The organism is Aquibacillus sediminis (genome assembly GCF_005870085.1).
GTDB lineage: Bacteria > Bacillota > Bacilli > Bacillales > Amphibacillaceae > Aquibacillus_E > Aquibacillus_E sediminis.
This window is the reverse complement of the sequence record NZ_SZNM01000011.1, coordinates 1-115,343: the sequence shown is the minus strand read 5'-3', so window position 1 is coordinate 115,343 and position 115,343 is coordinate 1. Positions and strand designations below refer to the sequence as shown.

General features: G+C 36.0%; 97 protein-coding genes, 2 tRNA genes, 1 other RNA gene and 1 other annotated feature (1 of these 101 running past the window's edge). Of the genes, 64 read left to right on the top strand and 36 right to left on the bottom strand.

The window, feature by feature from the left end; translation table 11 throughout:
• The 3 genes from dnaX to tadA form a co-directional block, all read right to left on the bottom strand.
• Positions 1 to 417 carry the 5' portion of a DNA polymerase III subunit gamma/tau gene (dnaX, locus tag FCI53_RS12190; protein WP_138419224.1) on the bottom strand. The gene continues 1,284 nt to the left of window position 1, outside the view, so only the first 417 of its 1,701 coding nucleotides appear in the window; its start codon is at positions 415 to 417; its stop codon lies beyond the left edge, outside the window.
• Between the two features lie 217 nt (positions 418 to 634).
• Positions 635 to 900, bottom strand: an RNA gene (ffs, locus tag FCI53_RS12185) — signal recognition particle sRNA large type.
• 117 nt (positions 901 to 1,017) lie between these two features.
• On the bottom strand, positions 1,018 to 1,482 hold the full coding sequence (gene tadA / locus FCI53_RS12180) for a tRNA adenosine(34) deaminase TadA (protein ID WP_138419222.1): 465 nt from the start codon (positions 1,480 to 1,482) through the stop codon (positions 1,018 to 1,020).
• 170 nt (positions 1,483 to 1,652) lie between these two features.
• Here tadA and FCI53_RS12175 point away from each other — a divergent pair, with 170 nt between their 5' ends.
• Complete coding sequence (locus FCI53_RS12175; protein ID WP_138419220.1) at positions 1,653 to 2,942, top strand: glycoside hydrolase family 18 protein; 1,290 nt, start codon at positions 1,653 to 1,655, stop codon at positions 2,940 to 2,942.
• 487 nt (positions 2,943 to 3,429) lie between these two features.
• A complete protein-coding gene (locus FCI53_RS12170; RefSeq protein WP_138419218.1) occupies positions 3,430 to 4,044 on the top strand; it encodes a DUF421 domain-containing protein in 615 nt (204 codons plus the stop codon).
• Positions 4,045 to 4,049: 5 nt separating this feature from the next.
• Here the strand turns inward: FCI53_RS12170 and FCI53_RS12165 are convergent, their stop codons facing one another.
• Both FCI53_RS12165 and acsA read right to left on the bottom strand, forming a co-directional pair.
• Positions 4,050 to 4,793 (bottom strand): DUF3891 family protein, encoded by a 744-nt coding sequence (locus tag FCI53_RS12165; RefSeq protein ID WP_171038158.1) that lies wholly within the window; start codon positions 4,791 to 4,793, stop codon positions 4,050 to 4,052.
• A gap of 76 nt (positions 4,794 to 4,869) precedes the next feature.
• Positions 4,870 to 6,585, bottom strand: coding sequence for an acetate--CoA ligase (gene acsA, locus FCI53_RS12160; protein ID WP_138419214.1), 1,716 nt, complete (start codon positions 6,583 to 6,585; stop codon positions 4,870 to 4,872).
• Positions 6,586 to 6,923: 338 nt separating this feature from the next.
• Between acsA and FCI53_RS12155 the strand changes: the two genes are divergently transcribed.
• Genes FCI53_RS12155 through FCI53_RS21455 form a run of 4 tightly spaced genes read left to right on the top strand, consistent with a single transcriptional unit; the run spans position 6,924 to position 10,930 of the window.
• Positions 6,924 to 8,408, top strand: coding sequence for a spore germination protein (locus FCI53_RS12155; protein ID WP_138419212.1), 1,485 nt, complete (start codon positions 6,924 to 6,926; stop codon positions 8,406 to 8,408).
• A gap of 18 nt (positions 8,409 to 8,426) precedes the next feature.
• Positions 8,427 to 9,518: a GerAB/ArcD/ProY family transporter gene (locus tag FCI53_RS12150; RefSeq protein WP_138419210.1), complete on the top strand. Its 1,092-nt coding sequence runs from the start codon at positions 8,427 to 8,429 to the stop codon at positions 9,516 to 9,518.
• The gene (locus tag FCI53_RS12145) at positions 9,515 to 10,762 is read left to right on the top strand and encodes a Ger(x)C family spore germination protein (protein ID WP_138419207.1); all 1,248 of its coding nucleotides are present in this window, start codon (positions 9,515 to 9,517) and stop codon (positions 10,760 to 10,762) included. The genes FCI53_RS12150 and FCI53_RS12145 overlap by 4 nt, the downstream gene beginning before the upstream one ends.
• A 3-nt stretch (positions 10,763 to 10,765) precedes the next feature.
• A complete protein-coding gene (locus tag FCI53_RS21455) occupies positions 10,766 to 10,930 on the top strand; it encodes a hypothetical protein (RefSeq protein ID WP_171038157.1) in 165 nt (54 codons plus the stop codon).
• Between the two features lie 127 nt (positions 10,931 to 11,057).
• Here the strand turns inward: FCI53_RS21455 and FCI53_RS12140 are convergent.
• A tRNA-Arg gene (locus tag FCI53_RS12140) sits at positions 11,058 to 11,130 on the bottom strand.
• A gap of 188 nt (positions 11,131 to 11,318) precedes the next feature.
• Between FCI53_RS12140 and FCI53_RS12135 the strand changes: the two genes are divergently transcribed.
• Together FCI53_RS12135 and FCI53_RS12130 are read left to right on the top strand one after the other, a co-directional pair.
• Positions 11,319 to 11,957 carry a deoxynucleoside kinase gene (locus tag FCI53_RS12135; RefSeq protein ID WP_138419205.1) on the top strand — a complete coding sequence of 213 codons (639 nt, stop codon included), beginning with the start codon at positions 11,319 to 11,321 and terminating at the stop codon, positions 11,955 to 11,957.
• On the top strand, positions 11,957 to 12,637 hold the full coding sequence (locus FCI53_RS12130) for a deoxynucleoside kinase (protein WP_138419203.1): 681 nt from the start codon (positions 11,957 to 11,959) through the stop codon (positions 12,635 to 12,637). The genes FCI53_RS12135 and FCI53_RS12130 overlap by 1 nt, the downstream gene beginning before the upstream one ends.
• Positions 12,638 to 13,021: 384 nt before the next feature.
• On the opposite strand, the gene proC is transcribed toward FCI53_RS12130, so the two are convergent.
• The 7 genes from proC to guaB all read right to left on the bottom strand — a co-directional run bounded on the left by proC (position 13,022) and on the right by guaB (position 21,081).
• Positions 13,022 to 13,888 (bottom strand): pyrroline-5-carboxylate reductase, encoded by an 867-nt coding sequence (gene proC / locus FCI53_RS12125; protein WP_138419201.1) that lies wholly within the window; start codon positions 13,886 to 13,888, stop codon positions 13,022 to 13,024.
• Between the two features lie 77 nt (positions 13,889 to 13,965).
• Positions 13,966 to 14,058, bottom strand: a tRNA-Ser gene (locus tag FCI53_RS12120).
• Between the two features lie 151 nt (positions 14,059 to 14,209).
• Complete coding sequence (serS, locus tag FCI53_RS12115; RefSeq protein ID WP_138419199.1) at positions 14,210 to 15,484, bottom strand: serine--tRNA ligase; 1,275 nt, start codon at positions 15,482 to 15,484, stop codon at positions 14,210 to 14,212.
• A 99-nt stretch (positions 15,485 to 15,583) separates the two neighbouring features.
• Positions 15,584 to 15,802, bottom strand: a binding site (T-box leader).
• Between the two features lie 12 nt (positions 15,803 to 15,814).
• A complete protein-coding gene (gene pdxT / locus FCI53_RS12110; RefSeq protein ID WP_138419197.1) occupies positions 15,815 to 16,405 on the bottom strand; it encodes a pyridoxal 5'-phosphate synthase glutaminase subunit PdxT in 591 nt (196 codons plus the stop codon).
• Positions 16,406 to 16,427: 22 nt separating this feature from the next.
• Positions 16,428 to 17,312, bottom strand: a complete 885-nt coding sequence (gene pdxS, locus FCI53_RS12105) for a pyridoxal 5'-phosphate synthase lyase subunit PdxS (protein ID WP_138419195.1) — start codon at positions 17,310 to 17,312, stop codon at positions 16,428 to 16,430.
• A 129-nt stretch (positions 17,313 to 17,441) separates the two neighbouring features.
• The gene (locus tag FCI53_RS12100) at positions 17,442 to 18,764 is read right to left on the bottom strand and encodes a D-alanyl-D-alanine carboxypeptidase family protein (protein ID WP_246050092.1); all 1,323 of its coding nucleotides are present in this window, start codon (positions 18,762 to 18,764) and stop codon (positions 17,442 to 17,444) included.
• An 847-nt stretch (positions 18,765 to 19,611) separates the two neighbouring features.
• Positions 19,612 to 21,081, bottom strand: a complete 1,470-nt coding sequence (gene guaB / locus FCI53_RS12095; RefSeq protein WP_138419193.1) for an IMP dehydrogenase — start codon at positions 21,079 to 21,081, stop codon at positions 19,612 to 19,614.
• A 196-nt stretch (positions 21,082 to 21,277) separates the two neighbouring features.
• Between guaB and FCI53_RS12090 the strand changes: the two genes are divergently transcribed.
• Positions 21,278 to 22,240: a YaaC family protein gene (locus tag FCI53_RS12090; protein WP_138419191.1), complete on the top strand. Its 963-nt coding sequence runs from the start codon at positions 21,278 to 21,280 to the stop codon at positions 22,238 to 22,240.
• A gap of 641 nt (positions 22,241 to 22,881) precedes the next feature.
• Here FCI53_RS12090 and FCI53_RS12085 read toward each other — a convergent pair.
• The 8 genes from FCI53_RS12085 to dnaA all read right to left on the bottom strand — a co-directional run bounded on the left by FCI53_RS12085 (position 22,882) and on the right by dnaA (position 33,415).
• Positions 22,882 to 23,967, bottom strand: coding sequence for an HD-GYP domain-containing protein (locus FCI53_RS12085; RefSeq protein ID WP_138419189.1), 1,086 nt, complete (start codon positions 23,965 to 23,967; stop codon positions 22,882 to 22,884).
• A 73-nt stretch (positions 23,968 to 24,040) separates the two neighbouring features.
• Complete coding sequence (gyrA, locus tag FCI53_RS12080; protein ID WP_138419187.1) at positions 24,041 to 26,566, bottom strand: DNA gyrase subunit A; 2,526 nt, start codon at positions 26,564 to 26,566, stop codon at positions 24,041 to 24,043.
• A 96-nt stretch (positions 26,567 to 26,662) separates the two neighbouring features.
• Positions 26,663 to 28,582 carry a DNA topoisomerase (ATP-hydrolyzing) subunit B gene (gene gyrB, locus FCI53_RS12075; protein ID WP_171038159.1) on the bottom strand — a complete coding sequence of 640 codons (1,920 nt, stop codon included), beginning with the start codon at positions 28,580 to 28,582 and terminating at the stop codon, positions 26,663 to 26,665.
• 41 nt (positions 28,583 to 28,623) lie between these two features.
• Positions 28,624 to 28,923, bottom strand: coding sequence for an extracellular matrix regulator RemB (gene remB, locus FCI53_RS12070; RefSeq protein ID WP_138419185.1), 300 nt, complete (start codon positions 28,921 to 28,923; stop codon positions 28,624 to 28,626).
• Between the two features lie 18 nt (positions 28,924 to 28,941).
• Positions 28,942 to 30,051, bottom strand: coding sequence for a DNA replication/repair protein RecF (recF, locus tag FCI53_RS12065; protein ID WP_138419183.1), 1,110 nt, complete (start codon positions 30,049 to 30,051; stop codon positions 28,942 to 28,944).
• A 219-nt stretch (positions 30,052 to 30,270) separates the two neighbouring features.
• A complete protein-coding gene (yaaA, locus tag FCI53_RS12060) occupies positions 30,271 to 30,498 on the bottom strand; it encodes a S4 domain-containing protein YaaA (RefSeq protein ID WP_138419181.1) in 228 nt (75 codons plus the stop codon).
• A 202-nt stretch (positions 30,499 to 30,700) separates the two neighbouring features.
• Positions 30,701 to 31,840: a DNA polymerase III subunit beta gene (gene dnaN / locus FCI53_RS12055; protein ID WP_138419179.1), complete on the bottom strand. Its 1,140-nt coding sequence runs from the start codon at positions 31,838 to 31,840 to the stop codon at positions 30,701 to 30,703.
• 219 nt (positions 31,841 to 32,059) lie between these two features.
• A complete protein-coding gene (dnaA, locus tag FCI53_RS12050; protein ID WP_138419177.1) occupies positions 32,060 to 33,415 on the bottom strand; it encodes a chromosomal replication initiator protein DnaA in 1,356 nt (451 codons plus the stop codon).
• Between the two features lie 685 nt (positions 33,416 to 34,100).
• Between dnaA and rpmH the strand changes: the two genes are divergently transcribed.
• The 12 genes from rpmH to FCI53_RS11990 all read left to right on the top strand — a co-directional run bounded on the left by rpmH (position 34,101) and on the right by FCI53_RS11990 (position 46,159).
• Positions 34,101 to 34,235: a 50S ribosomal protein L34 gene (gene rpmH / locus FCI53_RS12045; protein WP_138419175.1), complete on the top strand. Its 135-nt coding sequence runs from the start codon at positions 34,101 to 34,103 to the stop codon at positions 34,233 to 34,235.
• A 202-nt stretch (positions 34,236 to 34,437) separates the two neighbouring features.
• Entirely contained in the window at positions 34,438 to 34,782 is a 345-nt protein-coding gene (rnpA, locus tag FCI53_RS12040; RefSeq protein ID WP_138419173.1) for a ribonuclease P protein component, read from the top strand.
• A 122-nt stretch (positions 34,783 to 34,904) separates the two neighbouring features.
• Entirely contained in the window at positions 34,905 to 35,678 is a 774-nt protein-coding gene (spoIIIJ, locus tag FCI53_RS12035) for a YidC family membrane integrase SpoIIIJ (RefSeq protein ID WP_138419171.1), read from the top strand.
• Positions 35,675 to 36,289, top strand: coding sequence for an RNA-binding cell elongation regulator Jag/EloR (jag, locus tag FCI53_RS12030; protein WP_138419169.1), 615 nt, complete (start codon positions 35,675 to 35,677; stop codon positions 36,287 to 36,289). The genes spoIIIJ and jag overlap by 4 nt, the downstream gene beginning before the upstream one ends.
• 1,008 nt (positions 36,290 to 37,297) lie before the next feature.
• On the top strand, positions 37,298 to 38,674 hold the full coding sequence (gene mnmE, locus FCI53_RS12025) for a tRNA uridine-5-carboxymethylaminomethyl(34) synthesis GTPase MnmE (protein WP_138419167.1): 1,377 nt from the start codon (positions 37,298 to 37,300) through the stop codon (positions 38,672 to 38,674).
• A 40-nt stretch (positions 38,675 to 38,714) separates the two neighbouring features.
• Positions 38,715 to 40,598 (top strand): tRNA uridine-5-carboxymethylaminomethyl(34) synthesis enzyme MnmG, encoded by a 1,884-nt coding sequence (mnmG, locus tag FCI53_RS12020; protein ID WP_138419165.1) that lies wholly within the window; start codon positions 38,715 to 38,717, stop codon positions 40,596 to 40,598.
• Positions 40,599 to 40,772: 174 nt separating this feature from the next.
• The gene (gene rsmG, locus FCI53_RS12015) at positions 40,773 to 41,489 is read left to right on the top strand and encodes a 16S rRNA (guanine(527)-N(7))-methyltransferase RsmG (protein ID WP_138419163.1); all 717 of its coding nucleotides are present in this window, start codon (positions 40,773 to 40,775) and stop codon (positions 41,487 to 41,489) included.
• Positions 41,490 to 41,700: 211 nt separating this feature from the next.
• Positions 41,701 to 42,117, top strand: coding sequence for an NUDIX hydrolase (locus tag FCI53_RS12010; RefSeq protein ID WP_342774207.1), 417 nt, complete (start codon positions 41,701 to 41,703; stop codon positions 42,115 to 42,117).
• A gap of 389 nt (positions 42,118 to 42,506) precedes the next feature.
• Positions 42,507 to 43,361, top strand: a complete 855-nt coding sequence (gene noc / locus FCI53_RS12005) for a nucleoid occlusion protein (protein WP_138419159.1) — start codon at positions 42,507 to 42,509, stop codon at positions 43,359 to 43,361.
• 189 nt (positions 43,362 to 43,550) lie between these two features.
• Positions 43,551 to 44,333, top strand: a complete 783-nt coding sequence (locus FCI53_RS12000; protein ID WP_138419157.1) for a ParA family protein — start codon at positions 43,551 to 43,553, stop codon at positions 44,331 to 44,333.
• The gene (locus tag FCI53_RS11995; RefSeq protein ID WP_138419155.1) at positions 44,305 to 45,153 is read left to right on the top strand and encodes a ParB/RepB/Spo0J family partition protein; all 849 of its coding nucleotides are present in this window, start codon (positions 44,305 to 44,307) and stop codon (positions 45,151 to 45,153) included. The genes FCI53_RS12000 and FCI53_RS11995 overlap by 29 nt, the downstream gene beginning before the upstream one ends.
• Positions 45,154 to 45,454: 301 nt before the next feature.
• Positions 45,455 to 46,159 carry a DUF554 domain-containing protein gene (locus tag FCI53_RS11990; protein ID WP_138419153.1) on the top strand — a complete coding sequence of 235 codons (705 nt, stop codon included), beginning with the start codon at positions 45,455 to 45,457 and terminating at the stop codon, positions 46,157 to 46,159.
• 221 nt (positions 46,160 to 46,380) lie between these two features.
• Here the strand turns inward: FCI53_RS11990 and yyaC are convergent, their stop codons facing one another.
• Positions 46,381 to 46,977 carry a spore protease YyaC gene (gene yyaC, locus FCI53_RS11985; protein ID WP_138419151.1) on the bottom strand — a complete coding sequence of 199 codons (597 nt, stop codon included), beginning with the start codon at positions 46,975 to 46,977 and terminating at the stop codon, positions 46,381 to 46,383.
• Between the two features lie 90 nt (positions 46,978 to 47,067).
• On the opposite strand from yyaC, the gene FCI53_RS11980 reads away from it, so the two are divergent.
• The 6 genes from FCI53_RS11980 to rpsR all read left to right on the top strand — a co-directional run bounded on the left by FCI53_RS11980 (position 47,068) and on the right by rpsR (position 51,595).
• Positions 47,068 to 48,090, top strand: coding sequence for a YkvI family membrane protein (locus FCI53_RS11980; RefSeq protein WP_138419149.1), 1,023 nt, complete (start codon positions 47,068 to 47,070; stop codon positions 48,088 to 48,090).
• A gap of 769 nt (positions 48,091 to 48,859) precedes the next feature.
• A complete protein-coding gene (locus FCI53_RS11975; RefSeq protein WP_138419147.1) occupies positions 48,860 to 49,060 on the top strand; it encodes a DUF951 domain-containing protein in 201 nt (66 codons plus the stop codon).
• A 243-nt stretch (positions 49,061 to 49,303) separates the two neighbouring features.
• Entirely contained in the window at positions 49,304 to 50,404 is a 1,101-nt protein-coding gene (gene ychF / locus FCI53_RS11970; RefSeq protein ID WP_138419145.1) for a redox-regulated ATPase YchF, read from the top strand.
• 145 nt (positions 50,405 to 50,549) lie between these two features.
• On the top strand, positions 50,550 to 50,840 hold the full coding sequence (rpsF, locus tag FCI53_RS11965) for a 30S ribosomal protein S6 (protein WP_138419143.1): 291 nt from the start codon (positions 50,550 to 50,552) through the stop codon (positions 50,838 to 50,840).
• 12 nt (positions 50,841 to 50,852) lie between these two features.
• Positions 50,853 to 51,344: a single-stranded DNA-binding protein gene (ssb, locus tag FCI53_RS11960; RefSeq protein ID WP_138419141.1), complete on the top strand. Its 492-nt coding sequence runs from the start codon at positions 50,853 to 50,855 to the stop codon at positions 51,342 to 51,344.
• A 20-nt stretch (positions 51,345 to 51,364) separates the two neighbouring features.
• Complete coding sequence (gene rpsR, locus FCI53_RS11955; protein WP_138419139.1) at positions 51,365 to 51,595, top strand: 30S ribosomal protein S18; 231 nt, start codon at positions 51,365 to 51,367, stop codon at positions 51,593 to 51,595.
• 317 nt (positions 51,596 to 51,912) lie between these two features.
• Here rpsR and FCI53_RS11950 read toward each other — a convergent pair whose 3' ends face one another.
• Positions 51,913 to 52,704, bottom strand: coding sequence for an HAD family hydrolase (locus tag FCI53_RS11950; RefSeq protein WP_138419240.1), 792 nt, complete (start codon positions 52,702 to 52,704; stop codon positions 51,913 to 51,915).
• 367 nt (positions 52,705 to 53,071) lie between these two features.
• Between FCI53_RS11950 and FCI53_RS11945 the strand changes: the two genes are divergently transcribed.
• The 12 genes from FCI53_RS11945 (at position 53,072) to FCI53_RS11890 (ending at position 69,804) form a co-directional block, all read left to right on the top strand.
• Positions 53,072 to 54,001, top strand: a complete 930-nt coding sequence (locus FCI53_RS11945; protein WP_138419137.1) for a YybS family protein — start codon at positions 53,072 to 53,074, stop codon at positions 53,999 to 54,001.
• A 36-nt stretch (positions 54,002 to 54,037) separates the two neighbouring features.
• On the top strand, positions 54,038 to 56,014 hold the full coding sequence (locus FCI53_RS11940) for a DHH family phosphoesterase (protein ID WP_138419135.1): 1,977 nt from the start codon (positions 54,038 to 54,040) through the stop codon (positions 56,012 to 56,014).
• Complete coding sequence (rplI, locus tag FCI53_RS11935) at positions 56,011 to 56,457, top strand: 50S ribosomal protein L9 (RefSeq protein ID WP_138419133.1); 447 nt, start codon at positions 56,011 to 56,013, stop codon at positions 56,455 to 56,457. The genes FCI53_RS11940 and rplI overlap by 4 nt, the downstream gene beginning before the upstream one ends.
• A 192-nt stretch (positions 56,458 to 56,649) precedes the next feature.
• Positions 56,650 to 58,026 (top strand): replicative DNA helicase, encoded by a 1,377-nt coding sequence (dnaB, locus tag FCI53_RS11930; RefSeq protein ID WP_138419131.1) that lies wholly within the window; start codon positions 56,650 to 56,652, stop codon positions 58,024 to 58,026.
• Between the two features lie 788 nt (positions 58,027 to 58,814).
• A complete protein-coding gene (locus tag FCI53_RS11925) occupies positions 58,815 to 60,101 on the top strand; it encodes an adenylosuccinate synthase (RefSeq protein WP_138419129.1) in 1,287 nt (428 codons plus the stop codon).
• A gap of 518 nt (positions 60,102 to 60,619) precedes the next feature.
• Positions 60,620 to 62,086: a M23 family metallopeptidase gene (locus tag FCI53_RS11920; RefSeq protein ID WP_246050091.1), complete on the top strand. Its 1,467-nt coding sequence runs from the start codon at positions 60,620 to 60,622 to the stop codon at positions 62,084 to 62,086.
• 884 nt (positions 62,087 to 62,970) lie between these two features.
• The gene (gene yycF, locus FCI53_RS11915; RefSeq protein ID WP_138419126.1) at positions 62,971 to 63,675 is read left to right on the top strand and encodes a response regulator YycF; all 705 of its coding nucleotides are present in this window, start codon (positions 62,971 to 62,973) and stop codon (positions 63,673 to 63,675) included.
• Between the two features lie 6 nt (positions 63,676 to 63,681).
• Positions 63,682 to 65,511, top strand: coding sequence for a cell wall metabolism sensor histidine kinase WalK (gene walK / locus FCI53_RS11910; RefSeq protein ID WP_138419124.1), 1,830 nt, complete (start codon positions 63,682 to 63,684; stop codon positions 65,509 to 65,511).
• A complete protein-coding gene (locus tag FCI53_RS11905) occupies positions 65,512 to 66,819 on the top strand; it encodes a YycH family regulatory protein (protein WP_138419122.1) in 1,308 nt (435 codons plus the stop codon).
• The gene (locus FCI53_RS11900; protein ID WP_138419120.1) at positions 66,820 to 67,725 is read left to right on the top strand and encodes a two-component system regulatory protein YycI; all 906 of its coding nucleotides are present in this window, start codon (positions 66,820 to 66,822) and stop codon (positions 67,723 to 67,725) included.
• Complete coding sequence (locus FCI53_RS11895; RefSeq protein ID WP_138419118.1) at positions 67,725 to 68,522, top strand: MBL fold metallo-hydrolase; 798 nt, start codon at positions 67,725 to 67,727, stop codon at positions 68,520 to 68,522. The genes FCI53_RS11900 and FCI53_RS11895 overlap by 1 nt, the downstream gene beginning before the upstream one ends.
• 70 nt (positions 68,523 to 68,592) lie before the next feature.
• Entirely contained in the window at positions 68,593 to 69,804 is a 1,212-nt protein-coding gene (locus FCI53_RS11890; RefSeq protein ID WP_138419116.1) for a S1C family serine protease, read from the top strand.
• 535 nt (positions 69,805 to 70,339) lie between these two features.
• Here FCI53_RS11890 and FCI53_RS11885 read toward each other — a convergent pair.
• Both FCI53_RS11885 and FCI53_RS11880 read right to left on the bottom strand, forming a co-directional pair.
• Positions 70,340 to 70,702, bottom strand: coding sequence for a DoxX family protein (locus FCI53_RS11885; RefSeq protein WP_138419114.1), 363 nt, complete (start codon positions 70,700 to 70,702; stop codon positions 70,340 to 70,342).
• A gap of 264 nt (positions 70,703 to 70,966) precedes the next feature.
• Positions 70,967 to 71,326, bottom strand: coding sequence for a Lin0512 family protein (locus FCI53_RS11880; protein WP_138419112.1), 360 nt, complete (start codon positions 71,324 to 71,326; stop codon positions 70,967 to 70,969).
• A 120-nt stretch (positions 71,327 to 71,446) separates the two neighbouring features.
• On the opposite strand from FCI53_RS11880, the gene rlmH reads away from it, so the two are divergent.
• The gene (gene rlmH, locus FCI53_RS11875) at positions 71,447 to 71,926 is read left to right on the top strand and encodes a 23S rRNA (pseudouridine(1915)-N(3))-methyltransferase RlmH (protein ID WP_138419110.1); all 480 of its coding nucleotides are present in this window, start codon (positions 71,447 to 71,449) and stop codon (positions 71,924 to 71,926) included.
• A gap of 230 nt (positions 71,927 to 72,156) precedes the next feature.
• Here the strand turns inward: rlmH and FCI53_RS11870 are convergent, their stop codons facing one another.
• Complete coding sequence (locus FCI53_RS11870) at positions 72,157 to 72,780, bottom strand: DUF421 domain-containing protein (protein WP_246050090.1); 624 nt, start codon at positions 72,778 to 72,780, stop codon at positions 72,157 to 72,159.
• A gap of 279 nt (positions 72,781 to 73,059) precedes the next feature.
• Here FCI53_RS11870 and FCI53_RS11865 point away from each other — a divergent pair, with 279 nt between their 5' ends.
• The 4 genes from FCI53_RS11865 to FCI53_RS11850 all read left to right on the top strand — a co-directional run bounded on the left by FCI53_RS11865 (position 73,060) and on the right by FCI53_RS11850 (position 78,418).
• Positions 73,060 to 74,205, top strand: a complete 1,146-nt coding sequence (locus tag FCI53_RS11865; RefSeq protein ID WP_138419106.1) for an alpha-hydroxy-acid oxidizing protein — start codon at positions 73,060 to 73,062, stop codon at positions 74,203 to 74,205.
• Between the two features lie 459 nt (positions 74,206 to 74,664).
• On the top strand, positions 74,665 to 76,170 hold the full coding sequence (locus FCI53_RS11860; protein WP_138419104.1) for a malate:quinone oxidoreductase: 1,506 nt from the start codon (positions 74,665 to 74,667) through the stop codon (positions 76,168 to 76,170).
• 133 nt (positions 76,171 to 76,303) lie between these two features.
• Positions 76,304 to 77,206 (top strand): nuclease-related domain-containing protein, encoded by a 903-nt coding sequence (locus tag FCI53_RS11855; protein ID WP_138419102.1) that lies wholly within the window; start codon positions 76,304 to 76,306, stop codon positions 77,204 to 77,206.
• A 606-nt stretch (positions 77,207 to 77,812) separates the two neighbouring features.
• Entirely contained in the window at positions 77,813 to 78,418 is a 606-nt protein-coding gene (locus tag FCI53_RS11850; RefSeq protein ID WP_138419101.1) for a YpjP family protein, read from the top strand.
• Between the two features lie 47 nt (positions 78,419 to 78,465).
• Here FCI53_RS11850 and FCI53_RS11845 read toward each other — a convergent pair whose 3' ends face one another.
• Both FCI53_RS11845 and FCI53_RS11840 read right to left on the bottom strand, forming a co-directional pair.
• Positions 78,466 to 80,463, bottom strand: coding sequence for a TRAP transporter permease (locus FCI53_RS11845; RefSeq protein ID WP_246050089.1), 1,998 nt, complete (start codon positions 80,461 to 80,463; stop codon positions 78,466 to 78,468).
• Positions 80,464 to 80,759: 296 nt separating this feature from the next.
• Positions 80,760 to 81,752, bottom strand: a complete 993-nt coding sequence (locus tag FCI53_RS11840; protein WP_138419099.1) for a TAXI family TRAP transporter solute-binding subunit — start codon at positions 81,750 to 81,752, stop codon at positions 80,760 to 80,762.
• 442 nt (positions 81,753 to 82,194) lie between these two features.
• On the opposite strand from FCI53_RS11840, the gene FCI53_RS11835 reads away from it, so the two are divergent.
• The 6 genes from FCI53_RS11835 (at position 82,195) to FCI53_RS11810 (ending at position 88,171) form a co-directional block, all read left to right on the top strand.
• A complete protein-coding gene (locus tag FCI53_RS11835; RefSeq protein WP_138419097.1) occupies positions 82,195 to 83,379 on the top strand; it encodes a carboxylate--amine ligase in 1,185 nt (394 codons plus the stop codon).
• Between the two features lie 13 nt (positions 83,380 to 83,392).
• The gene (locus FCI53_RS11830; protein ID WP_171038156.1) at positions 83,393 to 84,913 is read left to right on the top strand and encodes a Mur ligase family protein; all 1,521 of its coding nucleotides are present in this window, start codon (positions 83,393 to 83,395) and stop codon (positions 84,911 to 84,913) included.
• Between the two features lie 64 nt (positions 84,914 to 84,977).
• Positions 84,978 to 85,673: a cysteate racemase gene (gene cuyB / locus FCI53_RS11825; protein ID WP_138419093.1), complete on the top strand. Its 696-nt coding sequence runs from the start codon at positions 84,978 to 84,980 to the stop codon at positions 85,671 to 85,673.
• A 73-nt stretch (positions 85,674 to 85,746) separates the two neighbouring features.
• Positions 85,747 to 86,073, top strand: coding sequence for a hypothetical protein (locus FCI53_RS11820; protein ID WP_138419091.1), 327 nt, complete (start codon positions 85,747 to 85,749; stop codon positions 86,071 to 86,073).
• Positions 86,074 to 86,507: 434 nt separating this feature from the next.
• Entirely contained in the window at positions 86,508 to 87,002 is a 495-nt protein-coding gene (locus FCI53_RS11815) for an Lrp/AsnC family transcriptional regulator (RefSeq protein ID WP_138419234.1), read from the top strand.
• Positions 86,999 to 88,171: an aminotransferase gene (locus tag FCI53_RS11810; RefSeq protein WP_138419089.1), complete on the top strand. Its 1,173-nt coding sequence runs from the start codon at positions 86,999 to 87,001 to the stop codon at positions 88,169 to 88,171. The genes FCI53_RS11815 and FCI53_RS11810 overlap by 4 nt, the downstream gene beginning before the upstream one ends.
• Before the next feature lie 276 nt (positions 88,172 to 88,447).
• Here the strand turns inward: FCI53_RS11810 and FCI53_RS11805 are convergent, their stop codons facing one another.
• The 5 genes from FCI53_RS11805 to FCI53_RS11785 all read right to left on the bottom strand — a co-directional run bounded on the left by FCI53_RS11805 (position 88,448) and on the right by FCI53_RS11785 (position 93,814).
• Positions 88,448 to 88,735, bottom strand: coding sequence for a HesB/YadR/YfhF family protein (locus tag FCI53_RS11805; RefSeq protein ID WP_138419087.1), 288 nt, complete (start codon positions 88,733 to 88,735; stop codon positions 88,448 to 88,450).
• Between the two features lie 72 nt (positions 88,736 to 88,807).
• Positions 88,808 to 89,533 (bottom strand): DUF421 domain-containing protein, encoded by a 726-nt coding sequence (locus FCI53_RS11800; protein WP_138419085.1) that lies wholly within the window; start codon positions 89,531 to 89,533, stop codon positions 88,808 to 88,810.
• 33 nt (positions 89,534 to 89,566) lie between these two features.
• On the bottom strand, positions 89,567 to 89,770 hold the full coding sequence (locus tag FCI53_RS11795; RefSeq protein ID WP_138419083.1) for an H-type small acid-soluble spore protein: 204 nt from the start codon (positions 89,768 to 89,770) through the stop codon (positions 89,567 to 89,569).
• Positions 89,771 to 89,876: 106 nt separating this feature from the next.
• Positions 89,877 to 91,973, bottom strand: a complete 2,097-nt coding sequence (locus tag FCI53_RS11790; protein ID WP_138419081.1) for a metallophosphoesterase family protein — start codon at positions 91,971 to 91,973, stop codon at positions 89,877 to 89,879.
• A gap of 224 nt (positions 91,974 to 92,197) precedes the next feature.
• Positions 92,198 to 93,814, bottom strand: coding sequence for a glycoside hydrolase family 43 protein (locus FCI53_RS11785; protein ID WP_138419079.1), 1,617 nt, complete (start codon positions 93,812 to 93,814; stop codon positions 92,198 to 92,200).
• 435 nt (positions 93,815 to 94,249) lie between these two features.
• Here FCI53_RS11785 and FCI53_RS11780 point away from each other — a divergent pair, with 435 nt between their 5' ends.
• From FCI53_RS11780 to FCI53_RS11770, 3 genes are all read left to right on the top strand, one after another.
• Positions 94,250 to 95,599, top strand: coding sequence for an extracellular solute-binding protein (locus FCI53_RS11780; RefSeq protein ID WP_138419077.1), 1,350 nt, complete (start codon positions 94,250 to 94,252; stop codon positions 95,597 to 95,599).
• Between the two features lie 557 nt (positions 95,600 to 96,156).
• On the top strand, positions 96,157 to 97,035 hold the full coding sequence (locus FCI53_RS11775; protein WP_138419075.1) for a carbohydrate ABC transporter permease: 879 nt from the start codon (positions 96,157 to 96,159) through the stop codon (positions 97,033 to 97,035).
• Positions 97,036 to 97,047: 12 nt separating this feature from the next.
• A complete protein-coding gene (locus tag FCI53_RS11770) occupies positions 97,048 to 97,869 on the top strand; it encodes a carbohydrate ABC transporter permease (RefSeq protein ID WP_138419073.1) in 822 nt (273 codons plus the stop codon).
• Between the two features lie 64 nt (positions 97,870 to 97,933).
• Here FCI53_RS11770 and FCI53_RS11765 read toward each other — a convergent pair whose 3' ends face one another.
• A complete protein-coding gene (locus FCI53_RS11765) occupies positions 97,934 to 98,551 on the bottom strand; it encodes a YesL family protein (RefSeq protein WP_138419071.1) in 618 nt (205 codons plus the stop codon).
• A 215-nt stretch (positions 98,552 to 98,766) separates the two neighbouring features.
• Here FCI53_RS11765 and xylA point away from each other — a divergent pair, with 215 nt between their 5' ends.
• The 8 genes from xylA to FCI53_RS11725 all read left to right on the top strand — a co-directional run bounded on the left by xylA (position 98,767) and on the right by FCI53_RS11725 (position 110,435).
• Positions 98,767 to 100,092 carry a xylose isomerase gene (gene xylA, locus FCI53_RS11760; RefSeq protein ID WP_138419069.1) on the top strand — a complete coding sequence of 442 codons (1,326 nt, stop codon included), beginning with the start codon at positions 98,767 to 98,769 and terminating at the stop codon, positions 100,090 to 100,092.
• 1,142 nt (positions 100,093 to 101,234) lie between these two features.
• On the top strand, positions 101,235 to 101,561 hold the full coding sequence (locus FCI53_RS11755; protein ID WP_138419067.1) for a MerR family transcriptional regulator: 327 nt from the start codon (positions 101,235 to 101,237) through the stop codon (positions 101,559 to 101,561).
• 173 nt (positions 101,562 to 101,734) lie between these two features.
• Positions 101,735 to 103,408, top strand: coding sequence for a PucR family transcriptional regulator (locus FCI53_RS11750; RefSeq protein ID WP_138419065.1), 1,674 nt, complete (start codon positions 101,735 to 101,737; stop codon positions 103,406 to 103,408).
• 797 nt (positions 103,409 to 104,205) lie between these two features.
• A complete protein-coding gene (locus FCI53_RS11745) occupies positions 104,206 to 105,414 on the top strand; it encodes a M24 family metallopeptidase (protein ID WP_138419063.1) in 1,209 nt (402 codons plus the stop codon).
• A gap of 73 nt (positions 105,415 to 105,487) precedes the next feature.
• A complete protein-coding gene (locus tag FCI53_RS11740) occupies positions 105,488 to 106,687 on the top strand; it encodes a cystathionine gamma-synthase family protein (RefSeq protein WP_138419061.1) in 1,200 nt (399 codons plus the stop codon).
• Between the two features lie 17 nt (positions 106,688 to 106,704).
• Positions 106,705 to 107,901 (top strand): M20 metallopeptidase family protein, encoded by a 1,197-nt coding sequence (locus FCI53_RS11735; RefSeq protein ID WP_138419059.1) that lies wholly within the window; start codon positions 106,705 to 106,707, stop codon positions 107,899 to 107,901.
• Positions 107,902 to 107,922: 21 nt separating this feature from the next.
• Entirely contained in the window at positions 107,923 to 108,972 is a 1,050-nt protein-coding gene (locus FCI53_RS11730) for a homoserine dehydrogenase (RefSeq protein WP_138419057.1), read from the top strand.
• 14 nt (positions 108,973 to 108,986) lie between these two features.
• Positions 108,987 to 110,435 carry an aldehyde dehydrogenase family protein gene (locus tag FCI53_RS11725; RefSeq protein ID WP_138419055.1) on the top strand — a complete coding sequence of 483 codons (1,449 nt, stop codon included), beginning with the start codon at positions 108,987 to 108,989 and terminating at the stop codon, positions 110,433 to 110,435.
• Positions 110,436 to 110,504: 69 nt separating this feature from the next.
• Here FCI53_RS11725 and FCI53_RS11720 read toward each other — a convergent pair whose 3' ends face one another.
• Positions 110,505 to 110,732, bottom strand: coding sequence for a hypothetical protein (locus tag FCI53_RS11720; protein WP_138419052.1), 228 nt, complete (start codon positions 110,730 to 110,732; stop codon positions 110,505 to 110,507).
• Between the two features lie 178 nt (positions 110,733 to 110,910).
• Positions 110,911 to 111,084 (bottom strand): Fur-regulated basic protein FbpA, encoded by a 174-nt coding sequence (fbpA, locus tag FCI53_RS11715; protein ID WP_138419050.1) that lies wholly within the window; start codon positions 111,082 to 111,084, stop codon positions 110,911 to 110,913.
• 180 nt (positions 111,085 to 111,264) lie between these two features.
• Here fbpA and FCI53_RS11710 point away from each other — a divergent pair, with 180 nt between their 5' ends.
• The 3 genes from FCI53_RS11710 (at position 111,265) to FCI53_RS11700 (ending at position 114,978) form a co-directional block, all read left to right on the top strand.
• Positions 111,265 to 112,614, top strand: coding sequence for an MATE family efflux transporter (locus FCI53_RS11710; protein ID WP_138419048.1), 1,350 nt, complete (start codon positions 111,265 to 111,267; stop codon positions 112,612 to 112,614).
• Between the two features lie 215 nt (positions 112,615 to 112,829).
• On the top strand, positions 112,830 to 114,266 hold the full coding sequence (locus FCI53_RS11705; RefSeq protein ID WP_138419046.1) for an amidase: 1,437 nt from the start codon (positions 112,830 to 112,832) through the stop codon (positions 114,264 to 114,266).
• A 121-nt stretch (positions 114,267 to 114,387) separates the two neighbouring features.
• Positions 114,388 to 114,978: a thioredoxin family protein gene (locus FCI53_RS11700; RefSeq protein ID WP_138419045.1), complete on the top strand. Its 591-nt coding sequence runs from the start codon at positions 114,388 to 114,390 to the stop codon at positions 114,976 to 114,978.
• The last annotated feature ends 365 nt before the right edge of the window (positions 114,979 to 115,343 follow it).

The window sequence follows — 115,343 nt, the reverse complement described above, 5'->3', positions numbered from 1 at the left end:
CAGTGCATTAAATGCACCGATCGATAACATATGGACCTCATCAATAATATACACCTTGTATTTAACGGCACTTGGCGCATATTTCACTTTATCTCGAATATCTCTTATTTGTTCCACACCATTATTAGATGCCGCATCAATTTCAATAATATCTGAAATGGATCCGTCTTGAATTCCTTTACATGCATCACACTCATTACACGGTTCCATTACAGGTGACTTTTCACAGTTAACGGTCTTGGCGAAAATTTTGGCGGCACTGGTTTTACCGGTTCCTCGAGGGCCTGAAAATAAGTAAGCATGAGAAAACTTCTCTTGCATAATCGCATTTTGTAAGGTTCGAGTAATATGTGTTTGTCCTACTACATCTAAAAAACTTGTTGGACGCCAAACGCGATATAGTGCTTGATAGCTCATTATTCACAACCCTCTCCATTATCTCCAATTCTTTTAACTATCCATCAGTAGGTAATGAAGCCCATAACCGATGAATTACACTTTATTCCCTTTCTATTATAACCGAACTTAATCTCCAATGTGAACCATTATATCCAAACACCCACACAATTATGTACATAATACAAAACCTCTTGCCTTATTAGACAAGAGGTTGAATTTACATTAAATATAAACGCCGTGCACCCATCTTTGATGAAACAACCCCAAGCGTTACTTAAGTTCATGGCTCGACTCAGGCTTCCCCGCGGCACACGAGAATGACCGCTTACTGCTGCTTCCTTCCGGACCTGACAGGGTTCACGGGTTCCCGTTGCGCAGGACCCGAGTGTCAACACCATTCCCTTAAGGCAGACCTTGAAATCGCTTCACCTCAGACAGGGATTCAGCCTCGCTATAGCGGATTGCGAGTACAGGGCACCGCTACCTCCCCGCCTAGCACGGCAAATGTAATCATTATTTTTTTGTGCGCTTTGTTTAGCGCAATTACAAGTATAGCGACTTTTATCTTAAAATGCAATCAAAATTAGCTGTAAATATTTGTATATTTACAATCAGAGTTTAATTGCCGCTTTTCTTTGCTCTTATTTTCCTAAAAAATTCACTCAAAAGCTGGCCACAAGTTTCTTGCTCAACCCCACCTGTAACATCTACCGTATGGTTAAATCGGTCATCATCTAGCAAATTCAATAATGTACCCGCACAGCCAGCCTTCGCATCATACGCACCAAACACTACTCTTGGTATTCTTGATTGCAATATAGCACCTGCACACATTGGACATGGTTCAAGTGTAACATACAATGTACATCCTTCTAAACGCCAACTCCCCATTACTTCATTTGCTTTATCAATTGCAAGTAATTCAGCATGAGAAGCAGTTGTTTGTAAAGACTCCCGTAAATTAAAGGCTGAAGCAATTACCCGATCTTGATAAACAATAATGGCACCAATCGGTACCTCTCCTAATGTTTCAGCCTTTTTTGCTTCTTCTATTGCCATATTCATAAAATGATTATCATCCATTTTTAATCACACTCTTTTGTTTTAAATTCTTATCTTTATCATATCGAAATAACTGGCAAAATACCAACTCATTAACTAAAACAACAGTCTTTCTTGTGTAACCAGTAACCTCTTTTTTTCATAGGCTACTAACGGATATCTTGGTTATAATTTGAGAGGAGGAACTTCGTTTGCAAATACATGTTGTACAATCAGGTGATTCAGTTTATTCCATTGCTAACAGTTATGGAACAACCGCTGACGCACTAACAGAGGCAAATGAATTAGAGACACCATCAGAGTTAGTTATTGGTCAATCATTAGTCATTCCAATTGTTGGCCAATTTTATTTTGTTCAACCTGGTGATAGTTTATATTCTATCGGCCAGCAATTCGGCATTCCTTATCAAGAGCTAGCAAATATCAATAATTTATCAGTAGATCAACCATTATCTGTAGGATTCCGTCTGTATATTCCTGAACAACCAAAACCAACCATTGAAGTAAATGCATATGTAGAACCAACAGGAGAAACAGTTTCCGAAACACTTGAAAACTCTGCACGAAAAAATGCTCCTTATCTCACTTATCTTGCACCTTTTAATTATCGAATTACCCGTGAAGGGGATTTAATCGCCCCGCCACTAGATGATTTTGCAGCCATTGCAACAGCTAATAATGCCACCCAAATGCTTGTAGTGACAAACTTAGAGGAAGGAGAATTTAGTGCGGATCTTGGTAGAATTATTGTAACAGATGAAAATGTCCAAAATAACCTATTAGATAATATTGTTACCACAGCTCAACAAGTAGGCTATCAAGATGTACACTTTGATTTCGAATTTTTACCACCTGAAAACAAAGAAGATTACAATAACTTCCTAAGAAAAGCGAAACAGCGATTAGAAAATGAAGGATTACTAATGTCAACAGCATTAGCTCCCAAAACCAGCGCTACCCAAGAAGGGGAATGGTATGAAGCCCATGATTATGCGGCACATGGTGAAATAGCTGATTTCGTTGTTTTGATGACCTATGAATGGGGCTATAGTGGCGGTCCGGCAATGGCTGTATCCCCAATCAATCCAGTTCGTGAAGTTGTAGAGTACGCCTTGACGGAAATGCCCGCAAATAAAATTATGCTTGGGCAAAACTTATATGGATATGATTGGACACTACCGTATGAACCTGGTGGTGACTATGCACAAGCCATAAGTCCACAACAAGCAATAGCATTAGCTAGAGAAAACAATGTAGCAATTGAATATGATCAAGAAGCCCAAGCACCTTTCTTTTTCTATACAGATGCTGAGGGGAATCAACATGAAGTTTGGTTTGAAGATGCAAGATCGATTCAAACCAAATTTGATCTTATTAAGGAGTTAAATTTAAGAGGGATTAGTTATTGGAAGTTAGGGTTAGCTTTCCCTCAAAATTGGTTGTTATTGCAAGATAATTTCACAATTAGAAAGAGTGAATAATAAAATTAAACTTTACAACAACACTTCAATTAAAGCTAGAGAATACTAATCGTTCTCTAGCTTTTTTACATAGTTAATGCCTTTGCTTTATTTCTATATAGTTGGTTTCACCTCTGTTGAGCGAGGGATTTGCAATATAGCAGATACCTTTGGTGGTTTGTGACTATTACTCTTTAACAGCTTTTAGGGGAAAAAATATATAACATAACTAAACGGTAAATCTTGAACAAGGGAAGCATCACTTAATTGGAAGAAGCTCGTAGCATTTGTTCGGATAAGAAAAAGATCTGTTAACTAGAATAAACGACACAGACAATCATTAAAGCTTAATAAATGTAGCCATTTCTACACAGACTATTTTTAAAATTGACAGTATTAGTTCCATCATTGGTAATCACATCAAAACCAATTTAAAACCTAAGAAATTTATATCAGTTAAATGAAATAAGGTCTCGTTTAAAATTTAGGATAAACTGGAGTGAGTCACATGAATGTTGATCTAGAGTTTGTTTTAAAATCATTTCTGTTAGTCTTTGCTGGCGTCTTACTGTTGCGTATTGCAGGAAGAAAATCCATTTCACAAATGACACTTGCACAAACGGTTATTATGATTTCTATTGGTTCCATTATTATTCAACCAATTATCGAGACAAGTGTTGTTCGCACAATTGTCGCTACTGCCATTTTCATCCTATCTCTCATCATTTTAGAGTGGGCACAACTGAAATTTAATGTCATTGAAAAATTAATTACTGGTAAATCTAAAGTGATTATTGAGGATGGAAAAATACAGTCCGACCAATTAAAAAAACATCGATTAACCGTTGACCAACTAGAGATGTTTATTCGGCAACAAGGTGTAAGTAAACTGTCTGATATTAAAACAGCAACCTTAGAACCTAATGGTAAACTAGGATATGAATTAAAAGAAGATGCCAAACCATTAACAATTGGCGAATTTAAAAAAATGATAAATCCAAGTATGCTTAACCCTTCGTATTTGCCAATTTATCCAACTCATGACCAAACAGAAAACAATGATCATCTCTTTAACGAATTAAAAAATGGTAACAAATCTGATAATAGAGATTACTTACAATAACCTGCTTAAGGTACGAGTGTGATTTTTTTCGTATTGTAGTTTTGTGCATTTAATACGGTTGGTTGATCAGATGTCACTTGGTAATAAGGTAGTATAATCGAAATGGCTTTATCAAAAGGATATGGCTTTAACTGGACCGTTGATTCATCCAGCCAATAAGCAGTAATTTGACCATTAACAGACGGCAAGAACTGTCTGAACCCATTACGAAACCATGGCCATTCTTCTTTTTTTGTTGCCCCTGGTTTATTAATGCATATATATAAGGATAAATCATCACAGAATTGTAGTAACTTTAAATGGTTTAAAACCATGTGCTCAGTTTCACCAAATTTGAGGTATTGAGTCAACTGGTCACAACGCTTTTGTTCATGGTCTATGAATTGTTCAATGACTTGGTCAATTGATGCTTGTTCAAAAAAAGACAAATAATGCTTACTACAAAGAAGTGCGCTATACGGATTGACTTGTTCTACTTCTTTTATTCCTTGTTTATATGCATGTAACTTCTCTTCCATTGGATAACTATTAAAATCATATGGCCGGTTATCTTCATCCCATCGCACATATTGGTCAAGCGGAATCCATGCACGATCATGGTATTTTATAGCATAAAGTACATCTTGCTTTCGCTCTTGATATGAAAAATCCTCATTTTTTATCTGTTGTGCAATTTGGTAGGAAATTATTGCATGGTCATGTTGTTTCACTACCACATAACCAACTTCATTGTCCCTAACAATCAACATCATCCACCCCCTTGTTTATACCATAATAATCGACATCAGAGCATGTTACGCAAACTCTGATGTCGAGGGTTTGTTATTATTCTTCTAATGTAGAGGTATCCCCAGTTGGTAGACCGAGTTCCCATGATTTCAAGAGGCGGCGCATAATTTTACCACTTCTAGTCTTTGGAATTGTATCTTTCACCTCAATTTCTCTTGGTGCAGCATGTGCACTTAAACCTGTTTTGACAAATTTACGGATATCTTCAGTTAATTCATCGGAAGCCTTATAGCCAGCATTTAGAGTGATGAATGCTTTAATAATTTCACCACGTTCAGGGTGCGGTTTTCCAATAACACCCGCTTCCGCCACAGCTGGATGCTCAATCAGTTTACTTTCCACTTCAAATGGTCCAACACGTTCACCAGATGTATTAATCACATCATCCAGTCTACCTTGGAACCAGAAATAACCATCTTCATCCATATAGGCACTATCACCAGAAACGTACCATCCATTAATGAAGTAACTCTCATATTTTCCAGGGTTCTTCCAAACCGCGCGCATCATCGAAGGCCAGCCTTGTTTGATTGCTAGGTTCCCCATTTGGTTAGGTGGTAGTTCATTTCCTTCGTTATCTACGATGGCTGCTTCTACACCTGGAATTGGTTTACCCATTGAACCTGGTCGAATATCCATTGATGGATAGTTAACAATTAACATTGCACCTGTTTCTGTCATCCACCATGTATCGTGAATTCTAAGGTTAAATGCATCTACGCCCCATGTGATTACTTCAGGGTTAAGTGGCTCCCCAACACTTAGTACATGTCTTAAGGAAGACAGATCAAATTGTTTAACGACTTCTTCTCCAGCACTTACTAGCTTACGAAATGCAGTAGGAGCAGAATACCAGACAGATACATTATACTGATCAAGCGTTCCATACCATGATTCAGGTGTGAAACGTCCTCCACGAACAACATTGGTTATTCCGTGTAACCATGGGGCAAAGATTCCATAGCTTGTGCCTGTTACCCAACCAGGGTCTGCTGTACACCAGTAAATATCATCTTCTTTAAGATCTAAAACCCATTCTGCTGTTGCATAGTGCTGAATCATTGCATTGTGAACATGATAAACCCCTTTTGGTTTACCAGTTGAACCAGAGGTATAATGTAGTAACATGCCATCTTCTAGATCAACCCACTCAATATCAAACTGATCGGAAGCTTTTTTCATTTCGCTATAATAATCAATATACTTGTCAGCTGTTTCTGCGTGATCACCAACAAGTACAATTTTCTTAAGTTGAGGTAGTTCATCTTGAGGTACTCGTTCTAGGAGGTCTGGAGTTGTAATTAACATGCTCGCTTCACTATCTTCTAATCGATCTCGAACTGCTTGCTCCATAAACGCTTCAAACAATGGACCAGCAATTGCACCAGTTTTAAGTATCCCAAAGAAACTCGCGTAAAACTCTGGACTTCTCGGCATAAATAGAAAAACTCTGTCCCCTTTTTCAACACCATGTTTCTTTAAAACATTTGCAAACTGGTTACTCTTATTTCTTAGATCAGCAAATGTTAACGTTTCTTCTCGATCTGGTGAAGAGTAGATCAATGCTGCTTGATCTTTTTTGGTTGGGTTTTCGGCATGACGATCAATTGCCTCATAAGCCATGTTTACTTTACCTGATTGGTACCAGCTAAAATTACGCTTAACCTCTTCCCAGTTAAAATTCTCTCGCTTCTCTTCATAGTTCGTTAGATTATGATTTCCCTCTCTTGCAGGAATTGGTTGCATATCCATCTAATCACCTCATTCTAAAATTTGGAAACGGTTTCAGATGTTGTTAAGTAAACCCTCTACCATACTATGAAGTACCGTTTGAATAAATTTATAATTTTATAAATTTTCTGCATTCGATTTTATTATAAATGTTTTTATAACATTTTTAAAGTTCTTAGCAACAATACATATAAAAAACAGTTCAACAAATAGTTACTTTTATTGACATAAAACCTTCCACCTCTACATGTATCTCCAAACAAGTATTTGTTAGCCCAGCATTTTTTTAGTTTTTTTCATATTTTCTCTTTGTTCAACAAACACTATCAACACAGAATGACGCTCGAGAGGGTGAGGATGTGTTTCCATTTGTAAAAAAGAAAGATAAACAACAGAGTAACTATAAACCGATTAACAAAAAGTTAGCAACTAATGATAAGTACATTGGACAACTTTTTTCCGCTAAGATCAACAGTGATTTTGCTGTTCGTGAGATTGTTGCTAGATACTCTGAAGAAAAAGTTGCCATCTATTACTACGCTACGATTGTAAATGGAGATAAATTGTACAAAGGCATTATTCGACCATTGTTAGAAAACGTTGGTAAAGATTTAAAGGAAGTAGTTACCCTTGAGAGTATTAATGAAGTAAACACTTTTGAAGATGTGGTAGAGCATATAAACAGTGGAAAAGCGATTATCTTTGAGAATGGTAATGATACTGCCTATTCTGTTGATATCGCTCAATTTCAAGAACGTGGTATAGAAAAATCCGAAAACGAAAGTATCATTAAGGGACCAAAAGAGGCCTTTACAGAATCTCTTAATACTAACATCTCGTTAATCAGAAAGAGGTTTCATGACAAGCAACTCATTAATGAAACACATAAAATAGGCGAGCGTTCAAAAATGGAAGTAAATATGCTATATGTTGGTGACCTGGTTAATGGAGAAATACTAAAAAATGTGAAAGACCGTATTAAAAATATTACAGCAGATAATGTTCGCAACATTGAAATCCTAGAACAGCATATTGAGGAGCGACCTTATTCGATTGTCCCATCAATTTTATATACAGAACGGCCAGATAATGCAGCTTCCTATATAGAAGAAGGGTATATTGTTCTATTAATGGATAACTCACCAGCATGCTTAGTTGTTCCGATTACCTTTTGGGCATTTTTTCATTCACCTGAAGACCGCTATTTACGATTTTTATTTGGAAATTTCACCCGTATCATTCGTTTCATAGCGTTTTTTATAACAGTTTTTGTTTCTTCAATCTATGTAGGTATTTCCACCTTTCACAGCCAAATGATTCCACCTGATTTATTATTGGCGATCACATCCGCAAGAGAACGTGTACCTTTCCCATTAATATTAGAAGTCCTATTAATGGAGGTTGCATTTGAGTTAATTCGTGAAGCTGGTATTCGCATTCCCAACCCACTAGGTCCAACCATCGGTATTGTTGGAGCCCTAATATTAGGACAAGCTGCAGTGGAAGCAAATGTTATTAGTCCAATAATCGTGTTGGTTGTTGCACTTTCAGGTCTTACCTCTTTTGCTGTCGTAGATGTTAGTATGAACTACTCCATACGTATTTCGAGATTTATCTTTATCTTTGCAGCTGGTTGGTTCGGAATGTTCAGTTTAACTGGAGCATTTCTATTATGGATGATGTACTTAGCTTCGTTAAAATCCTTTGGAGTTCCGTTCTTTTCTCCGCTATCACCTGGTTATAAATCGCCTGGTAATAATCTATTCAGAAAGATTGTCAAAAAAGAAATTTGGAGATCAGGCAATGTCCAACCAAAAGATATAAAGAAAAAGCAAACTAATTAACATAGGTGGTTCGATTGTATGAACACGGATAAAACCTTAAAAACAAAAGAATTATTAGCGATTATTTTATTATTTATTGGGGTAAAGATGTCTGATTCAACAGCAGCAATGTTTTCTCAACATGCACAGAATGCGTATTGGTTAATTATCGTTGTGTCATTACTGGTGATGCTCCCCCCTTTCTTCCTACTTTTATATTTATTAAGAAAGTTTAAGGATAAAAATTTAATTGAGCTTATTGAACATTTACTTGGCAATTTTATCGGTAAGTTCACTGGTTTCACCATATTTTTACTTTCATTTGCCTTAATGATTCTAGATAGCCGGAATTATGTAGAAGAAATAAAGTTACTCTATTTTCCTGAATCACCAACAGCATCTATTTTTTATATTTTTATTGCTGTATGCTTCTTTGGAGCAAAAAGAGGATTTGAAACCATTGGTGTGACTTCGTGGATTATACTTCCATTTATAAAAATTTCCATGTTTTTTCTTGGGTTTCTGATTTTAGGTCAAATCACATGGTACCGAATATTTCCTATATTTGGTAACGGTTTAGATGTTATTTTAACTCAAGGGATTAAAAAGGCTTCTATCTTCTCTGAGTTTATTATACTAACGATCGCATATACTTCCTTTAGGAATACAAAAATCTTTCAAAGAGGAAGCAAAATTGGTTTTGCGCTTGTTTCGTTTGAATTAGTCTTCTTCTTTTTACTATATGCGCTTATTTTTGATTACAACTCTATTGAAAAGTTAGCTTATCCTTATCATGATATTACACAGTTTGTTAACTTTGGGGATTTTTTCACCAATGTGGAAACATTTTTTATGGTATTTTGGTTATCTGCTGCTTATCTGCGTTTTATTATTTATCTCTACTTAATAGCGATGATTTTTGGCTATGTATTTAATGTGAAGGAATATGAAACATTGTTACTTCCTCTTGGTTTTATTACTGTCACATTAGGACTATTAACAGAAAATGCCGTTATCAACGAATTATATTTACGTGAGACACTTCTAACTATATCTACCCCTGTTTTTGTTTTACTACCTGTCCTATTATGGTTAACTGCGCTAATAAAGGGGGATTTAAAACGGTCATGAGAAAGCTAAAATATAGTTTACTTTTGTCTTTAATCACCCTCTTGTTAACTGGTTGTTACGACAAGACAGAGTTGGAACAACAAGCATATGTCGTTGCAATAGGTGTTGACAAAGGGGAAAAAGAAAACACGTATGACCTTACTTATCAAATTGCTAATCCAGAGGTGGGATCATCGATCACGGGGGGAAGTAGTGATGAAGCACCATTCGAATTAGTAACCGTACAGGGTATTGATTTTATGACAGCCACAGCAACAGCTAATTCTTTTGTCGCTAAAAATATTACCCTTGACCATACAAAAGTTTTATTTGTTTCTGAGGAATTAGCGCGATCTGAAAGTTTTTTACGCGGAATGCAAGGTGCATCACGAACATCCGAAATTAGAAGACAAGTAAATATCGTAGTAACTAAAGAAGACACAAGAACCTTTATTGAAACAAATCAACCACAACTAGAGACAAGGCCACATAAGTACTACCAATTAATGCTTGGTCGCTCGACAGAAACTGGTATTGTGCCCCAATCTACTATTCACCGTTTTTTTCAACTAACAGAAGGTGATGCTGACCTATTCTTAGCGATGTATGCAACAACACAGGGGGAGGACGACAAAACAGAAGGGAATGTGGATGAGTATATCGCTGGCCAAATTCCAAAAGAAGGTGGAAATCCAACACAGTTTATGGGGGCCGCCGTTTTTAAAGAGGGAAAAATGATCGATATACTAAATGGGGAAGAGACAAGAATAGCTTTAATATTAGATAACACGCTAGACATGAAGGATTTACTTGTTACGTTTCAAGACCCAATAAATAAAGAGTACCAAGTTGCTGGTGATTTATCGAAAAAAGATGAAACCAAGGTAGAAGTAGATTATAAAAAAGAAGGACCAACTAAAATTGATGTTACCGTTCCTTTTCAATTAGAGGTATTAGCTGTCCCCAGTTTAATTGATTATACTAATCATAAGAAACATAGAGAAAAACTGAAGGAATCAGTTGAGGGTGAGCTACAAGAAACAGCTGACGCATTAGTGAAAAAAGCTCAAGAAGAATACGGTAGTGACCCTTTTTATTGGTCGATATACATCCGAAGCCAATTTAAAACAATTGAAGAGTATGAACAAGCCGACTGGAATAAAAAAATTTGGCCAAACGCTGATGTGACCATTAATTTTGACATGAATCGTATAGAATTTGGAAAAATGTTAAAAGACTCAGACCTTGAGGAAGTGTGGGATTAAAGAATGATCACTATAGGTTTATTCTTACTGACTTTCGTTATTGTTGGCTATTGTGGCTATCATGCAAAAGTTAACTTTAAAGAGAAAAATAAAATGGGTGGATTAGCTATTAGCGTGTTAGCTATCCTATGTTTCATTTGTCCAATATTGTTAGTTGTCCTTCTTTAACTATTGAAGTGCATATTCATAAAATAAAGGTAGAAGTTCGAGGCAACATCTCTACCAAGCTTTTGAATAACCTCTTGAGGTGACAAGGAGCAAAGCGATCAACACTTTGCTCCTTTTTTTGTAATAATGGCCCCAGCAGGATTCGAACCTGCGACGCATGGTTTAGGAAACCAACGCTCTATCCCCTGAGCTATGGAGCCAAATATTGAGTTAACGACCTTATTACCTTATTATACAAAACTTATGATTAATTTTAAAGTAATCGTGATAAATTTGTAAAATTGTGGTGGGACTGTCGATTCTCATGCAACCTGTGGTAAAATGGAGCTTGTCTGTCATTTTAACGTTTCGTTTGTAGAATTATGACTGATTGAATGGAGGAGGACAAGTGAGTCAATTACCCTTTATTGCTGTTGAAGGTCCAATTGGGGTTGGCAAAACATCATTAGCAAAAGAATTAGCTTCCTATTTTGAACTTCATTTGTTGAAAGAAATTGTCGAAGAAAATCCCTTCTTGGGAAAATTCTACGATGATATTGAAGAGTGGAGTTTTCAAACGGAAATGTTTTTTTTATGCAATCGATACAAGCAATTAGAAGATATAGATAGAAAATTTTTAAAACAAGACAAGCCTGTGATTGCTGATTATCATATTTCTAAAAATATGATTTTTGCTAAACGTACCCTAAAACCGATGCAATTTAATAAATATGAAAAAATTTATCATATATTAACAGAAGATATGCCTAAACCGAATATGATGATCTATTTAGACGCAAGCTTGGATACATTATTATCACGTATTCAAAAGCGCGGGCGTGAAGTTGAAAAAAATATTCAACCTGCTTACTTGCATCAATTAACTAGTGACTATAAAGTTTTTATGAATGAATTTGAAAACATGCATCCAGATATTCCTGTTATTCGTATTAACGGTGATTCGGTCGATTTTGTTAAAAATCAGGATGATTTAACAAAAATTATTAAACAAGTAAAAGAGTATTTAGTTGAAGGGAAAGTTATGTAATGAATGTAAGAGAAAAATACCAGATACCACATGATAGTATCATCACTATTGCTGGAACCGTAGGTGTTGGAAAATCTACCATGACCAATGCCTTGGCAGAAGCCTTGAATTTTCGCACCTCATTTGAGAAGGTGGATAAAAATCCATACCTTGATAAATTTTATGCAGATTTCGAACGTTGGAGTTTCCATCTACAAATCTATTTCCTTGCTGAGCGCTTTAAGGAACAAAAACGTATTTTTGAATATGGTGGTGGCTTTATCCAGGACCGCTCGATTTATGAAGATACAGGTATTTTTGCACAAATGCATTATGAAAAAGGGACGATGACGGGGGTTGACTATGAAACCTATCGTAACCTATTTGATGCTATGGTGATGACACCTTATTTTCCACACCCAGATTTACTTATTTATTTAGAAGGGTCATTCGATGATATTATCAGTCGAATTAAAGCACGTGGACGTCCAATGGAACAACAAACACCATTAAGCTATTGGGAAGAAATGTATAGTCGGTATGAAAATTGGATTAATGATTTTAATTCTTGTCCAGTTCTTCGCATTAATATTGCAGATTATGATTTGCACGATGATAAACAGTCGATCGAACCTGTTCTTGAAAAAATTGGCCATTTTATTCAACAATCACGTAAATGGAAATCAAGACATATTAAATAAAGTAAAAGGTCAGCCTAATTGTTAGGACTGACCTTTTTTATACATATTTCATCGCAATAAACATAGAACCCGACAAAAGTTTTACGTGAGGTAACCTTCTTCTTTAATCTGAATTAGATGTAATGATAGGTTCAGTAGAATTGGGAGACCGAAAGTGTCGAGAAAGGACTTGTCTCGACACTTTCTACTACTTTTTGAGACCGAATCTGTCGAGAGAGGCACTGTCTCGACACTTTCTACTACTTTTTGAGACCGAATCTGTCGAGAGAGCATGGTGCATTTCCACAACATACTTAGATGCACCAGTCATTTCTTTAGTTACGCCGGAGCCTCTATTAAACACGACTTAGTCACCAAACATTTCTATTATCATGCGTACGAAATCTACTTACTCTCTAAAAAACTTCTCAACTCTTGTGACCTTTCGGCTGCTTTATTTACACATGCAATTAAAGCTTCTTGATAACCATAATTTTGTAAAACTTTTACACCTGCTTCTGTCGTCCCACCAGGACTTGTGATTTTTTCTCTAAGGGTGGAAGGTGTTTCACTGGTTGTCTTTAGCATTTCCGTTACCCCTACTAATGTTTGCAAAATTAACTCTTTCGAAATAGCTTCATCTAATCCAGCTTGTGATGCTGCTTCCTGCATAGATTCAATTGTATAATATAAGTAAGCTGGTCCACTTCCTGCTAAAGCAGTTATAAGATCAAGCTGACTCTCTTCAACAATTGTGGTTGTGCCAATTGCATTAAGTAATGAATCAACTTGTTGAACATGGGTGTTCGTTGCATACTTTCCTGCTGCAATAGATGTTGCCGATTGTCCAATCGTTGCCGATGTATTCGGCATCGCCCGGATAACAGGATTTTTTGTACCTAATTGATTCGAAATAAAATCAGTAGATACGCCTGCTAATACGGATAAAACTAATTGGTTTTCATGTAATAATGGTTTAACCGACTTAAGTGCAGCTGTTACATCTTTCGGTTTCATTGACAACACAATGATATCTGAATGATTGAACAAAATATTTTTATCATACGAGACAGTTACTTGATAGTTTTTTGCTAAATCATTGAGCCGTTCTTGGTTTGTGTTATTGGTTACATAGATACTCTCTGATGGCAAGTACTTTTTAGATGTGATACCTGCAATAATTGCTTCAGCCATTGAACCAGCACCGACAAAAGTTATTTTATTCAAGTTATTCTCCTCCTTACAATAAATATTGAAATAATATTCTGACATTTAATGTATAAAGAAAATCGCCACATTTCTGTAGCGATTTGTGTTCGTATCTCCAAATCTTTTATGCGCATAGGTTATGGCGGAGGAGGAGGGATTCGAACCCCCGCGGGCCGTGAAGCCCCTGGCGGTTTTCAAGACCGCTCCCTTCAGCCAGACTTGGGTACTCCTCCTTAACAACACAAAGATGATAATAGCATCTTTAGAAAAGCTTGTCAAACTCTTCATACATTATGTAATAAAAGTTATATATACATCTAGAAGAAACACTTTTTAAAGTAAACCTGCCTCCTAACTTGGAAGCAGGTATCCTTTCTTGCCTCATTAGTTAATAACGTCTTTGCCACCCATATATGGTCTTAACGCTTTTGGAACAACAACAGACCCATCTTCTTGTTGATAGTTTTCAAGTATAGCTGCGACCGTACGGCCCACTGCTAATCCAGAACCATTTAACGTATGAACATATTCTGGTTTTCCTTTTTCTTCCCTTCTAAAGCGGATGCCAGCTCTTCTTGCTTGGAAATCTTCAAAGTTTGAACAAGAAGAAATTTCACGGTATGTACCATAACTAGGAATCCATACTTCAATGTCGTACTTCTTGGCAGCAGTAAATCCTAAATCACCTGTACACATACTCATCACACGGTATGGTAATTCGAGAAGTTGTAGTATTTTTTCAGCATGACCTGTAAGTTCCTCTAGTACTTGGTAAGAGTCTTCTGGCTTGGTAAACTGAACTAATTCTACTTTGTTAAATTGGTGCTGGCGAATTAATCCTCGTGTATCCCTTCCAGCAGAACCCGCCTCAGAACGGAAGGATGCACTAAATGCAACATACTTCTTAGGTAAATCCTCTACCGATAAAATATCATCACGATAATAGTTGGTAACAGGCACCTCTGCTGTTGGTACTAAGAAATAATCCCAGTCTTCTAATTTAAACGCGTCTTCTTCAAATTTTGGTAGTTGACCAGTTCCAGTCATACTTGTGCGGTTTACTATGTACGGTGGTAGCATTTCTTGATAGCCATGTTCATCTGCATGAAAATCCATCATAAAGTTCATTAAAGCTCTTTCTAATCTTGCGCCTAGGCCTTTATAGAAAACAAAACGACTGCCTGTGACTTTTGAAGCACGTTCAAAATCTAATATATCAAGGTCTGTCGCTATATCCCAGTGGGCTTTAGGTTCAAAATCAAAGTCTGATACACTCCCCCATTTTCGCGCTTCTACATTGTCATCTTCAGATTCACCAATCGGTGTACTTTCATGAGGAATATTCGGAATAGAAAGCAACAATGTTTGCAGTTGCTCTTCCACTTCTTTTAATTCTGTATCAATTGATTTTATGCGTTCTCCAACTTCACGCATTTCAACAATTAAATCATCTGCATCTTTCTTTTCTTTCTTCAATACAGAGATTTGTTTAGATACGTCATTTCTTTTTGCTTTTAATTCCTCTGTTTCGGCAATTAGTTCACGTCTTCTAACATCTAAATCACCAAACTTATCAAGTTCAGAAAGATCCTCCCCTCGATGGGTTAACTTTTCCTTTACCTCGTCAAAATGATTACGTAAATACTTCATATCTAACATTTGTAATTCCTCCTTAATGTTTTATTCTTATCTATACTTTGTATCTTAACCTCTTTAATATGGTGACAAATAAAAGAAAAACTCCCATCCCTAACTTAACATAGGGACGAGAGTTTTTCCCGCGATACCACCCTGATTGAAGACATATACATCTTCCGGCTCAATGTTGGATAACGGCCAACAACCGAGTATACCTACTACATTTCAACATACTAACTCCAGGATGGATTCACAGCATTCTCACACCGATTCTCACCACTGTTATCGGCTCTCTGAAGAAAGAATAAAACTGTTACTATTTCCTATCAACATTTCTCTTTATATATATTATTAAGAAACTACTTCTTGTTTTGATTGTTCCACCATATTAACAAAATATGCAGTAAGTCGATGGTCATCCGTTAATTCTGGATGAAAAGAACTACATAGTAGACTCCCTTGCTTAGCAGCAACAATTGAATCATTATAAGTAGCTAACACTTCAACATCGTTTCCTACTTCAGCAATATATGGTGCTCGAATAAACACTGCTTCAAATTGTTCTGCAACACCTTTTATATCTAATTTAGCTTCAAAACTATCCTTTTGTCGGCCAAAGGCATTACGTTGTACCTTCATATTCATTAGTTTTAAGTGTGCATCATCTTGCCCAACAATGTCATTTGCAAGTAAAATCAAACCAGCACATGTGCCAAAAATAGGCTTTCCTCGCTCTCCAAAGCTAACTAATGCTTCGAAGAAATCATACTGATCGATTAACCGACGCATTGTTGTACTTTCCCCACCAGGTAAAATTAGACCATCCACTTCATCTAGTTGTTCTTTCTTTTTAATAATAATACCTTCTGCACCTGTTGCCTCAATGGATCGAATGTGTTCTTCGATAGCGCCTTGTAATCCTAATACACCTATTTTAAGCATTGTAACTCACTCCTTCTTTCCATTACCAACCGCGATCTTGCATACGTTGTTCTGGAGCGATTGTGCCAATTTCAAGTCCCTTCATAGCCGTTCCCATACCTTTAGAAACTTTTCCAATTAGCTCATAATCTTGATAATGTGTTGTAGCCTCAACAATTGACTTAGCAAAATTAGCTGGATTATCTGATTTAAAGATACCAGAACCAACAAAGACACCGTCTGCTCCTAGTTGCATCATCAATGCTGCATCGGCTGGTGTTGCCACTCCTCCTGCTGCAAAGTTAACAACTGGTAATCTTCCTCTTTCCTTAATATCAAGTAACACTTCATATGGTGCACCATGATCTCTAGCAAATGTCATGACCTCATCTTTGGACATATGAACTAACTGACGAATTTGTGTTTGTACTTCACGCATGTGACGAACTGCTTCCACAATGTTACCAGTTCCAGGTTCACCTTTCGTACGTAGCATGGAAGCACCTTCCCCAATACGACGTGCAGCTTCACCAATATTACGGCAACCACATACAAATGGAACAGTATATTCATTTTTTAGTAAATGATATTCCTCATCTGCTGGTGTTAATACTTCACTTTCATCAATATAGTCCACACCCATTGCTTCTAAAACACGAGCTTCCACAATATGACCAATACGAGCCTTCGCCATTACTGGAATGGAAACTGCATTCATCACTTCTTCTACAATTGTAGGATCAGCCATTCTTGCAACTCCACCTGCTGCACGAATATCAGATGGTACTCTTTCCAATGCCATAACTGCTACCGCACCAGCATCTTCTGCAATTTTTGCCTGTTCTGCATTAACAACGTCCATAATGACGCCGCCTTTTTGCATTTCTGCCATTCCTCTTTTTACTCGATCCGTACCTAAATTAGACATATTTCGCATCCTCCCCTGGTTACACCAAATTTCATATTTTTTTTAGAATAAAACACTATTTATAATTAATCAATATTGTACCTTAAATTCCTTTAAAATCCCAACTATTTCACTCAGATTTAGTCTTGCTTAGCCAAACAGATTTCCAAAGAAGTTCCCAATCGAACTTAAGAACAACATAAACCAATTTTTCTTTTCTACGGCATCAGTTGTGACAACATCTACCGCTTGATTTTCTTGTTCCAAAATATATCCATAATCTTGATCGCCATCATATACAAGTTCCATTGTTCCTACTTTTTGTCCCTTTTCAATTGGAGCTACTAATTGACCATCTTCATCAAGCAAACTCTCATCTATGTTATAGGTAACTTGGTAATTCTCTTCATCTCCTGATTTTATAATCGAAGAAATAGGCTGATCGGAAACAATTTCTACTTCATCCTGCTTCCCTTTCGAAACAGGTAATAATGATTCACCTTCTATTTGATGGCCAGAAGGATAAAGTTCTTTCGTTTCAAATTTACCATACCCATAATCTAATAACTTTTGAGTTTGTTTAAAACGTTTGCCTTCTTTTTCACGTTTACTTTCTATTCCATCTACGTCTGTATTCATTATTACGGAGATAAGACGTTTTCCATTACGTTCTGCAGTACCGGTAAAACAGTAACCAGCGAGTTCAGTATAACCAGTTTTCAACCCATCTACACCTTCAGAATAGTACTGTTTAAAGTTAGCATTATCCCAAGGTAACATCCAATTCCAATTAATCATTAATTGGTCATCCAATTCGCTTGTTAACATACTAGAATAATCTAGAGCTTCAGGGAAATCATTAACTAAACGATATGCTAATAATGCTGTAGATTCTGCTGACATTAAATTCTCTTCATCTGGTTGCGTTCCTTCAGGATAATTTTCTCCTAAGTGTTCATTCGATAAACCAGTTGAATTAACAAACTTATAATTTGTTAGTCCTAGTTCTTCTGCTTTTTGATTCATCATTTGCACAAAATCGCCTTCAGAACCTGCGATTAATTCCGCTAATGCAATTGTAGTTGCATTATCTGAGTAAATCGCCATTGCCTCATAAAGTTCTTTAACAGTATAGTCCTTGTCCTGTATTAACCCAATTCCTGAAAAGGCAGGATCTGCTGAAATACTATATGGAAAATCACTTATTTGTGTTGTTGTATCCCAATCTATTTCGCCTTCATCTATTGCTTCTAAAACTAAATATTCAGTCATCATTTTTGTCATACTTGCAATACCTAGCATTTCGTCTTGATTCTTTCCATATAAAACTTTTCCTGTTTCAGCGTCAACTAATATAGCTGCTTCCGCTTCTACATCAATACTATCTGCTTTAGCCATAACAGGGTTTACTATAATCGACGAAAAAACCAGAAGTGCTGTTATAATACTCCATAAGGATGCCTTTGCTTTCAATTTCTCTACCTCCACCTATATTAGTATGTATCTTTGTTATTTTATCATAGGTTATCTTAAAGTGGAATGACTTGTTAAAGCAAATACAGAAAACCCGCTAAAAGTCACTAACGAACCTACATTACTTGCCTAAGACCTATTTAACAACTTCTTTTGCATGACTATGTGCTAGAAACATTCTTATTACCTGCATATAAGCTGTAATATATGCAGTAACTTTACTTTCTTTTATTCTGATTGAAATGAGTGTTATACTCTCGCTTCGGCAGAATACTCCGCTTTCCATGGGCACGGCCTCAGCTAACTTGGTAAAGGAAACCACTTTACCAAGTGGATCTTCAGCTCGCGCTATTCCCATAGGAGTCTCCGTATTCTGCCTTCGCTGATATAAGTTTTCTGATGAGTAATAGGTGTTAAACTTTATAAATACAAAAGTAACGAATTTACTACAAGGTTATGTTACAACATGCCAATTAACATAAATAATTTATACTATATGTTTTTTTAAGCAAAGCACTATAAAACTTCAGATTACTGGAAAAAGCGAAGGAAATACACGGAGACTCCCGAGGCCCGGCAAGGGTTATGCAGGCGTTGTCCGACAAGGACGGTTTTAGCCTGTGATCCTTAATTTATCATCGGTGAGACCCCGCAGTGAGGGACGAACGAGGAGGCTCACCAGCCCCCCACAGGAAAGCGTAGTGTATTTCCGCAGCGACCTATTAGCACTCATCCTTTAAAGGAAGTTGAAAGTGATTCGTATATTACAGCTTATATGCAGTAGGAAATATTAATTAAAAGGGCTGAATTCTTGTGGAAGAATTCAGCCCGCATAGTTGCTATTAACTTAGATAGAATAGTTTGGTGACTCTTTTGTGATTTGAACATCGTGTGGGTGGCTTTCCCGAAGGCCTGCACCAGTCATACGAATAAATTGTGCATCATTACGTAATGCTTGTATATCTTTTGAACCACAATATCCCATACCAGAACGTAGCCCTCCTAGCAATTGATGAACCGTGTCTTGAAGTGGCCCTTTATAAGCAACTCTTCCTTCAATTCCTTCTGGTACTAACTTTTTGGTCTCCTCTGTTTCTTGGAAGTAACGATCCTTAGAACCTGACTTCATTGCAGTAACAGAACCCATACCACGATATACTTTGTATCGTCTTCCTTGGAAGATTTCCGTTTCACCAGGACTTTCCGAGACCCCTGCAAATAAACTACCAATCATAACCGCATGAGCACCTGCTGCAATTGCTTTTGCTATGTCACCTGAATACTTAATCCCACCATCTGCAATGACAGGGATCCCATGTTTATCTGCTTCGGTTGCGCACTCATTAACTGCTGTTATTTGCGGAACACCAACACCAGCTACGACGCGTGTTGTACAAATAGAACCAGGTCCAATACCAACCTTAATCATATTTGCTCCTGCCTCTATTAAGGCACGCGTAGCCTCCGCAGTCGCTACATTACCTGCGATTATATCAATATCTGGATATTTATCTCTTACACGTTTTACTTGCTCAACAACACCACCTGAGTGACCATGGGCTGTATCAATAACAAGAATATCGGCACCCGCTTCGACAAGTTTATCAATGCGTGTCATCGAATCAGCTGTTACTCCAACAGCAGCACCTGCCAATAACCTGCCTTGACTATCTTTTGCTGAGTGAGGGAATTCAATCACTTTCTCAATATCTTTGATGGTAATTAAACCTTTTAGTACTCCATTATCATTAATTAATGGTAATTTCTCTATACGATGTTTTTGTAGAATTTTGCCAGCCTCTTTTAAGGTTGTCCCTACTGGAGCAGTAACAAGATTTTCACTTGTCATTACCTCAGAAATTTTTATCGAATAGTCTTCAATAAAGCGCAAATCACGGTTTGTAATGATCCCAACAAGTACTTGGTCCTCTTCGTTATTTACAATTGGAACACCAGAAATTCTAAATTTGCCCATTAAGTGTTCTGCATCAAATACTTGGTTGTCTGGTAACAAGAAAAATGGATTTGTAATCACACCACTTTCCGAACGTTTCACTCGATCAACATGTTCTGCTTGTTCTTCAATTGACATATTCTTATGAATAATTCCAACGCCACCTTGACGGGCCATTGAAATAGCCAGTTCAGCTTCGGTAACAGTATCCATTCCTGCACTTATTAAAGGAATATTTAACTTAATTGTTTTAGACAACTCTGTTCCTACCGAAACATCTCTAGGCAATACATCCGATTTAGCTGGTACTAAAAGTACATCATCAAACGTTAGTCCTTCTTTAGCAAACTTATCTTCCCTCACACTTACCCCTCCCAAAATGATTTATAAAATACTAAATTGTTGGCAAAGCTATGATCGTAAACTTTTTTCATTGGCATTCTAATATGTCGACAATTTCTTATTGTTATTTACAATACGATATGATGTAGTGTTTTTCAACCCTTTTACTTAATGAATGCACTTACAATCAACTATTTTTATGGAAAGGGTATAACATATGTTACAACAGCAAGTTTTGAACTTTATGAATTACTTAAAATCAGCACATACATCTCAAAAATATTTAGAACATACATACAAAAAATATGATGTTGTAGATCCTGAGAAGAATAGTTACCAAAATAGTTATCGATTCCTTTATTATTTACAACATGGCCAACACTTTTATCAAACTGGAAATCAAGCAAATTTAATTGTACAGCCGATTCTTTTTTTCTATGGAATGGTTCATTTATTAAAGGCGTGCTTATTAACAAGACGTCCAGACTATCCTGAAAACACATCAATGTTGGCTCATGGTGTATCTACTCGTAAGCGAAAAAAACAACAGTACGAATTTTTGCAAGATGAGGTGAAGCTACAGCACAAAGGACTTTTCCCATACTTCACAAAACATTTATGTGGAGTAGAAAAGTTCCCCTATGAAAAAGTGACGATGAAGCAATTACTTGCTGCCATTCCAGAGGTTAATTCTTTATTTAATTTATACAGTGGTGAATCGGTATTGTTACCAGTAGCTTCAAAAGGTAGTTATACCCTTAGCATTCCTAGGAAAATTCTAGATAACTATCACATGACAGAGAATGCTTTCTTAACTAAGCTATCTTCCTACCAGTTAACAATTGCCGAAAAGCAATTACATAAAGAAACAATAGAACTTTCTGTTGAAAACGAGCTCAGTCCTATATCTAAAGGACCTTTCTTTTACCACTCTGCAGAAGAAACATTTTATTTACCTGCTAGTAGAGAGTATTTTTCTACGAACCATGAAATCATGAACCATTACTTACTACTCTATAATTTAAGCATGATTTGTAGGTATGAAACAGAATGGTGGGGGGACTTGCTTCATACGTTACCAACTGTTGATTATCCGTTTATAGAAACATTCTTACAAGCAACTTCGGAAAAGGTACCATTCTTACTCGGTTACTTTTTATATCAGCAGTATGACACATAAAAGTTTTCTTACCGCTAACTTTGTCTAATGTATATAAGCTGAATTATATGCATTATTTTTATGATGACTTTTCCGTTCTACAAATTGTAACTACTGAACAGCGCTACGGAAATACACCTACGCTTTCCGCGGGTGGCTGATGAGCCTCCTCGTTCGTACCTCACTGCGGGGTCTCATCGAGGCCATTAGTCCCACAGGAGTCTCCGGTGTATTTCCTCCGCTCATTCGTGTGCTCTGAAGTTTTAATAGTGCTTTGCTTAATAAAAATCATATACTATATCTTTTATGTTATTTAGTATGTTGTAACATAACCTTACACTAGGTTATTTATTTTTGAATTTATAAAGTATTACATCTATCACTAATCAGAAAACTTATATCAGTGAAGGCAGAATACGGAGACTCCTATGGGAACAGCACGAGCTGAAGATCCACTTGGTAAAGCGGTTTTCTTTACCAAGTTAGCTGAAGCCGTGCCCATGGAAAGCGGAGTATTCTGCCGGAACGATCGTATAATACATATTAAATTCAGACAGAAAGGAACGTAAATTTATGTCGTATAATACAGCTTATATTCATCTCACAATTACCTTTTACAAACAAAAATACTAACGCCACTACGGAATAGGGCGTTAGTATTTTTATTTAATAATTTCTTCTATATGCAAGTCTGGTCTTGTTTTTAGAGTTATAATCTCACTAGTATTTTCTACTCTCACCATTGGCCTAGTTGGGGATTTGGCATCTATATAAACAATTTCTCCAAATTGATTATTTGATAAGCGAACATTCAACCCATTAACAAGATTAGTCAATGATGTAATAAACTGTTGTAATAGTTGGTGATCATACTTAATAAAGTTATCTTTTAGCATCACATCAATTACTTTAAATGGAGAGAGTTTTGCTTTATACATTCGCTCAGATGTCATGGCATGATAAGTATCACTAATAGCAAGAATACGAGCATATGGATGAATTTTATCTTGAGTAACCCCTAAAGGATAGCCGTTGCCATCGACTCGTTCATGGTGTTGAAGAATCGCTAACTTTGCACCTGTAGAGAGCGATGGTATATGTTCTACAAGTCGATAGGAAAGCGCTGGGTGTTTTTTTATCTCTTGATATTCAGGTAATGTCAACTCACCTTTTTTAAGATACAATTGTCGACTCATTTTGGCCATTCCACTATCGGCAAGCAAACCAGCTAATCCTACTTGTAACCATTCTTTCGTATAGCCAATCTTCTTTGCCATAAATGCTGACAGTATTGCCATGGAAACACTATGATGATAAACATAATCTTCCTTTGTCGAGTAGTTATAAAGTAGGTATATATCAATCCCTACCCGTTCTGTTTGTAGTAATAACGGCATCATAAACTTTCGGACATAGTTAATATCAATAGCATTACCACTCTGCAGTCTTATAAATAGCTTCTTGTATTCTTTTACTGCTTGTTGATATAGAACTTCAAAGGAAGAATCTTGATTGTAAATAAGTGAGTCACTATGATCCTCTTCTGCTTCTAAATCTTTGGGCTCAAAGGGAGTACCATCAGCTAATTTAGGTGCAACTTTTACTTTCTCAACTAAAAAATTTTCTAAGACTGTAATTTCTATATCTTTTAACACAGTATCTTGCGGTACAATCGGACGATTCGTTTTCCCTAGAACGTCTTTTTCAATTACACAACCAGGTTTTAATTGTTTAGGATGTACCCACATTTGTTATCTCATCCTTTATGTGTTCTTCCCTTCTAAATTTAGAGGAACCCCTGTTCACAACAGGGGTTTGGCATTATTCTTCTTCATTCACATCTGGTTCAGATGACTCCTCTATTTCTACAACTTCTTGTTGATCTTCTTCTTTTTCTTCGTTATTGGAATCATCTTCATCAGGTTCAATTCTAGCAACTGTAGCTACCTTTTCTTCATCCTGAACACGAATTAATTTAACACCTTGCGTGTTTCTACCTGTAATCGAAATGCTGTCCACAGGCATCCGAATTAATACTCCAGCAGCAGTAATAATCATAATGTCCTCTTCACCATTTACAGCTTTAACAGCTACAATTTTTCCTGTCTTTTCAGTTACATTGCAAGTGAAGATCCCTTTACCACCACGATTTGTTATGCGGTATTCTTCAGCTGGGGTCCGCTTACCATAACCATTTTCTGTTACATTCAATACATGGTAGCCATCTTCAATTATTTCCATTGATACGACAATATCATCATCACGTAAGGATATTCCTTTCACACCTGCAGCGGTACGGCCCATTGAACGAATTTGTTCTTCTGGAAAACGAATTAAATAGCCATTTCTTGTGCCAATCATGATATGCTTATTCCCATCTGTTAAACGTACAGATATTAGTTCATCCTCATCTCGTAAATTTAAGGCAATTAAGCCACCTTTACGGATATTAGCAAATTGGGAAATTTTTGTACGCTTGGAAATACCGTGTTTCGTCGTAAAGAATAAATACCAATCATCTTCAAAATCATTCACACTAATAACTGCGTTAATCCATTCACCTTTTTCAATTTCTAATAAATTAATAATCGGTATACCTTTAGCCGTTCGACTAAATTCTGGAATTTCATAGCCTTTTGACTTATAGACTTTCCCTTTGTTGGTAAAGAATAGAATGGTATCATGAGTTGAAGTCGATACAAGATGTTCAACAAAATCGTCATCATTTGTGCCCATCCCTTGCACTCCACGCCCACCTCTACGCTGGGTACGATAAGTAGATGAAGGTAATCGTTTCACATATCCTTGATGTGTTAACGTAATTACCACGTTTTCCTCAGGAATGAGGTCTTCATCTTCAATAAAGTCGGCTCCACCTGATACAATTTCTGTTCTTCTTTCATCACTATATCTCTCTTTAATCTCCGTTAATTCTTCTCGAATAATTTCTTTCACTTTTTCTTCATCTGCTAGAATTGCTTTAAGTTCAGCAATTAGCTTGATTAGATCTTGATATTCTTCTTCAATTTTTTCCCTTTCTAAACCGGTTAATCGCTGAAGACGCATATCTAAGATAGCTTGTGCTTGTTTTTCTGAAAGCTCAAAACGGGTCATTAATCCTTCTCTAGCAATGTCTGTCGTTTTAGACTCACGGATAAGTGTAATCACTTCATCCAAATGGTCTAATGCAACACGTAAACCTTCCAGGATATGCGCTCTAGCTTCTGCTTTCCTTAACTCGTAAGCTGTACGTCTTTTAATAACAACTACTTGGTGGTCTAAATAATACTGTAACGTTTGTTTTAAATTCAACACTCTTGGGTGACCATCATGCAATGCAAGCATATTAACACCAAAAGTTGTCTGTAAGGCTGTTTGTTTATATAAATTATTTAATACGACATTTGGATTAGCATCTCTACGTAATTCAATTACAATTCGCATTCCGTTTCGGTCCGATTCATCACGTAAATCGGTGATACCATCAATTTTTTTATCACGAACATAATCGGCGATTTTTTCAATTAGTTTTGCCTTATTCACTTGGTATGGTAATTCGGAAACGAGAATAGTGGACTTGCCATTTGCATGTTCTTCTATATGTACTTTAGCTCGAATCGTAATAGATCCTTTACCAGTTTCATATGCTTTTCTAATCCCACTTCTTCCTAAAATTAACCCTGCGGTAGGGAAGTCAGGACCATGGATATAATCTTCCATTAATTCTTGAATGGTAATATCAGGGTTTTTGCTTAATGCAAGAACAGCATCAATCGTTTCCCCTAAATGGTGTGGTGGGATATTAGTGGCCATACCTACCGCAATACCTGAAGCACCATTTACAAGTAAATTTGGAAAACGAGCAGGAAGTACAACAGGTTCTTTCTCAGAACCATCATAATTTTCCTGATAATCAATCGTATCTTTATTAATATCACGCAATAATTCCATTGCTATCTTAGACATTCGAGCTTCCGTATAACGCATGGCGGCCGCTGAGTCTCCATCAACAGAACCAAAGTTACCATGGCCATCCACTAACATGTAGCGATAGCTAAAATCTTGAGCCATCCGAACCATCGCTTCATATACGGAGGAATCGCCATGTGGATGGTATTTACCTAGTACATCCCCTACAATACGAGCAGACTTTTTGTAAGCTTTATCTGCCTGTATACCTAAATCATTCATGGCATAAAGAATTCGACGGTGTACTGGTTTCATACCGTCCCGAACATCTGGTAATGCTCGTGAAACAATAACACTCATTGCATAGTCTAAAAACGCTGTACGCATTTCGTTACTAATATTTATTTCTTCTACTTGTGGACGTTGTTGATCCACCATGAAATTACCTCCCTATCTAATGAGGAAAAGAGACTGACCTAGTTAGGCCACAGCCTCTTCATTTTATCTATTTACAAAAGTGAAACAGCCATAGATTTAAACATCTAAATTCTTAACATATTGTGCATTTTCTTGAATAAAGTTACGTCTCGGTTCTACTTTATCCCCCATTAACATGTCAAAAATTTGATCCGCTTCAATGGCATCTTCTAGATTAACTTGAAGCAATGTTCTATTTTCTGGGTCCATGGTTGTCTCCCATAATTGTTCTGCATTCATTTCACCTAAACCCTTATAACGCTGTAACCCTGGCTTCGGCGCCTTTGGTATTTCTGCTAGTATCCGTTCCATTTCACTGTCGTTATAGGCATAATAGACTTTTTTACCTTGTTGAATTTTATACAATGGTGGTTGAGCGATATAGATATACCCGTAATCAATTAGTGGACGCATAAAACGATAGAAAAACGTTAATAACAATGTACGAATATGTGCTCCATCAACATCGGCATCTGTCATAATGACAATTTTATGATATCTAGCTTTCGATATATCAAAATCTTCGCCTATACCAGTTCCTAAGCCAGTTATCATCGAGCGTATCTCATTATTAGACAATATTTTATCTAATCTTGCTTTTTCGACATTGAGAATTTTACCTCGAAGTGGAAGAATTGCTTGGAAGTGACGACTCCTTCCTTGTTTAGCAGATCCACCTGCTGAGTCTCCCTCAACGATGTACAATTCACTTATCGATGCATCTTTTGATGAACAATCGGCCAATTTACCAGGAAGATTAGATACTTCTAACGCACCTTTACGTCTTGTTAATTCTCGAGCTTTTTTTGCGGCAATTCTTGCACGTGATGCCATTAACCCTTTTTCCACAATAATCCTTGCCGTATCAGGATTTTCAAATAAAAACTTAGAAAATAGTTCACTAAAAGCTGAATCCGTAATTGTTCTTGCTTCACTATTTCCTAGTTTTGTTTTTGTTTGCCCTTCAAATTGTGGGTCTGGGTGTTTAATTGAAATGATTGCTGTTAACCCTTCTCGAACATCGTCACCTGTTAGATTAGGGTCATTTTCTTTAAACATGTTATTCTTTCTAGCATAATCATTAATCACCCTAGTTAAGCCCGTTTTAAAACCAGACTCATGGGTTCCACCTTCATAAGTGTGAATATTATTTGCAAAAGAGTATATATTACTAGCAAATCCATCATTGTATTGGATGGCAACCTCTACATTAATATTTTGCTCTTCTTTTTCTGCATAAAAAGGTTCATGTAATGATTCACGAGTATGATTTAAGTGCTCTACATATGACTTAATGCCACCCTCATAATAGAAATCTTGACGTTCTGAATCTGTCCGTTTATCTTGAACAGAAATAGTTAATCCTTTGTTTAAAAAAGCCAATTCTCTTAAACGTTGAACAAGTGTATCAAAGTTATAGGTGGTCGTTTCATCAAAAATTTCAGGATCTGGTTTGAAGTGGGTTTTCGTTCCAGTAATTTCGGTCTCTCCGATTATTTTAATATCTTCATTTGGAACTCCCTTACTAAACCCTTGATAATGGATTTTACCGTCGCGATGGACGTAAACATCTAATTCACTTGATAGAGCATTTACAACAGATGCACCAACCCCATGAAGTCCACCTGAAACTTTATAACCACCGCCACCAAATTTACCACCTGCATGTAATACAGTCATAATTACTTCTACAGTAGGTCTGCCGGTCTTTTGATGTGTACCTACAGGAATACCTCTCCCATTATCTATAACAGTGATACTATCATCTTCTTCAACGATTACTTGGATATGATCACAATAACCTGCTAAAGCCTCATCAATACTGTTATCAACAATTTCCCAAACAAGATGGTGTAAACCTTTTTCATTTGTTGAACCAATGTACATTCCAGGCCTTTTCCGTACAGCTTCTAACCCTTCTAATACTTGTATTTGATCTTCATTATACGCTTGATTATTTGTTACGTTTTCTTCCATTCCCAATTCCATCACCTACACTTCTTTTATGGGGTTATTGTCTAATAAGTTAAATCCTCTTCTTCAAAAATATCTGAGTAATCATCTAGCTTACTAATAGTGGAGATCATACTTGCTCGTTTCTTAAGTGTTAAAACAGAAAGTGGACTATAATAAACAAAATCTTTCGTCATCACCAATGCTTTTACGCCCTCTTCTTGTGGGTCAAGAACATTCCCTTTTTTCTTTTGGTTGGTGAGCATCTCTTCATTGATGGTTGACGAGGACACTAAACTATAATCAATGATTGCAACGACATCTTCCGAACGAATCACATTGTCATCTCCAATATGAATAAACACACTATTCCCCCATTTCTATCAAACAATTGTCCCACTTTCTACACGAAATAGTTCTGCCTTATCTAATGTTTCATGCTGTATACCATCAACACTAGTAGTAGAAACAAAGGTTTGAATTTTACCTTGTATGGTATGTAACAAGTGAGATTGTCTATAATCATCTAATTCACTAAGTACATCATCCAATAATAAAATCGGATATTCTCCAACCTCGTGTTTAATTAACTCTATTTCTGCAAGCTTTAGTGATAAAGCTGTTGTTCGTTGTTGTCCTTGTGACCCATATGTTTGGACATCTTTTTCATTCACATAAAATAATAGATCATCACGATGAGGACCTATTAAAGTATTACCACGTTCAACCTCTCGATCTTCTAACTTCGAGAATTTATCATGGTATATATTTACTATTTTTTCCCTATTATCTGCTTCTGATACATCAATAGAAGCATTATATGTTATTTTTAATTGCTCAATTCCTCTACTAATTCCTTGATGTATGGGACCTGCCCATTTTCTTAACAATTCTAAAAAGATGAACCTTTTTTCTATAATGACGGCTGCATGTTCTATCAATTGTTCTGTTAACACTCGTAACATTGTCCGGTCTGCCTGATAATTTCGCTGAAGATTTTTTAAAAGGTAGTTACGTTGCTTTAAAACTTTTTGATATTGACCAAGATGATAGATATAAATGGGCTGAATTTGGCCAATCTCCATGTCAATAAAACGTCTTCTGATCTGAGGACTACCTTTTACCAAATTTAAATCTTCAGGTGCAAACATCACAACATTCAGCGCCCCAATATAGTCACTTAAACGTTTTTGTTCAATATGATTTAATTTAGCCTTTTTACCTTTATTAGAAAACTGTATTTCTAATGGGAACTTTTGATTTCGTTTCATAACACTACCTTTTATTTTAGCATATTCTTGGTCCCAATGGATAAGTTCTTTATCTCTTGGTGTACGATGAGATTTAGAAAACGCTAAAACGTAAATAGATTCCATCAAGTTTGTTTTTCCTTGAGCATTTTCTCCAATAATAACATTTATCTTATCATCAAAATTTAAATGCAATGTCTGGTAATTTCTATAATTTGTAAGGCTTAATTCATGAATATGCATGATAATCCCTTTCTTTGTTCAGGAGGCGGAATACCCCGGTTAGCGATGGTAACTGCGCCTGCACATCGTATGACAACGCCGAACGGACCTACACCTTGTAGGCCGAGGTGAAGGAGGTTGTGTTACGGCTTTAAAGCTTCGCGGACGTGGTTATTTTAGCAAACCATTTAATCACAAGCCGTTTTTTAAATCTTTAACATTTATTTGAAATGTTTTTATTTATGCCTCTTTTTCTGTTGAAACAACGAAAGTCCCAACATCCTCAATTTCAACTTGGTCACCAGGATACAGTTTTTTACCTCGTCTGTTTTCAGCCTCTCCATTCACGTACACGCTATTTTCAGATAAGAATAATTTAACCATACCGCCTGATTCCATAATATTAGCTAATTTTAAAAATTGACCTAGCTGAATATATTCAGTGTTTATTGCTATTTTCTCGTTCATTGTATCACCTTACCTTTTTTAGGCCTTCTATTTATTTTACTAAAATTTTCACAATAAAGAAAGCCGAATTGGATGAAAGTAAAAAACTCTTATCGAACTATTTCAATAAGAGTTTTACTTTTCATTATTGTTTACAAAAAATTTAAAGTTATTACGACATAAAAACTATTATGTGTACAGTACATATAGTCCCTATACATAATTAATAAGTTCTAACCGGTAAAATAAGTTGTAAGATTTGATCGTTATCTATTGGTCGAATTATAAATGGACGCATCGCACCTGTAAATTCAATTCTTACTTGATCATTTTCAACTGCCTTTAGTGCATCCATCATATACTTGGCACTAAAGGAAATTTTCAATTCTTCTCCTTCTATGGAGTTTACATTGATCTCCTCCATAACATTTCCTACCTCTGGGGAGTTACTGCTTATTTCTAACTGGTTATTTTCCTTTGCGGAAAGACGTACAACATTATTTCTACTTTCTTTGGCAAGTAATGAAGCACGATCAATCGATTGTAACAATTCTTTGGTTGGACTATGCACAACCGTTTTACTTTGCTCTGGAATTAAGCGAGATGTTTCTGGATAATTCCCATCTAATAAGCGAGATAAGAAATATAAGTGCCTGGTTCTAAATAAAATTTGATTTTCTGTAACACTTATTTCAATGTTTTCTTGTGTATCTTCTAATATTTTATTCAACTCGTTTAAACTTTTACCAGGAATAACTACACTTGAAAAAGTCATATTGGTAGTATCTACCTCTAACGGTATTTTCCGGGCTGCCAAACGATGGCTATCTGTTGCTACAAAGTTTAAATAATTATCTTCTAACTTCATGTTAACACCTGTCAGAATAGGACGAGTTTCAACTGCAGAAACAGCAAACACAGTTTGTTTAATCAAATTTTTAAGCAAATCTGTCGGGATTTCAAAACTATCTTCTGTATGAAGTTGTGGTAGTTGTGGATATTCTTCAGCATCTTGACCATTTAAATGAAATTCCGCACTGCCTGAGCGAATGGTGACTTGTAATCCTTCAGATTCTATTTCTACTGTTTTTTGAGGTAACTTCTTAACAATATCAGGGAAATATTTTGCTTGTAATACAATACTTCCTGGTTCAATTTGTTCTACATACTCTATGCCATCTTCTTCTTTAGGAATAAAGGATTCAATTGATATATCTGAATCACTACCAGTAAGTTTTATTCCATTCTCATTTGCCTCTATTTTCATTCCAGTCAGAATTGGAATCGTTGTTCTTGAAGAGATAGCCTTCATCACATTTTGGACACTCTCCATTAATTGATCGCGTTGAATGATAAATTTCATAAAAAAATCCTCCTAGTGGAAGTCATTTATATAATTATTATTAATAAAATATAGTAATAATAGTAATAGGGCCTGTGATTATGTGGATAAGTTAATTTTCCTCAAACCAACGAAGTCTACCCGCATGTGGATAGACTGTTAGTAAAATGTAATTTGTATGCACACTATTCACATGTGGATAAAAAATAGCAGTTTAAAAATCGATAAAAATAAACGAAATTATATCGATTTTATACTTTCTTTTAATTCTTCTATATCTTTTTGTAAAACTTGATCATTACTTATCATTTTCGAAATTTTTTCATGGGCATGAATGACAGTTGTATGATCTCTTCCACCAAATTCTTCACCAATTTTGGGTAAGGATAAATCAGTTAACTCCCTTGATAAATACATCGCAATTTGACGAGGGAAAGCAATTGATTTTGTTCGTTTTTTAGCAGCAAATTCTTCTATTTTAATATTATATTTTTCTGCAACAATTTCTTGTATTCCTTGAACTGTAACCACTTTAGGCTTGGAACTAGGTATGATATCTTTTAGTGCTTGTGCAGCAAGTGATGCATCGATATCTTCATTTATTAAAGAAGAGTATGCGACAACTCGTATAAGTGCCCCCTCTAATTCACGAATATTGGTATCTATTTGATTCGCAATATATAACATAACCTCGTTTGGTATATCTAGTCCTTCTGCCTTTGCTTTTTTGCGTAAGATTGCAATTCTAGTTTCTAGATCTGGTGGTGTAATATCTGTGATAAGGCCCCATTCAAAACGTGACCGCAGGCGATCTTCTAAAGTGGGAATTTCTTTAGGAGGACGGTCACTTGAGATGACAATTTGTTTATTTTCTTCATGTAATGCATTAAAGGTATGGAAAAATTCCTCTTGCGTTTGTTCTTTTCCTGCTAAAAATTGAATATCATCAATTAGTAACACATCTACATTTCGGTACTTATTTCGAAAATTATCTGCTTTATTATCACGGATTGAATTAATAAATTCATTTGTGAATTTTTCAGATGTTAAATAGACAACCTTGGCCATTGGGTTATGGTCTAAAACATAATGTCCAATTGCATGCATTAAGTGTGTTTTACCTAATCCAACACCACCATAAATGAAAAGGGGGTTATATGCTTTTGCAGGGGCTTCTGCTACAGCAAGAGAGGCCGCGTGAGCAAAGCGGTTACCAGAACCAATCACAAAGGTATCAAAGGTATACTTAGAATTAAGCATCGTTTTTAGTGAATCATCATTGTTTTCCTGGGTCTTCGTATCTTGGATATTTTTTGTACTTTGTTTCATTTGATCAACTTCACTAACCACTTCCGGTATAACAAATTTGGTGTTTAACTTTGCTCCAGTGACTTCAAATAGGGCCTCAGAAATAAGGTCTGTATAGCGATTTTCTAACCAATCTCTAGCAAATTCATTCGGAGCAGAAATAATTAACGTGTCATTTTCAATCTTATCTGCAGTTGTATTTTTCAACCATGTATCAAAACTAGGTTTACTAATTTTGTCTTGAATGGATTGAAGTGTATTGATCCATAATTCCTGAATGTTTTCCAAAATAGTCACCCCTTTCTCTAATGGACAAATAGGAAACAAAAAACCTCTCGCCATCTTTCAAAAATGCTAAATAAAAAGCCGAAAGATCGAAAGGCAATCATAATCATATACATGTGGATAAATAAAATCGAAAAATGAGAGGTATTAACTAAGTTATTTCCAGTTTCCACAACATTGTTGATAAATACATAAACAACGATGTGAATATCTATCCACATGTTATTCACAATCTGTGGATAGATATATTTTGTGAATAAGTTATTCAAGTATTAAAACACAAATATAATACCAAATAAAAACAGTAAAAGCAATGGTTTTTCGACAGTTATCCACATCAAACACAATTTGTAGATAAATAATATCCACAAATCAAGATTTTGTGGTTATCTTGTCGATAACTGCTGTGGAGAAAAAGGGGAGGGTGCAAAAATTGTCGACAACTGTTGTGGATAGTTGAAAATGGGTTTAAAATAAGAATTTAAAGAGAAAAATGACGAAAAAAATTTTTTCTGTGTTTTTCCTCTGATCTGAGTAGTGAAACTGAATGCATGTAGGAAAAGAAATATGGCAAAAGGGTAAGAGAAATATGAAATAAAGTTGACAGAGTACATATAAATTAATTATAATGTGTGAGACTGTCTTGAAATTATTTGTAATTTTAATTCCTCAGGGAGGTGTAAGATAAATGAAACGCACATTTCAACCAAATAACCGTAAGCGTAAAAAAGTTCACGGCTTTCGTTCACGTATGAGCACTAAAAATGGACGCAAAGTACTTGCACGTCGTCGTAAAAAGGGAAGAAAAGTCTTATCTGCATAGGCCACTGAAAATATGTCAGTGGTCTTTTTTCTAGAAATTGAGGGGAAAAGATCCACTGACATATTTCAAAATGCTGATAGTAAGATGAAGTAATTAAGAATAAGATGAAGTTTGAATGAAAACTTACGATGTTGATATAGTATATGATAGAGTAAATTATCCTCTATTGAGGGTTGATTCGCAGCTTGGAGGGCACTATGCAATGAAAAAGGCATATCGTCTTAAAAAGAATGAAGAGTTTCAGCAAGTATTTAAAAAAGGAAAATCCTTTGCGAATCGGCAATTAGTCTTATATTTTTTGAAAAAAAGTGACCAAGAACATTATCGGGTTGGTTTATCTGTCAGTAAAAAGGTAGGTAACGCGGTTGTACGAAATCGAATTAAGCGTTATTTAAGACAAGCCTTCTTAGAATTAGATGATCAAATTGCTGATCCATATGATTTTATTATTATTGCAAGAAATCCAACCAAAGATATGGATTTCCATCAAATGAAAAAAAGTTTAACCCATGTATTATTTAAAACAAAATTATTAAAAAATAGATAATTATATTCATTATGTAAACGTTTCTATATTTATTTTTATACTTGTAGAAGAGTGGTTAGGTTAAAGGTAATATGTTAATATATTTTTCTACATAGGATGGATATTGGTAAGGAGGAAGGACATTGCGGAAAAAGGTCTTGCTTTTATTGACCTTAGTTGGAGTGTTGGCTCTACTAACTGGATGTACAGAAGTAGACCAAGAAATCACTAGAGAAAGTACTGGGATATGGAATAGTTATTTTGTTTATCCTTTATCCTGGTTAATAACGGAGGTTGCGGAGTTTTTTGGTGAAGATTACGGACTTTCGATTGTATTGGTAACGGTCCTGATTCGTTTGATCTTATTACCACTTAATATTAAGCAGTTAAAAAGTTCAAAAGGGATGCAGGCAATTCAACCTCAATTACAAGAACTGCGAGAAAAGTATAGTTCTAAAGATGCTCAAACACAACAAAAATTGCAGCAAGAAACAATGGAGTTATTCCAAAAAAATGGAGTAAACCCACTTGCAGGTTGTTTACCGATCATTGTACAAATGCCAATATTAATCGCATTTTACCATGCGATTATGCGTACGTTTGAAATAAAAGAACATAGCTTTTTATGGTTCCAATTAGGTGAACCAGATTATATATTACCAATTATTGCAGCGGTAGCTACTTTTGCTCAACAAAAGTTGATGATGGCAGGAATGTCGGGTGCTCAAAATACAGCAATGCCACAAATGCAAATGATGCTTTATATGATGCCGATTATGATTGGTGTTGTAGCATTCTTTTTCCCATCAGCTCTAGCGCTTTATTGGGTTGTTGGTAACATATTTATGGTGGCTCAGACATTACTAGTCAGAAACCCAATGATGAAAGATGCTGAAACGGGAGGAAATAAAAAGTGAAACAAGTGACTGCTACTGGACAAACAGTGGATGAGGCGGTCCAATCAGCATTGAAGCAGTTAAACACCTCGAGGGACCAAGTTGACATTGATATAATTGATGAGGGTAAAAAAGGTTTACTTGGCTTATTTGGTTCGAAGCCAGCAATTGTTAAGGTGTCCATAACTGAAAATGGAATACAGCAAGCAGAAGATTATTTAGTAAATATTGTAAAGCAAATGGGTGTTGACGTAGAAGTAGAAACAATCGTTAAAGATCGAGATGTTTATTTTAATTTAACGGGCGAAAAGATTGCCATTTTAATAGGTAAGAGGGGCCAAACGTTAAATGCTCTTCAGTATTTAGTCCAACTGGCAATCAATCGAAAACCTGATCAGTATTATACAGTCATTATTGATGCAGAAGGATATCGTGAACGTCGTAGACAAACGTTAGAAAATTTAGCAACTCGGTTAGCAGACAAAGCCATTCAAACAAAACGTGATGTGTCACTTGAACCGATGCCTTCATATGAACGTAAAATTATCCATACAGTTTTACAAAAAGATGACCGGATTTCTACCTTTTCAGATGGAAAAGAGCCAAACAGATTTGTCGTGATCCGGCCATAGAACACAAAAGTAAACTCCTACATTATTGTAGGAGTTTATTTTTGTGGATTTTTTTATAATTTGAGGATCATCACTACTAATATCTAACTAGCTAAACTTTCTCTTTCGATAAAAACAAGTACGAAGGGGTATTTTTTTATTTTGCCATCATGAGATTGCTGCATATGACGTAAAAGCTGTTTTATATGACATAACTTCACCCTCCTCTAAAGGATGAATGCTAAAAATCGCTACGGAAATACACTACGCTTTCCATGGGGGGCTGGTGAGCCTCCTCGTTCGTTCCTCACTGCGGGGTCTCACCGATGCCACTAGTCCCATAGGAGTCTCCGTGTATTTCCTCCGCTTTTTTCGGTGATCTGAAGTTTTATAGAGAATTGCTTAAAATATCAAAAATATCAAATATACCTTTTTATTGTTAAAGGCACGTTAACATAATATTGCAGTATAATCGCTATTTTTAAATTATATCGCATTAGATTTACTTCTAATCAGAGAACTTATCTCAGCGAAGGCAGAATACGTAGACTCCTCGAAAATACAAACCGATTTTCTTCGTGCGATGTGTCGCTCCGACGCGTTCCTTGTCCTATGGGAAGAGCGCGAGCCGAAGATCCACTTGGTGAAGTGGGTTTCTTTACCAAGTTAGCTGAGGCCGCGCCCATGGAAAGCGTAGTATTCTGCCGCAGCGTGGTATATCACTTATTTCAATCAGAATGGTAGAGAGCAAAATTAAGAAGGTTATGTCGTATAGTACAGCAAATACGCAATAAAAAGGTTTTGTTCCTTCTATTTAATTAGTTTACTGTGGATAAAAAAACATACTGTTTTGTTTATGTTTTATTCACATGTGGACAAGATAAAAACAAGAGAAAATTTGAGGTGTGGATAGTTTGAATGTGGGGGATTTTGTGGTATTCTAAATTGTTAGTAACTATAAAAAGTAATGACTGTGGATAGATGGTATATGTTTATACTAAATTGCATGAAAAATGTAGGAGTGAAGAAATGGATACAGATACAATAGCTGCAATATCCACTCCAATAGGTGAGGGAGCCATTGCGATCGTTAGGTTGAGTGGAGAAGAAGCGGTGGCAATAACGAGTGAGTTGTTTGATGGAAAAGAGTTAAAAGAGGTAGAGTCCCACACGATTCATTATGGGAAAATAATAGATCCAGAAACAAATGAAGTAGCAGAAGAGGTAATGGTCACTGTAATGAGAGGGCCAAAAACGTTTACTCGAGAAGATGTAGTAGAAATCAATTGTCATGGTGGGTTAGCGTCGGTAAATCGATTGTTGAATATTGTGTTGTCAAAAGGGGCTCGTTTAGCTGAACCTGGTGAGTTTACGAAAAGAGCATTTTTAAATGGAAGAATTGATTTATCCCAAGCGGAAGCGGTAATGGATCTTATTCGCGCTAAAACGGACAAAGCAATGAATGTAGCGTTAAAACAAATGGATGGACGATTATCAAAACTCATTCAAAAGTTACGTCAAGAGCTGCTTGAAACAGTTGCGCATGTAGAAGTGAATATAGACTATCCAGAATATGACGATGTGGAAGAAATGTCACATGACATGATGATGACAAAAACAAAAGAAGTGTATAAGGAAATAGAGCGGTTATTACAAATGGCGCAACAAGGAAAAATATTAAGAGAAGGTTTAGCAACAGCAATTATTGGTAGACCTAATGTTGGTAAGTCTTCCTTATTAAATGCGCTTGTCCATGAGAATAAAGCAATTGTAACCGACATTCCAGGTACAACAAGAGATGTGATTGAAGAATACGTCAATGTTCGTGGTGTACCATTACGTTTAGTAGATACTGCAGGAATCCGAGAAACAGAAGATATTGTTGAAAAAATTGGAGTAGAGAAATCAAGACAAGTTCTCAAAGAGTCGGATTTAGTGCTTTTATTACTTAATTATGGGGAAGAATTAACAGAAGAAGATATTAACTTATTTAAAGCTGTCGAAGGTTTAGAAGTAATTGTTATTGTGAATAAAACAGACTTGGAGCAAAAAATTGATTTAGATCAAGTAAAGGAACTTGCTAAAGACCATGGTTTGGTCACCACAACTTTAGTTGAGGAAAAAGGAATTGATGAATTAGAATCCGCAATTGCTGATACATTTTTTGCAGGAGAACTAGATGCAGGTGATCTTACTTATATATCAAATGTCAGACATATTCAGTTACTAAAACAATCGTTAACGGCTTTAGAAGAGGCAATGAATGGCATGGAACAAGGAATGCCAATTGACTTAGTACAAATTGATGTCACAAGAACATGGGAGCTGTTAGGAGAAATAGTTGGGGACACCGTCCATGAAAGTCTTATTGATCAATTATTCTCACAGTTCTGTTTAGGAAAATAAGTAGCTAGTAGTATTGTTAATTAAAAGGAGAGACATTCTGATGACTTATGATGCAGGAAATTATGATGTTATTGTCATTGGTGCAGGACATGCTGGTTGTGAAGCTGCGATTGCTTCTGCAAAACGTGGTGCCAAAACACTAATGCTAACATTGAATTTAGATATGGTGGCTTTTATGCCATGTAACCCGTCAGTTGGAGGACCAGCCAAAGGTGTAGTAGTAAGAGAAATTGATGCACTTGGTGGGGTAATGGGGAAAGTAATCGATAAAACGTATATCCAAATGCGGATGCTAAATACAGGAAAAGGGCCAGCTGTTCGAGCTTTACGAGCTCAAGCAGATAAACCGTTATACATTCAAGAAATGAAAAATATTTTAGAAAACCAAGAAAACCTTACATTGCGACAAGGAATGGTTGAGAAATTGATCGTTGAAGATGGTGAATGTAAAGGGGTTATAACCGAAACGAAAGCCGCATATCGTGCGAAATCTGTTATTATTACAACCGGTACATTTATGCGAGGACGTGTCATCATTGGTGACCTATCTTATGAAAGTGGACCGAACAACCAACGTGCATCTGTGAAGTTATCTGAGCATTTAGAAGAACTAGGTTTTGATTTAGTTCGTTTTAAAACGGGAACACCTCCAAGAGTGAACAGTCATACCGTTGATTATTCCAAAACAGAAATTCAACCAGGTGACGAAAGGCCAAGCCATTTTTCCTATGAAACAAAGGAAGCAATTCTAGACCAAATCCCGTGCTGGTTGACATACACAAATGAGTTCACACATAAAATTATCGATGATAATTTAGGATTATCTGCGATGTATTCTGGCATGATTAAAGGGACTGGACCTAGATATTGTCCATCAATAGAAGATAAAGTGGTTCGATTTCATGATAAACCACGCCACCAAATTTTCTTAGAACCGGAAGGACGAGATACGGAAGAGGTATATGTCCAAGGTTTGTCTACATCATTACCTGAGTTTGTTCAAAGAGATATGCTTCGTACCATTCCAGGGTTAGAAGAAGCTGAAATTATGCGTGCTGGCTATGCGATTGAGTACGATTCCGTTGTACCAACGCAATTATGGCCAACATTAGAGGTTAAAAATATTCCAGGTCTGTTTACTGCTGGACAAATAAACGGTACGTCAGGTTATGAGGAAGCGGCAGGGCAAGGGTTAATTGCTGGTGTAAATGCTGCTGCCAGTGCTTTAGATATTGAAAAATTAATTCTTGATCGCTCACAAGCGTATATCGGTGTATTAATTGATGACCTAGTAACAAAAGGAACGAATGAGCCATATCGTTTACTAACTTCAAGAGCAGAATACCGTTTGTTACTTCGTCACGATAATGCAGATATTCGACTAACCGATACTGGTTATAAGTTGGGACTTATTTCTGAGGAGCGCTATCAATCCTATACGGAAAAGAATCAACAAGTTGAAAAGGAAAAGAAACGATTAGAAAAGGTTGTTTTAAAGCCAGCTGATGAACTTCAGGAAATGATTACAAACAATGGTGGAACCCCACTAAAGGATGCAGTAAAAGCTGCCGATCTATTAAAACGACCAGAGATGACGTATGAATTGGTTGCACAATTTACTCCTGCGGAAGCAACATTAGATCCAGAGGTAAAAGAACAAGTTGAAATTCAAATAAAGTATCAAGGCTATATTGATAAATCAAATCAACAAGTAGATAAGATGAAAAAAATGGAAGACAAAAAAATTCCAGACAATATTGATTATGACGCAATCGGTGGGCTTGCAACAGAGGCGAGACAGAAACTAAAAGAGGTTCGCCCTTTATCAGTGGGTCAAGCATCCCGTATTTCAGGTGTTAATCCTGCAGATGTATCCATTTTACTTGTGTATATTGAACAAGGAAAAATTGCAAAAGTTGAATAAAAATGCGTGTTCAAAAAGGAGGCTAAAAGGGACCAACAACCTCGAGGTGGCGTAGCTTCGAGAAACGGCGCGATACTTTTTAGAAACGTGGGGCCAGAAAGGTAATCCACACTAAAAATACAAATGTGTCACTGCCATACTTTTTGAACACCTTCTAAAAGATTGGATGATTTTATGGATGAAACAACATTTATTAATCAGTTACATCAGCAAGGCATTGAACTAACAGAAAAGCAAATAAAACAATTTGAAATATATTACCAAACGTTAGTGGAATGGAATCAAAAAATGAATCTAACTGCGATCACTGATAAAGAAGAAGTGTATCTGAAACATTTTTATGATTCCATTACAGCAGCTTTTTACTTTCCATTTTCCAAGGAAGCAAGTATTTGTGACGTAGGAGCGGGAGCAGGATTCCCTAGTATACCATTAAAAATTTGTTTCCCTGAATTAAAGGTGACCATTGTTGACTCCTTACAAAAACGAATTACTTTTCTTAATCACTTGGCAGAGCAATTAGAACTTGACGATGTTACCTTTTATCACGATCGTGCTGAATTGTTTGGGAAGAACCAGCAGTTCCGCGAAAGTTTTGATGTGGTAACTGCTAGAGCTGTTGCTCGTATGTCCGTTCTATCAGAACTATGTTTGCCACTTTGTAAAATAGGGGGAACTTTTATCGCGATGAAGGGACCTAATATGGATGAAGAGTTAAATCATTCCCAAAAGGCATTAAAGACTTTAGGGGGAGAGTTGGAGAAAATCCATACCTTCCAATTACCAGAGGATAATGGGGAACGGAATATTTCAGTTGTAAAAAAAGCAAGTAAGACACCGAAAAAGTATCCAAGAAAACCAGGTGTTCCTAATAAAACACCAATAGCCTAATAAAAAACCAAGTGTGACGCACTTGGTTTTTTATTAGGCTTAATTTCAAAGATTGTTGTTCTCAACACGATAAATTAGAGTGTTGTAAGTGAAGAAGAACATATTGAACAATTATTTCTTCCATTTTGTAAAAATTACTTAATAAGAAAGGACTGTTTATATGGAGTACATACAATACTTACGATCAATGGTAGGAAACGAGAAGGTTATCATGGTTGTTGCATGTGCATTTGTAATTGATCAACATAATCGACTGCTGTTACAAAAACGTTCTGATAATGGCCAATGGGGGCTTCCAGGAGGGTTTATGGATTTAGGAGAGAGTGTCCAAGACACAGCTAGAAGAGAAGTGAATGAAGAGACGGGCCTTAAATTAGGAGAACTTGAGTTATTTGGAATTTATTCAGGGCCTCAGTATGATAAAAAATTTACTAATGGTGACCAAGTATCACTAGTTCAAATATCGTTTATTTGTAAACAGTATAATGGAGAGTTAGTCGAAAGGAATGACGAGTCAATACAAAATAAATTTTATCCACTAAAAGCATTACCAGAAGATATATTCATTGATCATAAAATGCTGATTGATGATTTACTTTCAAAAAAACAACTACCGATTATTGGGTGAATTGTTCAAGTGAGGAAAGCAATTAGTGTATAAAAGTAATATTTGTTGTGAATTTATGGATAAGTGGCGGTAGACTCGTGCTATTCTTTGAATGTGACAAAAGTATATCTAGTATAGGTGTGGGCATAGAATAAACAAATTCTTTTAAAATATGACAATAACAGGAAAAGGCATAAGCCAAGGAATAAACCTATAAATTGAAAGAACTATTTTCTATCTTAATTCTTACAAGAATAAGAATCATAACCATATTTTTTCTAAACAATCTGTGATAGAATAATAGAAGGATAAATAACGTTTTATTAGAATGTTTCACGTGAAACATTGATAAATGAAATAAAACATAGATAATAGATTATTAAAGGAATGTAAAAAGGTGGTGTCAGTAGATGTTACACCCTTTTAGCCGACTGTTTGGCATAGGTGAGAAGTCGTCGGACCAAAATTCAGAACAAGAATATTTACCTGATGAAGTAATTCAAATTCCTGTTGAGCAAATTGAACCAAATAGGTATCAGCCACGTTCTATCTTTAACCAAGAAAAAATAGAAGAGCTTTCGCAAACTTTACATACTCATGGCATGATTCAACCTATTGTTGTTCGGAAATTAGAACAAGAAGATCATTATGAAATCATAGCCGGAGAACGTCGATGGAGAGCTGTACAACATCTTGGATGGGAAACTATACCCGCTATTATTCGTGAGATGTCTGAGGCAGAGACAGCTTCTGTAGCGCTTATTGAAAACCTACAAAGAGAAGAATTATCGGTAATTGAAGAAGCTATGGCATATAAACGTTTATTGGAAATTCATGGTTTAACTCAAGAAGCTTTAGCGCAGAGGTTAGGAAAAAGTCAATCAACAATTGCCAATAAATTAAGGTTGTTAAAACTACCTGATCAAGTACAACAAGCTGTCTTGGAGAAAAAAATCACAGAAAGACATGCTCGAGCTTTAATTTTGTTAAAAGACCCTGAAAAACAAGTTAAAATACTTCAAGAAATTATTGAAAAAGATTTAAATGTGAAGCAGACAGAGGATAGAATCGCGAAAACATTTAATAATAAACCAAAAAAGAAGCCAAAATTAAAGGGAATAAACAAGGATATGCGAATTGCGATGAATACAATTAAGCAATCTCTTAATATGGTTAGTGATACAGGTATTGACTTAGAAACAGAAGAGCATGATTATGATGATCACTACCAAATAACAATTAAAATACCAAAGAAAAAAACATAAATTCTTCCGTTCCCATCTTTATGCGTATTAAGATGGGTATTTTTTGCGAAAAAGATTCAGTTTCTACATCATTATTATATGATTACAGTTATATTAAGCTTTAGCAAAATAAACAGGTTAATATAGTTAGGCTATACAAAAAATGATAGAATATAAATTAAAGAGTTTTAAAGGTAGGTAGGTGACATCATGGGAAAAGTAATCTCCATTGCAAATCAAAAAGGTGGAGTAGGAAAAACAACATCAGCAGTCAATCTAAGTGCGTGTTTAGCATATACAAACAATAAGGTATTACTAGTAGATATAGATCCACAAGGGAATGCTACTAGTGGTGTAGGGATTGATAAGGCGGATATGGAACAATGTGTGTATAATGTTTTAGTAGAAGATTTAGAAGCCTCAGCAGTTTGTGTTCCGACTTCTGTAGAAAATTTAGATATTATTCCAGCAACAATCCAATTAGCTGGTGCAGAAATTGAACTTGTACCTACTATCTCAAGAGAAGTTAGGTTAAAAAAGGCAATCGACGAAGTAAAAGATAATTATGATTATGTCATTATTGATTGTCCGCCTTCTCTTGGACTTTTAACACTTAACTCATTGACAGCTTCAGATAGTGTATTGATTCCAGTGCAGTGTGAGTATTATGCACTAGAAGGGTTAAGTCAGCTATTAAATACAATTCGGTTAGTGCAAAAACATCTTAATAAACAACTAATGATTGAAGGCGTTTTGTTAACGATGCTAGATGCGAGAACAAATTTAGGTTTGCAAGTAATAGAGGAAGTTAAAAAATATTTTCAAGATAAAGTGTATAACTCAGTTATTCCAAGAAACATAAGGCTTGGTGAAGCGCCTAGTCATGGCCAACCTATCATTATTTATGATCCAAAATCTAGGGGCGCAGAAGTTTATCTAGACTTAGCAAAGGAAGTGATCGCAAATGGCGAAAGGGTTAGGGAAAGGAATTAATGCTTTTTTTCCTGAGTTAGATACTAAAAATGATGAGTTGGTTCAAGAAATCGCTGTAAAAGAATGTCGACCAAATCCTTATCAACCAAGAAAAACTTTTCATGCAGATGCGATAGAGGAATTAAAGGAATCCATTATACAGCATGGTATATTACAACCTTTAATTGTTCGCAAAAGTATCAAAGGCTTTGAAATTGTTGTAGGTGAAAGACGTTATCGCGCCGCTAAAGAAGCAGGGTTGAAGACAATTCCCGTTATCGTTAAAGACTTAACAGATGATAAAATGATGGAACTTGCACTACTAGAGAATTTGCAACGTGAAGATTTAACTCCAATTGAAGAAGCGTATGCTTATGCGAATTTGATGAAAGAGTTAAACGTAACACAAGAAGAATTATCTAGTAGACTAGGAAAAAGTAGATCACATATTGCAAATTTAGTGAGACTTCTGTCATTACCAGAACAAGTTGGTGCTCTGATTAATAATGGAGAGTTATCAATGGGGCATGGTAGAGCGTTACTAGGGTTAAAAGATAAAGAAAAAATAATTCCTGTTGTTGAAAAAATTCGAAAAGAGGAATTAAATGTAAGACAAGTGGAAAAGTTAATTACTGCTATTAACGAAAAAACACCACAAAAGAAGAAAAAAGAAAAACAACAAAAAGATGTTTTTATTAAAGAAAGAGAAAGTCAATTGCGTGATTACTTCGGAACGGGAGTAAACATACAAAAAGGGAAAAGAAAAGGGAAAATTGAGATCGAATTTTTCTCTGATGAGGATTTAGAACGAATTATTGAAATGTTTCATTCTACAAAGTAATTTACATTGACATTTTTAATCATTAGCGTGGTTGGTTTATTAAAAATAGAATAATATGGTCGGTTAAACTAGAATGTTCCACGTGAAACATTCTAGTAATTTTTTGTCATTTAGTAGTTTTTAACATTTAGTAGCTTACTTAAAACATTGAATTATGGTAAGTTTTTATGTGTTTACAATATGAGGTGTAGCAATTTTTTCTAGATTGATAAAGGTGTGAACATAATTAATTTTATATTCAAGAATGAACAATGTTTAGGGAATCGGCCTATTATAAACTTTTCTAAATGGAGAGAGAGTAATGGTATTAACAGGAACGATAGTAAATGGAGTTTGTATTATAGTTGGATCAATTATAGGTTTGTCTTTCACTAAAATCCCCGAACATTATAAAGATACGATAATGAATGGTATTGGGTTAGCGGTAATATTGATTGGATTGCAAATGGCTATGCAGACAGAAAATATTGTGGTTGTTTTACTTAGTCTGCTATCTGGGGCTATTATTGGAGAGTTTTTGAAATTAGAGAGTATGTTAAACAGAGTAGGCGGATGGCTGGAACAAAAGATGGGGACGAATCATGAATCAACAATTGCACAGGGTTTTATCACAGCAACGTTAATTTTTGTAATAGGAGCGATGTCAGTGATCGGTGCCTTAGATAGCGGATTAAGAGGTGACCATGAAGTATTAATTACAAAATCATTTTTAGATGGTTTTATGGCATTAGTGTTGACGACTTCATTAGGGTTTGGAGTTATTCTGTCTGTTATTCCTGTTGTGGTTTATCAAGGAACGATTGCAATTCTAGCAACGCAAATAGAGATGTTGTTTCCAACCAGTTTTTTTAATGACTTTATTACAGAAATGACAGCTTCGGGTGGTTTGATGATCGTTGCAATTGGATTTAATTTATTGAAATTGACAAATATAAGAGTAGCAAATCTTTTACCCGCTTTAATAACAGTTGCGTTTATTTTATTAGGATACCAATTCTTGAATTAAATGCATTGGTTTGTAGTATCAATTGATTACTCATTAAAACACATGGTGGTTTTATGATAGTCTATATAAAGAAATAGAACATAGCTTGGACTTACAATTTTGTCCAAGCTTTTTTGTTTGTTTTTTTCTAGGAAGACTGGGGTCAAAAATTCTCCTTCTACTAATATGGTAGTTTTTTATACCTTGAAATTGCATTAGTGCAAAGGGCTGCGTTTTCTTGGCTAGGAGGAATACCTCGTTTTATCAATAAATTCTGTTTGATTATTAGCTAGAGCGAAATCAAGTTGTTGAAGAGAATTTGAAATACTTTGTGCTATTTGCATAACAATATGTAACCGAGTGTTTTGCAGAACAAAATACTCCATGTATCCACTAATATTGACAATACCACTTATATGAATATCTCCAACCTCTGGTAATTTTTTGTTGAGAGCAGCGCCAGGTTTAAGTGGTTCTAACTTTGTTAAAATCGTACCAATAGATTTAGGTTTTCCTAAACAAGCATCAACTGCAATGATATATGGGTTAGGGTGCTTAGAAGTGATGTCAGTTAGCTTTTCTTCAAGATTAACGGCATGAATTGGTTCATCTAATGTTCCATAAACAGATAGGGAATGTAAAGGATTATTATGGAGTAGTGTACCAGTTAAGGGACCTAATGAATCACCAGTTGATCGATCAGTGCCTACACAAACAACAATAATCTCCTTTTGTGTTCTTGGTACCCAAGAAAGAAGTGCGTCACTTAGTTGTTCAACTGTTGAAGGGTCTTGGAAATAAAATTGCCTTTCTTTTGAAAATCTTCCTTTTAGATTCATAGCTTATCCTCCATCAACATATTGGTATTAGTATACGAATAAAATTAGAGTTCTATACATCAAAGCAATAATGAATGTGGAGGAAATGCTATGTTTAAATCGGGGTTAAAGTGGATGTTTTTAATTATTGGTACAACCATTGGTGCAGGATATGCCTCTGGAAGAGAATTATGGCAATTTTTTGGTAACGAAAGTGGACTGGCTATATTACTTTTTACTATTTTGTTTACTTTAAGTTGTTATGTAATCTTAACAATTAGTCACAAGCATAAAACGAATCATTATTTACCAGTATTAAGAATTGTAGTGGGAGAAAAATTATCCTATCTTTATGATGGGATGATTATATTGTATTTATTTTCGACAACGGTCATTATGATAGCTGGAAGTGGCGCAACATTAGAGGCCTTTCACTTTTCAAATTGGTGGGGGATTGTAGTCATTGCTATTCCATTAGTATTAGTTTTTGTATGGGATATTAAAGGAGTGCTCTCATTAAATAGCTTTATCCTTCCATTGCTTATTGTAGGGTTATTAAGTGTGTTACTAAGTTTTTCTGTACAACAAGAGTTAACATTTATACCGGATTTATCCCAACAAAGAAATTGGACAGCGGCTCTACCGTTTACTGCACTTAACATTCTTCCACTTATTGCTGTATTAGGTGCAATTGGTAATCAAACAAAGGGAAAAGGAGAAATATGGATTGCTAGCTTAGGAAGTGGTTTAACATTAGGTAGTATCTCGTATATTTACAACAATAGTCTTATTCAAATTTCTGACCAAGTATTGTTATATGAGATTCCTTTATTTGCTATTCTAAGACATTATCCGTATAGTATGTTTTTGTTTATTAGTATTCTCTTATGGCTAGCTATCTTTACGACAGCAGTATCGGGAACATTAGGTATCATCACAAGAATTCGGAATATGGTAAACATGCCATTATGGATGTTAGCAGCAATTACAGTACTGATTATGTTGCCGCTAACAAGTATAGGCTTTTCTACATTAATAGAATATCTTTACCCACTATATGGACTATTAAATTTGTATGTTCTTTCATCACTAATTTTATACCCTATTACAAACCGATTTAGTAAGGATCATTAATTTTTTAAAAAGATTGTTATTACACAAAACTTTAATTAAATTGCAGGTGTCTTTAATAGGTGCTAGACAGTCGTATGTTAGGATATTTCTCTTTCCACGGCACGAACGCGGTACAAAATAATGTTGGTAACGTAGGTGTTGCCATAAGAAGTGGTTCCTTAATGCACTGCAGGATCTTCAGATGCATGCTGTTTCTATAGGACACGGAGGGGTGCACCAGTGGATATCACACGAAGAAAAATTGGTTTATTTTCGAGGAGTCTCCGTATTCTCCTCTGTTGTGTTAGTATTTTACAAAATAGCTAATATTTCGAGGCTTTCTTGTGCCCTAAACTAAAAGACTATCTAGCAACAAAGTATTTTTCTTCGTGCATTACGAGCTATAATTATAATCAAGCAATAGATCCAAAAAGTCCAAAGCACCCATTTGCGAAGGGAATTTTCGGATATTTCTGAGGCAAAGGGGATGTAGGCGTTCGATGGACGGTTTTGCCTGTGATCCATAACCCTAGATTCTGCAGTAAGTGAGGGGATTCAACTTGCACCTTAGGGAGCGCTAGTGTAGTTCTGGTAACTTATTAGCACGCATCCTATAGAGAGAGTTGAAAGTTATGTCGTATATTATACGAGTGTCAATAACATAAGTGGCGGCGTTGATATAAAAGTAATGCAACAAAATAAAATTTATGTATTAGAACTTTTAAGGTAACATGTTACAATATCAGAAAGATATTCTCGAGTGAAGATTAATGTAGAAGGAGCGGTAGGAATGAGTAGTAAAGATTATCAACTGAATGATATTGTTGAAATGAAGAAACCTCATCCTTGTGGTGAAAATCGTTGGAGAATTATTCGTCTAGGAATGGATATTCGAATAAAATGTGAAGGTTGTTCACACAGTGTACTTATTCCTCGTAAGAAATTTGAGAAAAAGATGAAAAGGTTAGTTGAACGAGCAGAAGAAGATTAAAGAGGATGTTAAAGAATTATGTTTCACGTGGAACATAATTTTTTACATATAGTATAAAACTTATAAAACACTAATAATTTGATGTTAGGATTTTAAAATTCTATAAAGAGTTATCAAAAAACAAGGGTAAAAGTTATCCTTGTTTTTTCATTTGGATAGCTTGTCATTTTGATAAAGTGTATCTATAATTGAGTATGACTCAAACGTTCATATGAGCGGTATCCTTAAGGAGTGGAAGTTTTTATGGCTTTAACAGCAGGAATTGTTGGTTTACCCAATGTTGGGAAGTCAACATTATTTAACGCAATTACACAAGCAGGTGCTGAATCTGCAAACTATCCGTTTTGTACAATAGATCCTAATGTAGGAATTGTAGAAGTACCTGATTATCGATTGGGGAAATTAACAGAGTTAGTAAAACCAAAGAAAACAATTCCAACAGCATTTGAATTTACAGATATTGCAGGAATTGTTAAAGGGGCAAGTAAGGGTGAAGGCTTAGGAAATCAGTTTCTTTCCCACATTAGACAAGTAGATGCTATTTGCCATGTTGTTCGTTGTTTTGAGAATGAAAATATTACACACGTTTCCGGGTCTGTTGATCCTATTGCTGATATTGAAACCATTAATTTGGAGTTGATTTTAGCTGACTTGGAGTCAGTAACGAAACGAATTCAACGTGTTGAAAAAATGGCTAGACAAAAAGATAAAGAAGCAGTCGCAGAATTTGAAGTGTTATCTAAGATTAAGGAAGCATTGGAAAATGAAAAACCAGCTAGAGCAGTTGAATTCTCTGATGAACAATCGAAATTGGTGAAAGGACTTCATCTATTAACAAGTAAACCAATTTTATATGTTGCAAATGTAGGAGAAGATGAACTGTTAGAAGCTGACGCAAACCCCAATGTAATTAAGGTGAAAGAATTTGCTGAAAATGAAGGTGCGGAAGTCATTGTCATTAGCGCAAAAGTTGAATCTGAAATTGCGGAACTTGAAGGGGAAGAAAGAGAGATGTTCCTTGAAGAGTTAGGAATTGAAGAATCAGGGTTAGACCAACTGGTGAAGGCAACTTATCAATTGTTAGGGTTGGCTACTTATTTCACAGCTGGTGAACAAGAAGTACGTGCGTGGACATTTACGTTAGGGATGAAGGCCCCTCAAGCTGCTGGTATTATCCATTCTGATTTTGAAAGAGGTTTTATTAGAGCTGAAACAGTCTCTTATGATGATTTGGTTGCTGCTGGTTCAATGAATGGTGCAAAAGAAAATGGTAAAGTTCGGTTAGAAGGTAAAGATTATTTGGTGAAAGACGGCGATGTTATTCATTTCCGTTTTAATGTGTAAACTGGATAGAAAATAAACTAATTTAAACAAGGCTTGCACTTTATGTGTGAGTTTGGTACAATCTTTAATTGTGAGTAATTAAATTATTACTCCTTGCTTCTTTGAAATAGAGAAGCCGTTAAGACCAAAAGGAGGTGCAACTTAAATGAGAGATTATGAAATCATGTACATCATCCGCCCAAACATTGAAGAAGAAGCTCAAACAACACTTGTTGAGCGTTTCAACACAATTCTAACTGACAATGGTGCGGAAATTGAAAAAGTTGATGAGAAAGGCAAGCGTCGTCTTGCATATGAAATCAATGATTTTCGTGATGGTTACTATGTAGTAATTAACTTTAAAGGCGATGAAAATGCTATTAATGAATTCGATCGTCAAGCGAAGTTCTCTGACGATATTATTCGTCATATGGCCATTCGTACTGACGACCAATAAGGAGAGGATCTGATGTTGAATCGTGTCGTACTCGTCGGCAGGTTAACGAGGGATCCAGATTTACGCTATACACCAAATGGCGTGGCAGTAGCCAACTTTACCATAGCAGTCAATCGACCATTTTCAAGTCAAAATGGAAATAGAGAAGCAGACTTTATTAATTGTGTTGTTTGGAGACGTGCAGCTGAAAACTTGGCTAACTTCATGAAAAAAGGAAGTCAAGTTGGTGTGGATGGGCGTTTGCAATCGCGCAGTTTTGAAGGACAAGATGGAAAAAGAGTGTTTGTTACGGAAGTAGTAGCAGATAGTGTTCAATTCCTAGAGTCTAAAAATGCTTCTTCATCCCAAGGTGGTGGTGGGGGACAACCTTCACCAGGATTCCAACCAAATCAGAACCAACAAAACAATAACAATAACAACAACTATGCAAATCAGAACGAACAGGATCCATTTAAAGATAATGGAGAACCTATTGATATATCAGATGATGATTTACCATTCTAATATAAAAGGAGGTCATTTCAATGGCAGCTCGTCGCGGTCGTGCAAAGCGTCGTAAGGTGTGTTTCTTCACATCGAACGGTATTACACACATCGATTATAAAGACGTTGATTTGCTAAGACGTTTCGTTTCTGAGCGTGGGAAAATTCTTCCTCGTCGTGTAACTGGAACTTCTGCAAAATACCAACGTAAATTAACAAAAGCTATTAAGCGTGCTCGTCAAATGGCACTATTGCCATACGTGAACGATTAATAAGAAAAGCTCTATTAGTATTATTCAGTCTGAACTGTTTAATCTAATAGAGCTTTTTTATATTGCTATAGTTGGTGCAGAAGATTCTATTGCTAGGGAAAAGCAATACACTTTCCTTTAGGGCAGAAGCTTCGAAGATATTCGAAAGTAGAAAACTATTTTCTTCACACAATGTAACGTAGATGATTGCTAGTGAGCTATTTGACACTTGAACGTGGCAGTTTATAGTCTCAGTTACTGAAGAGTAGATGTATACATATACATGAAGCGTATATAAAAGACCACTCCACAACAATCTTTTGTGGAGTGGTACTTTTCTAGTGATTTAGTTTGTCCAAAATAGGAAAAATCTTTTGTAAGTGATCAATTTCGTATGTAGGTATAACATCATTTTTAGGTTTGGATTCACGGTTAATCCAAATATTTTTAATACCTGCGCGATTAGATCCTAATATATCTGTCATTAAGTTGTCCCCGACCATTATCACCTCATCTTTACTAATTTTTGCTTTTTCTACTGCATAATCGAATATATCTGGGTCGGGTTTGCCTCGACCAAAGTCACCGGATATAATGATATGATCAAAATACTCAGCCAGTTCTGGTGTAATTGACAATTTTTTGTTTTGTAAGCTAGGAGCTCCGTTTGTAAGTAATAATAAATGGTAACCTTGCTTTTTTAATTGATCTAACACATCAAATGTTTCTTCATAAACAAATGGATGCTTTTGTCGTTCAATTGGAAATTGCTTTGCTAGGTATTCAGCAAATGTTGTGTCATCTATTTCAAATGATTTTAATCCTCGAGTCCAGGCTTCTTTTTGATAAAAGGGTGCAATTTCTCCTAGTGCTTGAAAAGTTTTATGGTCATCTGTAAAATCCCCCCATAAGCCCTCAAATGGGTTTATACCAATCATTTGCGTAAAGGGATACGTTTCATAGGAAGCATATAATTCTCTAGCTTCATTTCTAACCGCCTCTTCAAATTGTTCTGCATCTATTGCATATTTTTCTTCAACTAACTGACAAGTACGCACAAATGCTTGTTTAATGCTTTTTTTATCCCAAAGTAGTGTATCATCTAAGTCAAAAAACAAATAGCTAATCATAATTTGATCCCCCAAATAATAAGTTACTCCTATTATAGTATTTTCTACTAAAATGTACATCTGATTAAGTGTCATTTTCGAAAAATTCCCCCAATAGTTACTTGTGGCTTCAACTAATCTTATTACGTAAAATATAATATTTTTCAAACAAAACTACATACTATGGTTATGCTTCTGTTAACCTCAACTAAGTAAGGTAGATACATACTTGGAATAAGAAGGATTTGTAATAGGTACAATATATCGTTTATAATAGGTAAGTAAACAATCACCAGATTATTTTAAGCACAGCGGACGAGCTGTGCTTTTTCTAACCATATAAGCATTCCTTATGATACAGTTATATTAAAATGAGGAGTCAATTTAAATGAATAATACAAAAAAAGTAAGAGAAGGAGTTATTGCGAGTGTCCTTTTTCTTTTAATTTTATTAGTAACGATCTTTATACCCTTTTTAAGCATTTTTTCTCTTTTTGTTTTACCATTACCATTTCTTGTCTATACAGCTAGATATGGTTGGAAACCAGCAAGCATACTATTTTTGATATTACTGTTGGTTAGTACTTTCTTTGTAGCTGTTCCTATCGCATTTTTAACTGGATTGACTGGACTTATGATAGGAAGTGCAATTAATCAACAAGTGTCCCCATATGAAACATGGGCAAGGGGAACAGTTGGTTATGCAGTTGGGATTGTAGCTTTATTTTTATTTGTACAAGTTTTTTTAAATATTAATATCATCGCAGAAATGAATCAAACAGTAGAACAATCGATGGAGACCAGTGAGGCATTCCTTTCATCATTTGGGCTAGAGTCGACGCAAGAAGATTTAACGATTGTGATCGAACAGATAGAGCAGTTAATACACTTGTTACCTGTAATTATTGTTGTGATTGCGGTCATATGTGCTTTTATCATACAATATATTGGTTATAAAGTGCTTAATTGGTTGGATCGTTACCAACTGTACTTTCCTCCATTTAGGAATTTTCAGTTACCTAAAGCAATGATTTGGCTCTACCTTATAGCTATAGTAACTAGTTGGCTGAATCAAGATCAGAGTAGTATGATGTATATAGTTGCTTGGAATGTCACGAGTTTAGCTGGATTAATAATCGCTATGCAAGGTTTATCGTTTGTTTTTTACTATACGGATAAAAAGAAGTTATCAAAAGCAATACCAATAATTACTATTGTTATGATTGTTCTTTTTCCACCATTAGGACTGTATATGGTTAGAATCTTAGGTATAATAGATTTAGGGTTCTCGCTAAGAGAACGATTAGCAGAAAAATAATCATAGCTCGCATTTTTTAACTAGGAGCTGACTTTCATGTCTGATTTATTTAAAAAGCCAATCATGAGTAATCATCTATGGGTAATTTATATATTGTCCTTAATATTGGTCGGGTTCATTTGGTATTACCAGTGGATTTTGGGATTACTTATGACTGTGTTATTAGTAGCATCGGTTTATTACAGTGTAAAAACCGAGAAGCATTTAATGAATGAAACAGAAGAATATATTTCCACTTTGTCACATCGAGTTAAAAAGGTTGGAGAAGAAGCTTTATTGGAAATGCCATTCGGAATTATTCTCTACAATGAAGAGTTTATGGTCGAATGGACAAATCCATATATGAGTAAGTTTTTTGAAGAAGATACACTGGCAGGGAAGTCATTGAGTGTCATTTCTGATGATTTAATTCCTAATATTAAAGAAAATAAGTCAGAGGTTTGGATACCACTCCATGATTATGAGTTTCAAATAGTGATTAAAAAAGATGAACGCTTACTTTATTTGTTTGATAAGACCCAACAAATGGAAATTAATAAACGTTTCTACAATGACCAAACCGTATTAGGGATTATCTTTTTGGACAATTATGAAGAGATCACACAAGCAATGGATGATACAGCTAAAAGCCATATTAATTCAAGAGTTACCTCTATTTTAAATGAATGGTCCACTGAATTTGGCATTTATTTAAAGCGGACATCCCAAGAAAGATTTCTTGCTGTGATGAATCAGAGGATACTAAATCAATTGGAAAAAACGAAATTTGAAATATTAGATGAAGTACGTGAATTAATTTCAGATAATAAAAATGTTCCTTTAACACTTAGTATTGGTGTTGGTTATGGGGAATTTTCTCTTCCAGCACTTGGTGAATTAGCACAATCTAGTCTCGACCTTGCTTTAGGACGTGGCGGTGACCAAGTTGTAATTAAAGAAGAGTCAGGTAAAGTACGATTTTATGGTGGGAAGACAAACCCAATGGAAAAAAGAACTAGGGTTCGTGCAAGAGTGATTTCCCATGCGTTAAAAGAACTTGTACAAGACAGTGACCAAGTGTTCATTATGGGGCATAAATCACCTGATATGGACTCTGTAGGGGCGGCCATTGGTATCTTGAAAATTGCTGAGGCAAATGGCGTGGACGGTCATATTGTTCTTGATCCAGATGACATTGACACAGGTGTGCAACGGTTAATTGAAGAATTAAAAGAAAGTCAGGAATTGTGGTCTCACTTTATTGAACCAGAAGACGCAAATGATAGAATTACAAAAGATAGCTTGCTTGTCGTTGTGGATACACATAAACCATCACTAGTAGCTGAGGAAAAACTTCTTAGCAAAACCGACCGTGTTGTGGTGATTGACCATCATCGTCGTGCAGAAGAATTTATTGACCATCCAACACTTGTTTATATGGAACCATATGCTTCTTCAACTGCTGAATTGGTGACAGAGTTACTTGAATATCAACCTAAAAATTTGAAATTAAATATGTTAGAGTCCACCACACTACTTGCGGGTATTATTGTAGATACGAAAAGTTTTACACTTCGAACTGGTTCACGTACATTCGATGCAGCATCCTATTTAAGATCAAAAGGTGCAGATACTGTTCTTGTACAAAAGTTTATGAAGGAAGACCTTGATATTTATGTGAAACGAAGTAAGTTGATTGAAAACACGGAGACCTTTGAACATGGCATTGCAATTTCAAAAGGAAATGAAGGGGAAACATTTGGACCTGTTGTTATTGCTCAAGCTGCTGATACATTACTTACAATGAGTGGGATTGTAGCTTCATTTGTTATTTCCGAACGAAAAGATGGTCGAATAGGAATTAGTGCAAGATCTTTAGGTGATGTAAATGTCCAAATCATTATGGAAAAAATGAATGGTGGAGGACATTTAACAAATGCTGCAACCCAATTAGAAGACACAACGATCGATGAAGTTTATAATCAATTAAAAGAGATAATTGCTGAATACTTTGAAGGGAGAGAAGAAGAATGAAAGTGATTTTCACAAAGGATGTAAAAGGAAAAGGAAAAAAAGGTGAAGTAAAAAATGTTTCCGATGGTTATGCTCGAAATTACTTGTTAAAAAATAACTTGGCTCAAGAAGCTACTAGTGGAAACTTAAAAGCCTTAGAGGCAAAGCAACAGAAAGAGAAGCAACTAGAACAAGAAGAAGTGGAAGAAGCGAAACGTTTGAAAGAAAAGTTAGCGACGTTGACAGTGGAACTGAAGGCGAAATCTGGTGATGGTGGCCGTTTATTTGGTTCCATTACTAGTAAACAGATTGCCGAACAGCTAAACAAAGATCATAAAATTAAAATTGATAAACGAAAAATTGAGTTAGATCAACCAATTAAAGCGATGGGTTACACAAATGTACCTGTAAAGATTCACCCAGAAGTTACAGGTACCATTAAAGTTCATGTATCTGAAAAGTAAGCATTAGAGGATGTTCAAAAAGTCCGGTGAAAATGACACATCGTTGTTTCTAGTTTGGCTTGCTTATGCGGTCCTCACGTATCGAAAAGCATACGCTCCGGTCCTCTAAGCTACGCCATCTCGAACTTCTCGGTCCTTTTTATCCTCCTTTTGAACACGCACCATTAGTAGTAAAATGAAAGGAGCAGAGGCATGAGTGAATTATGGAATGATCGAACCCCTCCACATAATATTGAAGCCGAACAAGCTGTCCTAGGTGCTGTTTTCTTGGAACCTGAATCACTATCGAAAGCTTCTGAACTATTAATGCCCGATGATTTTTATCGGGCTAGTCATCAAAGAATTTTTGGGGTCATGATGAAACTATCCGATCGAGGTGAACCAATTGACCTTGTAACGGTAACAACAGAGCTTTCCAATGAAAGAGTTCTGGATGAAATCGGTGGCGTTTCATACCTTAGTGATCTTGCAAACTCTGTTCCTACTGCTGCTAATATTGAGTATTATAGTAGAATTGTAGAGGAGAAAGCACTGCTTCGAAATTTAATCCGCACCGCTACAGATATTGTGACAACAAGTTACTCCCAAGAAGATGATGTACCAGGCGTGTTAAATGAAGCTGAAAAAAGTATCCTTGAAGTGTCACATCGTAATAATTCAGGTTCCTTCAAAAACATTAAAGATGTATTAATTGAAGTTTACGATAATATTGAGCAGTTACATCATAATGATGGTGGTGTGACAGGTATTGCTACTGGTTTCCACGATCTTGATCATATTACATCAGGATTCCAACGAAACGATTTAATTATAATTGCTGCCCGTCCATCAGTAGGTAAGACAGCCTTTGCCTTAAATATAGCCCAAAATGTTGCAATAAAAACAGAAGAAAATGTCGCTATTTTTAGTCTTGAGATGGGTGCGGATCAGTTAGTTTCACGTATGCTTTGTGCAGAAGGAAATATTGATGCACAACGATTGCGTACAGGTAACTTTGAAGCGGAAGACTGGGGTAAGCTAACCATGGCAATGGGGAGCCTGTCCAACGCAGGTATTTTTATTGACGATACTCCGGGAATTCGTGTTAATGAAATAAGGTCGAAGTGTAGACGTCTGAAACAGGAACATGGTTTAGGGATGATCCTAATTGATTATCTTCAATTGATTCAAGGTAGTGGAAATTCAAAGGAGAACCGTCAGCAAGAGGTATCCGAAATATCGCGTTCCTTGAAGGGGTTAGCAAGAGAACTAAATGTTCCTTTAATTGCTTTGTCACAGCTTTCACGTGGTGTGGAATCACGTCAAGATAAACGCCCGATGATGTCCGACTTACGTGAGTCTGGAAGTATTGAGCAAGATGCTGACATTGTTGGTTTCTTATACCGTGATGATTACTATGATCAGGAATCGGAGAAACAAAACATTATTGAAATTATTCTCGCAAAGCAACGTAATGGTCCAGTCGGAACTGTCGAGCTGGCGTTTGTCAAAGAGTATAATAAATTCGTAGATTTAGATCATCGTTATCAAGAAAGTGATATTCCACCTCCTGTTGGGGCTGGATCCTGAATATAGAGGATACCTGTCATTACTCCATATGTATGACAGGTATCCTCTTTTTTAATGAGCTATTTTCAATATGAAGATAGTTGTTGCATATAAGCTCTATTATACGACATAACCTTGTAGTTTGATTTCTACTGTTCTGATTGGAATAAGTGTTATACCATCGCTACGGCAGAATACTCCGCTTTCCATGGGCACGGCCTCAGCTAACTTGGTAAAGAAAACCGCTTTACCAAGTGGATCTTCAGCTCGTGCTGTTCCCATAGGAGTCTACGTACTCTGCCTTCGCTGGGATAAGTTTTCTGATTGGTAATAGATGAAATACTTTATAAATTAAAGAATAACGAACTTACTGCAAGACTGTGTTTTAACATGTCAATTAACATAAAAGCATTATTATTTTGATTTGTTTTAAGCAATGCAATATAAAACTTCAAAGCACTTGAAAAAGCGGAGGAAATACACGGAGACTCCCGTGGGACTAGTGGCATCGGTGAGACCCCGCAGTGCGTCAGCATGAGGAGGCTCACCAGCCCCCCACAGGAAAGCGTAGTGTATTTCCGCAGTGCCGTTCACCACTAGTCTTATTATAGTGGACAGAAGTCATATGCAGTTATGTCGTATTATATAGCTACTATGACATAAGCTACTTATGCATTTGCTGCTTTATGGCGGATAAAACGAACGAATTTATTACCAAATGCCAAAAACGTTCGTGAATTAATTGACATTATGGGTGTCGGTTGATAAACTTAATATGGTTGTACCAAATATAAGTGGAGGTGCGTTTCATGTCCTCAGTAGTAGTTGTTGGAACCCAGTGGGGAGACGAAGGGAAAGGGAAAATAACAGATTTTCTTTCACAAAATGCAGAAGTAGTAGCACGTTATCAAGGTGGTAATAATGCAGGACATACCATTAAATTTGATGATATTACATATAAATTACACTTGATTCCTTCAGGGATATTTTTTAGTGATAAAACATGTGTACTCGGAAATGGAATGGTTATCGATCCAAAAGCACTGGTAGAAGAGTTAGAATATTTACATAATAAAGGTGTTGGTACAGATAACCTGCGAATAAGTAACAGAGCGCATGTTATTCTTCCTTATCATATAAAGTTAGATATGCTTCAGGAAGAAGCGAAGGGTGCAAATAAAATAGGAACAACCAAAAAGGGAATTGGCCCTGCATACATGGATAAAGCAGCACGTGTAGGAATTCGTATTGCTGATTTAATGGATAAACAAGCATTTAAGGAAAAATTAGAACAAAATTTACAAGATAAAAATAGATTATTTGAAAAGGTTTATGAAACAGAATCATTACATGTTGAAGATATTCTTGATGAGTATTATGAATACGGGCAGCAGATAGCTAAATATGTAACAGATACATCTGTTGTATTAAACGATGCATTGGATGATGGAAGACGTGTATTATTTGAAGGTGCACAAGGCGTCATGCTAGACATTGACCAAGGAACATACCCATTTGTTACCTCTTCTAATCCAATTGCGGGCGGTGTTACGATAGGATCGGGTGTAGGTCCGTCAAAAATAGATCATGTTGTTGGGGTATCCAAAGCTTATACTACCCGCGTAGGAGATGGTCCGTTTCCAACAGAATTACATGATGAGATAGGTGATCAAATAAGAGAAGTGGGCAATGAATATGGAACCACTACTGGCAGGGCTCGTCGTGTTGGCTGGTTCGACAGCGTAGTTGTTCGTCATGCTCGCCGAGTAAGTGGTATTACGGACCTGTCATTAAACTCTATTGACGTATTAACAGGAATAGAAACATTAAAAATTTGTACAGCCTATCGTTACAAAGGGGAAATCATGGAGGAATTCCCAGCCAGCTTGAAGGTTTTAGCTGAATGTGAACCAGTCTATGAAGAGATGCCAGGCTGGAAAGAAGACATTACTGGTGTTAAAAGTTTACATGAGCTTCCTGCAAACGCAAGACATTATATAGAACGTGTTTCCCAACTGACTGGAATACCTCTTTCTGTATTCTCCGTTGGGCCGGATAGAACACAGACTAATGTTGTAAGAAGCGTATATAGCTAAACATAAGAACCTGTTGAGTTAATTAACTCAACAGGTTTTTTTTGTTGCGTAATCCAGTTATTATTTTGAATGCTAGTATGTCTTTTGATTTAGAAGTTACAGATACTCTGTTTAGGAACTTGAACATTTAGCGGAGTTAGAGTCTGTTTCCGCAAGTATGTTAACCGCTTTATAAGCATTAATCGGAACTAGGAACGGAAAGTCCGATTTTCTATAGATATGAACGAATCATAAACTTAAACAATAAAACTGCCTATCTTCTTAAGAAACATGTGCAATACATTAAAGTATAAAAAGTTACAATAAAGGCCACTTTGCAACAAAAGTTATCATAATAAAGTCTTAATATAGCAGTTATTATACATTTATGTTACATTTTCTTAAATCTACTTAATTTTGTTCCTATTTTATGATAGATTTAAATAGTGATTTGCAAGTTGATAGAATTAATTGATAAATTCTAAAATTATCTATAAAAAATTGAACTACTTCGTTGATATAAATTGGAGGACAAAAAGATGTGGAAGAAGCAAGTTGATGAATATACATCAGAAACACATCGTGAACTTAATAAAAAGCCTATGCAACTTTTTAAAAAGTTAACGATACCAACTATGTTAAGTTTAGGACTAATGGTAAGTGTTGTACAAGCTGATAGTAATAAAGAACTCTCTACTATTTATCATGTATATATTGATGATAACCATATAGGGACTGTTGATGACAAAGACATAGTTAGAGCGAATGTTGATCAAATGATACAAGATTATGAAAAAGAAAATCAAGATAAATCTTATTCTTATACAATAGGTGAAGAAATTACATATGTATCTGAGAAAGTTTTTGAACCATCGGCAATGAACCAAGAGGTTGTTGACCTATTAGAAGATGAACTTTCTGTACAAGTTGATGCGTATGGATTGAAAATTGGTGATCAAACAGTAGGTTACTTTAAAGATAAGGAAACGGCAGAAAAAACCTTAGATCGTTTTAAAGCAAAATACGTTGATCTACAAGAAATAGAAAATATCGAACAACAAGGACGATCAATCGCAAGTCAATCGTTGTCTGTTGGTGAATCTAATATAATAGACGTTGAACTATCGGAAAAAGTTACAGTTTCTAAGGAAAAAGCTCCTGAAAAAGATTTATTAACCGAAGAAGACGGAATGGAATTGTTAGAAAAAGGGACACTAACAGATCAAATCCATGAGGTAGAAAAGGGAGAAGTACTGGGAAGAATAGCGTCAGATTACGATTTAGATATGGATACGATATTAGAACTAAATCCTTCTCTTGAAGAAGACTCCGTTTTACAAATAGATCAAGAAATAAATGTAACAGACTATGCTTCTTATTTAGATGTAATTGTTACAATTGAAAAATTGGAAGAAGAAGAGATTGATTATGAAAAAGAAGTAGAGTATTCAGATGAACTATATAAAGGCGATACAAAGGTGAAACAACAAGGACAAAAGGGAAGTAAAAAGGTTCATTATTCGATTGAAGAGGTTAATGGTAATGTAGAATCCAAAGAAGTGGTTGATTCAGAAGTAACAAAACAACCTGTAAAAGAAATTGTTGTTCATGGTACCAAGGTAATTTCATCTCGAGGAACTGGTGAATTTAGATGGCCAACTGTTGGCGGTAGAGTAACTAGTCATGTTGGTCCAAGATGGGGACGAATGCATAAAGGAATAGATATTGCTGGTGTAAGTGATCCAACTATTATGGCTGCAGATAATGGTGTAGTTGTGTCGGCTGGTCATGACGGATCCTATGGAAATAAAGTCGTTGTAGACCATAATAATGGTTATAAATCAATCTATGCTCATCTTTCTTCCATTAGTGTGAATGTAGGTCAAACGGTTCAAAAAGGTAAAAAGCTTGGTGTTATGGGATCAACAGGGAGATCAACAGGTACGCATTTACATTTTGAAGTATATAAGAATGGAGGATTATTAAATCCGCTAGATTTGTATTAAAGAAACGATTAGATTTATGATATAAATAAGATTGAAAAACCCTTGTTGTTGACCCTAGCAACAAGGGTTTTTCTTAAAGGCTCTTTCTATAAGAATGTAGTTGCATAAAAGCTGTATTATGCGACATAACTCGCCACTTCCTCTAAAAGATGAGTGCTAAAAAGTCGCTACGGCAATACACTACGCTTTCCGTGGGGGGCTGGTGAGCTTCCTCGTTCGTGCCTCACTGCGGGGTCTCACCGATGGTTCTTAAGGATTACAGGCTAAAACCGTCCTTGTCGGACAACGCCTGCATAACCCTTGTCGGGCCTCAGGAGTCTCCGTGTATTGCCTCCGCTAATTCGTGTGCTCTGAACTTTTGTAGAAATTGACCTAAAAAATTTTATATATTAGAAACTGTTGGATTAAGAATAGTGTATCAAATGAATGTCTTTATATGGTGCAATTACTTATCTCAATCAGAAAACTAGTCCAAGTGGAGGCAGAATACGGAGACTCCTCGAAAATAAAAATCAATTTTCTTCGTGCGATGTAACGCTGCCGCAGCCTTCCTTGTCCTATTGGAACAGCACGAGTCGAAGATCCACTTGGTAAAGGGCTTTTCTTTACCAAGTTAGCTGAGGCCGTGCCCATGGAAAGCGTAGTATTCTGCCGGAACGATATATTCGCACTTATTTCAATCAGAATGTAAGAGAGAAAATTGAGATTAGTTATGTCGCATAATACAGCAAATGCGCAATAAAAAAACATTAAAAGGACTTTTTTTAGAGGCTTTTTGGAATTAGAAATGAAAAACTGGTAAATAATACGTTTCTTAAAAAACAGACATTTGTTTCAAAATGCGATAAGATGAAGATAATAGAAAATGATAGGATGTGAATGGTATGAGTCAAAAAATATTAGTAGTTGATGATGAAAAACCAATTGCAGATATATTAAAATTTAACCTTGAAAAAGAAGGTTATCAGGTGGTTTGTGCTTATGATGGGGAAATGGCAATTGAACTGACAGACCAAGAAAATCCTGATCTACTTCTTTTAGATATTATGTTACCTGAAAAAGACGGAAATGAAGTATGTAAAGAAATTCGAAAAAATCATACAATGCCGATTATTATGCTGACGGCAAAGGATTCCGAAATTGATAAAGTGCTAGGCCTTGAGTTAGGTGCTGATGATTATGTGACAAAGCCATTTAGTAATCGAGAAGTGATTGCACGAGTAAAGGCTAATTTAAGAAGACAACAAATTTCACCTGGCGATAATCAAAGGGCAAATAAAGATATTACTATTGGCACGCTTGTAATTCATCCAGATGCATATACAGTGACAAGAGCAGGAGAACAAGTAGAATTAACACACCGTGAATTTGAATTGCTACACTATTTAGCTCGCCATATTGGACAAGTGATGACAAGGGAACACTTGTTAGAGACCGTTTGGGGTTATGATTATTATGGTGATGTTCGAACGGTAGACGTAACCGTAAGGAGATTGCGAGAGAAGATAGAAGATAACCCTAGTAATCCCGTTTGGATTGTGACTCGAAGGGGAGTAGGTTATTATTTACGAAAACCTGATCAGGAGTAATAAAATATGAAAAAAGTAAGCTTTTTTCAATCAATTCAATTAAAGTTTATTGTCATTCTTATTTTACTCTTACTTTTAACGATCCAAGTAATTGGAGCTTATTTTGCTCAAGGGTTAAAAGAAAGTTTAGAGGATAATTTTATTACGAATGTTGAGGAGCGACTTCAAGTACTAACCTATAATTTAGAAGATGTGTTTAACAAGGAACGGTCTGGTGATGATGAGGAACCTACATTGCAACAGGAAGTACAGAGTATTCTGACGTTGTATGACAGTGATTTTTACTCTGATTTATTGGTTATTAACAAACAATATCGCGTTATTGGTGCTAATAGTGGACAATCTCATTTAGTTGGAAAGAGAGTGACCGGAGAAAATGGGATCACTCTAGCGATTCGTTATGGACAGGCGAAGCAACCCGTTATCCAGGTTGACCGCAATACGGGAAAACGAATGTTAGTGAGAATTGTTCCACTTTATGATGGAGAAGATGTGGAAGGTGCTGTTTATTTAGAAGCGTCAATGGAAGATGTTTATTCCCAACTTCAGAGTATTAATACGGTTTTTCTAAATGGTACAGTATTAGCTATTATTGTATCGGCATTACTTGGTGTGATTGTTGCAAGAACGATCACAAAGCCAATAACTGAAATGCGAAAACAGGCCAAAATCATGTCAACTGGTGATTTCTCTCAGAAGGTAAATGTTTATGGAACTGATGAAATTGGACAATTAGCCATTACATTTAATGATATGAATGACAAACTAAAGCAAGCACATCTTACAACAGAAGGCGAGCGGAGGAAATTAAGTTCCGTGTTATCAAATATGTCTGATGGTGTCATTGCGACAGACCATGTTGGAAGAATATCATTAATGAATAAACCGGCAGAACATTTAATAGGGAAAAGCTTTGATGAAGTAGAAGGACAACAATTAATAGATGTATTGCAATTAGAAGACAAAATTGTCGATATAGTGGATGTTCAAGAGACAGGTTCCATTACAATTGATTTAAGTGATGAAGATGTATTTTTCTTGTTAAAGGCGAATTTCTCAGTCGTTCAAGATGAAACAGACCAGTTAACCGGTTTTATAACCGTACTTAGTGATGTAACAGAACAGGAACAAGTGGAAAGAGAAAGAAGAGAATTTGTTTCAAATGTTTCACATGAATTAAGAACACCGTTGACAACGATGCGTAGTTATCTAGAGGCGTTATCTGATGGAGCATGGAAAGATCAAGATATTGCCCCACAATTTTTACAAGTAACACAAAAAGAAACGGAGCGAATGATTCGTTTAGTAAATGACCTCCTTCAATTATCTAAAATGGATAGTAAAGCACACTCGCTTTATAAAGAAAGGGTAAACTTTGCACCATTTTTACATCATATCATTGATCGGTTTGAGATGAATAAGTCGGAAGATATTAGTATTAGTCGTCATTTTGCAAAAGAAAACATTTTTGTTTGGGTGGATAAAGATAAACTCACCCAAGTGATCGATAATATTATTTCAAATGCGATTAAATATTCACCAGAGGGTGGTAAAATTACCATTCGTGTTATGAAAGAGCAAAATCATCTCAAAGTAATGATCTCTGACCAAGGTCTTGGAATTGCTAGAGAGAAGTTAGATAAGATTTTTGAGCGGTTTTATCGTGCTGATAAAGCAAGGTCTCGAAATTTAGGTGGAACAGGATTAGGTCTAGCTATTGCTAAAGAAATAATTGAAGCACACCATGGACAGATTTGGGCAGAAAGTAAAGAAGGTAAAGGGACGACCATCCTCTTTACACTTCCGCTTATGAAAAAAAGGCGGGGTGGAAAATAGATGAAATTGGAAACAATAAAGTCATCCGTATTAGTTTTCTTAATTTTATTAAGTTTGCTGTTAACATTGCGAATATGGAATTATCAACCACAGTATGAAGAAGTCGATAGTGACCAGAGTACAATTGAAGCAAAGTTAGATGGTAAAGAAGAAACAAAAAAAAGTATCATACAACCTTCTCAGATTATTTTTCATGATAGTCATGAACTAAAAGGGTTTAAGGATAAAAGCGAAGAAAAGAATCTTTATAATAATATGCAAGATTGGTTATTATATGGGTTTGATCGAATACAGGCAGACAGTACTCAGTTTTTCGAAAATCAGCATCAATTAGTAGAGGTTATATTTCCAACATTGATTCCAATGGAAATATTGCCAGATTTATTTGCAGTTGATAGTGATACTGTCATTCCTTCGACATCTTTTGATCGTATCTCTATCATGTTAGATGAAGAGCACGATAGTAACCCAATTTATTTTGTAAATACAGAAAATAAATTAATGGTATCTGCTAATATACAGAATATCAGTGAAATAAGAGAACAGCTGATAAATATAAATGAGGATAATAAGTTTATTCCATATGTTGAATATGTAACAACTGAGGACAAGTCCATCTATTTACCAAATGAAATAGAAATGTATGAACGTCCATTCCAGGCAAATGCTTCATCCGCTACATTGTTAAGAAATGCTTTATTTGATAATCCTTCTGCAGTAAGGAATTCAAAGAATGCCGCAGGGGCAAATATTTTCACAGATGGAATCAGGACAATGGTTGAATATGATTATCATATTGAGTATACCAATCCTATTTTCTCTGATCAAAGTAATATAGAAGGTAGGCAGTTAATAAATGAAACATTAGATTTTATTAATGCCCACGAAGGCTGGACAACAGGGGTTCGAGATGATTATCAACTAGCTGAATTGGATACTCAAGATAATTCTGTGCTGTACCGTTTAAATTATGATGGATATCCAGTTATAGAGGATAGTAATTATTCCACGATAGATATTACTTTACGTAATCAAAAAGTAAACCAATATAATCGTCCATTAATTCATTTGAAAAGTTCTTTTGCCGGTCAGAAAGTTGATATGAGGACGGGGGAAGAAGTGGTTGACTTTTTAAACAGCAGCGATTATTTCTCTGATCGATTAATCGAAGATATTACCCTAGGATATAAAATGGAAGAACAACAAGGGTATATTATTGACTTAACTCCAGCATGGTTTTTTAAGAGTTACTTAGGTTGGAGAGAAATTGATTTTGAGCAAGATTCTAGCAAAGGAGGCGACGTTTAATTGCAATGGGGTCAAATTAAGACACTATTTATCCTTTGCTTTCTTGTGCTGGATATTTTTTTATTACGTCAGTTTATTGAAACTAGAGAACCTGATTTATCCTTTATCCCTGAGACATCCATTGAAGAAGGGCTGAAGACAGATATTGAAGGGTTGGATTTGTTAACTGATGAAGCGATGCAAGGATCCTATTTGTATGGTTCACGTAAGGAACTTAATGATGAGGAAAAAGAAGAATTAGAACAATTTGAAAATCAAGAAATCGAAGTATTGCCAGGCGACTTGATTGTTTCGAAACTTACAGAACCAGTTTCATATGATGAGGATAACCTTCAATCCTTCTTAGAATCTAATGTATTAAATGGAGAAAATTATGTGTTTTGGGGAAAAAATGACGAAACAAATACACTGATTTATTTTCAAAAAATTAAAGGTAACCCAATTTACTACAATCAGAGTGGTTTATTACTTATTCTTCTTAACGACCAGGATGAAATGGTGCAATATACACAAACCATTTTAAAAAATGAAGACGATCAACAAGAGGATTATGATTTATTTACCGATACAGAAGCGATTATGCATCTGTATAACAATACAAACGAATTGAACCAAGGAGATGAGTTAACAGATATTAAAATAGGTTATCATAACTTAACTCCTTTACCGAATGGTGGACAAGTGTTGGCACCAACTTGGAAGATAACAATTAATGAGAATAGAAATTATTTTATTCATGCAATAGAAGGAAACTCTTTTCCAAGGGATGACAAAAGCTTTCTAGAAGATACAATAATCGAAATACGTGGATTAATTCAAGATTCTAATAACGGTAGTGATGTAACAAAAGAAATACAAGAAAACTTTTCAGAAATGATAGAATCAACAAATTGGAGTGGAGATTAATGGCATTACGTTTTAGTGTACTTGCTTCAGGGAGTACGGGAAATGCATTTTATATAGAAACAGATAAAGAAAATGTATTAGTAGATGCTGGCTTAAGTGGCAAAGAAATGGAACGATTGTTAACAGAAGTTCATATTGATCCAAATACACTGTCTAAAATTTTAGTAACGCATGAACATAGTGATCATATTAAAGGGTTAGGAGTATTAGCTAGGAGATACAATTTACCCATTTATGCAAATGAAAAGACATGGAAAGCAATGGATTCTTCCATTGGAAAAATTAGCCTAGATCAAAAGTTCGTCTTTAATATGGAAGAAACAAAGACATTCGGGGACCTAGATATTGAATCTTTTGGTGTCTCACATGATGCTGCTGAACCAATGTTTTACACTTTTCATCATCAAAATAAGAAGGTAGCGTTGGTAACAGATTTAGGATATGTATCAGAAAGAATAAAAAAAACAGTAGAAGATGCCGATGTACTAATTTTTGAAGCAAATCATGATGTTTCCATGCTTCGGATGGGGAGATATCCCTGGAATGTAAAACGTAGAATATTAGGTGATACTGGTCACGTTTCAAATGAAGATTGTGCATTAGCATTAACAGATATTATTGGTAATCATACTAAACGGATTTATTTAGCTCACTTGAGTAAGGATAATAACATGAAGGAGTTAGCACGACTGTCTGTAGAGAACTATTTAAATGATAATGGATATACAATTGGTAGTGAATTGGAAATACATGATACGGATCCGAAAACGCCAACTCCTTTATATGAAGTCGTTTAAATTCTAAAAAAAAGTGCAAACTAATAACAGCCATATTTACCATTTACCTGTTTTAAGAAGGGAGGATATAATGGGATATTATGATGGGCATCATAAACCTCCTAAAAAAAATAGTTGGGTATATTCGACTGTTTTAGGGGTGGTGATTGGTGCGTGTTTGTTTATGTTTGCACTGCCAACATTATCTGATCTTAATTTATTGCCTTATAATGTGAATAGCCAGGATCAAGAAATTGCTAACCAAAGCACGGATCGTGACGTAGATTTTAATAATAATTTACAAAATCTAAATGTGAATATAACAACTCAAATAACGGATGTGGTGGAAAAAGTGGCCCCTTCCGTCGTTGGCGTTGTCAATATTCAATCACAATCAGATCTATGGGAACAAGCGGATAGTGAGGCTGGAACAGGTTCTGGTGTTATTTATAAAGTAGAGGATGGGCGTGCATTTGTCGTTAGTAATCACCATGTCATACAAGGGGCAGACCAAATCGAAGTTGTATTATCAGATGAAACACGAGTTGATGCAGAGTTAAAAGGCAGCGATTTATTTACCGATCTTGCTGTTTTAGAAATGGATAGTACCTATGTCGATCATGTTATTGATATTGGCCATTCTGAAAATATTAGGGTCGGTGAACCTGCAATAGCGATTGGAAGTCCATTAGGATTACATCTATCAGGCTCTGTAACACAAGGAATTATTAGTGGAAAGCAACGAGCGATTCCACAAGACTTTGATCAAGATGGACGTGCAGATTGGCAAGCAGAAGTCATTCAAACCGATGCTGCGATTAATCCTGGAAATAGTGGTGGTGCTCTTATAAATATGAGTGGACAGTTAATTGGTATTAATTCTATGAAGATTGCGCAAGATGCTGTAGAAGGCATAGGTTTTGCTATTCCAATTGATGATGCACTGCCAGTAATTAACCAACTTGAAACAAAGGGACAGATGACACGTGCTTACCTAGGTGTGGAAGCTTATTCATTGGAGGATATTTCTCAAGTGGAATGGCGTCAGAGTTTACAATTGCCAAGGGATATTGAAGAAGGTATCTATGTTCGTAGTATCGAACCAGGTTCACCAGCAGCGGAAGCTAATTTAGAACCTTATGATGTCATAACACACTTAGATGGAGAAAAAATGAATAATATTGTAGATTTACGAAAGCACTTGTATCAAGTGAAACAAGTAGGGGAAGATATGGTTATTACATTTTATCGAGAAGGAAGTAAACAGGAAGTAACAGTTAATTTAGCTTCGCAACAATATTAGAAGGTAAAATAAAGATTGAAGTCTGTGTTAGTGAACAAGACTTCAATCTTTTTAATGTGGAAAAAAACTAGTATTTATCCAAAATTATACACATGCTGTGGATAAAACTGAGGATAACTAACTGTATTTTGTAGCGAACAAATATTCTTATACAAAATGCAGAATCTGGATTGTTAATATGTGGATAAAATTGTGGAAAAGTTGTTTGTATGTAATAAGATAGTGTGGATATTGCTTTTATATGACATTTGTGGAAGGGTATGTGGATAAGTGTTAAAAGACGTGTTTGTTATCTCAAGGGGAGATCACTTTATGATATTTACAACAGTAAAAACTCAAGATATTTCAGGAAATGCTGCATTTATTATTTCACATACAAGAAATGGAGTTAGGTAAAGACTGTCCTAACAGTAATAAGGTGGACAGCCTTTTGCTTTTAACGACAACTTTGAGAAGGGTAATTGGGATAGTTGTTAGTATATATAGAATAATACGTAGACAATTTTAATAGTGGTAAATATGAAAACAAGGTTGTTTATGCACGTTGTTTTAAGGTAACTAGTAGTAAAGTTAACATAACAATATCTAATCTTGCTTCAAAAGCAAATGTCAATATGCCTTGGTTAAACAGTATTGGCATCTTGGAAAGTAATATTGCAACGATCATGATAATGACTAAACTTATCGCAGCCTGCTTGACATATAGGTTAAATAAAATGAGACTTGCAGCGATTATTTCAACAGTAGCAACAATTAGGACAGTAACTTGTGGAAAAGGAAGCCCTAGATTTGCAAAAATGGTAACAAAGTTAGGCGATACCCACTTTAAAATACCTGCAGCAAGAAAAACATAGGCAATTAAATAGTGAATAATGGGAAAAACACGGTTAGTAACCAAAATATAACTCCTCCTATCGATCTGTTTTATCCCGGTGACACCCACTTCAAAACACCAAATGAGACTCAGATGCTGAAGTGGGAGTTAACCTTCGCTAACCCCGATTGATCAAGGGCTTGCGGGTCTCACCTTGTGGAACTAACACTCAATGGAGCAAGTGCAAAAACCCCCACTGAGTGAAGTTTCATTTATATATACCTATGCTTGTAACAGGACAACCTATTCCATAAGCTTCTAAAAAAATGGTAAAAAGACTAATTTAATTTAGTAGCCAACTTCAACGGAAGCATTGACTATATACATTAAATCATTTTTATCTTGTTTGTCTTCAAGTACGATGCCGCTGGATGTTGCCATTCCACCATCCATAATTTCAAGTGTCACTGTTCCATAAGGAATTTCCTTTTTTACTTCTTCATGGTTGAGTTTATCTTTATCTGCCGGTACAGCTAATTTCACATGTACTTTCATATTATGCAAGGACTGTTCAGGCAATATGTCCTTAATACCGGGCATTGAGTTGTAATGAATCGCATTTTCTACAGCTCGTACGGCAGCCTTGGTAATATTTTGACCATGAACATCAATTCCAGTTCCTGTTTCAACAAAGATAATATTATTCAAATGGATCACTCCTTTTACATATACTCCAATTCTAGATTAGAGGAAATAGGTGTCGAAATCAATTAGGAGAAAAAAAGCTTTTTTGATACACTATAAAAAAACGAATAGAAAGGATAAACTATGAAAATCACAGTCATTGCAGTCGGAAAATTGAAGGAGAAATATTTAAAACAAGGGATACAAGAGTATTTAAAACGGTTAGGAGCTTATGCAAAGGTGAACGTTGTTGAAGTTCCAGATGAAAAAGCACCTGAAAATATTAGTGAAGCAGAGATGGAAGAGGTAAAACGAAAAGAAGGGGACAAGATTTTGACAAAAATCGATCCAGATAGCTATGTTATTTCCTTGGAAATAACTGGAGAGCAACTAACTTCTGAAAAGTTTGCCGAAAAATTAGATGATTTGACGACACATGGAAAAAGTAAGTTTGTTTTTGTTATTGGTGGATCACTTGGATTAAGTAAAGAAGTCGAGCGTCGTAGTAATTATGCATTATCCTTCTCTAAAATGACTTTCCCTCACCAGGTAATGCGGTTAGTTTTATTAGAACAAATTTATCGAGCATTTCGGATTAATCGAGGGGAACCGTATCATAAATAATGGGCAATATATAAATAACCAGTATAGATTAAGAAAGCATGGTAAGTTGACGATGCTTTCTTTTGTTATATTTAAGTAAATTCACTTGAATTATAAAGGAAAGAAACTTCGCTGGGGCACTAACTTAGTTTACTTTGCAGCAACCGCGTACACCTGATGTAGTCATGCAGATAAAACTAGTTAAAAAGTTACTGAATAAAATCAGATAACAATAACTGTAGTGCTTACGTTTAATCCAAATACTCTTTAGGTTTCTGTTTATGTTTCCTATTTTTAATTTCATTAAATATGTCATCTGAACCAGTTGTTTGATTTTTTGTGGCTTCAGTTTCCGTAGGGAGATTAGATAGATTTAATTCAATTAATGATTTCAACATATTAATATCTTCTTTAGTTGCGTAATTTTTGTCGGGTTTTAGCATATACCCTAACTGACCGTTTGATTCTATTGTAGCCCATTGTAAATCACTAATACTTTGAATGTTTTGTTGTCTTAACCTTACCTCAAGCATATCGACTGTTAACCGAAGCTTTTTTAAATTACTTTCAATAATTTGGCCATCCTCGACCACTAAAAGTGATTTTCCATAAATAAGAGTTTCAATAGTATCTGATTTTATAACGATATACTCAATAAAAAGAAGTGTAATTACCATTAAAAATGTAATTGCCATAGTAATCCAAATGTTTCTGTCGCCAACAGGTTGAATGATTAATGAACCAACAGCTATCATCATAACCGTTTGAGCAACTGTAAGCTGTGAAATTGACTTTCTTCCAGCTAGACGCAAAATAAGTACTCCTCCAAGAACAACAATGATAGCTTTCCATATGAAGTGTAAATCCAAAAACATTCACCCCTTTATACATATACTTATGTTGACACTTTCACATTTTATTATTTTAGCCATGTAAAAGATGTGGCATATCTACTTGTTATTGTGAATAAAAACCTTCACTTTATTCTCTATATTATGAAAAGACTTATTCATTTGTTTGATAGGGAGTGAGTCTGTAAAAGCGGCATTAAGGTTTTTATGGTAATATAAGGGAATTTTGCTTTTATGATAGAAAATGATAAACTTATTTTTATTAATATATAAGAATAAAAATTAATTAAAGGGTGATCATGAATGTCCTTCTCTTATAAAAGTAACGATAATGTTGTTCAATCTATTGATACAGAAGACAATTTTCCAATTAGTTTTGAGAAAATAGAAACTGCAGCAAAACAGGCTATGTCTAAATCTGCTTTTAGCTATATCGCTTCTGGTGCAGGTGGTGAGGAGACGGCAAAAAAAAATACGGATGCGTTTAAGAACTATTCCATTGTTCCGAGATTATTAAATGATGTGTCCAATTTGAATACTAGTATCACTATGTTTGGACACACATATCCCACGCCACTATTGCTGGCACCAGTTGGAGTTTTAAAGTTAGCTGACGAACAGGGAGATTTAGCTGTTGCTCGAGCGGCAGCAAAATATGATGTGCCGTATATACAAAGTACTGTTTCGAGTTATTCTATTGAAGATGTAGCCCAAGCTACAAGTGGTAGTTCGAAATGGTTTCAATTATATTGGTGCAACCATGAGGAAATTTCTTTTAACATGGTGAAACGAGCAGAAGAAGCAGGTTATGAAGCAATTGTATTAACAATCGATACGATTACACTAGGTTACAGAGAAAAAGACTTGCATCATCGTTTTTCGCCTTTAGCACTAGGCTATGGTCAGGGAAACTTTGAGTCAGATCGTGAATTCCTATCATCATTATCTGAAATTAATTCACACACTATCCTTCAAGGTATTATCGATAATATTAATTATCCAGCTTTAAATTGGAAGCACGTTAAAAAGTTGAAAGAGAGTACGTCATTGCCAATCATCCTAAAAGGGGTGTTACATCCGGAAGATGCTCTTCAAGCTATTGAATATGGGATTGATGGAGTGATCGTCTCCAATCACGGTGGGAGGCAATTAGATGGTGTTATTTCTAGCATCGATGCCCTACCTGATATTGTAAAGGTTGTCGATAGCCAAGTTCCTGTACTATTTGATAGTGGGATTCGGAGGGGGATTGATGCCATAAAGGCGCTAGCTCTTGGGGCTGATGCTGTCTTGATTGGCCGACCATACGTTTATAGCCTAGCTGTAGGTGGCGAAGAAGGGGTAGAACAATTTTTAGCTAACTTTCTTCAAGACCTCCAAACCTCTATGATGTTGTCCGGTGTTAAGAATGTAAAAGAATTGTGTCAATTGAATATGGTAGGTGTGTAGGATGGATCATTCTTTGATAAAAACCATAAATGACCATGTACATGGATTCTAATTCTAGCAAATGCTTCATAAAATTTAGCTATAGGCAATGCTATTCCCGTTCCAATTTAGCTTAGTTCAAGTGAAAGAATATAGGTGCTTACATGTTTTTATATGCTTAAATTCAGACTAAATCTTTAATTTTGTTTAGTGAACTCAATATTAGGAATTTATATAGAGATATGTTGGTAAAGGTGTATTGTTTAAAAGGGAATAAGTGTAGTGTATTGGCTGAATTGCACTAGTAGATATTTAAACTCCCACTTTCATATATTAGTAATTTATAAAAAATTCTGATAAACTGTATTTAGATAATTAATTAGAAAATGGTGAATACAATTAGACCGCTCCCTTTAGAAATGAGATTAAGTGGGAGTGACAATGTTCATTTGAAATCTTAGGAGATAAGGATGGGGAAAAATGAGCAACAGACATACTGAAACAGACGTTATCTTAATTGGTGCTGGAATCATGAGCGCAACTTTAGGATCACTTCTAAAGGAATTGGCGCCTGATTGGGAAATTACAGTGTTTGATAAGCTCGAAAAACCAGGGGAAGAAAGTTCAAACGAGTGGAACAATGCGGGTACTGGACATGCTGCATTGTGTGAGCTTAATTACACAACTGAAAAGCCAGATGGTTCGATTGATATAAGTAAAGCAATAAAAATTAATGAGCAATTCCAAGTTTCAAAGCAATTTTGGTCCTATCTCGTCAATAAAAATTTACTTCCTGACCCTCAAAATTTCATTATGCCACTACCTCATATGAGCTTAGTGCAAGGGGAACAAAACGTTAACTTTTTAAAAAAACGGTTTGAAGCGCTTTCAGATAATCCCCTTTTTAAAGGTATGCAATTTTCTGATGATTCAACAAAACTAAAGGAATGGATACCGCTTATTATGAATGATCGCAATTCAAATGAACCTATTGCGGCAACGAAAATAGATTCTGGTACGGATGTGAATTTTGGTGCCTTAACACGTATGTTATTTGATCACCTTTCCAATCAAAATGTTAATATTAACTATCGACATAATGTAAATGATATTAATCGTACAAGTGATGGTGCTTGGGAAGTAAAAGTGCATGATATAGAAAGTGGAAAAATTGAATACCATACTGCGAAGTTTGTCTTTATCGGAGGTGGAGGTGGAAGCCTACACTTATTACAAAAGTCAGGTATCCCTGAAGGAAAACATATAGGTGGGTTTCCTGTAAGCGGATTATTTATGGTTTGTAATAATCCAGATGTTGTCAAGCAACATCACGCAAAGGTATACGGTAAAGCCAAGGTTGGTGCACCACCAATGTCTGTTCCGCATCTTGATACAAGATTTATAGATAATAAAAGATCACTATTATTTGGACCGTTTGCTGGTTTTTCACCTAAATTTTTAAAAACAGGTTCTATGTTTGACTTGGTTACTTCAGTAAAATCGGATAATTTACTTACCATGTTGGCGGCAGGTGCAAAGAATATGCCGTTGACCAAATATTTAATCCAGCAAGTATTGCAGTCAAAAGAAAAACGTATGGAAGAATTACGTGAATTTATTCCAAATGCAAAAAGTGAGGACTGGGATTTAGTTGTTGCTGGTCAACGTGTACAGGTGATCAAAGATACGGAATCTGGTGGAAAAGGAACACTTCAATTTGGTACAGAAGTGGTTAGTGCTGAGGATGGTTCGATTGCAGCGTTACTTGGTGCATCCCCAGGTGCGTCAACCGCTGTCAATGTTATGCTCGAAGTCTTTTCAAAATGTTTCCCAGAATATCTTGAAGAATGGGAACCGAAGTTAAAAGAAATGATTCCATCCTATGGTAAGTCACTAATGGAACATCCAAATCTTATTAAGGAAATTCACGCTTCAACAGCACAAGCACTTCGTTTAAACGAGGAACAGCAACTAACTGTTTCCTAAAATATATTTTATAATAAAGCAGTGACAACATATTGTCACTGCTTTTGTATTTTTTATACGTAAAGGGAAGGATATGGCTTGTCTTTATTAGTAGGTAAGACTACTATGAGAATAGAAAGGTAGTGATCTATGTATGAATCCACGAAAAAAATCCTCGGAATTGGTTACCCTAGAAATGCTAAACCATCGAATGCCGCTCTCCCCTGATGAAAAGAAACGCTTGGCAAAGTTAGAAAAAGGCTACCAAGGAGAAAAGAAGTTTGATGGAATGCTAGAAACGCTAGGTCAACAAGCTATTATATTAACTGATTTATTACTAGAAACAAACAACACCAAGTTTCAAATTGATTCAATAGTAATCTTGCAAAATATGCTTTATCTTTTTGAGGTTAAGAATTACGAAGGTGACTTTTATGTAGAAGAAGACAGATGGTTCACGATGTCAAAAAGAGAAATTAGTTCCCCTATAGAACAAGTGAACCGAAGTAACCTCCTCCTACGACAATTACTCCAACAACACGGTCTTCATTTTCAAATTAAACCTTACCTATTATTTGTTAACGATGCTTTCACACTGTATCAAGCACCCAAAGACCCTACTATCGTTTTTCCAACCCAACTCAGTCGTTTCTTAGAAAATATGCGTCATGAACCAGCGACTTTAGGCGCAAGGCATAAAAAGGTTGCCAACAAATTATTATCACTCCGAACTAAAGAAAACCCTTGTAATATTGAGTATACGTATGATCAGTTGAAAAAGGGAATTGTGTGCGCGGAGTGTGGTGGGTTTATAACTCATACCTATTTCAATACATTGATGTGTAGTGAATGTAACCATGTAGAACTTATGGATAAAGCCATTAGTCGCAGTGTAGAAGAGTTTTTGCACCTTTTTCCTATGAAAAAAATAACGTTACCAACTGTATATGAATGGTGCGGACAGCTGTTATCAAAAAAGAAAATTAGAGAGGTATTAGGTAAACATTATTATTTAATTAGAGAGGGACGAGCTTCACACTATGTAAGAAAAGAATAAAAGCTTAACTAACATGCCTGAATTAAGGTGAAAAGTCAAAACCGGTAAACGAAAAGGGAGGAAAAGTGCCCTGGATTAAGGTGAAGAGTTAAAACCGGTAAACGAAAAGGGAGGAAACGTGCCTTGGATTAAGTTGAATAGTCAAAACCGGTAAACGAAAAAGGAAGAAACGTGCCCTGGATTAAGGTGAAGAGTTAAAACCGGTAAACGAAAAGGGAGGAAACGTACCCTGGATTAGGTAGAATAGTCAAAACCGGTAAACGAAAAGGGAGGAAACGTGCCTTGGATTAAGTTGAATAGTCAAAACCAGTAAACGAAAATGGATGCTCGCCCTTTACTTTTACCAATAAGGTAGAGTGATATCCAATTACCTGAGTATTAACCACCAGATTAGCCACAATCAGTTAATTAAGAAGATATTACAAATGAAAAATATACTCTCAAAACCTACTAAAGTAAGTAAAAATTTTTAACAATATTAACACTATATTACGCTTTGATTAAAAATTTCTAAATTTATAGACATCTTCCTTAAACATGGTAAAATTTAAAGTAAGCATACAACATGGGCATTTATTGTTAAGTAATGGATAAAGGGAGATCTATATGAAAATTTGGATTAGAAAAATATTTGTTGTTCTGATCGCATGTATGACCTTGGGACTTTATATTCCATCCATTCCAATTGAAACAGATGCAGATAGCAAAGAAGTAGATACATCAAAAGCAGATGCGAATAATGATTTCCTTAATAAAGATCAGCAGATACATGCGAAACAGTTTGAAGTAAGTGAACCAGAAATTGATAACGATTACTTAGTGAATGCATTATCGGAAAAGGCCAAAGAACAGGCATATTCAAAATTAGGTCCAAGAATAGCGGAGAGAGTGGAAGTTGATTTTATGAATGATATTCTCCCTAATTTAGAAGAAGCATTACAAATAGTTTTAAAGGATGCTGGAGAAGAAAAAGTACCTTATTTTGAAATTACGGAGGAACCACAACAAGGTTATGGAGAGAGAATTTTCAATATTTACGATTACCGAACAAATGAAGATATTGCTAGATTTCATGTAAGAAGAGATAATCGCCCATTAGAGGGATATTGGTTTAATTTCCACTATCATCTAAGTAAAGATCAGTTTGAAGAGCATCATGAAATTGGAGAAATTTATTGGGATAAAAACACCCCCCCAAAATGGATGTCTTAATTACATAAAAAGCCACGATGTTTGTATAACATCGTGGCTTTTTAATTTTAAAGTGCTTGGGCTTCTGTAGGTCTTATATCTTCTTTAGGTCGACGCGACTGAATAAACCAGAGAGTCCCAATTAGTATAATACCAATAACATCAATCATTTTGTTAGGGGTAATTAACATGATACCAGAGAAAAAGAATACGAGTCTTTCCCATACCAGTGATGTTCTAGAGAAGTACCCCATTAACGAACTACTAATTGCCATCATTCCTAATAAAGCTGTCACAATTGCAATAGCAAGTGTAAGAATTGTATAATCCCCTGTTAATACTAGGATTGGATTGAAGACAAATGTATAAGGAATAATGAACGCTGCAATGGCAAGTTTAATCGCTGTTAACCCTGCTTTAAATGGGTTCGCTCCTGCTATACCTGCACCAGCATAAGCTGCTAAACAAACAGGTGGTGTGATATCTGCGACAATACCAAAGTAAAAAACAAATAAATGTACAGGGATTATTTCTAAACCAAATCCATTTATTAAGGCAGGTGCAGCAACGGTTGCTGTTACAACATAGTTAGCAGTTGTTGGTAATCCCATGCCGAGTATAATACATGCAATCATAGTTAAAAATAATGCTAATGGTAGGATGTTATTTGATAAAGCGATAATACCAGAAGCAAATTTTCCACCAAGGCCTGTCATGCCCACAACCCCAACAATAATACCAGCAGTTGATACTGCTGCAATTACTGGTAAAGCAGTTCTTGCCCCTTGTTCTAATACAAATAAGATTTTTTTGAACGACATTCTTGTTTCTTTATTAATCATAGTAATGACAAATGCAACAACAATACCATAAATGGCAGCCCGTTGAGCGGTTAATCCTGAGAATAACGTCACGATAATGACTAATAAAGGAAGTAACATGTATCCTCTTTTTTTCAATAACTCTTTTGCATTGGGTAGTAAGTGTTTTGCAACACCGTGGATCCCTTGTTTCTTTGCTTCAAAGTGTGTACCCATAAAAATCCCAGCAAAATATAAGATAGATGGAATTAAGGCTGCTAACATAATCGTTTGATAGGTTGTACCTGTATATTCAATCATAATGAAGGCTGCTGCACCCATAATTGGAGGCATTAACTGTCCCCCTGTAGAGGCGGAGGCTTCTGCTGCAGCAGCAAATTCTGGTCTGAATCGTGCTTTTTTCATCATTGGGATCGTAAAAGACCCTGATGCAACGGTATTGGCAATGGAACTACCTGATACCATCCCTTGAAGCGCACTTGCGGTTACAGCTGCTTTAGCTGTTCCACCAGTAAAACGACCGGTAAGTCCGTAGGCTAAATCATTAAAAAACTTACCGATCCCAGAATGTACTAACAACACTCCAAATAATAAGAAGAGATAAATAAACTTAGAGGAAACTTGAACTGGTATACCAAATACACTATTTTCTCTAAACCATAAATCTGTAAATACTTTTTCAAATGAAAAACCTGCATGAGATAAAATTTGTGAAGGAATTAAATTTCCATATAGTGCGTAGCCAATAGCAACGGCTCCAACGATAACAATAGGTACACCCACACATCTCCTTGTAGCCTCTAGTAGGAGAAGCACGCCTAGGATGGAAACGATAATATCCAAGGATTCATAACCGTGGATACGTGCTTGTAATATTTCGTCAAACTGAAAAATTTTGTAGTAGCCGACAAAAATAGCAGTAAAGGCAAGGATGACATCATACCAAGGTACGCCGTTAACGTGAAGTCCTTTCTTGGCTGGATATAATAGATAGATCAGCCCTAATGCAGTACCAACATGGACCGCCCCTTGAATTTGGGATTGCATGGTGCCGAAATAACCGGTATATAAATGAAATAGTGTTAAATAAATACCGATAAAAGAAACAATCCATGTCCATTTACCGAGCTTCTTTCGATACGAACTTTCTTTATCATATTTTTCTAATAGTTCTTCTTTGTTTGATTTGTGTATGTCTTCACGTTCAATCTTTGAATGAGTAGTTGACTTTGTTTGCTTAGTCAATCCATTCACCACCTTCAATCTAAATTATTTTAAAAAGAGGAGGCCATCCCATTATGTGCTGGTTGAAAGTAAAACCATAGCTTAAGGGATAGCCTCCCATCAATGAATATCTTTATTAAAAATATGGCCAAGGTTTAATGGTTTATCGCTTCAGCCACATTCAGCTCTAGCGCTAAAGATGTAGCGGAACTTCCCTCACCTTTTTATGATAAGTCAACTATTTGTTCCCAGACAGTCTTCTCATCTAGCTCAGTCCAACTCGTACGTCCAACCTTAGCGCCCCAAGCCTTTGTTCGTTACTTTAAGTCTGCTAAGCTATCAATCTCAGTTGATTCACGTGTAATGATTTGCATTACTTCAGGATAAATATGACCAATGAAGGCAAAGTTCTCAACAGGAGAACCGTCAAAATCAGCTTCTCCATTGTAAGCATTCTGTGCTGGTACGTGTACAGACATGCCTAAATCATAATTTCCCGCACCTATTTCAGCTAGGTTTTCAACGGAAGCACCAGTTTCTGTAGCAGTTACACTAACACCATCGATATACTCAGACCATAGATTGGCCATTTCTCCACCTAGTGGATAGTAAGTACCACCAGCACTACCTGTTCCAAGAACAAAGTCACTATCGCGGTCATCTTCGGTTGCACTCACATCTGCAACTTCATTATCGACTGTTAATCCCTGTTCTTCATAGTATTTTTTTGCACCTGGGTGGATCGGTAGTCCCTCTGAACCACTAAGTGCATTCTCAAGAGTCATATGATCGGATTGTGCATGAGTATTTTCTTCTGCATATTCTACTGATACTCGAGCAAGCTCATATGCGAGAGCTTCATCTATTGTATCGGTATTACCAACAAGAACTGCATACGCTGTTACGGTTTGAACATCTTCCTCTTGGAAATCATAGGTTCCAGCTGGAATTGTGTATTCCATGTAACCAGAATTTTGTTCTACGTAAGCAACTTCCTCATCTGTAAGACTAACAAGCTCTGCATCTCCTGATGTTGCTTGTAAGTCATTAACACTACCTGATGGTAATCCTAATAATCCAAAGGAAACATCGATGTTTCCATCCTGTAATTTATCTTTAGCATCTCCAAAACCTTCTTGATAAGCTTGATAGTCCTCGTCTGTAAGATCTGCAGCATCAAGTATAATTTGAGTGGCAGCTTGTGTTCCACTACCAGCAGGCCCAATCGCAACTTTAGCATTGTCCCCACCACATGCACTTAATACAAGCGCTATAATGGTAATAAAAAGCAATGTAACAAGTTTCTTCATAAAACCATTCTCCCCTCTTATTGTTAAAATATGGTTAGTGGCTATGTACGATGACAATAACCATGGAAAATAAAGCTGAATGTACAAGAAAATTTTGTCCACTACCCCACGATGGATATATTATCACAAAAAATAAACATAGGGAACTGGTTTGGATAAAAAAATAAATTTTGGAATTATTTTCAAAATCTAATGCTGGGGAAAATTATAGTAAGTCAATGTATATATACAATAACTGAAGAAAAAACAGTTTTTATTGTTGGAGTAACTATCCATTGAGGAGCAAGTGAATGGTATAATCATCATATATGTCCATACAATAAAAATAAGTAAATATATATAATCAATGTCCTTCATTAATGTTGCAAATATCCTTGTTTTTATGTCAATATCTATATATATGTAAGTTTTAATTTGTGCAAGATAAATAAGGAGATACAAAATGGATAACAAGGCAGTTATTTTAGGTAGTAATTATTATATAGGATTAAGTGCAATTCGTTGCTTAGGGGCTCATGGTATTCATACGGTGGCGGTGGATTATTCTGCAGAAAATACGTATGGAGCTAAGTCTAAGTATTGCTCTGAACGAGCCATTGCACCACATTACAGTGAAGAGACAGAAGAATTCATACAATTTTTAAAGAATTATGCAAGAAGTCAAGCGGTTCCTCCTGTTCTTATACCTTGTCATGATTCATATGTGGAAGTAATGGATCAGTATTTAGATGAATTGAAAGAATATTATTTAATTCCGCAGATGGAACAGGGTTTATATACAAAATTAATGAATAAAGATACTCTACATCAATTGGCAACAGAGATGGGGGTAGCAGTTCCTGAAACAGTTAGGGTAGGCGAAGACAATTTCATGGAGAAAATTGAAACAAATATTAAGTATCCGTGTATTGTAAAGCCAGTGGATTCTCCATCGTTTGTAGCCACTTTTAGAAAGAAAATATTTAAAGTATATAATCAAAAGGAATTAGAGGAAGCACTCGAAAAGGCTAAGAATGCGAACTTAGAGGTGTTTGTACAACGAATCATTCCTGGTTTTGATGATCATATGTATACCTTTGATGCTTATTTGAACCAAGATTCAAAAGTGACGCATTGGACTACTTGTCAGAAGTATCGCCAATACCCAATTAATTTTGGCGCTTCAGTATATACAGTTCAGAAATATGTACCTGAATTATATGAAATTGGTGCAACTTTTCTAGAGAAACTTCAGTATAAAGGGTTTGCTGAAATTGAATTTAAAAAAGATGCCGAAACTGGGCAGTTTTACTTAATTGAAATAAATGTAAGGATTACGAACTTTAATAGTATGTTACAGAAACTAGGGTTAAATTTCCCTTATATTACATACCAAGAGCTAACTGGATCTGCTGTTGAACCGAAGGCGATCGCAGAGGATAGAAATTTGGCTTTTTGGTACGGTTATGAAGACCTACTGGCAATTAAGGATTATAAGAGAACCAAACAGTTGTCCTTAAGGAAGGTTATTGTTTCCTTGTTTAAACCAAAAGCATATGCAATTTGGAGTGCACAGGACCCCAAGCCCGCATTTTCCTTTGTTAAAATGCTTATAAGTAAATTGTTTAAGAAAGTCCACCATTCATAAAGGGGGAAAAGTGATGAAGTTAAGTGACCTCTTACAATCAATTGAAGTTCTAGAAAGTATTAATGAAATAGACCATTTAGCAGTTAACGGTGTTTCTTATCATTCACAAAAAGTGTCGGAAGGAGACATTTTTGTATGTATTAAAGGTTATAAAACAGATGGGCATAAGTATTTATTAAATGCAGTTGGAAATGGCGCGAAGGTAGCTGTCGTGGAAGAGTTCCAAAAGGAAATTGATATACCACAGTATCGAGTGGAAAACAGCAGGATTGCATTGGCTCAGTTAGGTGCAACAATATATAATCATCCATCTAGTAAACTTAATATGATAGGGATTACTGCTACAAATGGTAAAACAACAACTTCCTATATGACGAATGCTATCTTGGAAAATCAAGGGCTTAAAACGGGGTTAATTGGAACGGTGAATATTAAAATTGGTGAAATGGCTATTCCATCAGAGCTTACAACACCTGAATCTTTAGATTTACAGTACTATTTGAAACAAATGGTGGACCAAGATATAACCCATGTCAGTATGGAAGTATCATCAGCGGCACTAGAAACACATCGAGTTGAAAGTGTGAACTATGATATTGTTACGTTTAATAATATAAGCAGAGAACATATCGATTCTCACGGTACATTTGAACAATACTTTGAAGCGAAGTCTAGATTGATTCGCCATGCTAGTCCGACTAGTCTAGCTGTTCTAAACTTGGATGATGAATATTCCGCTTCACTCGTTGACCAGACACAAGCACAGGTTATTACTTTTGGTGTTAAAAGCAAGCAAGGACATATTCATTGTAAGAATTTAGACTTATCCTCGGGTAGGGGGAAATTTACAGTTGAAATCTTAAAACCTTTTAAAGCAAATGGAATTGAATTTTCACCAAGTGAATTTGATGTGCAATTAAATGTCCCTGGCTTACACTCTGTTTATAATTCAATGGTCGCGATTACTGTTGCATTGTTAAGTGGTGTTTCCATCGGTACGATTCAAGAAACACTTAAAACATTCGCTGGTGTAGAAAGACGGTTTGAATTTATATTTGAAGATGATATTAAGATCATTGATGATCATTTTGCTAACCCCGGAAACATTAATGTGACACTAGAAACACTAAAGTTTATGGATTTTGAACAGTTGCATCTAGTCTATGCGATTAGAGGTGAAAGAGGCCCTACAGTGAATCGAGAAAATGCAGAAGCTATAGCGGAGTGGGCATCTAAACTAAATGTAAAGGAAATTACAGCTACTAAGAGTGTTTCACATGTAACAGAAAAGGATAAGGTGACAGACGAAGAGGCAAACGTTTTTATGGAAGTGATGTCTAAAGCAAATATAAAAGTTCATTTATATGATGAACTACCTGAAGCTACTTCCTATGCATTAGACCATGCAAAAGACGGTGACCTTGTGTTATTGGCCGGTTGTCAAGGAATGGATCACGGTGCAAAAGTAACAATCAACCAGTTAATTGAACGTAAGCCAGAGCTTCTTAACTCGAAGCTAACTCCTATAAGGTAAGTGGGTATTTTCTTTCAAGGCAGGATTTACGAAACCATAATTTTTAGTAAAAGTAGGTAGAAAAATGGAAAAGAATAGTTTAGGTGTAATTGGTGGAATGGGACCTAAAGCTACGTCTGTTTTTTTTGACAAGGTAATCGATTATACCGATGCAGACAAAGACCAAGATCATATTAATATGGTCATTCTTAATCACGCAACATTACCTGATCGAACGAAGGTGATATTGAATGGGGAAGAAACACAATTTTTAGATGAGATTAAAAGTGATATAAACTTATTAGAGTCAGCAGGTGTAGCGAATATCGCAATTCCGTGCAATACATCCCATTACTTCTATGATCAAATGCAAACACTAACGACAATCCCCATAATAAATATGGTTGATGAAACAGTGCGATATATTGCAGAAACATTTGGGATTAATAGCAAAGTTGGTATTTTAGCTACGAATGGAACAATTCGGACGAGGATTTATGAACGAGCTTGTAACAACCACCAACTAAACTTACATGTACCTGATGATCAGTTACAAAACCAAATAATGGGCATTATTTATAATGATATAAAAAGCGGTACCGGTGTTAATATTACAGTTATTGAGGAAATTATTAATCATCTTATTTCAAAAGAAGCATGTGATTGTGTGATTTTAGCATGTACGGAGTTTTCGGTGGTTTCGTTAAGCGAACAAGTAAATAAATATTGTGTGGATGCGATGAACATTCTTGTACAAGAGTCGATCCGTCGTTCTGTTTAGAAAAAAGGATCATTTTTTTCGAAGTAATAATGGATAAGCCTTATGAATAAAGTGTAAGGCAAGGAGGGATAGGATGACTTCTAATAAAATGGAAAAGTTTGAGACTTTTTTATTAGACTCATTTGCAGATGGGATCCAGTATAGAGAGTTGCGCTTATCTAAACAAGAAGTCCATTATGTAAAAGGACTATTCCCAGACGCCAAAGTGGAACCTAGTCAAACTAGTACATCTGCTGATGGGAAGAAATGGTACGAGGTCAGGTTAACTCGGTTTAAGGAAAACAGTGATGATCTAGTGATTTCCAGTCATATTAAAGCGATCCAGAAAGAAAATTTGAAATTAAAACAAGAGCTTAGTGATTTGAGAAAGGCTATGTCTTTATCATCATCTAATAACTGATCTACGTATTCATACCCCTCTTGAAAATCCGGTTACTTAAAAAGACAGAAAGACTGATGGTGTAAACTCTCTAAAGTGGCTTGTGCTCCCACATGTGTGTAGAGATGTTTATATCAACCAGTCTTTTTTTTCTTTTTACGGACTTTGTCTCTTAGACCTTACTTCAATATAGGCTTGAGCATGTGAAACTAGCCTTTTCTGAGCATACGTTATGTTATTCCCTAATCGTGTACATTACAGTCAGAACATTCCGCTCTGTGCATATGATTAAATCTAAATCGGATGCTAGTCAGAAACCCCCTACGTGTATTTTTTTGTATGATCTTATGAGCAGTGTATTTATCATTTAATTGAATTATAGTAACATAGGGATAGTTATGAATTTAAATAATGAAGTTATATTAAACGCGAAATTATATAAAGTAGGTGGAGAAATGGATCAAAAAGAGATTGAAGTTTTGCAATTGTTGGAAAATAACGGGCGATTAGAGACGGATGCAATTGCTAAGATGATAAATTTAAGTGTCGAGGAGACGGAGAAACTCATTTATAAATTAGAAGAAGAAGGTGCAATTCTTGGTTACTCCACTGTCATTAACTGGTCAAAGGTGCTTGAATATGAAGGTGTGACGGCAATGATTGATGTCAAAGTAACCCCTGTAAGAGGATTAGGTTTTGATAAATTAGCAGAAAGAATGTACCGCTTTCCAGAGGTGAAAGCAGTTTATTTAATGTCTGGTGCCTATGATTTATCTGTATCTGTAGAAGGAAAAACAATGATGGAAATTAGTCGGTTTGTTTCGGAGAAGCTTTCTACATTGGATAATGTCCTTTCAACTACAACCCATTTTGTTTTGAAAAAATATAAACATGATGGTGTAATTTTTGATGACGATGACGATGATAAAAGAATTGTGGTGTCACCATGATCGATCAATCAACTAGTTTCTTATCAGATAATGTTGTCAATCTAAAGCCATCTGGAATTAGACGTTTTTTTGATTTAGCTTCTGCTATGGATAATGTTATTTCATTAGGTGTTGGGGAACCAGATTTTGTCACACCTTGGAATGTGATAGAAGCAAGCTTCCACTCATTGGAGCAGGGGTATACAGCATATACAGCAAATGCTGGTTTGTATGAATTGCGTCAGAAGATTCATGAGTATTTGAAAACAAATTTCACACTTGATTATCAACCAGAAGATCAGATCCTTGTTACGGTTGGTGCGAGCCAAGCGATTGATCTAGCTTTACGATCTGTTGTGAATCCTGGTGATGAGGTAATTGTGGTGGAACCAAGTTTTGTTGCTTATGCGCCAATTGTTTCATTAGCTGGTGGTGTACCGGTTACGATTGATACAAATCCCGATGATGAATTCAAGTTACAGCCTCAACAAATTGAAGCGGCTATCACACCAAAAACAAAGGCTATTATTCTGTGTAGCCCGAATAATCCTACTGGTACAGTTTTAAATAAACAAGAGCTAGCAGAAATTGCCACGGTGATTGAGAAATATAATCTACTTGCTATTTCAGATGAAATTTATGCTGAGTTAACGTATGATGAGCCATTCACTAGTTTTGCCTCGATGGAAGGTATGAAAGAAAGAACAATCTTAATCTCTGGGTTCTCTAAGGCTTTTGCAATGACAGGCTGGCGTTTAGGCTATGCAGCTGGTCCTTCATCGATTATTAGTGCTATGACCAAAATTCATCAATACGCGATGATGAGTGCGCCAACGATGGCGCAGCATGGTGCGTTAGAGGCATTAACCAATGGACAGAAAAGCGTAGAAAAAATGAAAACAAGTTATCGTCAACGGAGAAACTTTGTTGTTCATGCACTTACTGAAATGGGGCTTGATTGTCATCTGCCTGGTGGAGCATTTTATGTATTTCCTTCGATTAAAAAGACAGGGTTAACGTCAGAGGAATTTGCTGAGCAACTTCTAAAGAAACAACATGTTGCGGTCGTTCCAGGGAATGTTTTTGGTGAAAGTGGGGAAGGGTATATTCGTTGTTCTTATGCATCCTCTTTAAAGCAATTAGACGAAGCAATGAAACGAATGAAACGGTTTATCGCAGATTTGGATTAACGGTTTAATTGCTGAGCATGTGCCAATTTAATAAATATTTCCCAAGCAATTGAAGGATAAGTATGATCGTCTAGTTCTAAATTACTGAAAAATGAAAAGAGAAAGTAAGTTTCGAGCTTTGTAGCAACTTTAAAAGCAGGAAGTCTTTTCATTATTGGACAAAAGAATGTGGTGCTGACACTCAGTGTGGAAAAGCAAATCCCCACACTGAGTAAAAATTCATTTTAGAAGGATTTAGAAAAAACTTATATAAAAAAAGCCGCCAAAAGGCGGTTTTTAAGTAAATTGATAGTTCACTTCATCGTATTTTCTACTGTACTTAATATGAAAATTGTAGCCATCAAAATACCATTGATCGGAGTTTTCAACAAAAAAGGTAACACCTGATGCTTCCGTTTGTAAGGACGGATCTTGAGGCTTGCTTATTGCAATTCCTAATGAAAATCCTTTATGAATTCCACCGAATCCACCGTAACGAACGAAAAAGCGAACGCAATCTCCTTGTTGTAAATCCAATTCATCTATATACCATTTGGCTGCAGGTTGTGTGATGGACATGTTCATTTTACAAACCCCCCTTGTTACTATACCAAAAAAGGGGAGTTATAACATAGCATGCTCTAAAATTTAAAAGACTTAATGGTAAAGTTTCGGTATGTATATGCCTTCCGTCTGTTTCTGTGATACATGTAGTTGATGCTGATCATTAATGGAGGCGAAAAATACATCATTCAAGTTTTTAATTCCTTTATCAGCTAGTTGTTGGTGTAACCATGTTTCATTAATAGCCAAATCATTCATGACATCGCGATATAATTTTCCTTCCACAATGATTGGTAGCGCAATGCTGGAGGGTTGTTTCCTTATTGCCATATCTTCTCTAGTAATCGCGTTTTTCTCTGTTTTTTTATAAACACTAATCGATCCATTTGCTTCAATAATAGCAATATCAACATCGTTCAGATCAAACACATCTTTTTGTCGTAGCATTTGAAGGACATTATCAATGGAGTACCGTATTTTTTTTAAATTATGATTAAGTATTTTTCCGTCTTTCACCACAATGGTTGGCTCGAATGTAATTAGTCGACCAATTTTTCTGTTTGATATTTTCCATTTAGCCATTAAACGTTGAAAGATACCCAGTGCAACAATGGTAGTTGCTGTTGGAATATGTTTGATATTAGGATCGGCAATATCAGCGCCAACAACTGCTCCAATTGTCAATACAATTAAAAAGTCAAACACAGGTAATTCCCCGATAGCTCGTTTTCCCATAAAAAGTGTCACAAATAATAGTAACGGAATAATTGTAGCAATTCTGCCCATAACCAACAGGCAATCTTTAACAGTTTCTAACATTGGAGTTCACCCTAGTATTTTTTCAATTCATAATTAGCTATACTTATGTATTTGCTTATCATCCTCATCCAACTGTTCTAAGGAAACATTTACTTCATTGTGTGGTTGATCAATTGGAAAAACTGTTGCAGTTTGGTTGTACTCATCAATATGTTGAATGTAGATTGGCTGCCCATCATAAGTAACATTGACCATAATTGGAAAATCAACAATTTCCCTAGCGCGCTGTGGATCCATGTCAACTGCCCCCTATATAGAAAAATGTAACCATAGTATTTACTAAAGAGGGAAAACTTATTCAAAAAGAAGACTCCCCTTTATAATTGGGAAGCCTGCATACATTTTATTTCAGTGATAACGTATTGAACGTTTCCTCGGTTTGATACATGCCAACATACTTGTATAAATGGTTTTTCACTTTATTGTTATCCAGTGTAAATAACCCAATATTATTATCTGTAATCACATTTGCATGACTAGATGTCATTAGAAATTGAATCGTTTCTCGCCATTGAAAATCTGAAGGACATGGGTTGGATGCATTTTCAATTACTAGGTTACCGGGACGGTCACAATAACGATCGATGGTTTCGCCTTTTAAAGAATTAATTCGTGCAATTTGTTTAATTAGAAAACCCCAAACACCTGTGAAACTCGTGTTATTCATTGGACTACTGGTAAATTGATAAATGTCCATTTGTTTTCCACTTGGAAATTCAACCGTTGAAGTGGCAGAAGATGCATAGTGTACATCACCAGATAAAATAAAACAGTGACTCGGATCCCATTTTGCTATCCATTGGTGAAACTCATTAAATGCTTCACCGTTATATTTCCAAGCCTCAAAATCTAGTAAAGTCTCTACAGAAACCCCAACCGTTCGTAGTGGATAAACATAATCGTGTAAACTGGATTCAATTAAGTCAATACCGTATAAAGGTGTGGGGGATACAACGATTAGAGGGTGGCCACTTTGCCAATCACTTTTCATTAAGTGTTCTGATAGTCGTTGCCAGCCATTACTACTTATTAATTTAGGGCTATGGACATTTTCTTTAATGAACGTACCAATTGTGGTCGGTTTTGGTAAGGCTATATATTGCCTCATCGTACGTGTATCAAGAAACATGGCCTTTGGTTCTGTTGGTGCGATAAAAAACCATGCATCGTAATCCCATAACAAGTTCACCATTTGCTGATAATTCGTTGATTTAATCTGCCAGAATTCAAAGTAAGAGGAAAGGCTGTTTTTAAACCCAAGAGAAAAACGATCGGGATCATTGCCCCAACCTTGAAATGCCCAATAAGCAGCTAACCCATTGGCAACGACATGCCTACCTAATGGAGAATTCCAAACATCTCTTTTCCATTCAGCAGTAAGATTCCAATCATCTGTGATATCATGGTCGTCAAAAATCATATAGGTTGGTGTGTTCGCCAGCGCACGACGCACATGGAATAATGTTTGTTGAAATGCATGTAAACGTTGAAGTTGGTCAATATAGCGATTTCGGTATTGTTCAAACTCTTTTTCTCGCTCCTTGGCAAAACAAGGTTGGTCAGGATAAACAAAATAATACTCATTATTTTTAATTCGTTGTTCAAACGGGTCAAATACACCATATGCTTTTGCTAAATCCCATAATTGTGGCCCTAAAACAAGTAAATACATGACGGCATATTCGCCAAATTGTATTAAGTGGTTATTAGGATTTGTTGAAGTGAATTTCGCGAAATGTCGCATGATAAATTGCCGACCATTGATCTGTTGAAGGGATGTATGAAAAGGATCTAGCTCAAGTCGTGAATCTAATTTCTCTAATGCCTCTGTTTCTCCCATTAATTCTTTACTTAAGTCCTGAATGAAACGGATTAATGGGTCTGCAACATCATCTGCATAAATTTGATCCCCAACTAGAAATAGTGCACTAGGCCTCTTCGTCAAATCTGTATGATGGTCTTCGCTTACTAAGTCTGCATTAACTAAAGCGTCATTTCCTTTACTGTGAGGTTTTCGGCAGGAGCCATACATAATGTTGGCGCAATCGCTATTATTTATATAAAAAGTAGGATATTTTAAATCACCATAAACAATCGCGTGTGGGTTTTGGACGGACAGTAACCCAAAGCTCTCTAAATCAAGTGTTTGACGTCCGTTATCAAAAGTTAAGTTATAACCGAGCAGTTCATTTATAGGAAAACTGTTTTGGTTAGGTGTTAGTTTGATTAAGTGAATAAATAACTTTTTTCCTAATTTCATTGTTTCTGTGTTTGTCTGTATGGAAATAGGCTCATAAATTGATTCATGGGCGGAAGATTGTTTTACTTGGAATAATTCAGCATTAACATCAAATTGTTGGCTAGTTGCTATCCAAATATAGATCTGTGAAGTTTCCACCCGTCGTAAAATTGGTCCAGACAAAATGGTAGGGACATGCATGTGCAAAACACCCCCAGATAAATGAGTTCTTTATACTATATTCTTTGCCTAGAGTTTGTGTGAGGACTTGGTTAGCGGGGGATATGGAGTAGAGGATTTTTTTCCGTCAGTCTGCATCGATCATTCTCTATGACTACCTTATCTGAGCAGGGTAGCATTTTAATTCATTTGTAAACTATTTTTTACTAAAAAAGCGCTTGGGTTCAACCAAGCGCTAATGGTATTTAGTTCTCTTGATATGGCTTATAAGTGAAGTAGTCAAAATCGGCATAATTATTTTGGCCTGATGTATCTTGACAGCGCATACCAACGAATGCACCAGTGAAGAAACCGCCACCTTGGATATAGTCATCAGAAAGCTTGTATGATTCAAACTGAACTGGAACCGTATGCCAAGTCTCTCCACCATCAAAGGAATAGGAGTATTCATAGGTATTTGTTTTTACATCTACACGTAAGTTTACATATTCCACATTGTCTGGTATTTCAATTTCAGACCCATGAAGTGGTTGGCTAAATGTAAAGTTATCACACGCCATAATCTCAAGTATACGCCCTTTGTCTTCATGCCAAGAAATATGGAAAGACGTCCAATTTTGCGTATTATAATAGTTTACAAGCCCAGCTGATTGCTGGAACGTTGTTGGATTAAACGAAACCTTTGTTTCAGCTGAGAAATTAAAATGTTGCCAACGTCTAGCTACAAACGATTGCGTGAATTTAGATGTTAAAGATTCTCGGCCATAAAGTCTTAAATGACCCGGACGATCTGTAAGCGAAACAATATCTTCTCCCAAAGGAATTCGTAGGGTTTGGAAATTAAGGTTTAGTGTTTCGTTATCAAAATCATCTTTTTCGGGTGCCTCTTCCCATTTCACTTCATCTATGGCAGGCCCTTCAATTTCAAGGGATGGCTGATTGCCGCCAACTACATATGGCCAATCATTTTTCCATTCTAATCGTTGGATCGCGGTTTCACGTCCTAGTGGACAAAATCCGCGCGGGTCAAGTAACGGTTGACCTTCTTTTGGTAATGGGCGTCCAGTTAAATGTACTAAAAACCACTCATTTGTATGCGTTTGGACAATCGAAGCATGTCCTGCTTTTTGCAATCGGTTTCTAGGATATGGCATGGACGTAATTAATGGATTTTCTGGATGTACTTCATAGTCACCCCATAAGTCTTTAGAACGTGCAATGGTTGCTTGGTGGTCATATTTCGTACCACCTTCAGCAGTTAGCAAATAATAGTAGCCATTTATTTTATAAAGGTGTGGTGCCTCTGTTAATTTGATGTCTGTCCCTTTAAAGATCACCTTAGCATCACCAATTAATTTTTGTTCTTCGTGACTATACTCTTGGAGGACAATGCCGTAAAAGTTGTGATGTCCTACACGATGGTCCCACATCATGTTCACGAAGTATTTTCTTCCATCATCATCATGGAATAAAGATGGATCAAAACCAGAACTATTCATATAAATAGGCTCAGACCATTCTCCATCAATTGTATCGCAAGTGACTAAATAGTTATGGCTATCCTTCCATTGTCCTTCTGTAACTTTAACGTCTGTATAGATTAACCAAAACTTTCCATCGCTGTAGGAAAGTGCAGGTGCCCAAATCCCACCAGAGTCAGGATTTCCCATCATATTTAGTTGACTTAGACGATTTAAAGGTCTTGCGACTAAACGCCAGTTCTTTAAATCTTTTGAATGATAGATTCCAACACCAGGAAACCATTCAAAAGTAGATACTGCGATATAATAGTCTTCTCCTGCTCGACAAATACTAGGATCTGGATTAAAACCAGTAAGGATTGGATTTTGAATTGTTGCCATGTTTGTCCACCTCTTTATAATTTTGTTTTAAGAAAAAGCAGTAAAGGTCATTATTATAAGTGTACATAACGTGTAAAAGACAGTTTGTTTAACACTTATATAAAGAATACGTTATATGGATAGATTACAGGAAAAAGAGAGAGAAGTAAATTATTTTTAAAAAATATTTATCTAAAAGAAAAGGTTATTTCAAAAAAGGTCCTTAACTTTACTAAATCAATCATGTAAATGGTTACAAAAACCTTGAAGGAGTAATCGATTATGAAGAATATTTACACTACTTAAAGTCAGAGTAATAGTGTAATGAACTCATAAATGAAAAAAATTAAAAAAAGTTTGTTTAATCGTTGGACAAACGGAGTTTTATGTGTTACTCTATCGTTGTACCTGTTAAACAACAGTGCGAATCTTATAAAAAAAGGGGAGTTAATTTTTATGAGCAAAAAGAAAGCGATTACATTGTTGATGGTAATTTTTGCTTCAGTGTTTTTGATCGTTGGATGTTCGGGTTCTGGTGAAGATACCGAATCTAATGGAGAAGGCAATAACAATTCCGACTCAAATTCAAATGATACATCTAGTTCTGAAGAAACGAAGACAATAGAATTTATGCACCTATGGCCCGAAGGTAGTTCTGCAATGCACAATCAGATTGTAGATGAAATTGCGGCTGATTTTGAAGCGGAAAATCCAGGTGTTGAAGTAGATCTTGAAGTATTAAGTAACGAACAATATAAAGACAAAATAAAAGTTTTATCAACATCTAACGAGTTACCAGACGTCGGAATGACTTGGGCGGCAGGTTACTTAAATCCATACGTTGAAGGGAATAAATTTGCACAATTAGATGATCTTCTTGAAGGAGATTTAAATGACGAATTTGTTGCAGGAACAGCTGAAGCTTATGCAATTGATGGTAACACATATGGACTTCCATTAGAGTTAAACATTACGAATGTATTCTATAATAAAGCAATGTTTGAAGAAAACGGTGTTGAAGTTCCAGAAACATACGAAGAATTATTAGAGGTTACAAATACACTTAGTGAAAATGGTGTTAATCCAATTGCTTTAGGTAATAAAGACCGTTGGACTGGTTCGATGTGGTATATGTACTTTGCTGACCGCCTTGGCGGAACTGTATTAACAGAAGCTATTGAAAGAGAAACTTCATTTGAGGATCCTGCTCTTACAGAAGCTGCTGCAAAAGTACAAGATCTAGTTAATAACGATGCGTTTATTAGTGGTTTCAATGGTTTGTCTGATGAAGAAGCAAAAAGTATGTTTATGAATGATCAAGCAGCAATGTATATGATTGCAACATGGGATTTACCAAACTTTACAACAAATGAAGATGTGCCACAAGAATTCAGAGATAACGTAGGTTACTTCCCATTCCCAACTGTAGATGGTGAGGGCGATACAAATAGTTATGTTGGTGGCCCTGGTGTAGGTCTATTTGTTGCTGAGGACTCTGAAGTTAAAGAAGAAGCTAAAGACTTTGTTTCATTCTTCGTTCAAGAGTGGGGAGATAAGTCTGTAACTCAAGCAGGTGTAATTCCAGCTACGAAACTTGATACAGATTCATTAGATCTTCCACAAATGTATATTGACGTGTTAGATGACTTAAATAAGTCAACAAATCTTACACTTTATGCTGATGTACAAATGAGTTCAGATACAGCCCAAACACACTTAGACTTAATTCAAGCTCTATTTGGTGGTCAGGTAACACCAGAAGAGTTTGTTGAACAACATGAAGAAGCACTATCTGAAGAAGAATAATAAATAACCTTTTAAAGCAACGAAATAACTTGATTATGAGTGAAGAGCCATAGTAAAGGAACTATGGCTCTTTATGTTTATGAAGTTTAGAGGAAAATTGTATAAAACAACTATAATAATTGGTGTGCGCTGTGTATGAAAGTGAGAGAATAGATGATCTATTATCCAACCCAATGTTAGATTACAAAATACAAGAGTGAATTGTAAGGGATAAAAGAATAGATGTAAAAAATATTACTTAAACTTTGTTTATCCACTGGACAAACAAGATAATGTTTGATATTCTTTATGTAAGCTTAAAAGTGAGTAAGATACTAAACTCTAAAAATCAAATTTTGTGGGAGGTATGGAATACGAAAATGGAAAGCGCTAACAAATGATGGCATTGTCGTTAGTGATCTGATAGAACATCACCAGACAAAAGTTGCTATTATTTTTTCTAATCGCAAGAAAGCGTTGTCAATCTGGTCCGTCTTATATTCTCATTAGGAGAGTAAATACAAACCACTTACTGTTAGTGTCCTTTTCTAATTTAAAACGACATGAGGTGAAAATCTATGAATAAAGTAATGTCAAACAAACTAATGATCGCAATATATGTGCTACCGGCACTTTTATTGATTGGTGTATTAATTTTTATCCCGCTTGCTTTAACTGGTTATTATGGTCTGATGGACTGGGATGGAATCGGAGAAATGACTTTTATAGGTTTGGACAATTATGTTAATGCAATTCAAGATTCATTGTTTTGGGATAGTGCATGGCATTCCTTCCTATTAGCTTTCTTTTCAACGTTAAGCTTAGCTATCTATTTAGTTATTTCTCTTATTCTAGCTTCGAAAATAAAGGGAGCAGATTTCTTAAGAAAGATTTACTTAGTCCCAATGCTTTTGTCTTCCGTGGCAATCGCGCAACTTTGGATTAAGATCTATAATCCATCCAATGGTATGTTAAACAGTATCTTACGTGGATTTGGAATTGATAACCCTCCAGCGTGGTTAGCTGAACCAGATATTGTTCTTTATGCGATCTTCATTCCAATTTTGTGGCAATATGCTGGATTTTATATCTTGATCTACTATGCAGCTTTGAAAAATATACCTAACTCATTAATTGAAGCTGCAAAAATTGATGGAGCTAATGCCATTCAAATTGCTTATAAAATTAAAGTGCCATTAATTATGGGTGTCATTAAAGTAACAATTGTACTAGCGATTGTTGGTTCACTGAAATACTTTGACTTAATTTATGTAATGACTGGTGGTGGACCGAATGGAGCTAGTGAAGTTATGGCATCGTACATGTATAAGTTAGCATTCACAAGCAATGACTTCGGTTATGGTAGTGCAATTGGTTTCTTGCTATTAATCATCACACTAATTGTAACTGTTATCGTTCGAAAACTAACAGCTGATAAAGAAGAAATTCAATATTAAGGGGGCTAACTCATGGGACGTATAGGTTACTTTATTCTGTATGTATGTCTAGCATTTGTTGCGGTATTCCAAATCTTTCCACTCATATGGTTATTCATGTTTTCACTTAAGAGTAATAGAGAGATCTTTGCTGAATCACCATTTGCCTTACCCACAGAGTTTAGATGGGAAAACTATCAAAAAGTATGGGATGGAGGTATTGGCCTTTATTTCTTTAACAGTGTTTGGATCACTGGTTTAGCTATTGTTTTAACCATTTTGTTAGCAAGTATGGCAACATTCGCCATCACAAGGATGCAGTGGAAACTAAGTTCACTAGTGCTGGGGTTATTCATGGTTGGTTTAATGATTCCAATCCACTCAGCGTTAATTCCGTTATTCAGTATGTTTTTATCGGTTGATTTAATTGATAATCCAATCTCAATCGTAATCACATACACGGCCTACAATTTGCCGATCACGATGATGATTTTACTTGGATTCTATTACACCTTACCGCGTGAAATTGAAGAAGCAGCAATTATTGATGGTTGTTCAATTCACCGTCTGTTTTTCAGAATTATATTACCAATGACAATGCCAGTAATGTCTACGACGGTAATTATTAATATGATTTACAACTGGAATGAATTTGTATTCGTTAACACGTTTATTAGTTCAGATAAATATAAAACATTAACAGTCGGGATCCAAAACTTCATTGGACAGTACATGACGGATTGGGGAGCGATTGGTGCAACATTAATCATTAGTGTGCTACCAATTTTACTAGCATTTATATTCTTTAGTAATAAAGTTGTCGAAGGGATTTCCTCAAGTGCTGTAAAAGGATAATAAAAAAGTGTCACCACATTTAACTGTATGTTTAGTGAGGTGACACCCAGGTTGCTTTAGTAACTTAACCTTGCTGTTTCTTGGCAACTCGATTGAACGTATGCATGGCCAACCACATCGTGATGAAGGCATAAGTACTACCACCAAAGATGAAAAATAAAGCAGGTAATGCACGCATGACAAAATAGATAGAGCCAAGAGATAAAATAATGAAAAAGCTTTGTATAGGACTAATGAGCATAATTAAAAATGCATTTTTAATTATTTGGGTTAACTTTACGTCATAATGTACAAACGTAGGAAAAATATAAAATAGGAATAATATAAAGAACAACATGAAAGCGAATAAAGGAATATATGTCCAGGTCAACTGTTGGTCTATATTAACTTGAATATAAAAGATATCAATAGCAAGTAAAACGATAATGAAGGTTATAAAAAGTCCTAAAAGGTTACTTTTAAAAAAGTCTCTTTTAAAGTAGTTTGAAAATGTTTTAAAGACAGGTACATCTTTGTTTCCTTGTAACCATGTACGTACTATTGAAAACATGGCTGTTGTTGAGGGATAAAACCCTAGTATTCCTGCACCTAGAATGGTGAATAAGATCCATAACAAGTTGATATAGGCAAACCTGTTAATCCATTCTAATATGTTATAAATGACGTTGTTTGTATTATTCAAAACGGAACCTCCTTTTGTTGCTAGAAAAGCTAAGTAATAAACTGAGCAAGACAAACTTAATTATACGCTATATTTGTCTATTTTACACGAAAATGAATAAATATAAAACTTTGTTTATTTAATAGACAAACAATGAATTGATTGCTATAATATAATCATAAACACGAACAAAATGAATTATCCATTTTAATAATAAATTGTCTGGAGGAATTGACATGGCTTACTTTGAAAACATTGGCAAAATCAATTATGAAGGTGCAAGATCAACTAACCCTTACGCATTTAAATTTTACAACCCTGAAGAGAAAATTGGCGGCAAAACAATGGAAGAAATGTTACGTTTCGGTGTTGCTTACTGGCACACATTCACAGAGGACCTTTCTGATCCATTTGGTGTAGGAACTGCTATCCGTCCATGGGACAAATTTAAAGGAATGGATTTAGCTAAAGCGCGTGTTGAAGCTGCATTCGAATTCTTTGAAAAACTAGGAGTGCCATACTTCTGTTTCCACGACATCGATATCGCACCAGAAGGAGATACACTAAGAGAATCGAACCAAAACCTAGATACAATTGTTGCAATGATTAAAGATTACATGAAAGATAGTAAAACAAAACTTCTTTGGAATACAGCTAATAACTTTACTAATCCACGTTTTGTTCACGGTGCAGCATCATCAAGCAGTGCAGATGTATTTGCTTATGCAGCAGCTAAAGTGAAAAAACAACTAGAAATTGGTAAAGAGCTTGGTGGAGAAAACTATGTATTCTGGGGTGGACGTGAAGGTTACGAAACACTTCTAAATACAGATATGAAATTAGAGATGGATAACCTTGGTCGTTTCTTCCATATGGCTGTTGATTATGCAAAAGAAATTGGCTTTGATGCACAATTCCTAATTGAGCCAAAACCAAAAGAGCCAACTTCACACCAGTACGACTTTGATGTAGCTAGTGGATATGCATTCTTACAACATTATGATCTACAAGATCACTTCAAATTCAACATTGAAGCAAACCATGCAACACTTGCAGGACACACATTTGAACATGAATTACATTATGCACGTGTTAACAATATGCTAGGTTCTGTTGATGCTAACCAAGGTCATCCTTTACTTGGATGGGATACAGATGAATTCCCAGCAGACTTGTATTCTACAACTCTAGCAATGTATGAGATTCTAAAGAATGGTGGACTTGGTAAAGGTGGACTAAACTTTGACGCAAAAGTACGTCGTGGTTCATTCGAGCCAGAAGATCTATTCCACGCTCATATTGCCGGTATGGATAGTTTCGCTGTCGGACTAAAAATTGCACAAAAATTACTTGATGATAACGTACTAGAAGGAATTGTGGACAACCGTTATAGCAGTTACCAACAAGGTATTGGAAAAGACATCGTTGAAGGAAAAACTGATTTCCACAAACTTGAAGATCATGCATATGGCTTAACAACAATTGCTCAACCATCTGGTCGCCTAGAACAAATTAGAGCAACAATTAATCAGTATCTATTAACAGCGTATGCTGGTGAGTAATTGAAATAACTATCTTAAAAGGACCGCCTTAACAAATTGTTGAGGTGGTTTTTTTATTTCATAATACTTCCATAGTGTATGTTTAATTACGAAAAAGTACTGATATAACAGGAAAGTTTATTTACACTTTACGCTTCATACGCGGTTGAGTTGCTATTTTGTTCAACCACGTATATTTAGTTCTTTTTCTAACGCGGTAGAGCTTCTTTTTTTGTAGGCTCTTTTTGCAAGGTTTGTTGCTTTTTAATGTCGTAGTTGATAGAAGCTCCGACGTAACTTTGATGAAATTGCCCTATGTCACTGAATTTGATTGAGTGTTATACCATCGCTTCGGCAGAATAGTCCGCTTTCCATGGGCACGGCCTCGGGCCAACAGGATGTTGGTCACGCAGGCGTTGCCACAGGACGTGGCGATCTTAGCCTACGTTCCTTAATTTACCAAGTGGATCTTCACCTCGTGCTGTTCCCATAGGACAAGGAAGGCTACGGTAGCGATACATCGCACGCAGAAAATGGCTCTTTATTTTCAAGGAGTCTCCGTATTCTACCTACGCTGTTAGTGGTTTTCTGATTTAAGTTAGATAAAACACCTAATTCATTAACGAGTCTGAGTGCAATGTTATCTAGGATAAAAAGTGAATTTGATGCACGTATAATCAAGTAAATATACTATAAAATTACGATCCTCATAAAAAGCGAAGGAAATATACCGGAGACTCCTGTGGGACTAATGGCCTTTGGGAGACCCCGCAGTGAGGTACGAACGAGGAGGCTCATCAGCCACCCGCGGAAAGCGTAGGTGTATTTCCGCAGCGCTAGATCACCACTCATTGTATAAAGAATGAGCGAGATAATTATCATTTACGTCGGAGTTTATATTTATTGTGACAAAACAATATTTTTTTAGAAAACAGCCCTTTTGAAAAACTCCGTATATTTAGCTCCTTCTGTTACACGATTGATTTTTCTTTCAATGTCGCACTATGAAGCCTAAGGTACCATCTATTTGATAGTAAACTAACATTACATTTAGAAATAGTATTGTAAGATTTTCTTACATATAAATGTAATTAACAAAATTTTCAGTGTATAATGGGTTAAAAGTAAGAATTTATAGTAATTCTTAAAATGGCGGTGAGAATATGAGTGAAAACCCTTCTTATAAAGAAAGAAAAGTTATTACAATTGGTGTAGTTAGTGAATTAACTGGACTCTCTGAGCGTCAAATTCGTTATTATGAAGAAAGAAAGTTGGTTTTTCCAGAAAGGACCGAACGAGGGAATCGTAAGTATTCATTTGCAGATGTTGAACAGTTAATTGATATAGCTGATCAACGAGAAGAAGGTGTTCAAACCTATGAAATTCGACAAGAAATGTTAAAAAGGGAACGTAAAAGGGAAGAGAAAAAGAGACAAAGGCAATTATTTAAAGGGGAAATTAATGCTAGATTTGGTATCCAAAAAAGATAGTCTAAGACAAGTATAGGGAACATATTGTTTATATATGAGAAATGGTATGTGTCAGAAGGCTAAATCTAGGGGCATTACAAGTTAACAGGAAAATCGAATATATATTAAGGAAGGAACTGAATCATTTTCCATTCACTATCCATTAATTTGTGATCAGGACTGAGGTGAGAGTGATGGGGTTAACAGTACATGATATCGTTAGATTACCTATAATGAAAACTTCTAAAGTTAAGTCTGGTAAACAATTGTTAAATGAGAAATCAATTGAATGGATATCTGTAATGGAATTACCTGTTGAAAACTTTGTAAGGATGAATGAATTTGTTTTAAGTACTGGAATCGGCTGCGAGAATAATCCCGATTTACTTGAGCAATTTGTTCGAGATGTTATTCAGTCTGGTGCTTCTGCATTAGCAATTGCCACCGGTAGGTACATTTTTGATATTCCAGATCGAATTCTACAATATGCAGAAGAGCATAACTTTATTATTATTGATATTCCATGGGAAATACGGTTTGCTGATGTCTTGCAAACAGTTATGCACGAAATAACGGTTGATAAACAAGGCGAACGGCAAAAGGCAGAAAATGTACGAAAAGAATTAACGAATTGTGTACTCGAAGATAAGGGGCTTACAGACATTTGTCGAATCCTTTATAAACATATCCGCATGCCGGTAGCGATAATGGATAGGTCAACAGAAGTGCGAGCTAATAAATACTTTGATAAAACGATCTTTGATATGTACCACGATGAAACCAACCCTCTACAACCAATCCCACCTACAGAAATTCATTATACAGATCATCCACTGTACTATCATTTACAGGAGTACCAGCTGTCAGATAAGATGTGGTTTCAATTAAATATTTTAAATAATCATAAGAGCCAAGGCTATATTGTTTTTCAACCTAAGCGACGAGAGGATTTGTCGTGGTTTGTCATGAGTGTTTTAGAACATGCATTAACTGCCTGTGCTCTATTTTTTGTAAAAGAAAATGCGATTGAAATAACGGAAATTCGCCTAAAAGACAATTTCGTATTGAATTTAGCTAAACATAAAATGCCAATTGATGATCAATTATTATCAAAGGCTAGATTACTAGGATATGATTTACAAAATAACTATACCTGTATACTAGGCGATATTTCAAATAAATCATCCATGCAGGAAAAAAATAAAAATGATAATCCAGAAAGTTCATCCTTACAAAGCTTAAACTATTACATTCAAAAGGAAATAAATTATGCTGGAAAACTTCTTGGGAGAAAAACAATGACGACGTTTGATGAAGGGGAAGTTATTGTTTTCTTAGAAGCTGACCACCATCCGCATACGGAAAGTTCAAACCAATTCATTGATACAATTGAAAGGCGTTTAAGTGAATTACTTGTAGGGGTGGAACTATCTTGGGGAATTGCTCCCCAACAAGAAGGTAAATATCGTTTTTACCAAAGTTATCAGCAGGCAAAGACGGCCCTTAATATCGGGAAGCAACAAAATGGCCTTGGGGAGCGGACTTTCTTTAGTGATACGAAGATTAATCGATTATTGATGGCATTATCAAAAGAAAGTGAGATTGCTTCCATAGTAAAAGAAACCCTTGACCCTTTGCTTGAATATGATCGAAAAAGGAAGACGGATTTAATCCATACCTTTCAAATTTATAATAAGTATAAAGGGAATGTGAGTCAGACAGCGAGAGCATTGAATTTGCATAGGCAATCCTTGCTACATCGCTTAAGAAATATCGAATCTCTAACCAAATTATCTTTAGTTGATTCAGATGATGCCTTTTTGTTGGAGTTAAGTGTACGTTTATGGACATTGAAGAAGATTGAGTGAAAACGGTGCTGTACCTATGAGACAGCACCGTTTTTTTAGTTCAAATTTATTTGTTATACAGATGTTTATTCTGTAAGTTTCGCAGTTTCCTAGTGTATATAAGCTGTACCATGTGCATTAACTCAGCGCATTTTCTCAAGATCATGCGCATTTACATGTTTTTCTTACATCATCCAGCGCATTTTCCCGAGATCATGCGCATTTACATGTTTTACGTACATCATCCAGCGCATTTTCCCAAGATCATGCGTACTTACATGTTTTTCTTACATCATCCAGCGCATTTTCCCGAGATCATGCGCATTTACATGTTTTACGTACATCATCCAGCGCATTTTCCCAAGATCATGCGTATTTACATGTTTTTCTTACATCATCTAGCGCATTTTCCCAAGATCATGCGTATTTACATGTTTTTCTTACATCATCCAGCGCATTTTCCATTGGTTCCGTGTAATTTGGAGATCACTGTACTTCACCTTAATAATTTGTTGCACATCATAAAGCTTTTATGCACTAACTCCAATCTACAAGTTCCCTCAATTGATTCCAACCATGTTTAAAAAATGATTTTAACGGAAAATGGACTATATGGGCGTAAAGTAAACAAATTCTAAAATATATGGTTCAGAATGAATTTAATAAGCTTAAACAACCAAATATTAACCAAAATTGTATAAAGGGCATCTGAAAAACTTCATACAGATTGAGCATTACAAAGTTGACACCGTTTTAATAGTATGTAAGTAAGAAATAGTAATACTATTCAGTCAATAAGAGGAAAGGGGGAAGATGTGATGCTTCCTTTTGATATTATCGAATATCAAAACCGTATAAGTAAGACGAAGCAACGAATGGCGGAAAGTGGAATTGAAGTTTTACTTGTAACGGACCCTGCAAATATGAATTATTTATCTGGGTATGATGCGTGGTCTTTTTATGTACACCAAATGTTAATCATTGTCATTGATGAGCCACAACCAATTTGGATCGGTCGTTACATGGATGCCAATGGTGCCAAGGCAACGACGTGGATTTATGATGAAAATATCATTCCATATCCTGATTATTATGTTCAATCATCCGTTTATCACCCAATGGATTTTATTGCAGAAATACTCAAGCAAATTGGTCAAGGAAATCGATATATTGGGGTAGAGATGGATAACTATTATTTTTCGGCAAAAGCCTATCAGCGTTTAACGCAAAACTTGCCTAATGCAACATTTAAGAGTGCCGATTCACTTGTGAATTATGTCAGACTGATTAAATCAGATCAAGAAATTGAATATATGAAACGTGCAGCAAAGATTGCTGATCAAGCAATGTATAAAGGGATTGATACCATTCGACCAGGACTTAGAGAATGTGATGCCGCAGCTCAAATTTATTATCAGATGATCTCCGGAACAGATGAATATGGAGGGGATTATCCAGCAATTGTTCCATTTTTACCTTCTGGTGAAAACACTGGTGCACCACATTTAACTTGGACGGAAAGAAAGTTTAAACAAGGGGAATCCGTTATTGTTGAACTTGCTGGTTGTTATAAAAGGTATCACGTTCCTTTAGCAAGAACCGTATCAATTGGAAAGCCGGCTAAAGAGCTTAAGAAGATTACTCCAATTGTGATCGATGGATTAAATGAACTATTAGATTCGATTAAACCTGGTATGACATGTGGTGATATTGAGGCAATTTGGCGAAAAAACTTAAAACGATATGGAATAGAAAAAGAATCAAGGTTAGGTTATTCAGTTGGCTTAAACTATCCACCAGACTGGGGAGAGCATACCGCAAGTATTCGTACAGGAGATCCTACTGTCTTGCAACCGAATATGACATTCCACTTAATTCCTGCACTGTGGTTTGATGACTACGGAATCGAAATTAGTGAATCTTTTAGAGTGACAGAAAAAGGCTGCGAAACGTTCTGTGAGTATCCTCGAGAACTTATTATTCAAGATCCCATTGATGTGAATCATCATGGTGGCATTATTAGTTAATAGATACCATTCAATACGATTTATTTAAGAGATAAGGACAAATGTGTCCAATAAATACAGGGGAGGAATAGTCATGAAGGAAATTAACAAGTCTACTCAATCCATTTGGGCAGGAGAAAGAGACCAACTTGCATTTGGAGCTACTCAAGTACCAGTTGTTCACAGTGTTTCGTTTGGCTATGATGACATGGATGAATGGTATAAAGTAGCAACAGGACAAAAAGATGGGCACATTTATGGTCGAAATACCAATCCAACTGTTCAGGCCTTTGAGGATAAAATTCGAATTTTAGAAGGGGCAGAGGCTGCGACAAGTTTTTCTACGGGAATGGCTGCCATAAGCAATACGTTAGCAACGTTTTTATTTCCAGGTGATCGAGTTGTATCTATTAAAGATACGTATGGTGGAACCAATAAAATTTTCACAGAATTTTTGCCAAAGCAACAAGTAGAAGTGGTGCTGTGTGAAACAGGGGACCATGAAGCAATTGAAAAAGAGGTAGCAAAAGGTTGCAAAGTATTATATTTGGAAAGTCCTACTAATCCAACCGTAAAAATTACCGATATTGCAAGAATGGCAAAGGCAGGAAAAGACGCTGGAGCATTGGTGATTGTTGATAATACGTTTGCTACACCAATTAATCAACAGCCACTAGATTTAGGTGCAGATTTGGTCATTCATAGTGCAACGAAATTCCTTGGCGGCCATGCCGATGCGCTAGGTGGTGCGGTGTGTGGTAGCAAGGATTTAGTAGAGAAAATCTATCATTACCGTGAAATCAATGGTGCAACGTTAGATCCAATGGCGGCCTATTTATTACTTCGCGGTATGAAAACATTAAAATTACGCATTGATAAACAGTGTGAGAATGCCCTTACCATTGCGAAGTATTTGAAATCTGTAGATGTTGTCGAATCTGTTTTTTATCCAGGTCTTGAAGATCATCCAAACCATGATATTGCGAAGCAGCAGATGAGTAATTATGGTGGTATGTTAAGCTTTGCTGTTAAAGGTGGGGTGGATACAGTAAGGCATTTGCTTCCTAAATTACAATACGCAAATAAAGCTGCAAACCTAGGTTCAGTGGAAACGGTTGTTGGTCCATCACGTACGACAAGTCACGTCGAGTGTACACCAGAAGAACGTGCGGCAATGGGGATTCCAGAAGGGTTAATTCGTTATTCAGCAGGGATAGAGGATGTTGATGATCTTATTAATGACTTAGAACAGGCATTCCAATCTCTTCCAAAACATTTGTTTGCAAATAGTTAAGCGAAGGGGGGATTCCCTTGAAAACGGAAAATTGGGAGATAACAAAACGGACAGAATTTATTAAATCAGAACTAGTTAATTGGCGAAGACATTTGCACCGTTATCCTGAACTAAGTTTTGAAGAGAAAAAAACGAGTCAATTTATTCAAGAAATATTAGAACAAGAAGAAGTTTTTGATATTAAAACAGGGATAGCGGGGTATGGCATTGTCGCAACGCTTTCATCGGGAAAAGGACCTGTCATCGGAGTTCGAGCGGATATGGATGCACTACCAATACAGGAACGAACAGATGTGGAATATGCATCTGTTCATCCCGGTATCATGCATGCGTGTGGACATGATGCACATATTACCATGTTATTAGGAACTGCAAAACTATTAGCTGAAGATTATCGGGAAGGTAGAATAAAAGGAACGATTAAACTCATTTTTCAACCAGCAGAAGAAGCTACTGATGAAAATGGATTAACCGGTGCCCCTTATATGCTTAGGTCTGGCATGATTAACGATTTAGACGCTGTGATTGCATTGCATGTATGTCCATGGCGGAATACCGGTGAACTACAAATTCATAAAGGACCGAGTATGGCGAACATTGATAATTTTTCCTTAAAAATCAAAGGAACCGGTGGCCACGGAGGCTATCCACACCAAGGAACGGATCCAATTTGGATGGCAAGTTACGTGTTACAAGGATTGTATAGCACCATTAGTAGAAAGATCAATCCTTTGGATGTTGGAACAATAAGTGTTGGTGAGATTTATGGTGGCCATACAGCTAATGTCATCCCCAATTGTGTACAAATCAATGGTACGATGCGTTCTTATACACCTGAGATTCGTGAGCAATTGGTAGAAGAATTGAATGGAATTGCTCAAATTGCAGAAACCTTAGGAGGAGAATACGAGTTAGAGATCGAGAACGGTGAACCAGCTTTACAGAATGATACTGAGATAACGGAATTGTTTAGACAAACGGCACAAGAGTTGTATCCAGAAATGCCAATCTATGATGAAGCATTTGGTATGGGTGGGGAAGACTTCGGACATATTACACAAAAAGTACCAGGGGCCATGTTTTTCTTAGGTTGTGCGATGAATGGAGATACAACAGGAAGTTTGCATACGTCGGATTTCCAAATTAATGAGGATGCACTACCAATTGGGGTGGCTCTGTTGACAGAGTGTACCCATCGTTTGTTAAAGAGATAATTCTCATGCGGAGGTGAGGTTGTGACGACAAAGATAGCATTTATCGGGTTCGGAGGGGTAGGTCAGGCGCTAGCAAAACTTTTTATTCAACAACAGGAGGATTTGAAGAAAAAGTATGACCTTGATCCAGTTGTTGTTGCGGTATCAGATGTCATGAAAGGGTCAATTTATCATCCGGATGGTTTAAATATGGAACAAGTACTAGATGTATTGGAGGAGACAGGAAATCTCGAAAACTATTCACAAGAAGGTTTAACAACGGGTTGGAATAGTATTGAAACCATTAAACATTCTAACGCCGATATGATTGTGGAAGTAACCTTTACAGATGTTAAAACAGGTCAACCAGCAATAGACCACTGTCGAACTGCCTTTGAAAACAATAAAAGTGTCGTAACTACGAATAAGGGGCCTGTAGCACTTGCTTATAATGAATTAGCTTCCTTAGCAAAGGAAAAAGGTGTATTTTGGGGGTTTGAGGGAACGGTGATGAGTGGAACACCAGCACTTCGAATGCCTGTTACCACCCTGGCTGGCAACGACATAAAAGAAATAAAAGGAATTTTGAATGGCACAACGAATTACATTTTGACCGAAATGGAAAAAGGGCAAACATACCAAGCTGCCCTTGAAAAAGCGCAAGCACTTGGGTATGCAGAAGCAGATCCTACCAGTGATGTCGAAGGTTATGATGCTAGGTATAAAGCTGCCATCCTATCAAACTATTTAATGGATACTCCGATTGCCGCAGAAGATATTTATTGTAAAGGAATTCGGGATATGACAGTTGATATGGTAAAGGATGCATTAGCAGAAAATAAGAAATGGCGCTTATTAGCACGAATAACGAAAACAAATGGCATAGTAGAAGCGTCTGTCAAACCTGAATTGTTGGATGCAGATGATCCATTGGCAGGTGTTAGCGGAGCAACAAATGCAATATTGTACGAATGTGATATGTCTGGACCGATCATGTTAACGGGAGCTGGAGCAGGACTAATCGAAACAGGGTACTCTTTATTGATAGATATAATTACTTTTAGAAGGCAACATGCCCTAACAAAATCCTAAGGGGGGGCTAACAGATGCAATTACAAGCAAGGTCAGAACGTATGTTACTTGCAGGACAATGGATTCGAGCGGACAAAACGTTTGAGGTGCATAACCCGCAAGACAATCAGTTGATCGCTACCGTTCCTTTAGCATCTAAAAGTGATATGCTATTTGCCATTGAAAAAGCGGAAGAGGCGTTTCAACGTTCAAGAGCATGGCCAACACATGAACGAATAAGCGTACTTCAACGAGCGGCAGATTATATGGAGGATAACAAAGAAGATTATGCAAAAACAATTGCGCTAGAAGGTAGCAAAACAATTAATGAAGCACGAGGTGAAGTAAAGCGAGCGATACAGACACTTCGTATTAGTGCTGAAGAAGCAAGAAGAATTAATGGGGAAACGATTCAATTTGACCAAAATGAAGGCAGTGAAAATCGAGTCGGCTACAATTATCGTTTTCCAATTGGAGTAGTTGGGGCAATAACCCCATTTAATGATCCACTTAATCTTGTCGCTCATAAAGTAGGGCCTGCGATTGCATCAGGCAATGCAATTGTTGTGAAACCAGCATCCGTTACACCGCTGAGTGCACTAATGCTTGCAGAAGCGTTCATGAATGCGGGCTTACCAGCTGGTATGCTATCAGTTATAACAGGATCTGGCAGGGAAGTTGGAAAAACGCTAGTAAAACATCCAGCCGTTAAGATGATTTCTTTTACAGGGGGCTTAGAGGCTGGAGAAAAAATCGCAAGTCAAGCAGGTTTAAAGAAAGTTAGTATGGAGTTAGGGTCCAATTCACCAGTTATTGTGTTAAATGATGCTAACATGCAAGATGCTGTTCAGTCCTGTGTGTCTGGTGCATTCTCAGCTGTTGGTCAAAATTGTATTGGTGTCCAACGTATTTATATTGAACGTGAGCGCTACGAAGAATTTTTAGAGGATTTTAAGAAATATACGAAAGAATTGCAGGTGGGAGACAAACTGAATGAATCTACTGATGTTGGTCCGATGATCAATGAGCAAGAGGCAAAACGTGTAGAGAGCTGGGTGAATGAGACACTAAAAGATGGTGCCACCTTACAAGCGGGAGGCGTACGAGACGGATCCTACTATTATCCAACTGTTTTAACAGATGTTCCAGAAACGGCTAAACTTGCGCAAGAAGAGATATTTGGCCCTGTAGTCTTACTCTATGCTGTAAATGATATAAATGAAGCTGTCCAAAAATCGAATGATGTGAATTATGGCCTGCAGGCGGGAATCTTTACCTCAAATATCGACAAGGCCTATTATTCCATTCACAACCTAGAAGTAGGTGGTGTCATGGTCAATGATAGTAGTGATTATCGAATTGATGCGATGCCATTCGGAGGAGTGAAAGGATCTGGTCTTGGAAGAGAAGGGGTCAGGTCAACAATTGAAACGATGACGGAACCAAAGGTCGTATGTTTCAAATTGCAAAATAGGTTGTTATAAAAGAAAAACGCTCATTTATAAGAGATTGTTGTGCAATAAACGATAAGGGCGTAAAAAAATAAGGCTGATCTAATGCAAATGGTCAGCCTTATTTTTGTGTTGGGCTATATGTATGGAGCGAGTGAAACGTAATGCATTATTGTTACTCTTTTTCGTTTTTAGATGAAAGTGATCATATTCGTTAATAAGTTCTGTTAATGTTTTTTTGTGTACTTTTTCCGTGTTAATTCCTTCTTGTATTAGAGAGTTAATTAGTAGTTGTTTCTGCTGTTCTACTGCTTCTCTTAAAAATGCCATAAAACCCCTTCCTTCCATTATTAAGTAGTAAAATTCACATTTGAAAATGCTTACATTTAGATTGTTTCCAAAAATGGTAAATTCAAACATAAAGAAGGCACCAATTTTTAAAAAGGTGCCTATTCTAACTTATAGGAGTAAAGTCAATGAAAGGTTAGAGGGAATATGAAGAAGTTATTTACTTAGAGATTTGTTGCTTTTTATTATTTCTTAGTTGTTGGTATTCATCGATTAATTCATTGGTACTTTTCCTGTATAGTTTCTTGTTATGAACCGGATAAATCCCCTCTTGAATTAAACGAGCTATTAAATATTTTCGTTGTAGATTCACAGCTTTCCTTAAATAAGACATAAAAGTCCTCCTTTCTTTTATAAGTAAATTGTAAACAATTAAAGTGGAAATATCTGCAATACTGTTAGTTTATTTAACATGTTTTTTATAGTAGGTAAAGATTTATTCAATGTTTAAAAAAAGAACACGTGGTATGATGATTTTTAGAGGAAAGATTTCTAGATAAGGAGACAATAGTGTATGAAAAGGCAACAGGATTTCACGGAAGGTAATATATTAAAACAACTATTTATATTTTCTGGCCCAATCATGTTTACACAATTGTTGCAAGTCTCTTATCAATTTGCAGATAGTTTATGGGTGGGTAATTTATTAGGAGCAAATGCACTAGGCTCTGTAGCGGTATCGAGCACCGTTATTTTTACCATGTTATCTTTTATAATAGGTATAAATAATACAACTTTAACTGTTTTGTCTCAACAAAAAGGAAGAGATAATGAACAAGGATTGAAAAGGTATTTAAATGCATTTGTTGTGACCTTAACGGTAATGGCAATTGTGATGGGGCTGGTTGGATTCTTTGCCGCCACTCCTTTATTACATTTGCTAGGTACACCAGAGGCAATGTTAGCCGATGCTCGTACCTATTTAAGGATCAATGCGCTAGGTATTGTTTTCTTATTAGGTTATAACTTTATTGGTACTGTCTTAAGGGCGTTAGGTGATAGTCGAACACCAATGCAATTTGTCTTGCTTGCAGTTCTTTTGAATATACTATTAGATCCGATATTCATTGCCGTTTTTGACTTAGGGATTTATGGTGCGGCACTTGCAACGATTAGTTCACAGGGAGTTGCATTTTTATATGGTGTGATCTTTGTGTTAAAAAACGATATGGTACCTTTTACGGTTCCGCGGCTTCCAAAGTGGAAAGAGGTCAAATTAATTTTAAATTTAGGGATACCGGCTGGTTTACAGATGGCATCTATATCAGCAGGTTCTGCTGCAATTATGAGTGTCGTTACTTCTCATGGGGAAGGAGTAGTTGCTGGATTTAGTGCAGCCCAGCGTTTAGATAGCTTATTTATGCTTCCAGCTCACGCCTTAGGTACAGCAGTAAATAGTATGGCTGGTCAAAACATAGGGGTAAATAAGTGGGAGCGAGTGCATAAAATATCATACTATGGTGTGCTCTACAATTTGTCCGTTATGATTTTATTTGCATTACTCATCATTCTGTTTGCAGAGTTTGGTATTCGTTTATTTATTGATGAAGAGCATGCCGTGCAATTTGGTTCAGAGTACTTAATGATTGTTGCATTCTTTTACCCATTCTTAGGCATTAATTTTGTCTTAAATGGAATTGTTCGGGCATCTGGTGCCATGTATCAAGTGCTTGTTTTAAATATTATTTCATTTTGGGTATTACGTTATCCACTGACGTATTTATTGTCACAACTTTTAGGTGAAAAAGGTATTGGATATGGAATGGGGATTAGTTTTGTTATAAGTAGTATGTTTGCATTTTTATATTTCAGATATGGAAACTGGCGCAAAAAGGATATTTTTAACCAAACTGAGAAGGGATAGAGGCTGTTGGTGCAGTCTCTTTTTTAAATGTACTGGTTGCATGTGATTGAGCCAATTCGGTTAATGCAATAAATTCAGCTGTAGGAATAGTAAAGACTATCTCGATTGTGTTTGCTTTTGATTTGTGCTATCGTATCAACACAATTTAACGGCAATACATGTAATAAGAAAAGTACATTTAAAAATAACAAAACTACATGACAAGGAGAAAAGCTATGCAACTTAATAAGTTTGATACGATCCTAGACATTCAACAAGCCTTTTACCAGCAACAAATATCTGCTCTACAATTAACTAAATATTATCTTGAAAGAATTGCAAATTTTGATAAACAGGGACCAACAATAAATGCCATTACAGAATTAAATCCTGATGCACTACATATTGCTGAGGCATTAGACATAGAACGAGAGCAAAAAGGAATTCGCGGTCCACTTCATGGTATTCCCATTTTATTAAAAGACAATATTGATACAGGTGACCATATGCATACTAGTGCCGGTTCGATTGCATTAGCAAACAACTATGCAAAAGAAGATGCTTTTGTAGTAGAAAAACTACGAGAAGCTGGGGCAATTATAATTGGAAAAGCCAATCTTACTGAGTGGGCTAACTTTATGACAATGGGAATGCCGAATGGCTATAGTTCAAGAGGAGGACAAGTTCTGAACCCATACGGACCAGGGATATTTGACGTTGGTGGTTCTAGCTCTGGACCAGGCGCAGCAGTTGCAGCAAGTTTTGCGACAGCAAGCATTGGTACAGAAACGAGCGGATCGATCTTGAGTCCAGCAAGTAGTAATACATTAGTTGGTATAAAACCAACTGTCGGTTTAATTAGTCGTAGTGGAATTATTCCCATTTCCCATAGTCAAGATACTGCAGGACCATTAGCCAAAACTGTAACAGATGCAGCGATTGTATTAGGCGCATTGACTGGACAAGATGATAAAGATCCTGCCACATGTCTAAGTAGTAAACAATCACAAACGAATTATCGTTACTCTTTAAACAAAGATGGATTAAAAGGAGCTACCTTAGGTGTTGACCGAAACTATTTTGCTGGACTTTCTGAGGAAGAGGCGGAACTGATTGATATGGCATTGGAGGACCTTGCCTATCAAGGAGCTACAATCCTTGACCCTGTAGAAATACAGGCAGATCCTAATGATATTAATGTAATGATTCACGAATTCAAAACAGGATTAAATGCATACCTAGCCAATGTTTCGAACCAGGTTCCTGTCCAATCCTTAGCGGAGGTTATTGAGTATAATGAACAACATGCTGAAAGAGCGTTGAAGTATGGTCAAACGTTACTCACTGCTTCAGAAAAAACGAGTGGAACTCTAACGGAACCAAGTTATATTCAGGCAAGGTTAAACGATATTCGCCAGGCACAATCAGAGGGAATAGACGCCGTAATGGATAAACATGAGTTAGATGCACTTGTTTTTGTTAACAACCATGGTGCAGGAATTGCTGCTAAAGCGGGTTATCCTTCCATTACCATTCCAGCTGGGTATACTTCAAGCGGAAAACCAGTCGGCCTTACATTTGCAGGAAAAGCTTTTACAGAAGAAAAACTAATTGAATTAGCTTATGCTTACGAACAAGCAACGAAACACCGTAGGAATCCTGTACTTGATTAACAACTCGGCCTAAGTGAATCTATTTGTTGATGTTTACTTAGGCTTTTTTCTAACAGTGGTTTACACGTGAAACTATTCACAATATAATGAACATAAATATTACAAAATGGAGTGAGTTTATGTGAAAAAGTTTTTATTAACCTTCTTAATAATTCTTTTGGTAAGTATTTTTGCTATCGCGTGCAACAATAGCTCCACATTAAGTGAAATGAATGAATTTCCACAAATCAACTTCCAAGACACCTTTACACAAGAGCAAACCGAATATATCGTATATTTTTGGCAACAATCCTGTTCCTATTGCCAACAAGTTGAGCCAGATATGATTGATTTTACACTGAATCACGATATTCCTATTTATCTTGTAGATATGGAAATAGCAAGCAATCAAGATGCTTGGTATGACTGGGAATCTCATCATAAAGAATATGATATCATGATCGGAAAAGAAGAGAATGGTATAGATAGTTTAGATCATGATGTGAAGTTAGCTAGATTTGAAGAGGATAAAACTGTTAATTGGACCTTCCATAAAAACCGTGCTGGAGAGATTATCGCCGCGCACAATACCCCCTATGCAAACACACAACCAAATGATGCAAATGAGTTAGAAATAACAGGAACACCAACGATCATACATATAAAAAATGGTAAAATTTTGAACTATGCTGTAGGTGTTGACCCCATACAGCGTTTGCTCAATGGTCGCTAAAATACTATCCCAAAACTAGTTAATAGAAAAATGCTATGTATTGCGCATAAGCTATATTATATGCAGTAAAATTTATAATAGTTTTTTAATTGTTGTATTGACATGACAACGTGTATTTAGATTTTTCTCGATAGCACGTATTTAGGGATTTTTCATACATCATCCAGCGCATTTTCTCTAGATTCTGCGCATTTAGGGATTTTTCATACATCATCTAGCGCATTTTCTCTAGATTCTGCGTATTTAGGGATTTTTCATACATCATCCAGCGCATTTTCTCTAGATTCTGCGCATTTAGGGATTTTTCATACATCATCTAGCGCATTTTCTCTAGATTCTGCGTATTTAGGGATTTTTCATACATC

Excerpts from the sequence above, each read along its gene's own strand:
- mnmG (WP_138419165.1), top strand. The coding sequence starts at position 38,715 with ATGACTTATGATGCAGGAAATTATGATGTTATTGTCATTGGTGCAGGA.
- FCI53_RS12145 (WP_138419207.1), top strand. The coding sequence starts at position 9,515 with ATGAGAAAGCTAAAATATAGTTTACTTTTGTCTTTAATCACCCTCTTG.
- pdxS (WP_138419195.1), bottom strand. The coding sequence starts at position 17,312 with ATGTCTAATTTAGGTACGGATCGAGTAAAAAGAGGAATGGCAGAAATG.
- yyaC (WP_138419151.1), bottom strand. The coding sequence starts at position 46,977 with ATGAATCTAAAAGGAAGATTTTCAAAAGAAAGGCAATTTTATTTCCAA.
- FCI53_RS11865 (WP_138419106.1), top strand. The coding sequence starts at position 73,060 with ATGTCCTTCTCTTATAAAAGTAACGATAATGTTGTTCAATCTATTGAT.
- FCI53_RS11850 (WP_138419101.1), top strand. The coding sequence starts at position 77,813 with ATGAAAATTTGGATTAGAAAAATATTTGTTGTTCTGATCGCATGTATG.
- FCI53_RS11905 (WP_138419122.1), top strand. The coding sequence starts at position 65,512 with ATGAAATTGGAAACAATAAAGTCATCCGTATTAGTTTTCTTAATTTTA.
- FCI53_RS11725 (WP_138419055.1), top strand. The coding sequence starts at position 108,987 with ATGCAATTACAAGCAAGGTCAGAACGTATGTTACTTGCAGGACAATGG.
- fbpA (WP_138419050.1), bottom strand. The coding sequence starts at position 111,084 with ATGTCTTATTTAAGGAAAGCTGTGAATCTACAACGAAAATATTTAATA.
- pdxT (WP_138419197.1), bottom strand. The coding sequence starts at position 16,405 with ATGCTTAAAATAGGTGTATTAGGATTACAAGGCGCTATCGAAGAACAC.
- FCI53_RS11780 (WP_138419077.1), top strand. The coding sequence starts at position 94,250 with ATGAGCAAAAAGAAAGCGATTACATTGTTGATGGTAATTTTTGCTTCA.
- FCI53_RS12085 (WP_138419189.1), bottom strand. The coding sequence starts at position 23,967 with ATGTGGGTACATCCTAAACAATTAAAACCTGGTTGTGTAATTGAAAAA.
- gyrA (WP_138419187.1), bottom strand. The coding sequence starts at position 26,566 with ATGGTGGATCAACAACGTCCACAAGTAGAAGAAATAAATATTAGTAAC.
- recF (WP_138419183.1), bottom strand. The coding sequence starts at position 30,051 with ATGCATATTCATGAATTAAGCCTTACAAATTATAGAAATTACCAGACA.
- FCI53_RS11810 (WP_138419089.1), top strand. The coding sequence starts at position 86,999 with ATGATCGATCAATCAACTAGTTTCTTATCAGATAATGTTGTCAATCTA.
- FCI53_RS11950 (WP_138419240.1), bottom strand. The coding sequence starts at position 52,704 with ATGATTAGCTATTTGTTTTTTGACTTAGATGATACACTACTTTGGGAT.
- FCI53_RS11975 (WP_138419147.1), top strand. The coding sequence starts at position 48,860 with ATGAGTAGTAAAGATTATCAACTGAATGATATTGTTGAAATGAAGAAA.
- FCI53_RS11940 (WP_138419135.1), top strand. The coding sequence starts at position 54,038 with ATGTCTGATTTATTTAAAAAGCCAATCATGAGTAATCATCTATGGGTA.
- FCI53_RS11755 (WP_138419067.1), top strand. The coding sequence starts at position 101,235 with ATGAGTGAAAACCCTTCTTATAAAGAAAGAAAAGTTATTACAATTGGT.
- ssb (WP_138419141.1), top strand. The coding sequence starts at position 50,853 with ATGTTGAATCGTGTCGTACTCGTCGGCAGGTTAACGAGGGATCCAGAT.
- FCI53_RS11705 (WP_138419046.1), top strand. The coding sequence starts at position 112,830 with ATGCAACTTAATAAGTTTGATACGATCCTAGACATTCAACAAGCCTTT.
- FCI53_RS11805 (WP_138419087.1), bottom strand. The coding sequence starts at position 88,735 with ATGAACATGTCCATCACACAACCTGCAGCCAAATGGTATATAGATGAA.
- rpsF (WP_138419143.1), top strand. The coding sequence starts at position 50,550 with ATGAGAGATTATGAAATCATGTACATCATCCGCCCAAACATTGAAGAA.
- rpsR (WP_138419139.1), top strand. The coding sequence starts at position 51,365 with ATGGCAGCTCGTCGCGGTCGTGCAAAGCGTCGTAAGGTGTGTTTCTTC.
- walK (WP_138419124.1), top strand. The coding sequence starts at position 63,682 with ATGAAAAAAGTAAGCTTTTTTCAATCAATTCAATTAAAGTTTATTGTC.
- FCI53_RS11830 (WP_171038156.1), top strand. The coding sequence starts at position 83,393 with ATGAAGTTAAGTGACCTCTTACAATCAATTGAAGTTCTAGAAAGTATT.
- FCI53_RS12150 (WP_138419210.1), top strand. The coding sequence starts at position 8,427 with ATGAACACGGATAAAACCTTAAAAACAAAAGAATTATTAGCGATTATT.
- yycF (WP_138419126.1), top strand. The coding sequence starts at position 62,971 with ATGAGTCAAAAAATATTAGTAGTTGATGATGAAAAACCAATTGCAGAT.
- FCI53_RS11840 (WP_138419099.1), bottom strand. The coding sequence starts at position 81,752 with ATGAAGAAACTTGTTACATTGCTTTTTATTACCATTATAGCGCTTGTA.
- dnaB (WP_138419131.1), top strand. The coding sequence starts at position 56,650 with ATGAGTGAATTATGGAATGATCGAACCCCTCCACATAATATTGAAGCC.
- gyrB (WP_171038159.1), bottom strand. The coding sequence starts at position 28,582 with ATGGAAGAAAACGTAACAAATAATCAAGCGTATAATGAAGATCAAATA.
- FCI53_RS11815 (WP_138419234.1), top strand. The coding sequence starts at position 86,508 with ATGGATCAAAAAGAGATTGAAGTTTTGCAATTGTTGGAAAATAACGGG.
- yaaA (WP_138419181.1), bottom strand. The coding sequence starts at position 30,498 with ATGAACGAGAAAATAGCAATAAACACTGAATATATTCAGCTAGGTCAA.
- noc (WP_138419159.1), top strand. The coding sequence starts at position 42,507 with ATGTTACACCCTTTTAGCCGACTGTTTGGCATAGGTGAGAAGTCGTCG.
- FCI53_RS11835 (WP_138419097.1), top strand. The coding sequence starts at position 82,195 with ATGGATAACAAGGCAGTTATTTTAGGTAGTAATTATTATATAGGATTA.
- FCI53_RS11790 (WP_138419081.1), bottom strand. The coding sequence starts at position 91,973 with ATGCATGTCCCTACCATTTTGTCTGGACCAATTTTACGACGGGTGGAA.
- ychF (WP_138419145.1), top strand. The coding sequence starts at position 49,304 with ATGGCTTTAACAGCAGGAATTGTTGGTTTACCCAATGTTGGGAAGTCA.
- xylA (WP_138419069.1), top strand. The coding sequence starts at position 98,767 with ATGGCTTACTTTGAAAACATTGGCAAAATCAATTATGAAGGTGCAAGA.
- FCI53_RS12000 (WP_138419157.1), top strand. The coding sequence starts at position 43,551 with ATGGGAAAAGTAATCTCCATTGCAAATCAAAAAGGTGGAGTAGGAAAA.
- FCI53_RS11720 (WP_138419052.1), bottom strand. The coding sequence starts at position 110,732 with ATGGCATTTTTAAGAGAAGCAGTAGAACAGCAGAAACAACTACTAATT.
- FCI53_RS11990 (WP_138419153.1), top strand. The coding sequence starts at position 45,455 with ATGGTATTAACAGGAACGATAGTAAATGGAGTTTGTATTATAGTTGGA.
- FCI53_RS11710 (WP_138419048.1), top strand. The coding sequence starts at position 111,265 with ATGAAAAGGCAACAGGATTTCACGGAAGGTAATATATTAAAACAACTA.
- proC (WP_138419201.1), bottom strand. The coding sequence starts at position 13,888 with ATGTCAGAATATTATTTCAATATTTATTGTAAGGAGGAGAATAACTTG.
- rlmH (WP_138419110.1), top strand. The coding sequence starts at position 71,447 with ATGAAAATCACAGTCATTGCAGTCGGAAAATTGAAGGAGAAATATTTA.
- tadA (WP_138419222.1), bottom strand. The coding sequence starts at position 1,482 with ATGGATGATAATCATTTTATGAATATGGCAATAGAAGAAGCAAAAAAG.
- FCI53_RS11750 (WP_138419065.1), top strand. The coding sequence starts at position 101,735 with ATGGGGTTAACAGTACATGATATCGTTAGATTACCTATAATGAAAACT.
- FCI53_RS21455 (WP_171038157.1), top strand. The coding sequence starts at position 10,766 with ATGATCACTATAGGTTTATTCTTACTGACTTTCGTTATTGTTGGCTAT.
- FCI53_RS11890 (WP_138419116.1), top strand. The coding sequence starts at position 68,593 with ATGGGATATTATGATGGGCATCATAAACCTCCTAAAAAAAATAGTTGG.
- FCI53_RS11785 (WP_138419079.1), bottom strand. The coding sequence starts at position 93,814 with ATGGCAACAATTCAAAATCCAATCCTTACTGGTTTTAATCCAGATCCT.
- FCI53_RS11740 (WP_138419061.1), top strand. The coding sequence starts at position 105,488 with ATGAAGGAAATTAACAAGTCTACTCAATCCATTTGGGCAGGAGAAAGA.
- rpmH (WP_138419175.1), top strand. The coding sequence starts at position 34,101 with ATGAAACGCACATTTCAACCAAATAACCGTAAGCGTAAAAAAGTTCAC.
- FCI53_RS12090 (WP_138419191.1), top strand. The coding sequence starts at position 21,278 with ATGTTACAACAGCAAGTTTTGAACTTTATGAATTACTTAAAATCAGCA.
- FCI53_RS11925 (WP_138419129.1), top strand. The coding sequence starts at position 58,815 with ATGTCCTCAGTAGTAGTTGTTGGAACCCAGTGGGGAGACGAAGGGAAA.
- FCI53_RS11945 (WP_138419137.1), top strand. The coding sequence starts at position 53,072 with ATGAATAATACAAAAAAAGTAAGAGAAGGAGTTATTGCGAGTGTCCTT.
- FCI53_RS11980 (WP_138419149.1), top strand. The coding sequence starts at position 47,068 with ATGTTTAAATCGGGGTTAAAGTGGATGTTTTTAATTATTGGTACAACC.
- FCI53_RS11800 (WP_138419085.1), bottom strand. The coding sequence starts at position 89,533 with ATGTTAGAAACTGTTAAAGATTGCCTGTTGGTTATGGGCAGAATTGCT.
- FCI53_RS11770 (WP_138419073.1), top strand. The coding sequence starts at position 97,048 with ATGGGACGTATAGGTTACTTTATTCTGTATGTATGTCTAGCATTTGTT.
- FCI53_RS11745 (WP_138419063.1), top strand. The coding sequence starts at position 104,206 with ATGCTTCCTTTTGATATTATCGAATATCAAAACCGTATAAGTAAGACG.
- FCI53_RS12130 (WP_138419203.1), top strand. The coding sequence starts at position 11,957 with ATGAATGTAAGAGAAAAATACCAGATACCACATGATAGTATCATCACT.
- rplI (WP_138419133.1), top strand. The coding sequence starts at position 56,011 with ATGAAAGTGATTTTCACAAAGGATGTAAAAGGAAAAGGAAAAAAAGGT.
- FCI53_RS11775 (WP_138419075.1), top strand. The coding sequence starts at position 96,157 with ATGAATAAAGTAATGTCAAACAAACTAATGATCGCAATATATGTGCTA.
- FCI53_RS12165 (WP_171038158.1), bottom strand. The coding sequence starts at position 4,793 with ATGTTGATTGTTAGGGACAATGAAGTTGGTTATGTGGTAGTGAAACAA.
- rnpA (WP_138419173.1), top strand. The coding sequence starts at position 34,438 with ATGAAAAAGGCATATCGTCTTAAAAAGAATGAAGAGTTTCAGCAAGTA.
- FCI53_RS12010 (WP_342774207.1), top strand. The coding sequence starts at position 41,701 with ATGGTTGTTGCATGTGCATTTGTAATTGATCAACATAATCGACTGCTG.
- FCI53_RS11870 (WP_246050090.1), bottom strand. The coding sequence starts at position 72,780 with ATGTTTTTGGATTTACACTTCATATGGAAAGCTATCATTGTTGTTCTT.
- rsmG (WP_138419163.1), top strand. The coding sequence starts at position 40,773 with ATGGATGAAACAACATTTATTAATCAGTTACATCAGCAAGGCATTGAA.
- FCI53_RS11920 (WP_246050091.1), top strand. The coding sequence starts at position 60,620 with ATGTGGAAGAAGCAAGTTGATGAATATACATCAGAAACACATCGTGAA.
- mnmE (WP_138419167.1), top strand. The coding sequence starts at position 37,298 with ATGGATACAGATACAATAGCTGCAATATCCACTCCAATAGGTGAGGGA.
- FCI53_RS11795 (WP_138419083.1), bottom strand. The coding sequence starts at position 89,770 with ATGGATCCACAGCGCGCTAGGGAAATTGTTGATTTTCCAATTATGGTC.
- cuyB (WP_138419093.1), top strand. The coding sequence starts at position 84,978 with ATGGAAAAGAATAGTTTAGGTGTAATTGGTGGAATGGGACCTAAAGCT.
- FCI53_RS11895 (WP_138419118.1), top strand. The coding sequence starts at position 67,725 with ATGGCATTACGTTTTAGTGTACTTGCTTCAGGGAGTACGGGAAATGCA.
- FCI53_RS11855 (WP_138419102.1), top strand. The coding sequence starts at position 76,304 with ATGAATCCACGAAAAAAATCCTCGGAATTGGTTACCCTAGAAATGCTA.
- FCI53_RS11995 (WP_138419155.1), top strand. The coding sequence starts at position 44,305 with ATGGCGAAAGGGTTAGGGAAAGGAATTAATGCTTTTTTTCCTGAGTTA.
- FCI53_RS11860 (WP_138419104.1), top strand. The coding sequence starts at position 74,665 with ATGAGCAACAGACATACTGAAACAGACGTTATCTTAATTGGTGCTGGA.
- dnaN (WP_138419179.1), bottom strand. The coding sequence starts at position 31,840 with ATGAAATTTATCATTCAACGCGATCAATTAATGGAGAGTGTCCAAAAT.
- FCI53_RS12170 (WP_138419218.1), top strand. The coding sequence starts at position 3,430 with ATGAATGTTGATCTAGAGTTTGTTTTAAAATCATTTCTGTTAGTCTTT.
- acsA (WP_138419214.1), bottom strand. The coding sequence starts at position 6,585 with ATGGATATGCAACCAATTCCTGCAAGAGAGGGAAATCATAATCTAACG.
- serS (WP_138419199.1), bottom strand. The coding sequence starts at position 15,484 with ATGTTAGATATGAAGTATTTACGTAATCATTTTGACGAGGTAAAGGAA.
- FCI53_RS11820 (WP_138419091.1), top strand. The coding sequence starts at position 85,747 with ATGACTTCTAATAAAATGGAAAAGTTTGAGACTTTTTTATTAGACTCA.